Here is a 108363-nt window from a genome sequence, read left to right as displayed (position 1 = left end):
TGGGGGGGGGGGGGGGGGGGGGGGGGGGGGGGGGGGGGGGGGGTGGTGGGACCCGAACGACGGGGGCCCCCCTCCCCCCCCCCCACGCACGTAGGCGGCGCATCAACCAGCTATCGCATAAGGGCAGTTGGGCCTACGCGACTGCCGCCACCAGGAATCCCGCGCCGATCAGCAGCGGGCACAGCGCCAGGAGCGCGCCGAGGACCGGCAGCGCCGGGCGTCGCCGGCGCAACAGCTGCCAGGCCTCCCCGAACGTGATGCGGCCGAACCGGTACCTGGGCTCGCTCCAGCGGCCGCGCGGCATGTACCCCGTCAGCAGGAAGAAGCCGCCCACGGCGAGGAGCAGCGTCGCGCCGCCGAGCCAGGCGAAGGCGCGGGCAAGCTTGCCGACGGTGAGTTCACCGTCGGACGAGGCCTTGTACGCGTCGCCGTCCGTCCGGAAGGCGGGCAGCCAGGCTCCCCGCACGGCGGTGGTACTGCGCTCCAGGACGGCGCTGTCGGTCTTCTCCCCGGTCTTGTCGTCCTTGAAGGTGCCCGTGCAGGCGTAGTGATCGCCGGTGGGCGCGCAGGACTCCACCGCGACGTACCCGGTGCGCGCCGAGATCGTGAGATGGCCGTCGAAGTAGCCGATGCCGGAGAATGCCAGCTTGCAGCCCACGACGACGAAGGCGCCTCCGACGAGCCAGCCCCGCATCCGCCGGTTCACATGAGCGCGGCGGGCTCGATGCCGCTCCCAGGCGGCGGAATCGGTCGCGTTCCCCATCGTCCGCAGCTACCGGATCCGGCTGTCGCGGACGGCGCCGCCACCCTGCGGGTCCTCGTCCGGGTCGTACTCGCGCACCTTCTGGCGCTCCTGCGGCGACATGTTCTTCCACTGCTCACGCAGCGGCGCGAGACCCTCACCGAGCGCACGGTGCCCGGCCGGACTGTCGAGCACATCCTTCAACTCCATCCGCCCGGAGAGGAGTTGACGGGCCAGGTCCTGGAGCGGCGCGGGCGCGTTCGGCATGTCGCGAACCTTGCGCAAGGACGCCGTCAGGTGCTCGTTCTGCTCCTCGGTGAGGTTCTTGTCCTCGATGGGGTACTCGCGCTCGCCGAGCGGGTCGACGTTGCTGTTGCGGTTGCCGGTTCCGTTGCTCATGGTGTGGGACTCCCCCTTGTGGATGCGTACCTGGTTCGTTGAAGCGTCAGCCGAACGTGGCGCGGACCTGATCGTTCTGCGCCCCCGCCCCCGCCCCCGCGGACGCGGCGGCCGGCGTCGGCGCCGCGGCCGGTTCCGATGCCGCGGCCGGTGCAGGCGCGGACGGAGCACTCGTCGTCGGCTCGGACGGGGTGGAGGTCGTGGTGGGCGTCGACGTCCCCGACTCCGCGGACGGCTTCTCCGTGGCGTTGTTGAAGAGCTCGCCCGCGCCCTGCACGGCGGTCCGCAGCCCGCCCGGGTCGCCCGCGTCGGCAGCGGCGAGGCCCTGCACGACCTTTCCGCCGGCCTTGGCCTCGAAGTCGTAGCCATTGCCGTCGTCGTTCACCGAGATCTCGCCGGCCACCTTCCCCATCGCCGGATTGACGGCCGCGGCACCGAATCCCAGCAGGGACTCCTGCACACTGCCGCCCGCACCGAGGCTCACCTTGATGCTCTGCGTCGCGGCCTCGCTCGCGACGGACTTCAGGGTGTCCTTGGCCAGGTCCTCGAGGATGGTCTTCGCCTCCTTGACGACCCGCTCCTTGAGGGCCTCCTGGATGGCCTGCCAGACCTTCTGCGCGGCCTCCTTGAGCAGGCGCCCGACGAGCTGCCTGACCATCACGACCCGGGCGGCGAAGGCCGCCTCGGAGGCGCCGAGCGTGAAGACGGCACTCGCCTGCGCAGCGGCGAACTCGATGGCCAGGTCGATGAGTTGGATGATGATGGCCAGCTTCATCTCGGCCACGACGGCCGCGCAGGCGGTGAGCGCCCCGGCCAGCGCGCCCGAGGCCACCATGATCACGTCGAGGTAGCCGACGCCCAGGGCCGCGTCCGCGAACTTGCCCCACTCCTCGGTGAACTTCTCGACGGCCTCGCCGGAGAAGTTGGTGATCGGCCGGGCCGCCGAGTTGCCCTGCGCCTGCGCGTCGGACGCGGCCTGGCCGAGCTGAAGCCACTCGTTGGCGGCCTCGATCATCTTGACTTCATTGAGGTTCGGCCAGTCGAACCCGAGAAGGTCGAGAATCCAGTCGAGTTCCGGCGGCAGTACGGTGATCTCGTCCCAGGCCACGTGATTGCTCCTCAGCGATACATCTGCGCAAGGGGCACACAGGCCCCGGAATCGGGTGCTTCTGCCCTACGAGGAAGGGCTAGGCTCCACGGTTCTGAGACGCCTGCATGAGCGCCTGGTAATGGTCCTGCTCCGTCTTGTCGTACTGCTCGGCCATGGAGTCGAGCTTCTCGCCGACCCCCTTGAGGGCCTCGGTGAGGTTCTCCAGCGAGTCGCGGATTCCGGCGCTGATCGGCTTGTAGAAATCGAGGATGGTGGTGGCGACTCCGGCGTCGTCGTCGCCAAATCCCTCTTCGAGTTCCTCGATCGCGTCGCCCGACTTCTTCGCCGCGGAACCGAAATCCTCGCCGAGACGCGCGAAAGCCTGTCCCTGGGACTTCAGAACGCCCGCATCGATGTCGTATCCAGCACCCGCCATGGCCTGTTCCCCCCGCCGGTCTCTCACCAGTACCGGCTCCGCGGAGCCGAATGTCGTACTGTAGTCGACCGCATCCCCACAGGACGCAGCAGGCACTCCCTCTTCACGTCCCGGCCGTAGGTCCGCCACGCGCGCCCATTACAGTGCCGACCACCTGGCATTCCCCCACCACCGGGCCTCTCACGGAATCTACGACATGACCTCTCCCGCCTCGCCCGTCCCTCCTCCCTCCCCGGCTTCCGCGGCCTCGCCGTCGCCCGCGGAGGAGTCCGCCGGCACGCCCGTACCGCCCTCGCCGATCGGACGCTGGTTCGGCGTCGCGGTCGCCATCGCCGCCCTCGCGGTCATCTGGTACGGCTTCTCCACCGCCGCGATGTCCTCGGGTCTCGTGGGGACGCGGGGCGAGCTGACCATCAGCAAGTGCGATACGGAGTACGGCGCGGGCGGGTCCCGCTCCAGCGGCTCGCACCCGAGCAAGCGAGTCATGGAGCTCGCCTGCGAGGGGACGTTCCGCTCCTCCGACGGCGATGTCGTGGACCGGTCCGCCCGGCTCGTCCTGGACGGGAACCAGGGCGGCGGTGACGGCGACGCCATCAGCAAGATCCGCGAGCAGGACTACGACAGGGGCTACAAGCCGGGCTACAAGGTCGGCGTCAACCGCTCCTCCGACGGCGGTCTCTACGTCACGAGCTGGCTGTCGATCGCCAACTGCCTGTGCCTCGGCTTCCTCGCGGTGATCTTCCTCGGCTACAGCATCACCTGCGTCGGCGCCGGCCACTTCCCCAAGAAGGGCATCGGCCCGTCGTACAGCGAGGGAACCGCCACCCTGCCCAAGTGGGCCACGAGCACGGAGAGTTGGCTGTGGGTGATCGGTGGCATCGGGCTGGTGCTCGCCATCATCTTCCGGATCCTGCTGATGTTCGCGGGCTTCGCAAGCCTGCTGATCTGAGGGCCCGTGCCTTCTGGAGAACCGATGAAGACACCTTCCGCCCCACCTCAGCCGCCCGCCGAACCGCCACCCGCCGACGAGGCCACGCCCGTTCCGGCACCTGCCCTGATCGGGCGGATCTTCGGCATCGTCCTGGTGGTGCTGACGCTCGGCGGAATGTACTGGGCCTTCACCACCTCCGTGCTGTCCAGCGGGTATGTCGGCTCGCACGGAGACCTCTCCATCAGTAAGTGCGAGGTCACGTACCGAAGTCCGTCAAAGAGCATCAACCAACGTGCACGGGCATCGGTGCTCTGCCATGGGGTGTTCCGCTCGTCCGACGGCTCCGTCGTGGACAAGTCGGCACAGATCCGCTTGAGCTTCGGGGGTGCCGATGTCGAGAGCGACGCCGCGACCAAGGTCACCGACGAGAAGGCCGACAAGCTCGCGGTGAACCGCTCCGTCGACGGCACGCTGGCGATCACCAGTGCGGAGTCGGCGGTCAATTACCTGTGCGGCGGCTTCTTCTTCATGCTCTTTTTCGCCTACGGGTCCAAGTGCGCGCTCACCGGGTCCTTCCCGAAAAAGGGTGTCGGCCCCTCCGCGTCGGAGGCGGACCAGCTGATGCCCAAGTCGCTGAAAGCCACCTGGGAATGGCTGTTCGTCATCGCCGGCATCGGACTCGTCCTCGCCATCCTGTTCCGCATCGGCATGGCCGTCTTCGGGCTGGCCACACTGCCCTTCCAATGACACCCCTCCCGGGACGCCGCAGGATGTGACACCGGGAACAGTCGGGCTCAACAGCAACAGTCCCGAATCCAACTCATCGCGCGTTTCGAGGTCTTGGAGGAGACCGACGTCCTGTGGGGCAGCCCCGGCGCTACTACCGGATCCGGCTGTCGCGGACGGCGCCGCCACCCTGCGGGTCCTCGTCCGGGTCGTACTCGCGCACCTTCTGGCGCTCCTGCGGCGACATGTTCTTCCACTGCTCACGCAGCGGCGCGAGACCCTCACCGAGCGCACGGTGCCCGGCCGGACTGTCGAGCACATCCTTCAACTCCATCCGCCCGGACAGGAGTTGACGGGCCAGGTCCTGGAGCGGCGCCGGCGCGTTCGGCATGTCGCGAACCTTGCGCAAGGACGCCGTCAGGTGCTCGTTCTGCTCCTCGGTGAGATTCTTGTCCTCGATGGGGTACTCGCGCTCACCGAGCGGGTCGACGTTGTCGTTGCGGTTGCCATTGCCCATGGTGTGGGAGCTCCTCCTGGGAACGGGGACGGCGTGATCGTACGAGGGCCGAGGCCGCGGTCGATAGGGCCGAAGGTCAGCCGAACGGCGTGGCAGCGGCCGCCGCCGGCGCCGGGGTACCGCCGGAGTCGGAGCCGGACCCGGAACCAGAATCCGACGATCCATCGCCCGAGGATCCTCCGGAGCCGGACGCTTCACCACCCCCCGAGGTTCCGCCCGAATCGGACGAGCCACCGCTCCCGGAGGCCCCGCCTCCCGAAGAGCCGCCTTCACCGGACGAGCCGCCGGCTTCCGGCTGCTTCTCCTCGCCCTTCACGGTGTCGAACAGTTCACCGGCGCCGCCGGCCATGTCACCAAAACCGCCCATGTCACCCGAGGCCACGGCGCCGGCGCCGGTGACGATCTGACCGCCGGCCTTCGCCTTGAAGTCGTAGCCGCCCTCGTCGTTCTCCTCGAGTTCTCCGGCGACCTTGCCCATGGCCGGGTTGACGGCTGCCACGCCGAATCCCTTGAGGCTGTCCCCGAGACCGTCACCGGCGCCGAAAGCACCCTTGATGGCCTGGCTCGTCGCCTCACTGGCCACCGACTTGGCCGTGTCGACCGCCAACTCCTTCGCCAGGTCCTTGCCCTTCTCCTTGAGCAGGTCCTTGGTGAAGTCCTTGGCCAGGTCCCGGATCATCTCCTTGGCCTTCTCGACGACCTTCTCCTTGACGGACCGCAGAGTGGCCTGCTCGACCTTCTGAGCCGCCTCCTCCAGCGCCTGCCTGACCAGCATCCGGATCATGACGACCCGGGCGGCGAAGGCCGCCTCGGAGCCGCCGAGCGTCACGATGGCAGAGGCCTGAGCCACGGCGAACTCGATCGCCAGATCGATGAGTTGGACGATGACGTAGATCTTCAGAGCGATGACGACGATCGCGCAGACTTCGAGCAGCGCCCCGAGGACCTGCGCCGCGCCCGCCAGGCCGTCCAGATAGCCGATGCCGTGCCCGCCGATACCCAGGCCGCTGTCGGCGAACTTGTTCCACTCCGCGACGAACGCGTCCGCGGCATCACCCAGGTTCGCGCCCTTGACGGCGTTAGCCGCGGTGATGCCCTCCGTCTGGTAATCGAGAACCGCCTGCCCGAAGTCGCGCCACTGCTGAGCGGCGTCCATCAACTTGTCCTCGTCGATGTTCGGCCATTCGAATCCCAGCAGGTCGAGAACCCAGTCGAGTTCGCCGGGCAGCATGATGGACACGGTGTTTCCCCTCAAGACACAAGTGTGGAGTCGTACGGCGACCAGGGAGGCCGTACGGACCGATTACGGATGCACAAGCTCGGATACGGACATTCGACCGCTCGGGGTCAATTCAGCCTCGGTGCTGCTGGGCCGCCTGCATCAGAGCCTGATAGTGGTCCTGCTCCGTCTGGTCGTACTGCTCGGCCATGGAGCCGAGCTTCTCGCCGATTCCCTTGAGGGCCTCACCGAGATGTTCGAGCGAATCGACGATTCCGCCGCTCACCGGCGCGTACACGGTGAGGAGTGCGCTGACGACCTTGACGTCGTCGTCGCCCCAGCCGTCTTCGAGCTCCTTGAGCTTGTCGCCGAACGCCTTCGACGTGGAGGCGAAATCCGACGCGATCTGATCGAACGCCCGGCTCTGTGTCCTCAGTACATCCGCGTCGACATCGAAACCCGGACCCGCCATCGACTTCCCCCTGTATTTCCTACACTGTCGCGCTCGCACCACTGACTGCTCGGCCGAGCCGAGTATCGTACTGTAGTCGACCTGATTCTCAGGGGGCACATTAGGCACCCACCCTTCACGCCCCGGTCGTAGTGCCTCCACGCGCACCCGTCATCGCGCCACCTTCCCCACACTCCACAAAACCTTTACAGGAATTCGACATGACTTCCCCGGTATCCCCCACTCCCCCTTCCTCTTCCCCGCCCACCTCGTCGTCGTCTTCGCCCGTACCGCCGTCGACTTCGGCGTCGGGCAGGGGATTTCGCGTGGTTTTCCGGGGCTTCGGAGTTGTGCTGTTCGTCGCCGCCCTCTTCCTCGGCTGGTACGGCTTCTCCACTGCCGCGATGTCCACGGGAGTCGTCGGAACCCGAGGCGAGCTGACCATCAGCACGTGCGAGGCGAAGTACGGCTCGACCAGTTCACGCAGGCACTCGATCGGTGTTCGTCATTCGACCGACGACGTCAAGCGGCTCACCTGCAACGGTGCGTTCCGCTCCGGTGGTGACGTCGTCGACGGTTCGGCCCAGCTCACCCTCAGCGGGCGCATCGGCAGCGGCGACAGCGACACCATCGACAGGATCCGCGAGCAGAACTACGACCTGGGGTACAAGAAGGGTTACTCGGTCGCCGCCAACCGAGCTCCCGACGGCACTCTCTACGTCACCAGCTGGACCTCCGTCAGCAACTGCCTGTTCCTCGGATTCCTCGCGGTGCTGCTCCTCGGTCTCGGTTTCTTCTGCGTCACCGTCCGCAGCGCACCCGAGAAGGGCGACGGAGCGTCCGGCACGGAGAACGACGCGTCCGGGTCCACGTGGCGAGCCACCACGGTGCTCTGGCTGTGCGGCATCGGCGGCGTCGGGCTGGTCCTCAGCATCATCTTCAGGGTGCTGCTGATGGCGGGCCACTGGTTGGGCCACCTGTTCTGAGTGCCCGCTAGGGTGCACGCGGTGGGTCGCGGCAGGCCTGGACCGTCCAGGCCCGGAGCCGGCGACCCGGGAATGGGCATTCGTGGCTTTCCGCAAGTTCCTCAGTTCGCTCGGGGTCGGTGCGCCCGAGGTCGAGACCACGCTCAACACCGGCGCCGTGCGGCCGGGCGACCAGTTGCACTTCACCGTGGAGCTGCACGGCGGCTCCGTGGACATCGAGGTGGACCGGGTACGCGTTCAACTCGTCACCCGGTTCGAGGACTTGGAGGAGACCGAGACCTCCTGGAGCAACCCCGGCATCGTCAGGTCCGATGTGATCGCCGAGCGCTTTCCGCTGCGCGCCGGGAAGACGGTCAGCTCTCAGGTGACGGTGCCCGTGCCGTGGGAGACTCCGCTCACGCACATACTGGGCGGCCGCCCGCTCAAGGGGGCGCGCGTCGCCGTCCGTACCGAGCTGTCCATCGAGAACGCCGTCGACCCCGGCGACTTCGACGAGATCCAGGTACACGCCCTGCCCGCGCAGGACGCACTGCTACAGGCGTACGCCAACCTCGGGTTCCGCTTCGACGAGGCCGAGGTGAAGAAGGGCACGCCCAAGGGCGGACAGAACTCCCGTGCCGACTTCTGGCAGGAGATCGAAATGTGGTTCCCCCCGGAGTACCGCAGGCCGGGCGGACAGCTGGAGTCCATCTTCTTCGCGCGCCATGACTCGCTCGACCTGGTCACCGGCTCCTACGGGCCCTTCTCCTTCCCCTACGACCACATCGACGCACCCGGATGGACCGCCTGGCTCGACCAGCATCTGCGGTCAACCTTCCAGCGATAACAGGTAGCAGAACAAGGGGAGTTGATACGAGAGTGGGCCCCGTCCGATGCAACGGACGGGGCCCACTCTCGTACGGTGTCGCGCACTCCTACTGCGGCGGCTGCTGCTGCGTCCAGCCCGACGGAAGCCCGCCCTGCTGCGGCGGCTGCGGGGGCTGCTGCTGGGGCGCCTGGGGCTGCTGCGGGTAGCCGTAGCCCTGCGGCTGAGGGGCCGGGGGCTGAGGCGCGTAACCCTGCTGCGGGAAGCCGGCGGGGGGCATGCCGGGCTGGCCGCCGTACATGGCGCCCGCCTGCATCTGGGACTGGCCGCGCTGGGCGAAGTCCTCGGCGATCAGCGCCGCGATCTCGAAGTACGCCTCGCGCGTCTTCGGGCGCATCATGTCGAGGTCGACCTCGGCGCCGGCCGCCAGGTGCTCGTCGAACGGGACGACGACCACACCGCGGCAGCGCGTCTCGAAGTGGCTGACGATGTCGTCCACCTTGATCATCTTGCCGGTCTCGCGGACCCCGGAGATGACCGTCAGGGAACGCTGGACGAGGTCCGCGTACCCGTGCGCCGACAGCCAGTCGAGGGTGGTGCTGGCGCTGGACGCACCGTCGACCGACGGGGTCGAGATGATGACCAACTGGTCGGCCAGGTCCAGGACTCCGCGCATCGCCGAGTAGAGGAGGCCCGTGCCGGAGTCGGTCAGGATGATCGGGTACTGCTTGCCGAGCACGTCGAGCGCGGCGCGGTAGTCCGCGTCGTTGAAGGACGTCGAGACGGCCGGGTCCACGTCGTTGGCGATGATCTCCAGACCGGAGGGCGCCTGCGAGGTGAAGCGGCGGATGTCCATGTACGAGTGCAGGTGCGGGATGTTCTGCACCAGGTCGCGGATGGTCGCCCCGGTCTCGCGGCGCACACGGCGGCCGAGCGTGCCGGCGTCCGGGTTGGCGTCGATCGCGAGGATCTTGTCCTGCCGCTCGGAGGCGAGCGAGGCGCCGATCGACATCGTCGTGGTCGTCTTGCCGACACCGCCCTTGAGGCTGATCACGGCGATGCGGTAGCAGGACATGACGGGCGTACGGATGAGCTGGAGCTTGCGCTGCCGCTCGGCCTCGGCCGCCTTGGCGCCCGGCTTGAACTTGCTCGGGGCCTTGTTGTTGTTCTTCCGCTTCGGCTGGTTGCGCAGGAGGCGGTCGGAGCTCAGCTCGACCTGCGCGTTGTACCCGAGCGGCGCACCCGGCGCCGAACGCTGCTGGCCCGCGCCCGGGTCCCAGCCCGCCCGCGGATCGGCGGCGCCGGGCTGGGGGCCGGTGGGCTGGGGGTACGGGGTCGGGGCGGGCGCCGGAGCGGCGGGCTGCGGCGCGGCCTGCTGGTACGGCGGCTGCGGCTGCTGCCCGTACGGGGCGAACGGGGCCTGGCCCGGCTGCTGTTGAGGCTGCTGCTGCGGGGGCTGCTGCTGGCCGGGCTGCTGCGGGTAGCCGTAACCGGCGGGCGGCTGCTGCTGCGGCGCGGGCTGCTGTCCGTACGGGCCCGGCTGCTGCGGGGGCATCGGCTGGCCCGGGCCGGGCTGCGGCTGCCCGAAGCCGGGGACCTGCGGGGCCGGCTGAACCGGAGCCTGCTGCTGGGGCTGCTGCTGGGGGTAGCCGTAGCCGCCCGCGCCCTGCGGGGCCGGCTGACCCGGGACCTGCTGCTGGGGCTGCGGGTAGCCGTACCCACCGGTGGCGGGCGGCGGCATGGGCTGGCCCTGCGCCTGCTGCTGCGGGTAGCCATAGCCCTCTGCGGGCGGGAGCGGGGCGCCCTGCGGGGGCTGCTGCTGCGGGTAGCCGTAGCCCTCGGCGGGCGGCAGCGGCGCACCCGGCACCGGAGGCGTCGGAGGCGTCGGCTGACCCGGGATCTGCTGCTGGGGCTGCGGCGCGGCCGGCGCGGGGGCGACCGGCGCCGGGGCGGGCACGGGCGCGGGCGCCTCGGGAGCGGGCGGCGCCACGGCCTGCGGGGGCTGAGGCGCTTGAGGTGCCTGGGGAGCCTGCGGTGCTTGCGGTGCCTGGGCAGCCTGCGCGCCGGTGTCGGTGCCGCTCCCGGGCTCCGCGGTCGCGCCGGTCGCCGGCTCGTCGTCATCGTCGTCGTCGCCCCACAGGTCACCCGTGGGGTCGACGACACCGGACCGGTGGCTCGACGCGGCGGGATCGGTGGAGGCGGCGGGAGCGGGCGGGGCCGGAGGCGCGGCGGGTGCGGGCGTCGCGGCGTCACCGGTGCCGGGGCCCGTGGGCGCGCCCGGGTTTCCGAAGCTCGGGAAGCCGGGCGCAGCCGGGGGCTGGCTGGGCGGAGGGGTCGCGGGCGTGCCGGAGGAAGGGGGCGCGGGCGTCCCCGCGGCGCCCGATTCACCCGCGTTCGAGTACCAGGACGGCGCGTCGAAGTCGAGGTGGAACTCGCCAGTCAGTTCCGTCTCGATCGATCCGTCGCCGAGGTCCGGGTTCCGCTGGTCCCGGTCACTGGTCACTACGCCTCCTGGTCTTGGCTGTGCATCTGAACGACTGGGCCTGGCACGGCTCCCCGGTCGTCCCCCGGACCGCTGAAGCGGTCCCGCGCCACATGCGTCATTGCCGTTCGTCAAGACAGCCTAAACGCTGCGGGGCACCCACCGTAAAGGCGGTACGCACGACTCCGTACCGCCCCCGGGTGGGACCGGGCGCAGGGTTCGGGCGTCAGTCCATGCGGCGCGGACTGCCGAGCAGACCGGTCTCCGGATCCGTCGGCTGCACCATCACGTACTGGTGCTTGCCGCCGGCGATCCACAGCATCGTGGCGTCGCTGAGCGTCGGCAGTGTCTGGGTGAGCTGCTCGGGCAGCCGCAGCACCCGCCCGATGACCTCGGCCTCCTGAGGGGAGACGCTCTGCAGGCCGATCACGTCGGCGCGGGTGAGCAGCCGCGGCGCGCGCGGGCCGAGGAACGGCACCACGGTGAGCGTCGACTGCCAGGGCATCGGGGCGAGTTGGGACCGTCCGGGCTGGGCGCCCAGGTCGCGTACGACGAGGACGGGGCTGGCGACCGAGGCGCCCTGCGCGGCGAGCTGGTTCGGCTCGTACACCGCGACGCACTGCAGTCCGCCGCCCGCGGCCTGGGCCATCGGGGCCCACGCCTGGGGGCGCACCGACTCGACGGCGATGCGGGCACCGACGGCCGCGGTGCGCAGCGCGATGATCTGCGCGGTCCACATCGAACCGACGACGACCACTTCGAGCGGCTTGGGCCGCAGCACGTCGAGGACGGCGGGCATGCCCTGCGGGTCGACGCCGATGACGACACCGTCGTCGCCGACGTTCACGCCGAGCGAGCCGAGCGACTTCTTCGGCAGGACGTGCCGACGGCGGCGCGGGCCGCGCAGGCCGTAGCCGGCGTGGCTGAACTCCTCCTCGAACTCCGCGAAGTCGTCGTCGTTCGCCTCGGGCTCGTCGGGCAGCGCCCGGTGCGTGGGCCGGCCGGAGCCGACCTCGGGCGCCGGGGCGTACGTCATGGTGGTGGCGGCGACGGGCTCCGGCGCCGGCTGCTGCTGCACATGCCCCGCACCGCCGGAGAAGTCGCCCTGCGCGGGGACGCCACCCTGGAACGCGGCCTGGGGCTGGCCCTGTTGGGGCTGCGGCTGCTGTTGCGGATACCCGTACCCGCCCTGCTGCTGGGCCCCCGCCTGCTGCTGCCGCTGCTGGTCCTCCCACTGCCGGCGGCGCGCCTCGGCCTCCTCGGCGCGGCGCTGCTCCTCCTGGTAGCGGGCTCGCAACTGGCGCTGTTCATCGGCGTACTGAGCATTGGCAGCCTGCTGCTGCGCGGCCGCTTGCTGGGCCGCGGCCTGCTGGGCGGCAGCCTGTTCGGCGGCGGCCTGTTGCTGGGCTGCTTGCTGCGCGGCGGCTTGTTGCTGAGCCGCTTGCTGGGCGGCTGCCTGTTGCTGAGCTGCCTGCTGGGCCGCTTGTTGCGCGGCGGCCTGCTGCTCCGCCGCCTGTTGCGCCTCCCACTGCTGGCGCCGCATCTCGGCCTCGGCCGCGCGGCGCTGCTGTTCGGCGGCCTGCTGCTGGACCGCCTGTTGCTGAGCGGCCTGCTGCTCCGGGGTGAGCTGTTGCTGCGGCTGCTGTTGCTGGTGGGCCTGCTGCTGTTGCTGCGGATACCCGTACCCGCCCTGCTGCTGGGCGGCCGCCTGCTGGGCCGCCTGCTGGGCCTCCCACTGCCGGCGCCGCTCGGCGGCCTCCGCGGCGCGCCGCTGCTGCTCGGCGTACTCCTCGGGGGTCATCTGCCCGCCCGGGTCCCGGGGATCACGGTTTTCGGGGGTGCTCATCAGTGCGTGCCTCCGAGGGGAAGGGTGGCAAGGAGGCCGGGCAGCTGTTCCCGGTCGAGGCGGACGAGGCCGGCCTTGAGAGCGGAGGAGGAGCGTTCGAGCTCGCGCTTGGCCTGGTCCAGCTCGTTCTCGCTGCGGGCCGACAGCCGGACGTGCCCGCTGAGGGCGACCTCGTCTCGGCCGGCGCCCGAGACGGCGAGGGAGACGGTGGTGGCCATGGTGCGGGTGGTGGACAGGCCACCGGTGAGCGCGCCGAGGGGGGTCGCGCCGTGGCCGAGCTGCGGCCACGTACCGATCCAGTACGAGGCGTGCCAGCGGTCGTCGCACCGCCAGGCCCGCACGCTCTCCTCGGTGCGCGGGCCCGAACTGCCGCCACGCGAATGGGCGTTGAGGTTGGCGCGCGGGTTGACGCAGGCGGCCGTGGACAGCGCGGAGATGATGCCGGTCTCGTCGAGGGCCTCGGCGCGGAAGCCGAGTCCGTTGAGCCGGCTGATCAGCTGGTCCGAGGCGCGCAGGAGCGCGCGCTGGGCGCCACGCACCCCGCCGCCGCGGGCCTCGACGGCCTCGGGGCAGAGTGTGGGGTCGAGCTTCAGCGCCACCCAGGTCAACCGCACCGCGGGGGCGCCCGTCTGCGCCTGGACGGCCGCGTACGCCTGTGCGGCGAGCGCCTGCGGAGGCAGGTGCGGGGCCGGAGCGGGCTGGGTGTACTGGACCAGCTGCACCGATTCGAGGTGGATGTCCTCGACGTCCAGGGAGTCGGCGAGCAGTTCGACCGGCAGCGGCCGTGCGTCGCTCGTCGGCCGCAGCGGACCGGGCGCGGAGTCGACCTGGACGAGGGTGGTCAGGAACGTGCCGTCACCGACGAAGCCGACCAGGCGCCGGTCGCGGGACTCGTATTCGTGCGTGCGCAGCGCCGGGTCCGCTTCGAGCAGCGGCGCGAAGGAGCTGTCGACCTCCGCGGGCGGCGGGCCGGTGAAGGTGCGGCGGCGGCGCTTGAGGGCGCGGCCGATCGCCATCCACTCGGGCAGCGGGTGGCGTCTGCGACGGCCCAGGTTGAAGAACACGAGCAGCCCGCCGACGACGGCGGCGGGCACCATCAGGATGGGGCTGATCGCCGCTGCCGCCACGACGAGCGCGAGGGCGATCTGGATGATGAGCAGATGGTGGGCGCTGACCGGCCCGAAGCTGCCCGCCTTGCGCGGCAGCTTGGGACGCACCGGTCCCGCCGGCTGGCGCACGGCCGCCTCGGGCTGCGTCGGTGGTGTGGTGCGGCCGCCGCGCCGGGTGGGCGGGCGGCCCTGCTGGGGCCTTCCCGCTCCACGGCGCCCGGCCGGGGTCGGTCGCCCCTGATTGCCGCGCTGTCGGGTCCTGCTGGCGCTGGACATCCCCCGCCCTGCTCCTTCGCTCGCTGCTGTGGTGGCTCGCCCGGTCCGGCGGTGGCGCCGGTCGGACTGGCCTGCGGGCCCTAAGTTTCACTGGCGCGCTGAAAATTGATACCCGTACGCCACGGGTCGATCGTCACACGGCATAGTAGAGGCCCGTGCGGCGCGTGCGCCGGGGGTGGTCGAGAAGTGGACCCAGGTAAGTACCAGTACGGTCCAGCAAGAACGGGGAGATTACGTAACGATGGCGTCACGTCGTGATGAGCTGAATGCCTACAACTTCTCACGGAAGCGGACAGTTGCCTCTTTCCTGAAGCCGCTCCCCAACGGCTCGGTGGAGTCGGCCCCGCGACCGCTCAAGCACGCGATCTCCGGCATCGTGATGAGTGTGGTGATCCTGGCGGGGTTCGGGGCCTGCGGCATGCTGAGCCCTGTGGCACCGAAGGGGTGGGACACCCCGGAGGCCGGGATCATCGTCACGGATCCGTCCGCGACCCGGTACGTCGTCCTCAACTCAGGCGAAAAGGACAAGAAGACCGGCAAGGACATTCCTGTCCTGCACCCGGTCCTGAACCTCGCTTCGGCGAAACTTCTGTTGGATCCGAAAAAGACCAAAGAAGGTTCTGTGAAGACCGTCAAGGAAAAATTCCTCGACGAGTCCAATATCGCTCAGGGTTCGATGGTGGGAATTCCCTACGCCCCCGACCGGCTGCCGAACGTCAAGGACGCGGGTACGTCGAAGGTGTGGGCGCTGTGCCAGAAGGGGATCCGCGACAGCAAGGACAGCGCGTCCGTGCAGCAGACCGTCCTCGTCCTCAACACCAAGGACGCGAAGAAGGTCACCGACAAGGGCTCCGGCAAGCTGGCGGGTGACCAGGCGCTGTACGTGCAGGACAAGAAAGGCAAGCCGTACCTGGTGAGCAGCCACGGCGTCAGGTACGAGCTCAGGGCGAGCAACGGCGGAGACCTCGCCTCGCTGATCCGCACGCTCTTCGGTGACGGCGCCGAGCCGCGCACCGTCACGGACGAATGGCTGAGCACGCTCAGGGACGGTCAGCAGGCGATCGCGATGCCGTCCGTGGCGAACGACGGACAGACGTCGCAGGCGGACGGCGTGCCCGCCAAGTACCGCACCACGGGCACGCTGCTGCGGACCCGCAACGGTCAGCACTACCTGGTCGAGCAGGACCGGCTCATCCCCATCACGGGGTTCCAGACGGCTCTGCTCAGGGAGACGATCGCCAACTCGCACATCACGACGGTCAACCAGACCGACATCGGGCCCGACACGACGGGAAAGCTGGCGGGCGGCGAACTCTGGCCCACCCAGGCCGTCTCGCTCGCCAACGGCGGGCAGACGGACACCTCCTGCTCCGTCTACGGCGGCGGCAACAGTACGACCGATCTGACCACCTGGGCCGGCACGTCCCTGCCCGTCAAGTCGATCGCGGCGAGCGCGTCCTCGTACGTGAGCCCGGGCAGCGGCCTGCTCTACCAGGAGAAGGAAGGCAGCTCGGACACCGGCTTCAACTACCTGGTCACCGACACGGGACTGCGCTACTACCTGCCCGTCAACAACGACTCGGGCGACGACAAGTCGGGCGATGACCAGTCAGAGGTCAACAAGGCGAAGATCCGCCTCGGCTACGAGTCCGCGCAGAAGGTCACGGTGCCCTCGCAGTGGTCGAAGCTCCTGCCGTCCGGGCCGAACCTGACGACCGCGGCCGCCCAGCAGACGCAGAATTCCTAGGGGGACAGCCACCGTGCCTTCCATGACTTCCAGGCCGTCGGTCGCGGCCGTACGCCGTCCGGCCGCGGTGCTGGCGGCCACCGCGGCGCTGGCCGTACTGACCACGACCCCGGCCCTCGCCGACGACGACCCCGGCACCCAACTGGCCAGTACGGACTGCCAGTTCGGCGGCAAGGTCATCGAGGGCACGCCGTGGTCCCTGCAGCGCGTCATCACCAAGCAGCTGTGGGAGGGCAAGGCCCTCAAGGGTGCCGGCGTGACCGTCGCAGTCATCGACACCGGCGTCGACAAGGAGAACCCGCAGCTGGCGGGCAAGGTCCTGCCCGGGAAGTCGTTCGCGAAGTCCAGCGCCACGAGCGACGGCGTCGGTCACGGCACGAAGGTGGCCGGCATCATCGCGGCCGCCGACGCCTTCCCCGGTACCGGTTTCCACGGCATGGCGCCGAAGGCCAAGATCCTCCCCCTCCAGACCAGCACGGCGGAGGAGGGCGGCAATCTGGCGACCATGGTCAACGCCATCAAGGCAGCCATCCAGGCCAAGGTCGGCATCATCAACATCTCGCAGGGCACGACGGCCGAAGAGTCCCAGCTCCCCACCCTGCAAGCGGTGGTGGACGAGGCGGAGAGCAAAAACATCCTCATCGTCGCCTCGGCCGGCAACGACGGTGCGAGCGGCAAGCCGTCCAATACGTACCCGGCGGCTCTGGACAACTCCAACGTCCTGTCCGTCGCGGCCTCGGACCGCAACAACGAACGCGCCTCGTTCTCCAGCTCGAACGAGCACGTGGACATCGCGGCCCCCGGCGTCGACATGGTCTCGACGGTCCCGGTCAGCGGCCAGTGCGTCGATCAGGGAACGTCGTTCTCGGCGCCGTACGCGGCCGGGGTGGCGGCTCTGCTCAAGCAGAAGCACCCCGACTGGTCGCCGGCCCAGATCATCTGGCACCTGGAGAAGACGGCGGCGCGCACGCACCCCTACCACGACAAGAACATCGGCTGGGGTGTCATCGACCCGATGACCGCCGTCAAGGACGACACCGTGCCGACCAGGCAGATCACCAACGCCGATCTCGAGGGCGCGGCGACGGCGAACAACAGCGACAAAGAGAAGATCATCGCCGCGAAGCTGACGCTCGGGGAGACCCCGGCGGAACGCAACGCCCGTTACGGGACGTACCTGGTGATCGGGGGCGGTCTGCTGGTCGGCGTGATCTCCGCGGGGGCCATGGCGCGCCGCGACTGGCTGCGCAAGCACGGGGCCGACGTGCTGTGAGGTGACTCCGGGCACCGCCGGGAGCACGCGAGTGCTGTGAGCGGTTTGTGAGGAAACTTGTAAGGGGCTAGTAAACCAGGGCACCCTGTACGTCAAGGCATGCACATGCAGTGGGCGTAAGTGGGCGCCGAGTGTGGGTCGTTGACGTTAACGGGGAGGACAGCCGGAGATGGCTGACGGGTACGAGGTCGATCTCGACGCGCTGGACCAGGTGGTCAAGGAGCTCAATCAGGTCCTGGCGGACATGGATGGGCCGAAGCAGAAGGCCAAGTACGGCACCGACGTGCCGGACGGGGCATTGGGGAAGAACTTCTCGGAGGCGCAGGATCTGTACAACGCGCACGAGAACATGAAGTCCAAGATCCAGACTGAAATGATCGACAAGATCGAAGCCCTGGTCGACAAGTTCGGCAAGAAGGCGCAGAAGGCGCATGGCGTGTACCAGGACGCCGAGGCCGAGAACACGATCACTGACACCGGCGTTGCTGACCGCAACTCCTGAAGGGGGACGAGGAGATGATTCCGGCAGACGGCAGTTCGGGCGGCGTTCCGGGTGCCAGCGCGAAAACCAAGTTCAACTCACACGACCTCGACAGCCTGAAGGACATGGTCGCGGACGCCAGGCCGCAGGCGGTCATGGAGGTCTCACAGAACTGGGTGGACGTCCACGATCAACTCGTGGGTTCCGACGGCAGCGGCGGCATCAAGCAGCGGTTCGACAGCGCCGTGCAGAAGGTTCTGGAGAGCTGGAAGGGTTCGTCCGCGGCGAAGTTCCAGGCGGAGGCCGCCAAGATCAGCCAGGAAATGGCCACTGGCGGTAACCGCGCGCAGTTCACCTCGAAGGCGATGGAGAACTCCGCGGACAGCCTGTACAAGATCCAGGACCAGGTCGGCAGCATCGACGTCAGCTGGTGGGACGAGGCGTGGGACTCCGCCACGGACATGTTCAGCAACATGTCCGGAGCCGAGTTCGCCGCCATGCTCGCCAACCCTGTGGGTGGCGCATACGCCCAGTACCAGGCGATGAACAGGATCCAGAACGCTCAGAGCAGCATCGAGGGCGACCTCGCGAGCGGCATGGACACCCAGGCCGTCATCGACAAGTGGGGCGACAGCATGGGGGCTCGCCGGGAGGCGGGGCTCAAGGCTTCGATCCTCATGGAGCAGCTGGGGAACAACTACCAGTCGAACACGCAGCAGCTCGAAGCCAGCGACCAGGACCGTGACTACCAAGCCCCGCCGAGCGATGTCGGTCGTGGGCCCGGCGATGTGAGCGTTCCCGGCTCCGGCGGCACCAATCCGGGCATCGCCGGTGGTACCGGCATCGGCGCGGGCTCGGTGGGCACCGGTATCGGCGGCGGAGGCCTGGGCGGCGTGAACTCGCCCAACATTTCGACCATGCCCACGCACGACTCCAGCATTTCGACGATGCCCGCATCCGGGTCGAACCCGTTCGGCGGCGGATCCGGTGGCGGAATCGGCGGCGGAGGCTCCCAGATCAACACGGGCCTCGACAGCGCCGGTTCGGGTCTCGGCGGCGGAGCCGGTGGCGGGATCGGAGCCGGAGCCGGTGCAGGTCTCGGAGCCGGTGGCGGAATCGGCGGTGGAGCCGGTGGCGGCATCGGCGGCGGTGCGGGAGCGGGCCTCGGTGCCGGTGGCCTGGCCGGCGGTCTGGCCGGTGGTATGGCGGGTGGCGCGGCAGGGGCCGGACGCGCGGCAGGCGGAGCCGGTGCCGGACGCGCGGGTGGTGCGGCCGGTCGCACGGGCGCCGGACGCGGCATGGGCGGCATGGGCGGCGGCGCCGGCGGCGCGGGCGCAGGCAAGGGCGCCGGTGGCGCGGGCAGGACAGGCGCCTCGGCACGTGCCAAGGGTGGCGTGGTCGGTGCGGCCAAGGGCAAGACCGGCGGCGCTTTCACCCCCGGCGGCACGGGGCTTCGCAACCGCGGCAGCAGCGCGAGCGGCACAGGAGCCGGCGCCGGTGCCAAGGGCCAGAACGGCCGCAACGGCATGGGCCCCGGCGGAGCCGGCGGACGCGGTGCGGGGAAGCAACGTGGCGAGGGCGGAAACAACAGCCGTCGTCCCGACTACCTGTACGAGGACGAAGAGACCTGGACGCCGAAGCAGCGCAAGGTAAACCCGCCCGTCATCGAGTGACCGGTTAGCCTTCGTGAGGCCCGTGACCCTTTGGTCGCGGGCCTCACGTCCGACAGCAGGCAATGAATCCAGAAAGGTGTCTGAGCATGCGCTTCACGCAAACGACGCTCCGCGCAATGGGCGGCGCGGCGATGGTGGGAGCCCTCGTGCTCGGCACCGCTACGGCCGCCTCGGCGGACGCGACACGTGACGGCCAGTGGCAGAACAAGGCATTCGACCTCGACGCCACCCACAAGGTCGCCACCGGCAAAGGCGTCACTGTCGCCGTACTCGACGACGGGGTGGACGGCACGCACCCCGACCTGGAAGGCAGCGTGCTGCCGGGCTACCGCTGCAAAGACGGCCAGCCTGCCAACCAGGAAGTCCTCGACGACCACGGCACGGGCATGGCCTCGCTGATCGCCGCCCACGGCCATGGCCCTGGCAACAGTCAGGGCATGCTGGGGATCGCCCCGGACGCGAAGATCCTTCCCGTGGACGTCTTCAAGGTCGAGGGAGGGTCGATCGAGGACGAGCAACCGAGTGCGTGCACGTACGGCAAGGCGATTCGCTACGCAGTCGGCCAAGGCGCTGATGTCATCAGCATCTCCACCAGCAGCGGTTCCGCCACCGTGGACGACCAGAAGGCCATCGCCTACGCCGCTGCCCACAATGTCGTCGTCGTCCAGTCGTCCGGAAATGACGGAACGGTCAACAACGGCGACCTCGGCTCAGCCCCTGGCGGCGTCCTGGTAGGCGGCTCGAACCAGAACGGCACCCCCTGGGAGGACGAGAACTACTCCAAGACCCTGATGTTCACCGCTCCCGCGAAGGACATCACGGTCGCGACCGCCAACGGCGACTACCAGGACGCCGCCCAGAAGAACATCAAGGGCGACTACCTCACCACCAGCGGCACCTCGATGTCCGCCGCCATCGCCTCCGGCACCTTCGCCCTCCTCAAGCAGAAGTTCCCGGACTACACCTCCGGCCAGCTCGTCAACCGCGTCATCAAATCCACGTACATCGCCAAGGGCGTCGACAAAGCGAGCCTTCCTGACAAGTACCACGGCTACGGCGACCTCAGCCCGCTCAAGGCCCTGACCGCGGACATCCCCAAGGGCGGCGAGAACGGCCCGTGGAAGGACCTCAGCTCCCTCCCCAAGGCCGGAGCCGACAACAGCGCCGAGCCCTCCTCCCCCGCCACCGGCGCAACCGCCTCCGACAACAGTGACGACGACAGCTCGAACACGATGCTCTACGTCGGCATCGGTGCCGGTGTTCTGATCGTCATCGTGGTGATCGTCGTCCTGGCCACTCGCAAGAAGAACAACCGCGGTGGCCCGGGCGGCCCTGGCGGCCCCGGCGGACCCGCCGGTTGGGGCGGCCCCGGTGCCCCGCAGCAGCCGTATCAGCAGCAGCCTTACCAACAGCAGCCCTACGGCCAACAGCCCCCGCCGGCCCCCGGCCCGTACGGCAGCCAGCAGCAGAGCGGTCCGCCGAGCTACTGATCGCGCCGCGCTGCATCTCCGAGGCAATACGGTGAGGCCCGTGACCAGTCGACTGGTCACGGGCCTCGCGCCTTCACCGGAGTTTCGGCCCACTTCACGTTCGGCGAGAAGGGCTGGCAAGGAACGCGATGACCGCAGACGCCACCCCCGCCCCGGTCCGTATGCGGGACTTCCCGGGCCACTCCATCGCTCTCGCGTACGACATCGACGCCGTGGCCGCCGCGCAACCCGTTTCGGCGCACGTCGCGTTGGCCGCGCTCCTCGACCTCTATGCCGCTGTCGATGCGTTGCCGCTGACGCTGGAAGTCACGACGGCCTACCTGAACGAAGAGTTCGGCTTCCCTCTGGACGATCCGGCAGTCGGACCCGATTCCGAGTGGGCGCTCCATGCCGAGAGGCTTCCGCCCGAACTCCGCATCCGACCTCGCGCGAAGAACCAGCGGATGCGCCGGTCCCCGACCCTCGACCTGTCCAACTGCCTCGCCTTCGTTGCCGAATCCCTGCGCGGAAGCGATCGCGACATGAGCCAATCCCGTGTGGGCTGGAGGAGCATGGGGGTCCACGCATGCGCCGTCCGGCTGCCCGCCGATATTCCGCTCGACGGCGGAAAGCTGCCGGTTCAGGTCGGACGGGGAATCGTGCGCACCCCTGTCGAGATTCGCGAGGGGGCGAGGTGGGCCGCCGGGCCCAGCTCGCCGTCCATGGCGGAGGCGCCCTTGGAATGCTGGATCGCACAGGAGTATGGAGAGCTTGATCTGAGAGTCTCGGCATACTGGACGCCATGGTGTCCAGGAGGCTCTGAGTACCCCGCCCTGCGGCGTGCCGTGGAGACTCTCGTCAGCAGCGGCTGGGAACTCACCTTCGAAGGATGATGCGCGCGGCCACCGCCCTGAGTCATCGGCCGTCACAGCTGGTCAACTCCCGTTAAGCTGGCCGCGTTTACCGCAAGGCGACGGAAAGGGCTGATGCGGCGTGGGGACGAATGGCGAGGCGCCGAAGGAAACGCCGGAGGAGATGAAGGCCCGCAAGGAGCGCGAGAAGAACGAGCTCTACGCGCTCGACATCTCCGGCGTCGAGTGGCACAGCGCGCCCGGCACCGAGCAGCACGAAGAACGCGTGGAGATCGCGTATCTGCCGGACGGCGCGGTGGCGATGCGTTCGTCGCTGGAGCCCGAGACCGTGCTGCGGTACACCGAGGCGGAGTGGACGGCGTTCGTGCTCGGCGCGCGCGACGGCGAGTTCGACCTGGAGCCGGCGCCGCACAACGGCGGGCTCGACACGTAGGCAGCGCCCGCAGGACAGGACATCGAGGGCCTGGGCTGTCGCCGGCACGGCGGGAGTCCGGGCCCTTGCCCGTTCAAAATGGATTCAGAAATGGATCCAGAGAGGTGTCGGAGCATGCGCTTCGCGCAGACGACGCTCCGCTCGGTGGGCGGCGCGGCGATGGTGGGGGCCCTCGTGCTCGGCACCGCGACGGCCGCCTCGGCGGACGCCACCAGAAACAGCCAGTGGCAGAACAAGGCCTTCACCCTCGACGCCACCCACAAGATCGCCACGGGCAAGGGCGTCATCGTCGCCGTACTCGACGACGGAGTGGACGGCAACCATGCCGACCTGACGGGCAGCGTGCTCCCGGGTGAGCGCTGCAACGACGGCCGGCCCGCCAACCAGGAGGTCCTCGACGATCACGGCACGGGCATGGCCTCGCTGATCGCCGGTCACGGTCATGGCCCCGGGAACAGTCAGGGCATGCTGGGGATCGCCCCCGACGCGAAGATCCTCCCCGTGGACATCTACCAGGACGAGGGAGGGCCCGTCGGCGCCACCCATCAGAGCGCTTGCACGTACGGCGAGGCGATTCGATACGCCGTCGACGAGGGCGCTGATGTCATCAACATCTCCAACGGCGGTGGTTACGCCACGGCGGAGGACAAGCAGGGCATCGCCGACGCAGTTGCCCACAACGTCGTCATCGTCCAAGCGTCCGGAAACGACGGAACACCGACGAATAGCGACCTCGGCTCCGTCCCCGGCGCCCTTCTGGTGGGTGGTTCGAAGCAGAACGGCACCCGCTGGGAGGACGAGAGTTACTCGAAGGCCCTCATGTTCACCGCTCCCGCGAAGAGCATCACCGTCGCCACCGCCAACGGCGACTACCTGGACGCCGGCAACAACACCATCAAGGGCGACTACCTCACCACCGACGGCACCTCGATGTCCGCCGCCATCGCCTCCGGCACCTTCGCCCTCCTCAAGCAGAAGTTCCCGGACTACACCTCCGGCCAGCTCGTCAACCGCGTCATCAAATCCACGTACATCGCCAAGGGCGTCGACAAGACCAAGCTCCCCGACGCCTACCACGGCTACGGCGACCTGAGCCCGCTCAAGGCCCTCACCGCCGACATCCCCAAGGGCGGTGCCAACGGCCCCTGGAAGGGCCTCAGCTCCCTTCCCGAGCCCGACGGCGGCAGCAGCGCCCCACCCGTCGGCGGCGGTGCAGCAGCAGCCTCTGGTGACAGTTCGGACAACACGATGCTCTACGCCGGCATCGGCGGCGTCGGCGCCCTCGTCGTCATCGTGCTGGTCGTCGTCCTCGCCACCCGCAAGAAGAGCAACAGCGGCGGTCCCGACGGGCCGGCCGGATGGGGCGGGCCCCCGGCCCCGTATCAGCCGCCCTATCCCCAGCCTCATCAACAACAGCCATATCCACAACAGCCCTACCAGCAAGCACCCCACCAGGCGGCGCCCTACCAACAACCGTCATATCAGCAGCAGCCTTATCCGCAGCCACAGCCACAGCCACAGCCGCAGCCGCAACCGCAACAACCGCCGTACCCCAACCACCAACAAAGTGGGCCCCCGAGCTACTGACCACCCGCCGCGCCGCCCTCCCCCGGTCAGAAGACCGTGAACGCGTACAGGTCGCTGTCCACCATCACGAACACCCGGTTGCCGTCCGCCGCGATCTGCTGGTTGTCCGCCAAGGGCAAGTCGTAGGACCAGGTGCGTTCGCCGTCGGAGGCCCGCACGGTGTTCAGGTTCAGCTTCTTGGCGACCTTGATCGAGGTGTCGGTGTCGAGCGACCAGGCGCCGTGGCCCTGGGGCAGCACCGGCCAGTTCTGGTCCGCTGTCCAGTAGCTCTTCCACTTCTCGGTGCCGTCGCGCGCGTCGAGGCGTCGGGGGAAGTCGCCGCCGCAGACGTAGACCGCGCCGTCGCGGACGGTGGGCGGTCCCCAGTACGTGCCCTCGTACTTGGGTTCCTTGATCTTCGCGCTCCAGACGACCTTGCCGTCGCCGAGTCTGCGGGCTTCCAGCGTCTGGCCGTTGACGTAGACGATGTCGCCGACGACGGCCGGGGACACGTCGATCTTCGCGGTGGCGGTCCTGGTCCAGGCGACGCTGCCGTCGCTGGTGTCGATGACCAGCAGCTTCGCGTTGTTCGTCGCCGTCACGAGCCGTCCGCGGGCCGCGACGGACGTCATCATCAGGCCCTGGTCGCGGAACTCGGCGGGCGCCCGGACGGTCCACCGGACCTTCGCGTCGGCCCGTCCGATGCTGCGGAGTCTGCCGCTCTTGGTGACGCAGTACACGGCCTCGTCGTCGGCGGCGAGCAGTGACTCCGCGTCGGCGTCCACGCAGGTCCACTTGGGGACGCCCGTCGAGGCGACGTACGTGCGCAGGGCCCCCTTGTCGTCGGCGCAGGCCACGAGCCGGTCCGACAGGGACAGGTAGTTGGCCTTGGGGCGGGCGGACGGCGCGTGCCAGCGCAGGTCGCCGGTGCGGACGTCGTACGCCCCGACGCCGCCGCGCGCCGTGCCCACGACGAGCACGTCACGTACGGGGAGCAGGGCCGGCGAGTAGACGTCCGCCTCGTCCTTCAGGTTCCAGACGACGGACGGCTGCCCGAGGGTGACCGAGGTGCCGCCGATGTTCTTCTCGAAGGCCTGCTCGGGGGTGCGCGCGGCGGGCGGGATGTCGAAGGGGTCGTTCTTCACCGGCGGCTTCGCCTCGCTCCCGCCGGATCCGCGGCCGGCGAGCCACCAGGCGCCCGCCCCGCCGGCCGCCGCCACGACCACGCCGCCCGCGGCGAGCCCCGTGAGCAGGCGGCGCCGCCCGACCGACGGGCCCAGGTCCGTCCCCGGGGCGCCCGGGATCCCGGTGGCCTGGGTGGTCAGCTCACGGGCACCGCGCTCGCGCTTCTTGATGGCGTCGGCGAACGCGCCGCGCCGCCATGCCTGTTCGGCGCCCTTGGGCGGTGCCATGGCCTGCGTGATCTGCGGGGGCGTCGGACGCCGCGCCGGGTCCTTGGCGAGGCACGGCGCGATGAGCGCTGCCAAGTCCGCTGGGATTCCCGTCAGTTGGGGCTCGTCGTGCACGACCGCGTACTGCACCGCGGCCACGTGCCCGCCGTCGAAGGCGCGCCGTCCGGTCGCCGCGTAGACGAGGACGGCGCCCAGCGAGAACACGTCGGCGGGCGGCGCCACCCGCTGTCCGAGGACCTGCTCCGGCGCGCCGTAGCCGGGTGTGACCGGCACCTGGCCGGTGGTGGTGAGCGTGAGCCCGTGCTCGGGCCGGGCGATACCGAAGTCGATGACGCGCGGGCCGCCCGACGTCAGGACGATGTTCGGCGGCTTGAGGTCCCGGTGGACGAAGCCCGCCGCGTGGATGTCGACGAGAGTGCGGGCGAGCGACGCGGCCAGGGCGCGCACGGCGGGTTCCGGCAGCGGGCCGAAGCCGTCGACGGCCTGGTCCAGGGTGAGCCCGGCCAGGAACTCGGTGGCGATCCAGGGGCGGCCGCCCTCCGTCCACGCGCCGAGCACGGCGGCGACTCCCGGGCTGTGTACGGCCTGGGCCGCCTGCGCCTCGCGGACGAACCGCTGCGCGAGGTTCGTGTCGTGCGCGAGTTCAGGCTTCAGCACCTTCACGGCGGCGAGGGTGCCGGACGCGTCCTGGCCGACGTACACCTTGCCCATGCCGCCCTCGCCGAGGACGCCGGACAGGCGGTAGGGGCCGAGGCGAAGGGGGTCGCCGGTGCCGAGGGGGTTCATGGTCGATCCTTCTCGCAGGAGGTGGCCGCGGGGCGCGGACGCGATGCGGTTCGGCTTCTCGCTTCAGCGGTACGGCGGCTCACTTCAGGGGATACGCGCTCAGGGTCTTCTCCCCCATCCCGAGCAGGAGTTGGTCGGGGGTGTCGACGTAGAACCGGCTCGCGGACGCCTTGTAGGTGCGGGCGATCCGGTGCGTCTTCAGGTCGATCGCGCAGAGCAGATTGCCGTTGCGGTAGTAGCCGTACCGCTTGCTGAGGACGGGCGCCCATGCCGTCGACGCCTCGCTCACCTCGCTGGTCCGCTCGGCCCATTTCCTGGCGCCGCCGTCCGCGGCGAAGGCGGCGAGGCCGACGCCCTCGCCGACCGCGTACACGACACCGGACGCGAACGCGGGCGCACTGTACGTGTGGCCCGTCTTCGTCGCCCATTCCTGTTCGCCGTCGGTGAGCCGCAGCGCGCGGACGCGGTTCCCGCCCAGGTAAATCCTTCCGTCGCCGACGGCGAGGGGGCATTGCAGAACCTGGGTGTCGTCGATCGTGCCGTAGGGCTCGTCCCAGACGACGTCACCGGTCCTGATGTCCCGTACGACGACGCGCACGGTCTTGGCCCCGGTCTCCTGGAGCGTCACCAGACGGTCGCCGACGACCTTCGCGGAGAGGAAGTGCAGCCGCTGGCTCTTGTCGGGGCGGACCGGCAGCGGCTTGGACCACAGCTGTTTGCCCGCCTTGATGTCGAGGGCGCGCAGCGTGAAGCGCTGGGTGTCCAGGAAGCCGTTGTACGAGTTCTTGCCGGTGCCCACGGCGACGTAGGCCACCATGCCGGAGATGCACAGGAGTTGGTTCCCGTCGAGAACGGCGTTGGTGCCGTCGGCGACCGCCTTCGTCGGGTTCACGTAGTGCTGCTTCTTGTCCCACCAGGAGATACCGGCCGGCGGATATTTCGTCCCGCTGCCCCAGTGCGAGCCGAGCAGATACAGCTTGCCGTTCAGCACCTCGGCCTGCCACGGGCACCCGTCGGACTGGATGTCTTCGGTGCGTCGGCCCGACTTCGGGTCGAAGCGCATGATCGTCGCCCGGAACGGGAGCTGGATCGCGCTCTCGGCCGCGTAGGGCACGGGCAGGCCCCAGCCGTCCATCCGGAAGTTGATCTGCTCGTTCGTCCAGAGAGGATCGATGTTGCGCGTCTGCTCGGGGCCGTCGGCGGCCTTCGTCCCGTCCTGGTCGCCCGTCGACGCACGCCACCACCACACACCGCCGCCCGCCGCCGCGGCCGCCACCACGGCGCCGCCGCCCAGCAGGAAGCCGCGCCGCGACGGCCCGGAGCGGCGCGGCGCGGCCGACACCGGCGTCGTGTCGATCAGAGCCTGCGGCGGGGCCGCCCGCGGTGGTACGGGCTGCCACACCGTGACGGCCCGCCGCCCGATCTCGCCGAGCAGCGCGGGCGGCAGCTGCTCCGCGAACTCGCCGCTTCCGTCGTGCAGTTGAGCGGCCAGCAGACCGGTGGACGGCCGCTGCGCGGGGTCTTTGTGCAGACACTGCGCCAGTACGGGGATCAGAGCGGCGGGCACTCCGGCGAAGTCCGGCTCCCCGTAGCGCACCCGGTAGAGGAGATCGGCGGGCTGTCCGTTGCCGAACGGGCCGCTCCCCCGCGCCGCGTGCACGAGGACGCCCGCGAGGGCGAACACGTCACCGGCCGCGGTGTGCTCCTGCCCGGTCGCCTGCTCCGGCGACATGAACGCGGGTGTGCCGACGGCCGAACCGGTGTGGGTGAGGTGGATGTCGCCGATGGCGCGCGCGATGCCGAAGTCGATGACCTTGGGGCCGTACGCGGTGAGGAGGATGTTGGACGGCTTGAGGTCGCGGTGGACGACGTCGCTGCGGTGGAGCTGCGCCAGCGCGCCGCACAGGGCCGCGCCCAGCACCCGTACGGCCTGTTCGGGCAGCGGACCGGCGGCCCCGACCGCTTCGTCGAGGGGCGGTCCGAGCACGTACTCGGTGGCCAGCCAAGGCGTCTGCGCGGACGGGTCGGCGTCCGCGACCTTCGCCCCGAAACGGCCGCCGATCACCCGCGCGGCGTCGATCTCCAGCCGGAAGCGGGTCCGCGCGGCCGGGTCCGCGGCGATCGCGGCGTGCATCGTCTTGACGGCCAGGGTGCGGCCACCGGCCGACCGTGCCATGTACACGGTCCCCATGCCGCCACTGCCGAGACGGGCGACGAGACGGTACGGGCCGAGGTGGACGGGGTCGTCGTGGGTCAGTGCGGTGGGCATGGGCGCCGGTCTCGTCGTCTGTCGGTGGGGGCAGCAGGTCGCGGGGAGGTGGGGTCAGGAGGCGTACGGGGTGGGGTGGGCCGCCGGGACGGGAGCGGCCGGCGCCGGTGGTTCGGTCTCCGCGTCGAGTACGCAGGCGGCCTGGTGGGCGAGGGCCGCGACGAGGCGGCCGGGCAGCCAGCCGGGCACGAGGAGGGCGCCGGAGCGGTCGGGGGCGCCGAACCCCTGCTGGGGAGCCAGGGCGCCCGGCGGTACCAACACGTCGAGGATCTCCGCAAGTTGGGGCCGGTGTGCGGGGTCCCTCGACAGGCTTCGCACGACGACGGAACGCAGGCCCTCCGGCAGCTCCGAGCGTTCCGGCGCGACATGGCCGGTGGCGGCGTACGCGAGGGTGGCGCCGAGCCCGTACACATCGCCCATCGGCCGGGGCATCCCGCCGCTCGCCTGCTCGGGCGCCAGCGCGCCGCGGTCGACACCGGTCAGTCCGGGTCCGGCGGCGCGCACGGCTCCGTAGCAGCCGAGCCGCGGGCCGTCGAAGCCGATCAGCACGGCGGCGGGTGACACTCCGGCGTGCACCAGGCCCTGGCCGTGCATCACGGAGAGGGTCTCGGCGAGGGCGACGCCGAGGGCGCGGACGGTGGGTTCCGGCAGGGGGCCGCCGTACACGGTGAGCGCGGTGGGCAGTGGCAGCAGCGGCAGGTAGGGGCGGGCGCACCAGGAGGGCTCCCCGGGCGCGGACAGTTCCACGGCCGGGAACGCGGCGGGCCCCAGCAGATACCGGGAGGCGTCGGCCTCGGCCAGGAACCGGTGCGGGTCGGTCCCCGGGTGCGGGGTGCTGAGCAGGACGGTGCGGTCGCCGTCGGGGGTACGGGCGATGTGGCGTCGCTCGGGGACGGCGGGGTGGCCGGTCCCGGAGCCGTCGAGGCGCGTCACGACGACGAACGGTCCGGTCGGGCTCGGTGGCCGGCCGGTCTGCCCGCTGCCGTACGTGTCCGGGCTCGGTGGCCGGCCGGTTTGTCCGCTGCCGTACGCGGACGGGCCCGGACCCGGGCCGGGGCCCGCGGCCTGTGGTGCGTGTCCTGGCGCATGCATGCGCATGCCCTCCCCCCGTCGACCTGCCGATGCCCCCGCCCGTGGGCACGGTCCGGCGATTTTAGTCGACGGCGCCTCAGTGGCCACAGGGGCATCCTCGGGACCACGGGCACCACACCCGGCACGCCAAGGACCGCGCCGGACCGGGCGGTTGCGGGTCCACGTGACGCAGCGGACAGCGGTGAGGGGTGGGCAGGCCTGCCGTACTGCTGGTTTTCGTGATTAGGCTGGGTCAGGACGTGTCACGTACATCCGTGTGCGGGTGAGGCGTGTGCCAGGGGCCAGGGGGACGGCCCGTGGAGCGATGACCAGACCACGCAGACCGGTCGCCCCAGCACACTACGCGGGTGCTCGACCACACCAGGAGGCATTGTGAACAGCGATCGGGACGGTCTCCACGGGGGCTCGGACTCACCCGTCGACGATCAGTCCGACGCGCAGTCCAGTGTCGAGCGGACCGGCGAGTTCACCATCGACTACGCCCCGCCGCCCTGGTACACGCAGAACGCGCCGGAGGGCGCCGCGCCGACCGGGGCGCCCGCGCCTCCTCCGCCGCCGCCTCCGCCTGCTCCCGCGGCCCCGGCGGCTCCCGCAGCCCCAGCGGCTCCGGTGACTCCAGCGGCCCCGGCGGCCCCGGTGACTCCGGCGGCACCTGGGTTCCCGGTGACGCCCGAGGTCCCGGTGGCCCCGGCGTCCGCCATCCCGCCTCCGCCGCCGCCCCCGCCGCTGCCCGCGCCGGAACCCGAAGCCCCGAGTGGGGACTTGGAGAGCGGGGCCACCATGCGGTTCTCCGCGGGGCCGCCGCAGCAGGAGTTCTCCGCGCCGGAGGAGCCCGCGTCGCCGTCGCAGGAGAGGTCGCCGTCGCAGGAGAGTCCTGGCGCGGACACCGCCGAGGGCGCTGCCGCACAGTCGGAGCTTTCCTGGGTCGACGCCCACCGGGTGCACGTGGAGTTCGACAGGAGCGGCACCTCGGCGAGCGCGGGGGCCGCCGACGGTACGGGCGGATCCGCCCCCGCGCCTGCTGATCCTCCCGCCCCGTCCGCTCCTTTCGCGCCTGCCTCCCCTCCCGCTGCGGAGCCCGATGTCGCGCCGCCTCCGGCAGCGAACAGCGCCCCCGCGGGCTGGACTCCCCCGCCCGCGCCGGACAGCGCGGTTCCACCGCTGCCGCCCACGTTCCAGCCGGCCGCGCCGAACCCCGCGCCGCAGTGGACCGACCCCGCGCCCGGCGGACAGCCGTCGCAGCAGCAGCCACCGGAGCCGCCGCCCGCCCCGGCCGGCTGGCCCGCGCAGCCCCCGGCCGCGGCCCCGCAGTCTCAGGGCGGCTACGGCTTCCCGCAGCAGAGCCAGGCCCAGCCCCCGGCCCAGCCGGAGCAGACCCCAGCAGCGCCCAACCCTCCCGCGCCGCAAGGCGGTTACGGCTTCCCCCAGCCCGCGCAGTCGTACCCCTTCCCCGGCCAGCCCGGCCCCGCGACCCCCGACCTGGCTGTCCCGCAGCCCGGTTACGGCTTCCCGCAGCCACCGGCCCAGCCCCACCCCCCGCAGGCAACCCCGCAACCCCAGCCCCAGCCCCAGCCCCAGCCGGGCTACGGCTTCCCGCCCCCGCAACCGGCTCCGGGCCAGCCCTACCCCTCGCACGCCGGACCGCCCCCGGCGCCGCCTCAGCCGAGCCCCGGCCCGCCCACCCCGGGCGCACCCGGCGCACCCGGCGCACCCGGCGAAAACCCCCCGCAGCCCTACCCCGTGGACCCCCGGACCGGCGCGGCCTGGCCGCAGCCGATGCAGCACGATCAGCGTCAGCCCACGAACGTCGGCGGCGCCCCGCTCGGCTACACGGCCGCCGTGGAGCTGTCGGCGGACCGGCTGCTCAACAACAAGCGGCAGAAGGCCAAGAGCAAGGCCCCCAGCACGGCGGGGAGCCGCTTCAAGATCGGTGCGAAGAAGGAGGAGGCCGAGCGGCAGCGCAAGCTCGACCTGATCCGCACCCCGGTCATGTCCTGCTACCGCATCGCGGTGATCAGCCTCAAGGGCGGTGTCGGCAAGACGACCACGACCACGGCGCTCGGCTCGACCCTCGCCGCGGAGCGCCAGGACAAGATCCTCGCGATCGACGCCAACCCGGACGCCGGCACGCTCGGCCGCCGTGTGCGCCGCGAGACCGGGGCGACCATCCGCGACCTGGTGCAGGCGATCCCGAACCTTCACTCGTACATGGACATCCGGCAGTTCACCTCGCAGGCCCCGTCCGGTCTGGAGATCATCGCCAACGACGTGGACCCGGCCGTCTCGACGACGTTCCAGGACGAGGACTACCGCCGCGCCATCGACGTACTGGGCAAGCAGTACCCGATCATCCTGACCGACTCGGGCACCGGCCTCCTCTACTCGGCGATGCGCGGAGTGCTCGACCTTGCCGACCAGTTGATCATCATCTCGACGCCGTCGGTCGACGGCGCGTCCAGCGCCAGCACGACGCTCGACTGGCTGTCGGCGCACGGGTACTCCGAGCTCGTCTCGCGCTCGCTCACCGTCATCTCCGGGGTCCGCGAGACCGGCAAGATGATCAAGGTGGACGACATCGTCAGCCACTTCGAGACGCGCTGCCGCGGCGTGGTCGTCATCCCCTTCGACGAGCACCTGGCGGCCGGCGCCGAGGTCGACCTCGACATGATGCGGCCCAAGGTGCGGGAGGCGTACTTCGAGCTCTCCGCGCTGGTCGCCGAGGGCTTCTCCCGGGGTCAGCAACAGGCCAACCCGTGGGCGGCACAGCAGGAGCCGGCCGCCCAGCCGATGCCGGGCCAGCCGCAACCCCAGCAGCAGCCCCCGCAGCAACCCCCGCAGCAGGGGCAGCCTCCGTATCCCCAGCCCCACCCCCAGCAGGGCTACCCCCAGCAGCAGCCCTACCCCGGTCCGCCCGCGCCCTCCGCCCAGTGGCCCCCGCAGCCACCCCCGCCTCAGCAGTAGCAACAATTTCGCCAACTCCGTGAAAGGCCCGCACCCTTGCCGGTGCGGGCCTTTCACGTACATCACGCGGATACGTCCGCTACGTCGCCACGCGCTGGCCTGCAATGCGTCAGAGGTCTTGACCAATGTGCGTGAAATGCAGGTCAACTCGTTATTTCCGCAGGCCACATGGGGTTCACCTGCCGTTGACGCACGTCAAGAGCCGCTGATAGACACTCACTTCATTCAGCCTGCTGTGAGAGTCACGACGCGAGGTGTCCGCCCCATGGCCACGAAAGCTCAGCGAGATACGCACGATCAGCACCACAGAACGAACCGCAGCGGCGTGCGGGTTCTCCTCGCGGCCGGCGCCGCGGCCTTCAGTCTCACCGCGGCCCTCGCCACGCCGCTCAACCCGACGCCCCACGAGGCGAAGGCGGCCGACGACGGCGGCAAGAAGGTCCTCACCGTCGCGCTCGCGCAGAGCGTCGACTCGCTCAGCCCGTTCCTGGCGTCGCGCCTGGTCAGTACCAGCATCCACCGGCTGATGTACGAGTACCTGACCAACTACGACCCGAAGGACAACCACGTCGTCGCGGGCTTCGCGACCAAGTGGAAGCCCTCGGCGGACAAGCTGACCTGGACGTACACGATCCGCTCGAATTCCACGTGGTCGGACGGCCAGAAGGCCACCGCGCACGACGCGGCCTTCACGTTCAACAAGATGATGACGGACGACGCGGCGGCGACCGCCAACGGCTCGTTCGTCACCAACTTCGAGAAGGTCACCGCGCCCAGCGACACCCAGCTGGTCATCAAGCTGAAGAAGCCCCAGGCGACGATGACCGCCCTGGACGTCCCGATCGTGCCCGAGCACGTCTGGAAGGACGTCAAGGACTACTCGAAGTTCAACAACGACGAGAAGTTCCCGATCGTCGGCAACGGGCCGTTCACCCTCACGGACTACAAGACCGACCAGTACGTGAAGCTGAAGCGCAACCCCGACTTCTGGCGCAAGTCGGACAAGCCGCAGTTCGACGACATCGTCTTCAAGACGTACAAGGACCAGGACGCGGCGGTCGCCGCCCTGCGCAAGGGCGAGGTCTCCTTCGTCGCCGGTTCGCCCGCCCTGACGCCCGCCCAGGCGGCGTCGCTCAAGGGCGAGAAGAACATCAAGGTCAACGAGGGTCCCGGCCGCCGCTTCTACGCGATCGCCACCAACCCCGGCGCCCAGACCAAGGACGGCAAGAAGTTCGGCGACGGCAACCCGGCGCTGCTGAACCAGAAGGTCCGCCAGGCGCTGTTCCGCTCGGTCGACACCAAGACCATCGTCGACCGGGTCTTCCAGGGCCACGCCGTGCAGGGCGAGGGGTACATCCCGCCGCGCTTCAAGGACTACTTCTGGTCGCCGTCGGACAGCCAGAAGCTGTCCTACGACCCCGACGCGGCGGGCAAGCTGCTCGACGAGGCCGGCTACAAGCTGAAGGACGGCAAGCGCGTCGGCAAGGACGGCAAGGCCCTTGACCTGCGCATCCTGTGCCACGCCACCGACCCGAACGACAAGGCCGTCGGCAAGTACCTCAAGGAGTGGTGGGGCAAGATCGGCATCGGTCTGAAGGTCGACTGCCTCGACGACGTCTCGGTCCCCTGGTATGCCGGTGAGTACGACCTCGCCTTCGACGGCTGGTCGGTCAACCCCGACCCGGACTTCGTGCTCGGCATCCACACCTGCGCGGCCCTGCCGACGAAGGCGAAGGAGACCGCGACGACCGACAACTTCATCTGCGACAAGAAGTTCGACGGCCTGTACGCGAAGCAGCTCGCCGAGTACGACCCGGCCAAGCGCGCGGACTACGTCAAGCAGATGGAGTCGTGGCTGTACGACTCTGGGTACATGAACGTCATGGCGTATCCGAACGCCGTCGAGGCCTACCGCACCGACCAGATCAAGTCCATCGAGACCATGCCGACCGCCGCGGGCAACATCTACGGCCAGGACGGTTACTGGAGCTGGTGGTCGGCCGAGCCGGTGTCGTCCTCCGACAGCGGGAGTTCGGACTCGTCCGGCTCGACCGGAGTGGTGATCGCCATCGTGGTCGTCGCCCTGGTGGTCATCGGTGGCGGGATCCTCTTCACGAGGCGCCGCCGCACGACGGCCGACGAGCGCGAGTAACCGGCGCACTCCGGGCCCTCAACACCCGCACGAGCAACGAGAGTTCGCATGACCAGCAGAGAACACGTGAACCATGACAGCTGACAGCACTCCGGCGCTCGTGCAGCCCGCGGACGGTCCCGACGGCGACCCGGCCTCTCCGGCCGGGCCGCTGTCGGCCGCCCGCGGCCCCCGGGCCCGCACCACCACGGAATACCTGAAGTACGCGGCGGCGAAGATCGCGGGGGCCGCGGTCTCCCTCTTCGCCGTCCTCGTCACCAGCTTCTTCCTCTTCCGCCTCATCCCGAGCGACCCGGTCAAGCAGATGACCGGCGGCCGCAAGGTCTCCGTGGAGCAACTGGCCAACCTGCGCCACCAGTACGGCCTCGACCAGCCGATGTGGAAGCAGTTCACGTCGTACGTCGGAAACGCGCTGACCGGCGACTTCGGGATCTCGTTCCAGTACCACACACCCGTGATCGACAAGATCATGGACGCGCTTCCGGCGACGCTGCTGCTGACCGGCACGGCGTACGTGCTGTACTCGGCGCTCGGCATCTGGCTGGGCACGCGGACGGCGTGGCGCAACGGGTCGCGCAGCGACCGCTTCAACACCGCGTTCGCGCTCACCCTGTACTCGGTTCCGGCGTTCTGGCTGGGCCTGCTCCTCATCATCGTCTTCGCCGTCGGCATCGGCCCGATCCCCGGCATGTTCCCGACCGGCGGCCTCGAATCGGGCGGCGAGACCGGCTTCGCGTACATCATCGACGTCGCCCACCACCTCGTCCTGCCGGTGATCACCCTGGTCGCGGTCGGCTACGCGCAGACGCTGCTCGTCATGCGCTCCTCGCTGCTCGACGAGATGGGCAGCGACTATCTGACGACCGCGCGCGCCAAGGGGCTCCGGGACGACGTGGTGCGCCGCAAGCACGCGGTGCCGAACGCGATGCTGCCGACGTTCACGCTGATGTTCGTGAACCTCGGGCATGTCGTCGCCGGGCAGATCCTCGTCGAGACGGTGTTCTCCTGGCCGGGCCTCGGCGGCCTCTTCTACTCCGCCCTGTCCGTGCCCGATCTTCCGCTCGTCCAGGGCCTGTTCTTCGTCTTCGCGACCGCCGTGATCCTGGCGAACACCCTCGCCGACATCCTCTATCCGCTGCTCGACCCGAGGGTAGGCCGATGACGACGCAGCCGACGCAGACCGCACCCGTCGACAGGGCGGGCAATCCGCGCGCGCTCGCCCGCGCCCGCAAGCGCCGGTCCCTGGCCCGCTTCTGGACCGCGTACCGCTCCCACAAGAGCGGACTGTGGGGCCTGGGCCTGCTCATCCTGATCGCGCTCATCGCGATCTTCGCGCCGGTCCTGGTCGGCGCGGACTCGCAGTCCGTGACCGACGCCGACGGCAGCCCGCTGGCCGGGCCGAGCGGTGATTTCCCGCTCGGCACCGACCAGTTCGGGCGCAGCGTGCTCGCGCTGCTCGTGTACGGGGCGCGTGTGTCGCTCACCGTCGGGCTGCTCGCCGCATTCCTGTGCGTGGCGATCGGCACCGTCGTCGGGATCGTCGCCGGCCACTTCCACGGCTGGTACTCGACGGTCCTGATGCGCGTCACCGACTGGTTCCTGGTGATGCCGACACTGGTCCTCGCGATCGCCCTGGCGACGGTGATGGACCGCTCGATGTGGACCGTCATCATCGCGATCGGCGTGACGACCTGGCCGACCACGGCCCGCCTGGTGCGTGCCCAGACCCTCGCGGTCGAGTCACGCCCGTACATCGAGCGGGCCCGGGCGCTGGGCGGCGGCCACGGCCACATCATGCTGCGGCACGTGCTGCCGAACGTGATGCCGCTGGTCCTCGCCCAGACCACGATGATCATCTCCTCGGCGATCCTGACCGAGGCGACGCTCGCCTTCCTCGGCCTGTCCGACCCGACGATCACCTCCTGGGGCGGCATGCTCCAGGACGCCCGCGAGGCGGGCGCGGTCAGCGCGGGCGACTGGTGGTACCTGGCACCGCCCGGCATCGCCATCGCCGTCGTGGCGCTCTCCTTCACCCTGTGCGGCCGCGCGGTCGAATCCGTCCTCAACCCGAAGCTGGGGGCGCGCTCATGACGCTGCTCGAAGTGCGCGACCTCCACGTGACGTACGAGGGCGGGAGCCGGGCCGTACGCGGTGTGAACCTCTCCGTCGAGGCCGGCCAGAAGCTCGGCATCGCCGGCGAGTCCGGCTGCGGCAAGTCGACGCTGGCGCTCGCCCTGCTGCGACTGCTGCCGGCGGGCGCGAAGGTCACCGGCGAGATCCTGCTGAACGGCGAGGACGTCCTCGCCATGAAGTGGGGCCGGCTGCGGGCCGTCCGCTGGGCCGGGGCGTCGATCGTCTTCCAGGGCGCGATGCACTCGCTGAACGCCGTGCACCGCATCGGCGACCAGATCGCCGAGCCCATCCTGCTGCACAAGAAGACGACGCCGGACGCGGCGAAGAAGAAGGTCGCCGAGCTCCTGGAGCACGTGGGGCTGCCCGCCGCGCGCGCGGCGGCGTATCCGCACGAGCTGTCCGGCGGTCAGCGCCAGCGCGTGATGATCGCGATGGCGCTCGCCTGCGAGCCGGAACTGATCATCGCGGACGAGCCGACGACCGCGCTCGATGTGATGATCCAGGCCCAGATCCTGCGCCTGATCGAGCAGTTGGTGGCGGAGCAGGACCTCGGCCTCATCATGATCAGCCACGATCTGGCGGTCCTCTCCGACACCTGCGACCGGCTCGCCGTGATGTACGCGGGCCGCGTCGTCGAGGAGGGTCCGGCCGACGAGGTGTACGGATCCGCGGTGCACCCCTACGGCAAGGCGCTGTCGGCGGCGTTCCCGACGATCGGCGACCCGGCGTCCCGGTTCGCGCCGCGCGGTCTGCCCGGCGACCCGCCGGACCCGGCGGCGCTGCCGTCCGGCTGCACGTTCCATCCGCGCTGCCCCGTGGCGCTCGACGTGTGCGCGAGTGAGGACCAGGTGCTGCGGGACGCGGGCCCCGGGCGGCGCGCGGCATGCGTCCACGTGGAGTCGGGCGGTTCGCCCGCACAGGGCATCGAAGCAGGGAGCAAGACCGCATGACCGAGTCTCTGTTGAGTGCCGAACAGCTCCAGGTGACGTTCCCCGGCCGACGCGGCGCCCCCGCGGCGCGGGCCGTGGACGGCGTCGACCTGGACATCGCGCCGGGCGAGATCGTCGCCCTCGTCGGCGAGTCGGGCTGCGGCAAGACGAGCCTGGCGCGCACCCTGCTCGGCCTGGAGAAGCCGACGTCGGGCCGGGTCACGTTCGCGGGCAAGCCGCTGGACTACGCCTCGCGCGCGCTGAAGGCGTACCGCAAGCGCGTCCAGCTGGTCCTCCAGGACCCGAGCGGCTCGCTCAACCCGCGGCACACGGTGTACGAGGCGGTGGCGGAGGGCCTGCGCATCCACGGGTACGCGGGTGACGAACGCGAGGCGGTGGCCGACGCCCTGTCCCGCGCGGGGCTGCGGCCGCCCGAGCGGTTCTTCCTGCGCTATCCGCACGAGCTGTCGGGCGGTCAGCGCCAGCGCGTCGTGATCGCGGGCGCGCTGGTCCTGGAGCCCGAACTCATCGTCGCGGACGAGCCGGTGGCGTCCCTGGACGCGTCGGTGCGCGGCGAGATCCTCGCGCTGATCCTGAAGCTCCGCGAGGAGCTGGGTCTGTCGGCGCTCGTCGTCACGCACGACCTGGGCCTGGCCTGGAACATCGCGGACCGGGTCGCGGTGATGTACCTCGGCCGGATCGTGGAGACGGGCAAGGTCGAGGACGTCCTGACATCCCCTCAGCACCCGTACACCCAGGCTCTGTTGTCGGTGCTGCCGGAGGCGCCGGGCGAGCCGGTGGTGCTGAAGGGCGAGGCGCCGGACCCGTCCCGGATCCCGGGCGGCTGCCGCTTCCACGCGCGCTGCCAGATCCTGGCGGGCGGCGAGGCGGAGCGCGCCGGGGTCGCGGAGAAGTGCCGCACCGAGGACCTGCCGGTGCTGTCCGGCGGCGGCGCGTCGCAGGTGGCGTGCCACTGGGCGGCGGCCGCGGTCGCGGCGAGGTAGCGGTCGGGCCCGGCTCCGTGGAGCCGGGCCCGTACCCGGGAGGACGCATCAGCTGTACATGCCGGGCTCGTAGTCGCCGGCGGGCTGCTGGGTCATCACGTTGATCCGGTTGAAGGTGTTGATGATGGCGATCGTCGCGACGAGCGCGCCGAGCTGGTCCTCGTCGTAGTGCTTGGCCGCGTCGGCCCACACCTCGTCGGAGACGCCGGTGCCGTCGGCGATCCGGGTGCCCGCCTCGGTCAGGGCGAGGGCGGCCTTCTCGGCCTCGGTGAAGACCTTGGCCTCGCGCCAGCCCGCGACGAGGTTGATCCGGACCGAGGTCTCACCGGCCGCGGCGGCGTCCTTGGTGTGCATGTCCAGGCAGCCCGCACAGCCGTTGATCTGGCTGGCGCGGATCAGCATGAGCTGGTGCGTGGCGCCCGGCACTCCGGTGTTCTCGGCGGCCTTGGCCGCCGCGACGATGTGCTTGAGCGCCTTGCCGAGGGCCGGGTTGGCGAAGAGATTGAGGCGGGGTTCCATGGCGGGCTCCTTCGTGTGCCGTACGTGCTGACACACCTATGACGGAGCCGCTCACGAAGATGTGACACGGCCGGAAGTGACCCGCGTCACTCCCGGCGGCGGATCAGGCCTCGCACGCCTCGATGAGTTCCCTGGCCCGCTTCACATCGTTCGCGATGGCCTCGACCAGTTCCTCCAGCGAGTCGAACTTCGACATCCCGCGCACGAAGGCGAGGAAGTCCACGGCGACGTGCAGCCCGTACAGGTCGAGCCCGACGCGGTCGATGGCGTAGGCCTCGACGGTTCGCTCGGTGCCGTCGAACTGGGGGTTCGTGCCGACGGAGATCGCGGCGGGCATCGCCTCGCCGTTCACGTGCAGCCAGCCGGCGTAGACCCCGTCGGCGGGGATCGCGGTGTGCGGCAGCGTCTCCACGTTGGCCGTCGGGAAGCCCAGCTCGCGGCCGCGCTGCGCGCCGCGCACGACGACGCCCTCGACCCGGTGCGGCCGCCCGAGGATCTCGGCGGCGCCCTCCACGTCGCCCTCGGCGACGAGGGTGCGGGTGAGGGTGGAGGAGAAGGGTGCGCCGCCGCCGGCGTTCCCGCTCACCTTCAGGTCGATGACCTCGACGTCGAAGTCGTACGTCGCGCCCTGCTCGGCGAGGAACTCCACGTTGCCCGCGGCCTTGTGCCCGAACCGGAAGTTGGGGCCCTCGACGACCAGGCGCGCGTGCAGCTTGTCGACGAGCACCTTCGCCACGAAGTCGGCCGGGGACAGCTTCGAGAACTCGGTGGTGAACGGCAGGATCAGCACCGCGTCCACACCGAGGGCGGCCATCAGCTCGGCGCGCCGGTGGTGGGGCGCGAGCAGCGGGGGGTGCGAGCCGGGGCGCACGACCTCGCTGGGGTGCGGGTCGAAGGTGACGACGACCGCGGGGACGCCCAGCTCGCGGGCGCGCTCCACGGCGCGGCCGACGATCAGCTGGTGTCCGCGGTGCACGCCGTCGTAGGAGCCGATGGTGACGACGCTGCGCCCCCAGTCCTGGGGGATGTCCTCCAAGCCACGCCAGCGCTGCACGGTGATTGCTCCTCGCAAACCTGTGTACGACGGTTCATCTCAGTGTCCGCGTATCGACGTAACCCATAACTCATTGTCGAATCCGCAGGTCTAAGAGTGCCATGCCGAGGGTCCGCGCCTCTCCCCGGCCCACCCGGTGCAGGTCACGCGGCCAGTGCGCGTACGACGCCCAGGGCCTCGCGCACCGCTTCCGGGATGTCCGTCACCGGGAAGCGCACGTGCCGCACCACCCGGTCCCGGTCCACGACGAGGACGGCGCGCTTGAGGCGCAGCGCCTGACCGGCCCGGAACACGGGCAGCCGCAGCGCGGCGGCCAGGCGCAGGTCGACGTCGGAGAGCAGGTCGAAGGGGAGGCCCTCCTCGACGGCGAACACGCGCTGCTCGTCCGGGCGCTGGGTGCTCACGCCGCGCACTTCGGCGCCCGCCGCCCGGAAGTCGTCGTACGCCTCCCGGAACAGGCGGTTCTCCAGCGTGCAGCCGACGGTGCCGGGGATGTCGCCCCAGCCCTCCGGCAGCGGGCTCGGGCGGCCGGTCGCCGGGTAGCAGAACAGGACGGTGGCGGCGGCGTCGGCGACGGGGTCGAGCGGCGCGCCGTCCCGGTGGCCCGGCAGTTCGAGGCGCGGCAGCCGCTCACCGGCGAGGGCCGCGGTGCGCCGCGCCTGCTCGCTCTCCTCGTCGGCGGTGCCGCTGAGCGAACCGTCGCCGAGGACCCAGCGGTCCGCCCAGTCCTGCATGGACAGCAGTACGGGGAGCAGTCCGCGCCCCTGGTCGGTCAGCCGGTACTCGTGGCGGACGGGGCCGCTCTGGTACGGGACCTTCTCCAGGACCTCCGCCGCCACCAGGTGCGCGAGGCGCTCGGTGAGCACCTTGCGGGAGATGCCCAGCTCTTCCTGGAGCGCGTCGAAGCGGTGGTGGCCGCGCGCGGTCTCCCGGATCAGGAGCAGGCTCCACCAGTCGCCGACCACCGCCGCGGCCTGCGCGATCGCACAGGCGGCGTCGCGCTCGGGCACCGACCTGACCATGGCTTCCTGCCTCTTCCCTACGGCGTTCAGTCGTCGTGACCATCTTGCGCCATCGGGTCAGTTTCCGATAGGAACTCACTCGGATCGAGTAAGTTCCCAAAAGAGACCCAGTGGGGGGCGTATCTGCATGACCGAGACACGGACAGTCCCGGACCTCGAACGGAGCCGGGACGGAGGCGGCGACGCGCCGCCGGGCGTCTTCTGGCGGTACTGGACCGCCGCCACGGTCAGCAACGCGGGCACCGCCGTCACCGCGCTCGCCCTGCCGCTCGTCGCCCTGACCGTGCTGGACGCCACGGCCTTCGAGGCCACCCTGCTCGCCGCCGCCGGACAGATCTCCTGGCTGCTGCTCAGCCTGCCGGCCGGTGTGGTCGCGCAGCGCGTTCCGCTGCGCGGGCTCCAGGTCGCCCTCGACCTCGTCCGGTTCGCCGCGCTCGGCTCGCTGCCGCTGGCGTGGTGGCTCGGGGCGCTGACCTATCCGCATCTGCTGGCGGCGGCGCTGGTCACCGGGGCGGCGACGGTCCTGTTCGACATCGGCAACTCGACGTTCCTGCCGGCCGTCGTGCCGGCCCGGCAGCTCGCCGCCCGCAACAGCGTGGTGTCCGGCACCCATGCGGTCACCGAGACCGGCGGGCCCTCGCTCGGCGGGGTGCTGGTGAGCGCGACGGGTCCGGTCGGGGCGCTGGTCGTGGACGCGGTCAGCTATCTCGCCTCGGCCGTACTGCTGCGCACCCTGCCCGAACGCCGTCCCGCTCCCCGTACCGGAGAGAGCGCGCTGCGGCTGATGCGCGAGGGCTGGCGGTACGTGACCCGGCACCCGGTCATGCTGCCCTGCACCGTCTGGGCGACCGCCGCCAACTTCCTGAACGCGGCGCTGGTCGCCCTCACCCCGCTCTACCTGGTCCGCGAGGCCGGTCTGAACTCCGTACAGCTGGGCCTCGTCCTCGCGATGGACGGGGTCGGCGCGCTCGCCGGGTCCGCCGTCGCGGTCCGGGTCACCCGGCGCCTGGGCACCGCGCGCGGGATCATCGTGGCCGATCTGGCGGGCGGGGCACTGCTGCTGCTCGCGCCGCTGACCACGTCCGCCGGGGATGCCTACTGGTTCGCGCTGGGCAACGCCGGGTTCGCCTTCGGCAGCGTCATCGGCTCCATCACCACCCGCACCTACCGCCAGACCCAGTCGCCGCCGGAGCTGCTGTCGCGGGTGATGGCGACGGTCCGGTTCGTGTCCTGGGGCGCGTTGCCGCTCGGCGCTTTGGCTGCGGGGGTATTGGCGACGTACGCGGGGACGCATGCCGCGCTGTGGACGGTGTGCGCGGCGGCCCTCCTCCCGGCCGTGTACCTCCTCACATCCCCGGTGGGCCACCACCGAGACCTGCCCCGCCCCGCCTGATCGCACCGCTGCGTAGTGGCTGGTCGCGCAGTTCCCCGCGCCCCTTAGTTACGTTACCGACTGCGAGCCGGTGGCCGCTTTTTGCGCAGTTCCCCGCGCCCCTTATCGGGTTGCCTTTCGTCTGCGGGCCGGTGGCCGCTTCTCGCGCAGTTCCCCGCGCCCCTGGAGATGCGCACTTCGTGCGCTATCTCCATCAGAGGCGCGCCACCTGCCCAAGGAGAAGGTGCGGCCCCCTGCCCAAGGCTGAGGCGCGGCCCCTGCCTCAAGTGGAGGCACGCCCCTAGCCCTGGGTGGAGGCGCGTCCCTTGTCCCGGATGGAGGTGCGCTCCTATCCCCTGATTGGAGGCGCGCGGAGCGCAGCCTCAAGGGGAGGCGGCGCGAAGCGCCTGCCTCAGGGGCGCGGGGAACTGCGCGAGAAGCGGCCACCGGCCCGCACACGAACGATACGAGGGCGAGCGCAGCTCGCTTCAGGGGCGCGGGGAACTGCGCGAGAAGCGGCCACCGGGCCGCAGACGAACGGACAACCCAGGGGCGCGGGGAACTGCGCGCTCCACCACGACGTGAGCGGCACCCTAGGAGCGCGGGGAATCCCCCGAGAGGTCCCACCGGGCAGCAGCCGGACGGCGCTCGGCGGCAGAGCCCGGCTCTCCCAAAAGCAGCGCAAGCGCGGCACCATGCAGCGCACCATCGCCCGGCCGCCCGAGCAGGGCAAGTGCGGCCCGGCGCAACAGACACCGGTCCACCTCGGCACCCACCCGGGACGCAACCCGCACCCCGTACGAAGCCGCCGCCCCCCGCCGAGCCCCCCGCTCGTCGCAAGCCCACCGACCGACGGCCCGGCACACGGCGGACGGCTCCTCGTCGACGAGAACGGCGAGCAGTTCATCGCCGCGCGGATGACCACAGTCCACCAGCGCATCCAAGAGATCGTCGACGGCCCCGTGCCGATGGGTGTGCAGCAGAGCCTGCGCGGCGGTAGCGACAGTCGCGTCAGGCAGCGCGGGCAGCACCCGTTCGTCATCGAACCAGCGGGTCAACTCCCGCTGCGCCCGCGCCGGGTCGGAGAGGAGCAGATCGGCGACGGCATCAAGATGCCGCTCCCCCGCCCCGGGCTCCGGATCATGCACGACAAGCCGCCGCACCAGCCCGAACCGCACCTCGTCGGCGACGGGCAGCGCCCACCAGAACGCGGGCCCGAACACCCCGCGCTCCGCCAGCTCCTCCAGTACGGGCAGATGCACGGCGGCGTCGGGAACGCGCAGCAGCACACCGCTGAGCAGATGCCCGGCCCACCAGGACGCCTCACCCCCTCGCGCGACCCGACCGGCCAACTCGGCGAGCTTCAGGCCCAGTTCAACGGAACCGCGCTCCCGCCCCACCAGCAGCAGAGCCCGCACCACCGGCCCCGCCCGATGCCTCGGCACCGGAACGGACCCGTCGTCCGCCGGCCGCCGGAACACCAGCGCCGCGAGCGCCGCGTCCAGGTCCAGATGCATCCCCTGGATCCAGTCGGCGACCTCCTCGTGCGCGAACCGGTAACCGGCCCCGGCGGGCACCAGCACCCCTTCCGCCAGCACGGCCGAGGCCCACCCCGCGACGCCGTGCAGCGCACCCCACGGGAACAGCTCCTCGAACGTCTCCCGGTCGAGGTCCCCCTGCCCGGGCCCCAGACTGCGCCGCGCCGCCTCGTGCAGCCGCCCGGACACCCGCGCCGCCAGCCGCCGCACCCCGCTCCCCCGCACTCCGGCGGGCGCCGCGAGCCGCACCGCCACCCGCAGGCACATCAGGTCCAGATACGCCGAGAACACCTCGTCCCGGTCGGGGCACCCGGCAGGACCGTCCCCCGGTACCGCCGCCCGCACCTCCCCGAGCAGCCGCAGCGCCAGCGGATGCCCGGCGTCGCGCACCGCCAGAGCGCCCGCGGGGATCCCGAACCGCTCCCGCGCCAGCCGTGCCCGCTCCCCCGTCAGATCGCCCACCCGCACACACACGGGCAGCCGCCCCGCCGCCGTCCCGTACAACGCCCCGGCACCGAACAGCCGACCGGCCTGCTCCCAGTACTCACCGCGGCACGCCACCACGAGCCGCACCCCGCACCGCGTGAGCCACCGCTCGGTACCGCTCGACCACGCGTCGAGCCGGTGCGCGAGCACGGGCGGCATCTCCTCGGGCCCGTCGAGCAGCAGCACCAGGGGCCGCCCCGCGCCGCGCGCCACCGCGGCGACACGCTCCGCCGAGAGGTCCCCGGGCGCGCCGTCCGCACGGGACGCGGCGACGATCCGCCCGGCCCGCTCCAGGGCCCGCCCCACCGCGTCCGCGACGGACGCGTCGTCCCCGCGCAGATCGGCGCCGCGCAGCCACACCATGGGCGCCTCGGCCCGGCGCGCGGCGAAGGCCGCCAGCTCGGTCGTCCGGCCGCACCCCGGATCCCCCACCAGCGCGACCACTGCGGCGTCCCCGCGCTCGAACTCCGCCAACGCCCGCACCACATCGGGCCGTTCGACCGGCTCGGGCCCGCCGGTCCGGCCCGGCCCGTCGCTGCCCACGGAGACGGCGGCGACCTGGAGCACGCCCGCCAGATTGAGGTCGGCACCGTAGGCGGGCACCGTCGCCGCGTTGCGCGCGAGCAGCTCGGCGAGCGGGCCGCACGGATCGGCGGCGGCCGCCGCGCGCAGCGGCACCGCGAACCCGGCCGCCCGGTGCCCGGCCTCCAGCGCCGTCCCCAGCACGGCGACGACCGCGCCGGTGTCCGCGTCGACGACGGGCCCGCCCGCGGCGCCACCGCCCCGCCGCAGCGCGTCGGCCCCGGCCGTCCCGACCGCCAGTTCCATGGCGCCTTCGAGCACATGGGAGCGGTCGGTCGCCGGGTAGGTCACGTCCGTGTGCCCGAGCACCCGGGCCTCGCGCCAGCCACCGGCCGGGATCCGGACGTACGCGCCCGCCGCCCGCGCCCCGGACACCGGCACCGGGGCCACCGCGAGCCCCTCGGTCGTGACGAGCGCGAGATCGGCCTCCGGCAGTGCCACGACCGCCTCCGGCCCCACGACACACGTCCCCCCGCCGTCCGGCGCGTGCAGCACCACCCGGCCGAGCCCGTCCACCGCCTCATGACTGGTGAGCACGGTGCCCCGGTCGTCCACCGCGAACCCGGCCCCGCGCGGCCGCCCGGCCAGATCGCAGATCTGTACCAGCGGCGGATCCACCATGCCCGCAACCTCCCGCCACACCCCGTCTCTGCCGACGGTAGGCGCGCGGTGATCAGCGGAACAGAACTCGGTCCGAACGCGCCCCCTTCCGCTCCCCCGCTTCACTCCGAGCGCCTGCTCGATGGGGTGAAGGCGACCGTTCCGGCGGATACACCTTGGAGAGGGGGAACGTGGAGCGGCGGCCACCAGGAAGCCCTGGCGACCGCCGCTCCGCCGCATCACTCGGCACCGTTCAGAGAGTGCTCACCCGAAGACGGCGAGACTCTTCGCCTTGCCCTTCGACTCCTCGACGAGCGCGACGAACCGGCCGTCCTGGTCGAACACGCCGACCGGCCCGGCCCCGGCGTACTCCCCGGGCACGTCGAGCCGCACCCCGTTCAGCAGCAGCCCGGCGCGGCGCGCGTCGACGTCCCAGCGCGGGAACGCCGCGGCGGCGGCCTCGGCCACCGGCATCACGGCGAACGACTCCTGCAACTGGTCCAGCGTCTTCGCGCGGTCCAGCTTGTACGGGCCCACGCGGGTGCGGCGCAGCGCGGTCAGGTGCCCGCCCACACCGAGGTCCGCGCCCAGGTCCCGGGCCAGCGCCCTGATGTACGTACCGGACGAGCAGACCACCGACACCACCAGGTCGAGCACCGGGGTGCCGTCCTCGGCGACCGCGTCCCGGACGTCGTACACGGCGAAGGAGGAGATCTTCACCGGCCGGGCCGGGATCTCGAAGTCCTCGCCGTCCCGCGCCCGCTTGTACGAACGTACGCCGTTGATCTTGATGGCGCTGACCTTGGACGGCACCTGCATGATGTCGCCGCTCAGCTTGGCGATGCCCGCGTCGACGGCCTCGCGCCGGACCCCGGAGGCGTCCGTGGACGAGGTGATCTCGCCCTCCGCGTCGTCCGTCAGCGTGTTCTGCCCGAGCCGGATCGTGCCCAGGTACTCCTTCTCGGTCAGCGCGAGGTGGCCGAGGAGCTTGGTGGCGCGCTCGATGCCGAGCACGAGGACACCCGTCGCCATCGGATCGAGGGTGCCCGCGTGGCCGACGCGGCGGGTCTTGGCGATCCCGCGCATCTTGGCCACGACGTCGTGCGAGGTGAAGCCCGACGGCTTGTCGACAATGACCAGGCCGTCGGGCGGAGGGGTGCGGTCGGACATGCTCAGGCGTCGCCGTCCTTGTCGGCGGCGTCAGCAGCGTCCGTGTCGTCGTCCTCGGGCTTCTTGTACGGGTCGGCGTCCCCGGCGAATGCGGCGCCCGCGGACGCCTCGCGCACCTGGGCGTCCGAGGACCGCGCCCGGTCGAGGAGGTCCTCGATCGTCTTGGCGTTGTCCGGCAGGGCGTCCGCGACGAAGGTCAGGGTCGGCGTGAACTTCACGCCGGCCGCCGAACCGACCGCGGAGCGCAGGATGCCCTTGGCGCTCTCCAGACCGGCGGCCACCTCGGCCCGCTGCTCGTCGTCCCCGTAGACCGTGTAGAAGACCGTGGCCTCCCGCAGGTCACCGGTGACGCGGGTGTCCGTGATGGTGACGTGGGTGCCGAGCCGCGGGTCCTTGATCCCGCGCTGCAGCTTCTGGGCCACCACCTCTCGGATGAGGTCCGCCAGCCTCTTGGCGCGCGCGTTGTCGGCCACTGGTCCGTCTCCTTTAAGTGCTTACTTCTTGTTGCTTCAGGCTTCAGTCTTCGTCGCTGTGGAGCCTGCGTCGAACCGAGAGCAGTTCCACCTCTGGCCGCCCGGCGACGAGCCGTTCGCAGCGGTCCAGTACATCGGTGAGGTGTCCCGTGTCCCCGGAGACCACCGCGAGCCCGATCTCGGCCCTGCGGTGGAGGTCCTGGTTGCCCGTCTCCGCGGCGCTCACTCCGTACTTGCGCTGGAGTTCGGCCACGATCGGACGGACAAGGGAGCGTTTTTCCTTCAGCGAGTGAACGTCGCCGAGGAGCAGATCGAAGGACAGAGTCCCCACGTACATATAAGTCCGGATGTCCCGCCGGTTCGGGGTCGTAAAGGCGCCGGTTCCGGACACCGATACGGGAACCGTACACGCAACGGCCGGGGCCGATCGACGGAAATAAGTCCCGTCGACCGGCCCCGACTGTTGACGCTCAGGTCAGGCGCGCGGCTTCTCGCGCATCTCGTACGTCGCGATGACGTCGTCGACCTTGATGTCGTTGAAGTTGCCGAGGTTGATACCGCCCTCGAACCCTTCGCGGATCTCGGTGACGTCGTCCTTGAAGCGACGCAGACCGGAGATGTTGAGGCTCTCCGCGATGACCTTGCCATCGCGCAGCAGGCGCGCCTTGGTGTTGCGCTTGACCTCTCCGGACCGGACGAGCACACCGGCGATGTTGCCCAGCTTGGACGACTTGAAGACCTCGCGGATCTCCGCCGTGCCGAGCTCGACCTCTTCGTACTCCGGCTTGAGCATGCCCTTGAGGGCCGCCTCGATCTCCTCGATGGCCTGGTAGATCACCGAGTAGTACCGGACGTCGACGCCCTCGCGCTCCGCCATCTGCTGCGCACGGCCGGCTGCCCGGACGTTGAAGCCGATGACGATGGCGTCGGAGCCGGTCGCCAGGTTGATGTCGGACTCGGTGACCGCACCCACACCGCGGTGCAGGACACGGATGTCGACCTCTTCACCGACGTCGAGCTGGAGCAGCGAGGACTCGAGAGCCTCCACCGAACCGGACGCGTCGCCCTTGATGATGAGGTTGAGCTCCTGCACCAGACCGGCCTTGAGGGCCTCGTCCAGGTTCTCCAGGGAGAACCGGACGCCGCGGCGCGCGAAGTTGGCGTTGCGCTCGCGAGCGGCACGCTTCTCGGCGATCTGACGGGCCGTACGGTCCTCGTCGACCACCAGGAAGTTGTCGCCGGCACCCGGGACGTTGGTGAGACCGAGCACGAGGACGGGGGTCGAGGGACCCGCTTCCTCGACGTTGTTGCCGTTGTCGTCGAGCATCGCCCGGACACGGCCGTACGCGTCGCCGACCACCATCGTGTCGCCGATGCGCAGCGTGCCGCGCTGGACCAGGACCGTCGAGACGGCACCGCGGCCCTTGTCGAGGTGCGACTCGATCGCAATACCCTGCGCGTCCTGCTCCGGGTTGGCCCGCAGGTCGAGCGAGGCGTCCGCGGTCAGGACCACGGCCTCGAGCAGGGAGTCGATGTTCAGACCCTGCTTGGCGGAGATGTCGACGAACATGGTGTCGCCGCCGTACTCCTCGGCCACCAGGCCGTACTCGGTCAGCTGACCGCGCACCTTGGTCGGGTCGGCACCCTCGACGTCGATCTTGTTGACCGCGACGACGATCGGGACCTCGGCGGCCTTGGCGTGGTTCAGCGCCTCGACCGTCTGCGGCATGACGCCGTCGTTGGCCGCGACGACGAGGATCGCGATGTCGGTCGACTTCGCACCACGGGCACGCATGGCGGTGAACGCCTCGTGACCCGGGGTGTCGATGAAGGTGATCCGACGCTCTTCCTCGTTGACCTCGGTCGTGACCTGGTACGCACCGATGTGCTGCGTGATGCCGCCGGCCTCACCCGCGATGACGTTCGTCTTGCGGATGGTGTCGAGCAGTCGGGTCTTACCGTGGTCGACGTGACCCATGACGGTCACGACCGGCGGACGCGCGACGAGGAGTTCCTCGCCACCCTCGTCCTCGCCGAACTCGATGTCGAAGGACTCGAGCAGCTCGCGGTCCTCCTCCTCGGGGCTGACGATCTCGAGGACGAAGTTCATCTCGTCCGCGAGGAGCTTCAGCGTCTCGTCGGAGACGGACTGCGTGGCAGTGACCATCTCGCCGAGGTTCATCATCACGCCGACGAGCGACGCCGGGTTGGCGTTGATCTTCTCGGCGAAGTCGGTGAGGGACGCACCGCGCGACAGGCGCACGGTGGCGCCGTTGCCGCGAGGCAGCATGACGCCGCCGACCGACGGGGCCTGCATGGCCTCGTACTCCTGGCGCCTCTGACGCTTCGACTTGCGACCACGACGGGCGGGCCCGCCGGGACGGCCGAACGCACCCTGTGTGCCACCACGGCCACCGGGACCACCGGGACGACCGCCACCGGGACGACCGGCGAAACCGCCACCGCCACCGGGACGACCGGCGAAGCCACCGCCACCGCCGCCGCCACCGGGACGACCGGCGAAACCGCCGCCACCGCCACCGGGACCGCCCGGACGACCGGCGAAGCCGGGACGACCGCCGCCGCCACCGCCACCGGGACGACCGCCGCCACCGGGACCACGGCCACCGCCGGGGCCACCACCGGGACGCGGGCCCGCGGCGGGACGCTGCGGCATCATGCCCGGGTTCGGACGGTTACCACCGGGGGCACCGCCGGGACGCGGACCGGCCGCGCCGCCCTGCGGGCGAGGCATGCCGCCCGGGGTCGGACGGGCGCCGCCCTGACCCTGGGGACGGGGACCACCCTGGCCGCCGCCCTGCGGGCGGGGACCGCCCGGGGCACCCTGGCCGCCGGGACGCGGGGCGCCGCCCGGACGGGGCGCCTGCGGGCGCGCCATGCCGGTGGAGCCACCAGAGGTGAAGGGGTTGTTGCCCGGACGGGGACCCGCGGGACGGGCACCACCCGGACGGGGCGCACCCTGGCCGCCGGAGCGCGGAGCGCCCTGACGGTCACCGCGGTCGCCACGACCCTGACCGCGGTCACCGCGGTCCTGACCGGGGGCCGGACGGCCACCGGGCTTCGGGGCGCCGGGACGGGCAGCGGCGGGACGAGGAGAACCCTGTGCGGCCGGAGCCGGAGCCGACGAGGCGGCCGGAGCCGGGGCTGCGGGCGGCGCCGTGAACTCGGGCGCTGCCGGGGCCGGAGAAGCGGGCTTGGGAGCCGGCTTCGGACCCGGGGTCGGCCGCGGGCCCTGCGCCGGCGAGGCGGCGGGGGCTGCGGCGGGCTTCTCCGCGGCGGCGGGCTTCGGCGCAGCCGGGCCCGGACGCGGACCGGCAGGCTTCGAGGCCTGCGCGGGGGAAGGGGTGGGACGCGGCGCCGCGGGCTTCGCGGGCGCGGCCTTGTTCGACGCGGGCCTGCCCGCGCCGTTGGTGCCCTGATTCAGGGCGTCAGTCAACTTGCGCACAACCGGCGCCTCGATCGTCGAGGACGCCGAACGTACGAATTCACCGAGTTCTTGGAGCTTGGCCATGACGACCTTGCTCTCTACGCCGAACTCCTTGGCGAGCTCGTATACCCGGACCTTAGCCACTTCGCTCCTTTTAGGTCCGGGTTACGCCGGACCGTCGCTACTTCATGGGCGTACTCATCGCGTGCTCATCGAGTGCTCATCGCAATCTCGACCTACTTCCAACTCGCGGAATACCAGGGCCGCACGGGGGTCCCGCGCGGCGCTTCTTACGGTGTTGCCTGTTCGACACGGTGTCGCAGTGCCGCTGTGTCGAACGGTCCAGGGGCTTTGAACGCCCGCTGGAACGCCCGGCGGCGGACCGCCTGGTCGAGACAGATTTCGGCGGGATGCACATAGGCACCCCGGCCGGGCAGCGTACCGCGATCATCGGGGACACATTCACCCTCGACGATCACGATCCGCAGCAGATCGCTCTTGGCCGCTCGCTCCCGGCATCCCACGCAGGTTCGCTCAGGGCAGGCGCGGGCTTGCGTCCGGCCAGACACGGTTAAGTCTACCTCCCCGTAGCGGCCTCACCCCTTTGGGGGAAAAATCGAACGGCCGTCTACGTCACATTCTGTCGTGATCCAAGCGCGCAGCGCCCGGATTTATTCCCCGGCGTCGGATCCGGGCTGCTCGGTGTCCGGCCGGATGTCGATCCTCCAGCCGGTCAGCCGGGCGGCCAGGCGGGCGTTCTGCCCCTCCTTGCCGATGGCCAGCGACAGCTGGTAGTCCGGCACCGTCACCCGGGCCGAACGGGCACCCATGTCGACGATCTCGACCTTCGAGACGCGCGCCGGGGACAGGGCGTTGGCCACCATCTCCGCCGGGTCGTCCGACCAGTCGACGATGTCGATCTTCTCGCCGTTCAGCTCGCCCATCACGTTGCGCACGCGACCGCCCATGGGGCCGATGCACGCGCCCTTGGCGTTGAGTCCGCTGCGGGTGGAGCGCACGGCGATCTTCGTGCGGTGGCCGGCCTCGCGGGCGATGGCGGAGATCTCGACCGAACCGTCGGCGATCTCCGGGACCTCCAGCGCGAAGAGCTTCTTCACGAGGTTGGGGTGGGTGCGCGACAGCGTCACCGACGGACCACGGACGCCCTTGGCGACGCGGACGACGTACGAACGCAGGCGCAGCCCGTGCGGGTACTCCTCGCCCGGCACCTGCTCCTGCACCGGCAGGATCGCTTCGAGCTTGCCGATGTCGACCAGCACGTTCTTCGGGTCACGGCCCTGCTGGACCTGGCCCATGACGATGTCGCCCTCGCGGCCCGCGTACTCGCCGAGCGTCGCGTCGTCCTGGGCGTCGCGCAGCCGCTGCAGGATGACCTGCTTGGCGGTGGTGGCGGCGATCCGGCCGAAGTCGGAGGGGGTGTCGTCGAACTCCTTGGCCTCCTGGCCCTCTTCGAGGTCCGCCGGGTCCTCCGTCGCCCACACCGTCACATGGCCGCTCTCGCGGTCCAGCTTCACGCGCGCCCGGCGGAAGCTGCCTTCGGTGCGGTGGTAGGCGATGAGGAGGGCCGACTCGATCGCCTCGACCAGCAGGTCGAAGGAGATCTCCTTCTCCCGGACCAGACCCCGCAGGGCACTCATGTCGATGTCCACGGCTACGCCTCCTCTTCAGTTACGTCGTTCGCGTCGTTCTTGTTCTTGCGGTTGAACTCGACCTGGACACGCGCCTTGGCGATGTCGGCGAAGTCGAGTCGTCGGGCGGTGGCCTTGCGGCCCTTCACGCCCGGTACTTCGAGGTCGAGACCGGAGTCGTCGACCGTGAGGATGCGCGCAACCAGTTCGCTCTCGTCCGTCAGCTGGAACTTGACGAGGCGGTCCGTCGCGCGGATGTAGTGGCGGTGCTCGGTCAGCGGGCGCTCGGCGCCCGGCGTCCCGACCTCCAGCTCGTACTCGCCGTCGCCCATGGCGTCCGTCTCGTCGAGCTTCGCCGAGAGCGCGCGGCTCACATCGGCGATCGCGTCAAGGTCGGCGCCCTCTTCCGAGTCGACGACGACACGCAGCACACGCTTGCGTCCTACCGAGGCCACCTCGACCTCTTCGAGGTCGAGTCCCTGCGAGCCGACGAGCGGTTCCAGTAGTTCCCGCAGCCTCTCGTTCTGGGTCGTGCTCATCCGGGTGACTCCTCGGCCGCGTGTGCTGTTGTGGTTGCTGACACTCCTTGCGCGTCAGGTCAAAGGGTATCCGGTCCAGGGGGGTGTTGCCGTCCACCGGACGGGGGCCGACTGTACGGTGATCACCGGTCACTCCCCGTTCCCCGCCCGCTCCTGCCCCAAGGACGTCCGCCGTGCCGCTCGCCACCCGTAGGAGTCTGCTGGTCTCGCTGGCCGGCGCCGCGTTGCTGACCGGGTGTTCGGACGGCGGCGGCGACGGTGGCGGCGCCGAGGGCGCGCCCTCCGTCTCGCACGCGAAGCGGCTGCGGTCCAAGGCGGCCAAGGAGAGCGCCGACCTGCTCGGGCAGTACGACCGGGCGCTCGCCGCACTGCCGTCGCTGGCCGCCCGCCTCGGACCGCTGCGGGACGAGGTCGCCCAGCACATGAAGGCGTTCGGCGGGGCGACCCGGCCGAGCTCGGCGAGCAGCGCCTCGACGCCGCCGGTCGCCGAGAAGGACGTACTGAAGGCGCTCGCGGCGGCCGAGCGGGAACTGGCCGACCGCCGGATGAAGAGCCTGGCGGAACCGGACACTCCGGCGGAGCTGGCGCGGCTGCTCGCGTCGGTGGCGGCGGCCGGCGCCGGGCACGCGTATCTGCTGGGCGAGGGGTGAGGACCGCGATGACCGATCAGGATCTGCTGGCCGCCGTGCAGGCGGCGCTGCGTGCCGAGCACGCGGCCGTGTACGGGTACGGGGTGGTCGGCGGCCGGATCCGCGCGGGCCGCGGCGACGAGGCGAAGTCCGCCTACGACGCGCATCGCGCCCGGCGCGACGAGCTGCGCCGCACGGTGCGCGATCTGGGCGGCACCCCGGAGGAGTCGTCGGGGGCGTACGCACTGCCCTTCCCGGTGCCGGACTCGGCCGCGGCGGCCCGGCTCGCGGCCGACATCGAGGACAAGGTCGCCGGGGTCTACTCGGATCTCGTACGGGCGGCGAGCGGCGAGCGGCGGCGGTCCGCGGCCGACGCGCTGCGGGAGTCGGCGGTCCGTGCGGTGCGCTGGCGCGGCAGCAGCGTAGCCTTCCCTGGGCTCACCGAACGGGCCGCGGCGCCTTCGGCGTCCGCCTCCGGTTCCACGGCGACGCCCGGCACCTGAGGAGTCTTTGGAAGGGAATCACGCGCGCATGGCTTTCGAACCGCCGCAGCGGCTGGTGAACGCGCTCGGCGAGGTGCGCGACGACGGGGCGTCCGCGTGGCTCGCCGAACTGGGCACGCTCCTCGACGGGGCGGCGGCCCGCCGCGCGGTGACCGTGGAGCGGGTGCACGTGCCCGGCGGGCGCAGCAGCCTGGTCGCGCAGGTGCGCACCGCGGACGGCTCGCCCGCGATCCTGAAGCTGGCGCCGGAGCGGTTCCGGCCGGAGGCCGAGCGGGCGGCGCTGACGCACTGGGACGGCTTCGGCGCGGTGCGGCTGCTCGATGCCGGGGTGAACGACGGCGCGCTGCTCCTTGAGCGGCTGCACCCGGAGATCTCGGTGCGGACGCTGCCGGAGGCGAAGGCGCTCCTGGAGGCGGCGGGCACGCTGCGGCGGCTGTGGGTGGACCCGCCCGCCGGGCGCAACTGCGAGACGGTGCCCGAGCGCACGGGCCGGCAGGCGACGGCCATGCGGGCGACCGTGGACGCCTTCCCCGACGTGGCGCCGCTCGTGGACGCGGCGCTCGAAGCGCGCGACGAGTTGGTGACCTCGGCGCCCGAACTGCGTTTGCTGCACGGCACGTTCCGGCAGTCCAAGGTGCTGAGCGGGGAGCGCATACCGTGGCTGGCCGTCGGTCCCGACCCGGTGGTGGGCGAGTGCGCCTTCGATCTGGCGCGGCTCGTCCGCGACCGGGTGGAGGATCTGATCGGCTCGCCGTCGGGTCCTGCGATCACCCGGCGCCGGGTGAAGAAGCTCGCCGAGTCGCTGGACGTGGAGCAGGAGCGGCTGCGCGGCTGGACGCTGTTCCGGGCGGTGGAGTCCGGGGTGCGGGCGCTGCGCGTGGGGCGGGAGCGGGACGCCGAGAACCTGCTCGAATTCGCGGGCTGGCTCTGAGAGTTACGGGGTCCGGCCCGCGAGTTCGCGTACGTAGGTGATGCCGGGTTTCCCGGACAGCAGGCGTTCGCCGACGGGGCGGAAGCCGGTGCGGGTGAGGACCGTGCGGGAGGCGTGGTTGGCCTCGGCCGCGGCGGCGGTGAGCCGGTCCAGGCCGTAGTCCGTCACGGACATCGCGAACAGGCGGCGGACGGCGGCGGTGGCCAGGCCCCGGCCGGTGGCCTTCTCGGCGACGCGGAAGCCCAGTTCGGCGCTGCCGTCGGCCAGGTCGTAGAGGTTGAAGCGGCCGAGGACCTCGCCGCCGTCGCCGACCAGCGCATGGCACTGGATCTCGCCCGTGTCCTGCTCGGCGAGGAGGTCCGCGTGGCGCTCCGCGAAGTCGCTGAAGTAGGCGTCGCCCCGGTCCGGGACATGAGCGGCGAAGAACTCGCGGTTCTCGCGCTCGAAGGTGAGCACCGCTGCCGCGTGTTCCGGTGCCAGGCGCTGTAGTTCGGGCATGGCGCCACGATAGTGCTGGGTGCGGTCGCGTCGGCGGGTGCGGGCAGGTGGCCGCTTCTCGCGCAGTTCCCCGCGCCCCTTAAGAGGTTGTCGGTCGGCTGACGGCCGGTGGGGGCTGGTCGCGCAGTTCCCCGCGCCCCCGAAGGCCGCGCTTCGCGCGCCTTCCCCTGCCCCTGGGCGAGCGGAGCTCGCTCCCAGGGGCGCGGGGAACTGCGCGACCAGCCACGACGAAAGCCGCACCCGCAGACGGGCCCCTACGCGGACGCGGTGAGGCGGGTGACGGCCTCCTCGACCGTCAGTTCCTCGCGCTCGCCAGTACGGCGGTCCTTGAGCTCCAGGACGCGGTCACCGCTGCGGCGGCCGGCGACGAGGATCTTCGGGACGCCGATGAGCTCGGAGTCGGTGAACTTCACGCCGGGCGAGATGCCGGGACGGTCGTCGACCAGGACGCGGACGCCGGCCTCGGCGAGGAGGTCCGAGACCTCGAGGGCCAGCTCGGTCTGGAGCGCCTTGCCGGCGGCGACCACGTGCACGTCGGCGGGCGCGATCTCCTCCGGCCAGACCAGACCCTTGTCGTCGGCGTGCTGCTCGGCGAGGGCGGCGACGGCGCGGGAGACGCCGATGCCGTAACTGCCCATGGTCACGCGGACCGGCTTGCCCTGCTGGCCGAGCACGTCGAGCTGGAAGGCGTCGGCGTACTTGCGGCCGAGCTGGAAGATGTGGCCGATCTCGATGGCGCGGTCCAGCTTCAGGCCCGTACCGCAGGCGGGGCAGGGGTCGCCCTCCTGGACCACGACGACGTCGACGTAGGCGTCGACCTCGAAGTCACGGCCCGCGACGACGTTCTTGGCGTGCACGCCGTCGTTGTTGGCGCCGGTGATCCAGGCGGTGCCGGGGGCGACGCGCGGGTCGGCGATGTACTGGACCTTCTCCAGGCCCTGCGGGCCGACGTAGCCGCGGACCAGGTCGTCGCGGCCCTCGAAGTCCTCGGCGGTGACCAGCTCGACGGCGGCCGGGGCGAAGTGCGCCTCGACCTTGTCCAGGTCGACCTCGCGGTCGCCGGGGACGCCGACGGCGACGATCTCGCCGTCGACCTTCACGAGGAGGTTCTTCAGGGTCTCGGACGCCTGGACGCCGAGGTGCGCGGCGAGCGTCTCGATGGTCGGGGTGTCGGGGGTCGGGATCTCTTCGAGCGCGGGGACGTCGGCGGCGTCCACCGGCTTGAGCGCGAAGGAGACGGCCTCGGTGTTGGCCGCGTAGTCGCAGTTCGGGCAGTCGGCGAAGGTGTCCTCGCCGGCCGCGGCCGGGGCCAGGAACTCCTCGGACTTCGAGCCGCCCATGGCGCCGGCGGTCGCGGCGCAGATGCGGTAGTCGAGGCCGAGGCGCTGGAAGATCTTCTGGTAGGCGGCGCGGTGCAGCGCGTAGGACTGGGCCAGGCCCTCGTCCTCCAGGTCGAAGGAGTACGAGTCCTTCATCAGGAACTCGCGGCCGCGCAGGATGCCGGCCCGGGGGCGGGCCTCGTCGCGGTACTTCGTCTGGATCTGGTACAGGATGACCGGCAGGTCCTTGTACGAGGTGCACTGGTCCTTGACCAGCAGGGTGAAGATCTCCTCGTGGGTGGGGCCGAGGAGGTACTCGCCGCCCCTGCGGTCGTTGAGGCGGAACAGCTCGGCGCCGTACTCGGTCCAGCGGTTCGTCGCCTCGTAGGGCTCCTTGGGCAGCAGGGCCGGCAGGGTGACCTCCTGGCCGCCCATCGCGTCCATCTCCTCGCGCACCACGCGCTCGACGTTGGCCAGGACCTTCTTGCCGAGCGGCAGCCAGGACCAGACGCCCGCGGCGGTGCGGCGCACGTACCCGGCGCGGACGAGGAGCTTGTGGCTGAGCACCTCGGCGTCCGCCGGGTCGTCGCGCAGGGTCTTCACCATCAACCGGGACATGCGCTGGACCTGGGCCTTGGCCATGATTCTTGACTCCTGCTGCGAAAGGGTGGTCCCAGGAGGTTAGCCGTGCGGGCCCGGCGGCCGGAAATCGGTTACGGGGCCGGCCTGAGCAGCGGGAGCGGCGCGCCCATCACGGCGTACGGCATCGGGGCGCTCGGGAACAGCACCTGCTGGGCCAGGTCGTCGTAGCCGAGGGAGCGGTACAGGCCGCGTGCGGGGCTCTCGTGGTCGATCGCGGAGAGGATCGAGCGGGGCTGGTACGCGGTGTCGGTGATCATCGTGATCAGGGCGCGGCCGATGCCGCGGTTCTGGTAGCCGGGGTGGACGTGCAGCTCGGTGATGACGAACGAGTCGTCGAGCCAGTGGTCGGTGCCGCGGGAGCGCAGGTACGGCTCGACGACCGTGGACCACCAGTGGGTGCGGTCGTTCGGCATGCCGTAGACGAAGCCGACGAGGCGGCCGGTCTCGGTGGTGGCGCCCAGGGCGCGGGCACCCGGGTACGTGATGTGCCGCAGGACGATCTGGCGGCGGACGGCGATCTCGTCGTCGCTGAGGCCGAAGGCATGGGCCTGGACCGCGAGGGCCTCGTCCACGCGGGTGCGCAGGTCGAGGGGGCCGAGGGTGACGGAGGGCTCGTCCGTGCTGCTGCGGTGCGGCATGTCCCGGAGGGTACCCCGGGGCGGGCGCCCTTCTGTACGGCTTCTCCGGGCCGGGGCCCGCGGTGATCCGGGTACTCCTCGCCCACAGGGCGCCCGGCGGGGTCAGGACCGCGCCGGCAGCCTCGGCACGCTCGACAGCAGGCGCCGCGTGTACGCGTGGCGGGGCGCCCCGAGCACTTCCGGCGTCTCCCCCGCCTCGACCACCCGGCCCCGCTCCAGGACGGCGGTGCGTTCGCACAGGGCCGCCACGACGGACAGGTCGTGGGAGACCATCACCACCGTCAGTCCGGCGGTCTCCTTCAGCTCCGCGAGCAGATCGACGACCTTGACGCGCGTGGTGACGTCGAGCGCGGAGACCGGTTCGTCGGCGAGCAGCACGCGCGGGTCGCACACGGTGGCCCGGGCGATGGCGATCCGCTGCCGCTGCCCGCCGGAGAACTCGTGCGGGTAGCGCTCCCCCGCGTCGGCCGGCAGCCCGACCCGTTCGAGTGCCTGCGCGACCCGCCGCTCGGCCGCCTCCCCGGACGCGACGCCGAGCGAGCGCAGCGGCTCGCCCACGATGCGCCGCACCCGCTGGCGCGGGTCGAGCGAGGCGTACGGGTCCTGGAAGACGCACTGCACGCTGCGCCGGAAGGCCTTCATCTGCCTGCGGTCGCGCAGGCGCAAGGGGTCGCCGTCGAAGCGCACGGTTCCGGACGTGGGCGCGGCGAGGCCGAGCAGCATGCGCAGCAGGGTCGTCTTGCCTGCGCCGGACTCGCCGACCAGCGCCAGGCTCTGCCCGGGTTCGACGGTCACCGACACGTCGGTGACGACGGGCGCCGCGCTCCCCCGGTACGCGTAGGACACGGAATCCAGTTCCAGCACCGGGGCGTTCATCGTGTGCCTCCCAGGTCGAGCGCCGCTTCCAGTTGCCGTGCGCTGTCGACCAGCGCCTTGGTGTAGGCCTCGCGCGGGGCCCGTACGACGTCGGCCACCGCGCCCGTCTCGACGGCGTGCCCGTCCTTCATGACGAGCACCCGGTCGGTGACGGCCGAGACGACGGCCAGGTCGTGGCTGACGAAGAGCACGGCCATGCCGCGGGCGCGCACCAGTTCCTCGATGAGGGCCAGCATCTCGGCCTGGACGGTGACGTCGAGCGCTGTCGTCGGCTCGTCGGCGATGAGCAGCGCCGGGTCGCAGGCGAGGGCCATGGCGAGGGCGACGCGCTGGCGCTGTCCGCCGGAGATCTCGTGCGGGAAGGCGCGGGTGACGCGTCGGGGGTCGGGCAGGCGGACCTGTTCGAGGAGGTCGAGGACGGCGGCCTTGAGCGCGGCGCCCGTCAGCCCGCGCCGTCGGCGCAGGGGTTCGGCGATCTGCCGGCCCACGCGCATGAGCGGGTCCAGGGCGGTCAGCGGCTCCTGGAAGACGACGGCCGCGCTCCGGCCGCGGATTCCGACGAGGGTCTTCTCGGGGGCGCCGACGATCTGGGTGCCGTCGAGTTCGACGCTGCCGGTCACGGTCATGTCCGCGGGCAGCAGGCCGAGGACGGCCAGCGTGGTCAGGGACTTGCCGGAGCCGGACTCGCCGATCAGGCCGAGCCGTTCGCCGCGCGCGATGTCGAGGTCGAGCCCCGAGACGAGGACGCGGTCGCCGGTGCGGACGGTCAGGTCGCGCACCGAGAGCAGGGGTTCGCTCATGTCGCCGCCCTTCCCTTCCGGGCCGTCGGGTCGAGGACGTCGCGCAGTCCGTCCGCGATGAGGTTGACGCCGATCACCAGCAGTACGAGGAGCACGCCGGGCGCCAGGGCCCCGGCGGGCGCCGTGGTGAACGTGGCCTGTGCCTCCTGGAGCATGCGGCCCCACGAGGCGTTGGGCGGGGGCGCGCCGAGGCCCAGGTAGGACAGTCCGGCCTCGGCGAGGACGGCGAGGCCGAACTGGAGCGCCAGGTTCACCCCGAGGGTGGGCCAGATGTTGGGCAGGACGTGGCCGCCGACGATCCGCGGCAGGGACGTGCCGGAGGTGCGGGAGGCCGTGATGTAGTCCTGCGCGAGGACCCGCTTGACCAGGATGCGGGTCAGCCGGGCGACGACGGCGCTCTGGGCGAGCCCGATCGCGAGGATCGCGGAGCCGAGGGTCGCCGAGCGGGCGGCGACGATCAGCATGGCGAGCAGCAGGGTCGGGAACGCGATGAGGATGTCGAGGAGCGCGGAGAGCGTGTCGTCGAACCAGCCCTGCGCGAAGGCGGCGAGGACGCCCAGGGTCACGCCGAGCAGCGCGGCCACGGCGACCGATCCGAGTCCGGCCTCCAGGGCGATCCGGGAGCCCGTCATGAGCTGGGTGAACAGGTCGCGCCCGAGCTTGTCGGTGCCGAGGAGGTGCCCGTCGCCGGGCCCGGCGAGCCGGCCGCCGGAGGTGTCGTCGCTGTCGTAGGGCAGCCAGAACAGGGAGACGAGGGCGAGCAGCACGACGACGCCCGCGAGGACTCCGCCCGTCCACAGCGTCAGTGAGGTACGGCGTCGCTTCATCGCGCTCCTCCCGAGAGCCGTCCGCGCAGCCGCGGGTCCACGAGCCGCTGCACGAGGTCGGCGGCGAACCCGATGACGAGCACGCCGAACGTCGACACGAACAGCACGCCCTGGATGACCGGGTAGTCGTGCTGGGCGATGCCGGTGGCGAGCATCGAGCCGAGTCCGGGCAGCGCGTACACGGACTCGACGACGACGGCGCCGAGGAGGGTGGAGGCGAGTTCGATGCCGAGGACCGAGATCACCGGCACCGAGGCGTTGCGCAGGCCGTGCCGCCACATGGCCCGCCCGAAGGAGAGGCCGAGCGCCCGCGCCGTGCGCAGGTATTCGCTGTCCAGGACGTCGAGCGTCGCCGAGCGGACGTACCGGATCAGGGACGCCGACATCACGAGGGCCACCGTCACCACCGGCAGGACCAGTGACCGGATCGCCTCGCCCGGCGCGTCCCAGCCGTCCTGCGGGAAGCCGCCCGAGGGCAGCCAGCCCGCGTTCAGCGCGAAGACCGCGATGAGGATCATGCCGAGCCAGAACACGGGGACGGCGATGCCCAGCTGGGAGACGCCGCTGAGCAGCGACCCGTACCAGGTGCGCTTCTTGTACGCGGCCACGAACCCGGCGGGTACGGCGACGAGGACCGCCAGCACGAAGGCGGACAGGGTCAGCGGCAGCGTCACGTTCAGGCGCTGTGAGACCTCGGGCCCGACCGGCAGGGACGACACGAAGGACGTGCCGAGGTCGCCGCTCGCCAGCTGGCCGATCCAGTGCGTGAACTGCTGGGGCAGCGGCTTGTCGGAGCCGATCGCGTGCCGGGCCGCGGCGATCTGTTCCGGCGAGGCGCCCACCGAGGTGAGCGCGTTCGCCGGGTCGCCGGGCAGCATGCGCAGCAGCACGAACAGCACGACGGACGCGAGGACGAGGGAGACCAGCAGGAACACCAGTCTCCGCAGGAGGTACCTGACCATGAGGGACTCACCCGCCGCCTGTCAGCTGCTCTTCTTGATGTCGTACGCGAAGAACTGCGAGTTCAGGCCGTTGAGCGGGTAGCCCGACAGCTTGGTGTTGGCGACGACGATCTGCGGATACAGGTAGAGCCAGTCGCTGGCCGCGTCCTCGGCGGTCTTGCGGTTGACCTTCTTCAGCAGGTCGGTCTGCGCCTGGGTGCTGGCGGCCTCCTCGGCCTGCTCGACCCACTTCTGGACCTGCTTGTTGTCGTAGCCCCAGTAGAAGTCGGGGTTGCCGTACCAGACGAGGTCGCGGTCGTTGACGTGCTCCTGGAGCGTCGCCGAGAAGTCGTGGTTCTTGTAGACCTTCGTGTACCACTCGTCGGGCGTGATCGTGTTGATCTTGACGGTGATGCCGACCTTGGCGAGCTGCGACTTGATGAAGGTGGCGGCGGTGGGGTGCGGGTCGTAGTTCGGGGTGTCGAGCGTGAAGCTGAACCCCTTGTCGTACCCGGCCTCCTTCAGCAGCTTCTTGGCCTTGGTGACGTTGTACGCGTTGACGTCCGTCAGGTCCTCGTACCAGGGGTCGGTGGGCGGCACCATCGACCCGATCTCCTTGCCGTAGCCGCCCCACACCGACTCCAGGAGCTTCTTGTCGTCGATGGCGGCGGAGACGGCCTGGCGGACCTTGACGTCCGTGAAGGGCTTGGCCTTGTCGTTGAAGGCGAGGAGCAGCTTGGTGGTGGAGTCGCCGTCGTTGACCTTGTAGTTCTGGTTGGACTTGAACTGGTCGAGGGCGTCCGGCGACTGCTCGCTGGTGACGACGTCGACGGCGTTCGTCAGGAGCGCGTTGTTGAGGGCGGTCGCGTCCTTGTAGTAGTGGAAGGTGACCTGCTTGTTCTTGGCGGCGGTGCCCCAGTAGCCGCTGAACCGGTCGAGGCTGAGCGCCGAACCGCGCGTCCACTTGTTCAGCTTGTACGGGCCCGTGCCGTCTTCCGTCGTCTTCAGGTTCTTCGCGTCGGAGTTGATGATCCAGACGTAGGAGAGGTTGTAGACGAAGGAGATCGACTTCTTCGACAGCGTGACCTTGACGGTCTTCGCGTCGGGAGTCGTGATGTCCTTCATGACCTCAAGATTGGCCTTGCGCGCGGACTGCGAGTCCTTCGCGATCACCTTCTCCAGGCTGTACTTGACGTCCTTGCTGGTGAGCGCCTTGCCGCTGTGGAACTTGACGCCGTCGCGCAGCGTGAAGGTGTACGTGAGTCCGTCGCCGCTGACCTTGTAGCCGTCGGCGAGGAGCTTGTCGACCTTGCCGTCGTCGGTGAGCCGGAACAGGCCCTCGTAGACGTTGCCGTTGAGCGCCTCGGTGACGCCCTGGCCGCCGCCCGCGGTGTTGTCGAGGTTCTGCGGCTCGTAGAGGGAGCCGATGCCGACGGTGGCGTTCTTGTCGTAACTGCCGTTCGCGGAGCCGGAGTTCGACGATCCACCGCCGCAGGCCGCGAGCGTGACGGCGAGGGCGACGGTGAGCACACCGGCGGACAGGGGCTTCTTGGGAAGGTTCATGAGGGGGCCTTACGAGGAGTGGTGCGGGGAGTGATCAGTGAGCGCTGTCGCCGGCGTCGCCGCCGCGCAGGACCGGGAGCTTCTCGCCCGCCTCGACGGGCAGGTGGAAGCGGTTCTGCAGCGGCGGCATCGGACAGTTGTACTGATCGGAGAAGCCGCACGGGGGTACGAAGGCCCGGTTGAAGTCGAGGCGCACGCGGCCGTCGTCGGCGTGCTCGACGAAGAGGAAGCGGCCGGCGCCGTACGTCGAGTCGCCGTTGGTCGGGTCGCCGAAGACGAGGAGCAGGGTGCCGTCGTCGTCGAAGGCGGAGAGCGTGTACTCGGTGCCGTCGACGGTCAGGGCGATGTCGCCGGGGACGACCTTGTCTCGGGTGCCGCCGTTGTCCCGGAGGTGCTCGAAGGCGACCTGGCGGGCGCCCTCGACGGGCGTGTACGTGGCGTCGAGGACCCAGGCGGGGTCGTACGGGAAGGCGTCGATGCGCTCGAAGTCCCTGATCGCCTTCGAGTCCGCGTCCCAGAAGCGCAGGCCGTGCTCGGGGGCGCCGGTGACCATGTCGGTGCGTTCGAGGGTGGTGACCGTCACGGTCCCGGGCTGCCCCGCGCGGGCGGCGTCGAGGTCGGGCGTCTCGCCGGCGGGCAGCCAGCGGGTCTCGACGAGGGCGAGGTTCCCGGTGGGAGCGGTGACGGAACGGTGCCGGTCGGCACGCCATTCCTGCCAGGCGGCTATGCCGGAACCGGAATCAGACATCGTGTGGCACCTACAGTCAGTGAACTTTAAACCAAAGTACTCCCTTTATTGTTCATAAGACTCGCTAATGTCAAATGCCGCCTTGGAGATGAGACGGGCCCCACACGGGGCCCCACCAGCGGGGACGGGAATCCTTGATCCTTCAGCGGGTCCTAGAACAGGACGCTCATGAACGCGCCGACTTCCTCGAAGCCGACCCTGCGGTAGGCCGCGCGGGCCGGGGTGTTGAAGTCGTTGACGTAGAGGCTGACGACCGGGGCCACGTCCGCGAGGGCGTAGCGGACCACCGCCGCCATGCCGGGGGCGGCGAGGCCCTTGCCCCGGTGCTCGGGCGCCACCCAGACGCCCTGGATCTGGCAGGCGTCCGGCGTCGCGGCGCCGATCTCGGCCTTGAAGATCACCTTGCCGTGCTCGTCGACGCGGGCGAAGGAGCGGCCCGCGCCGACCAGTTCGGCGACCCGGGCCTGGTAGAGCAGGCCGCCGTCGCCGGCCAGCGGGGAGACGCCGACCTCCTCGGTGAACATCGCCACGCACGCCGGCATGATCGTTTCCATCTCGTCCTTGCGGATGCGGCGGACGTAGGGGTCGGGCACGACGTGGGCCGGCAGCCGGTCGGTGACCATCAGGGGCTGGTGCGCGCGGACCTCGCGGGCCGGGCCCCAGGAGGGTTCGAGGAGCCGCCACAGGCGGGCCGTGGGCTCGGCCGGGCCGACGATGGAGGAGCAGCGGCGGCCGGCTCTTCGGGCACGGTCGGCGAAGCCGCGGACGGCTCGGTCGGTGGCGCAGATGGGGACGAGGTTGGCGCCCGCGTAGCACAGGGACTGCAGCATGCCGTCCTCGTACCAGCCCCACATCTCGCCGCCGAGCCGCCACGGGTCGAGGCCCGCGATGCGGACGCGGGCCGTCACGAAGGCGTTCACGACCGGCTCGCGGTCGAGGACGGCGAGCGCTGCGTCGAGGTCACTCGGTTCGAGGACCCGGGTGGTGGTCTGAGTCAACACGTGCGGGGCCTTTTTGGCGGGGAGGGCTGATCTCCGCACTGTACCTGGCCCGGAATTGGGGCGCCTCGGCATGTGCTGGGTGCCCCGGTTTCGCGGCTGCGGCCGGGTGGACGGTCTCGCGTTGTCGGTCGACCGCGGGCCGGTGGGGCTTCTCGCGCAGTTCCCCGCGCCCCTGGAGCGTGCGCTGCGCGCTGCTCTTCTTTGAGGTCGGGTGCGGCTCTCGTCGTGGCTGTTCGCGCAGTTCCTCGCGCCCCTGAAGGCATGCGCTTCGCGCGCCTTCCCCTGAAGGCCGTGGGCGCGCGCCTTCCCCTGGAGACCCTTGGCGCGCGCCTTCTCCTGAAGGCCGTGGCGTGCCCCTTCCCCAGAGGGCCGTGGCCACGCGCCTCCCCCAGAAGGCCGTGGCCGCGCGCCTCCCCCAGAAGGCTGCGCCCCGCTCGGCCTTCCCTGGGCGAGCGGAGCTCGCTTTCAGGGGCGCGGGGAACTGCGCGAGAAGCGGCCACCGGGCCGCGGGTGAACGACAACCCGAAAAGGGGCGCGGGGAACTGCGCGACCGGCCACAACGAGACGCGCGCACGCCCGCCGGGGGAACCCGGCAGACGTGCGCGCGGAAGAAAGCAGGCCGAGCCTTGGTCAGCCGGCGACCGCGACCGACGGCTCGCCGGAGGCCACGCCGTCCTTCTCCATCTGCTCGGCGATCTTCAGCGCCTCTTCGATGAGGGTCTCCACGATCTTCGACTCGGGGACGGTCTTGATGACCTCACCCTTGACGAAGATCTGCCCCTTGCCGTTGCCGGACGCGACCCCGAGGTCGGCCTCACGGGCCTCACCCGGCCCGTTCACGACACAGCCCATGACGGCGACGCGCAACGGCACCTCCATGCCGTCGAGCCCAGCGGTGACCTCTTCGGCGAGCTTGTAGACGTCGACCTGGGCGCGCCCGCAGGACGGGCACGAGACGATCTCGAGGCGGCGCGGCTTGAGGTTCAGCGACTCCAGGATCTGGTTGCCGACCTTGATCTCCTCGACCGGCGGGGCCGAGAGGGAGACGCGGATCGTGTCGCCGATGCCCTCGGAGAGCAGCGCGCCGAAGGCGACGGCCGACTTGATGGTGCCCTGGAAGGCGGGCCCGGCCTCGGTGACGCCGAGGTGCAGCGGGTAGTCGCACTTCTCGGCGAGCAGCCGGTACGCGTTGACCATGACCACCGGGTCGTTGTGCTTGACCGAGATCTTGATCTCGCGGAAGTCGTGCTCCTCGAAGAGCGACGCCTCCCACAGGGCCGACTCGACGAGCGCCTCGGGCGTCGCCTTGCCGTACTTCTGGAGCAGCCGACGGTCCAGCGAGCCCGCGTTCACACCGATGCGGATCGGGGTGCCGTGGTCCTTCGCCGCCTTGGCGATCTCCTTGACCTTGTCGTCGAACTGCTTGATGTTGCCCGGGTTGACGCGGACCGCGGCACAGCCCGCCTCGATGGCCGCGAAGACGTACTTGGGCTGGAAGTGGATGTCGGCGATCACCGGGATCTGCGACTTCTTCGCGATGATCGGCAGCGCGTCGGCGTCGTCCTGCGTGGGGCAGGCCACACGCACGATCTGGCAGCCGGACGCGGTCAGCTCGGCGATCTGCTGGAGCGTGGCACCGATGTCGGAGGTCCGCGTGGTCGTCATCGACTGCACCGACACCGGGGCGTCGCCGCCCACGGCCACCGTGCCGACCTGGATCTGCCGGCTCTTGCGCCGCTCGGCGAGCTTGGTCGGTACGTCCGGCATGCCGAGTGAAATCGCAGTCATCTGCTGTGCAACCCCAAGGTGTGGATCGAGGATCGAGTCCAGAGGATTCCGAGATTACGTCACCGGCGCACGGCCGGGCACATCGCGCCCCACAACTCCACCCGAAGGTGAACGGCCGGACACCCAGGGTGTCCGACCGTCGTGAAGCGGCGGCGATCAGGAGATTTTCACCGGGTTAACGACGTCCGCGATCAGCACCAGGATGGTGAAGCAGACGAAGATTCCCGCGACGACGTACGCCACCGGCATGAGTTTCGCGACATCGAACGGGCCCGGGTCGGGACGCCGGAAGATCCGCGCGAAGTTGCGCCGCAGCGCCTCCCACAGCGCGCCCGCGATGTGTCCGCCGTCCAGCGGCAGCAGCGGGAGCATGTTGAACAGGAAGAGGGAGAGGTTGAAGCCCGCCACGAGCATCAGCGACATCGCCACCTTCTGGGTGGCGGGGATGTCGAGCCCGGCGATGTCACCGCCGACGCGGGCCGCGCCGACCACGCCCATCGGGGAGTCCGCGTCGCGCGGGCCGTCGCCGAACGCGGCGTCCCAGAGCGCGGGGATCTTCGCGGGCAGCGCCACGATGGAGTCGACGGCGTCGCCGACCCGGTCGGTCATCCAGGACACCGAGTCGCCGAAGCTCTGGTGGACGACGCCGGTGGCGGCGGTGAAGCCGAGGAAGCCGGCCTTCACGTAGCCGTCGGTGATCTGGCCGCTGGAGTCCTTCTTCGCGACCTGGTTCGTGGCGATCTTCGCGGTGAGGGTCTTCTGCTGTCCGTCGCGCTCGACGACGATCGGGACGGTCTTGCCCGCGCTCTCCCGGATCTCGTCGGACAGGGTGTTCCACTTGTCCGTCGTGACCCCGTTGAAGGACACGATCTTGTCCTTCGCCCGGAGTCCGGCCGCCTTCGCCGGGGACTGCGGGTCGGACGCCTTGCAGGTGTCGCGCTTGGCGCTGGCCTGGATGACGCAGTCCGAGACGGACGAGACCGTGTTCGTCTGCTGGGTGATCCCGAAGCCCATCAGGACCGTGAAGAAGAGCCCGACCGCCAGGATCAGGTTCATGAACGGGCCCGCGAACATCACGATGACGCGCTTCCAGGGCTTGCGCGTGTAGAAGAGCCGGGTCTCGTCGCCCGGCTGGAGCTCCTCGAAGGCCGCGGCCCGGGCGTCCTCCACCATCGAGCGGAAGGGGGAGGTGGAGCGGGCCTCGATCTTGCCGTCCGCGCCGGGCGGGAACATCCCGATCATGCGGATGTAGCCGCCGAGCGGGATCGCCTTGACGCCGTACTCGGTGTCGCCCTTCTTCCGCGAGAAGAGGGTGGGGCCGAAGCCGACCATGTACTGCGGCACGCGGATGCCGAAGAGCTTCGCCGTCGACAGGTGGCCCAGCTCGTGCCACGCGATGGAGACGAGCAGGCCCACCACGAAGACGACTATGCCGAGGATCATCATCAGGATCGTCATGCACGAGCCTCCACGGCCGTCTTGTCCGTAAGCGTCAGTTCACGGGCCCGGGCGCGCGCCCAGGTCTCCGCTTCAAGGACGTCCGCGACGGTGAGTGAAGTTCCCGATCCGGGTGTGCCGTGCTCCTCGACGACCTTCGTCACCGTGTCCATGATCCCGTTGAACGGCAGGGCGCCCTTCAGGAACGCGTCCACGCACTCCTCATTGGCGGCATTGAACACCGCCGGGGCCGTCCCCGCGAGCTCTCCCACGTGTCGGGCGAGCCCCACCGACGGAAACGCGTCGTTGTCGAGCGGGAAGAACTCCCAGGTGGAGGCCTTCGTCCAGTCGAAGGCGGGGGCCGCGTCCGGGATCCGCTCGGGCCAGCCGATGCCGACGGCGATCGGACCACCCATGTCGGGCGGGGTGGCCTGGGCGAGCGTGGAGCCGTCGGTGAACTCCACCATCGAGTGCACGTAGGACTGCGGGTGGACGACGACCTCGATGCGGTCGAACGGAATGTCGTAGAGCAGGTGTGCCTCGATGACTTCCAGGCCCTTGTTGACCAGCGTCGCCGAGTTGACGGTGATGACCGGGCCCATCGCCCAGGTGGGGTGCGCGAGGGCGTCCTCGACGGTGACCTGCGCCAGGTCGGCCCGGGTCCGGCCGCGGAACGGGCCGCCGGACGCCGTCACGACCAGCTTGCGGACGTCGGCGCGGGTGCCGGCGGCGAGCGCCTGGAAGAGCGCCGCGTGCTCGGAGTCGACCGGGATGATCTGGCCGGGCGCGGCGAGCGCCTTCACCAGCGGGCCGCCGACGATCAGCGACTCCTTGTTGGCGAGGGCGAGGGTGCGGCCCGCTTCGAGCGCGGCGAGCGTCGGGGCCAGGCCGATGGAACCCGTGATGCCGTTGAGCACGGTGTGGCTGTCGCCGCGGCCCGCGATCTCGGTGGCGGCGTCGGGCCCGGCCAGGATCTCGGGGAGCGGCTCGCCCGCGCCGTACTGGGCGGCGAGCGCCTCGCGCAGCGCCGGCACGGCGTCCTCGCGGGCCACGGCGACCGTGCGCACGCCCAGGCGGCGGGCCTGTTCGGCGAGGAGTTCGACCCTGCCGCCCGCGGCGCTCAGGGCGGTGACGCGGAAGCGGCCGGGGTTGCGCAGGACCAGGTCGATGGCCTGCGTGCCGATCGAACCCGTCGAGCCCAGGACGGCGATGTCCCGAGGGGTGTCGGTGGGCACCGGGTCGAAGACCAGGTGGGGGTCCGCGAGCGGGGACGGGCTGACGGAGCTGTCGGGGCTGTCGGTCATTGCCCCATTCTTGCGCGCGCAGGCTGTGAAGCCGACAGGGTGCCCCGGCAGTTCGCGCTCAGCGGTCGTGTCCTCTTCCGGTGACGGCCGCATTTTGCGGGAATGCCGCGCTTTCGCGCCCGTTCGCGAACCCGTCACGACGATCGGGGTGCATCCTCCAGAACGGGCCCCTCCGGTCCGGGCAGAACGGGAGGAACCGGCTCCGGGTCGCTCGGGCTGTCGTCCGGGCCGCCGTCCGGGGTGACGCTCCGCAGCGCCGCTTCGACCCGGCGGTTGCTGGTCATGGTGGCCGTGACGGCGGTCATGGTGAGCAGGAGGCCGGCGGCGGCGTAGAGCGGGGTGCGTACGTCGTAGGTGCTCGCCAGCCAGCCGCCGACGAAGGCGCCGAACGGGGCGGCGCACATGGCGAGCATGCGGGAGGTCGAGGTGACCCGGCCCATCAGATGGGCGGGGACGATCGCCTGCCGCAGGGAGGGCGCGAGCACCATCGTGGCACCCATGCCCGCGCCGCAGACGGCGAGCGCGAGGCCGGCGGCGTACGCGTTCGGGGCGGCCGCGAGGCCCAGGACGGCGAGTCCCTCGACGGCGGCCGTGCAGGTGAGCGCGGCGCCGGTGCCGAGCCGCCGGCCGAGGAAGGAGGCGATGCCCGCGCCGAGCAGACCGCCGGTGGCCTCCGCCGTGAGGAGCAGGCCGAAGCCGAAGGTGCCGATGCCGAGACGGTCGTGCGCGAAGAGGGCGAGCACGGTCTCCACGGCGATGAAGGCGATGTTCCCGACGGCCGGACGCAGCGCGAGTCCGAGCAGCAGCCGGTCCCGGAACACGTAGGACGCTCCGGCCCGCGCCTGCCGCAGCAGCGACTCCTTCGCCTGCGGCACGGGCCGGCGTCCGGCGGGCAGCGACCGTACGAGCACGGCGGAGAGCGCGAACGAGAGCGCGTCGGTGAGCAGCGGGACCGCCCGCCCGAGGGCCAGCAGGGCGCTGCCCGCGGGCGGCCCGGCGAAGCCGGACGCGGCGGTCTGGGCGCCGCGCAGGCGGGAATTGGCGCGCTCCAGGAGCACGGGGTCGCGGCCGAGCAGATCGGGCAGATAGGCCGTGGCGGCGGTGTCGAAGAAGAGTCCGCCGAGGCCGAGCAGGAAGGCGACGGCGGCGAGCAGGGGGATGCTCAGCACGTCGAGCGCGGCGGCTGCCGCCGGTATCGCGAGCAGCACCGCACGGGCCGCGTCGGTGACCCACATGGTGCGCCGGCGGTCCCAGCGGTCCACCAGCGCGCCGCCGAGCACCCCGAAGAGCAGCCACGGCAGCGTGCCGGCGGCGGTGACGACGGCGAGCGCCATCGGGTCCCGTGTCAGCGTCAGCGCGAGCAGGGGGAGCGCGGCGTGCGACACCCCGTCGCCGAGCGAGGACACCGTCTGCGCGGTCCACAGCCGTCCGAACCCGGTCGGCAACTTTCTGGCGGATGAATTCACTTGGCGTCCCCTTCGGCCTGCTCACGCGATCCCGGGTGGAACAGTGCGAAGACGAGCGACGTGTCCGGCAGCGCCGGATCGGACAGCTTGCGGTACTCCTCCGCGAGTGCCTGCAACCGCTCCCCCAGCTCCGCGAACTGCTCGTCGGTGAGCCGCAGGTGCGCCATCCCCACATGCCGCTCGCCGTCGGCCGGCGACGCCTCCAGGTCCGCCACCGCGTGCCGCATCAGCACGTCCGGGCCGCCCTCGCCCGGGTCCGGCAGCACGATCGACCGCGCGGCCATCGCGTAGTACCGCTCGGTGACGCCCCGCACCTTCCGCGTCCGCACGACCTTCACCAGGCCGGCCCGCTCGAGGAGCCGCACGTGATAGCTGGAACTCCCCTTCGCCAGGCCTACGCGCGCGGCGATCTGGGTGATCGTCGCGGGCTCGAAGCGGAGCACGGCCATGATGCGGTGCCGGGTGAGATTGGAGACGGCGCGCAGTTGTTCGTCGGTGGTGACGTGGAAGGCCTCGGGAGCGTCATCGGTTGGCATGCCCCCAATGGTCAACACTTCTTGACCATTTGGCAAGGGGGTTGGCCGAAGAGCTTTCAGTCGAAGTAGCCGGCCTCCTCCATGTCCGCGAGGAGCGTGGGTCCGGTGGGCTGCCAGCCCAGGCTCGTACGCGTGCGCTCACTCAGCGCCTGTACGTCCATGGCGGCGAACCCGGCGAACCAGCCGAAGTGCTCGCGCGCCTGATCGGGCGTCAGGCGGATCACGGGAACGTCGAGGCGGCGGCCGATCACGGCGGCGATGTCCCGCGTCGGTACGCCCTCCTCGGCGACGCCGTGCAGCCGGGCCCCGGCCGGTGCCGATTCCAGGGCGAGACGGAACAGCCGGGCCGCGTCGAGGCGGTGCACGGCGGGCCAGGTGTTCGCGCCGTCGCCGACCGTCGCGGCGGCGCCCTTCTCGCGGGCGATGTCGATCAGCCGCGGTACGAAGCCGCCGTCGCCGCGGCCGTGCACGGAGGCGGGCAGCCGCAGGACCGAGGTGCGCACGCCGCGCCCGGCGAGGGCGAGGGTGGCGCTCTCGGTGGCGACGCGGGCCGCGCCGGGCGAGTTCAGGTCGCCCGGCAGGTCCTCGGTGGCGGGCCTGCCCGCCTCGGTGACCATGCCCGAGGTGACGACGAGGGGCTTGCCGGTGCCTTCCAGAGCGGCGCCCATCGCCTCGACGGCCCGCAGGTCGGCGCGGCCCGCGCCGGCGTGGTCGGTGAAGGTGTGGTCGAAGGCGAGGTGGGCGACGCCGTCGGTGTCCTTCGCGGCGGCGGCGAGGCCGTCCGGGTCGGCGAGCGAGCCCCGGTACGGCTCGGCGCCCGCGGCCTCCAGGGCCGCGGCCGAGGCGTCGGAGCGGGCCAGGCCGACGACCTGGTGGCCGGCGGAGAGCAGTTCCCGGACCACGGCCGAGCCGATGAATCCGGTGGCTCCGGTGACGAATACGCGCATGGGGCGCTCCTTGCGAGCTGGACGGGTGAGGTGGTTCCAGCGTCGGCGGCGACCGGGGCACGCGTCCAAAGCCTGTTCCGCATCGCGCAATACGAAATGAGCATCACTACAGGTCAGAAGGGATTCATGAGCAGCCGCGACGATGCGGAGGGCATACTCTCTCCGTATGGCCGATCTCGATCTGCGTCTCGTGCGCTACTTCACCGTCGTCGCCGAGCATCAGCACTTCGGGCGGGCCGCCGAGGCGCTGCTCACCACGCAGCCGTCCCTGAGCCGGCAGATCCGGCGCCTGGAGCAGCAGCTCGGGGCGCGGCTGCTCGACCGGACACCGCAGGGCTCCCGGCTGACCGCGGCCGGTGAGGTGTTCCTGCCGCGGGCCAAGGCACTGCTGAAGTCGGCGGCGCAGACGGCCGCGCAGGTCAGGGCGGCCGCCGAGCCCGGCCGGTGCACGGTGGGGTTCATCACCGGGATCATCGTCACGCCCGCCGTGCAGGAGCTGCGGCGCCGCCATCCGGACACCGAGGTACAGGCCGTGCATCTGAGCTGGGACGAGCCGCGGGCAGCGCTGCTCGATCACCGGGTGGACGCGGTGGTCGCCCGGCTGCCGTTCCCCACCGGCGAACTGGACGTGTCGGTGCTGTACGACGAGCCGCGGCTGCTGCTCGTCCCGCTCGGGCACCGGCTCGTCGGCAGGGAGTCGGTGACGGTCGACGACATCGCGGACGAACCGCTGCCGCGGATGGCGGGCGACGACTCGGCCGCCTGGGACGCGTTCTGGCGCCTCGATCCGCGGCCCGACGGGCGGCGGGCACCGGACGGGCCGGTCATCGCCGCCATCGAGGACAAGCTCGAACTGGTCGCCGACGGGCGGTCGTTGGCGATCTCGGCGGGCGGGCTTCGGGCGCACAGCCTGCGGCCCGACATCACCGCGATCCCGCTGGAGGGCGTCGAGCCGAGCCATGTGGTGCTGGCAACGCGGGCGGACGACAGGAGCCGCCTGGTCGCCGACTTCCGGAGGATCGCCCGGGCCCGGCTGACCGGGCCCGGGGAGTAGCCGTCCTCGGCGGAATGGGGGTGGCCGTCGTCAGCGGATGGGCCGGTGCACGTTCTCCCGCTTGCTGGAACCGGGCGACGCGTCCGCGATCCAGGGACCGTCCCCGCTCGGGTCGACGACACCCTGCTCCAGCCAGGTGTACGTACCGCCGAGCACACCCTTGACGACCTTGCGGTCCAGCTCGTCGGTGTTGGTCCACAGCCGGTCGAAGAGTTCGTCGACGCGGATGCGGGCCTGGCCGCAGAAGACGTCGGCGAGCTGGTACGCCTCGCGGCCGTACTCCTCGGTGGTGCGCAGGAGTTCGGCGCGTACGCAGGCCGCGCTCATCGCGAACAGCTCGGCGCCGATGTCGACGATGCGGCCGAGGAAGCCCTGCTTGGTCTCCATGCGGCCCTGCCAGCGGGACATGGCGTAGAAGGTGGAGCGGGCCAGCTTGCGGGACGAGCGCTCCACGTAGCGCAGATGGCCGGACAGGTCGCGGTGGCCCGCCGGGTGGAACTCGCTGTAGGAGCGCGGGAGTTGACCGGGTCCCGCGACCAGCTTGGGCAGCCATCGGGCGTAGAAGCCGCCCGCCTTCGCGCCCGCCCTCGCCTTGTCGGACAGGGACTTGTCGGGGTCGATGAGGTCGCCCGCCACCGACAGGTGCGCGTCCACGGCCTCGCGCGCGATGAGCAGATGCATGATCTCGGTCGAGCCCTCGAAGATGCGGTTGATGCGCAGGTCGCGCAGGATCTGCTCGGCGGGGACCGCGCGCTCGCCGCGGGCCGCGAGCGACTCGGCGGTCTCGAAGCCGCGGCCGCCGCGGATCTGCACCAGCTCGTCCGCCATCAGACAGCCCATCTCGGAGCCGTACAGCTTGGCGAGGGCGGCCTCGATGCGGATGTCGTTGCGGTCCTCGTCGGCCATCTGCGAGGAGAGGTCGACGACGGCCTCCAGGGCGAACGTGGTCGCCGCGATGAAGCTGATCTTCGCGCCGACCGCCTCGTGGAACGCGACCGGCTTGCCCCACTGCTCGCGCGCCGCCGACCACTCGCGGGCGATCTTCAGGCACCACTTGCCGGCGCCGACGCACATCGCGGGCAGCGAGAGCCGCCCGGTGTTGAGGGTGGTGAGCGCGATCTTCAGGCCTGCGCCCTCCGGGCCGATCCGGTTCGCGGCCGGCACCCGTACCTGGTCGAAGCGGGTGACGCCGTTCTCCAGGCCGCGCAGGCCCATGAAGGCGTTGCGGTTCTCGACCGTGATGCCGTCGGAGTCGGCCTCGACCACGAACGCGGTGATGCCGCCCTTGTGTCCCTCGGACTTCGGGACGCGCGCCATGACGACGAGCAGATCGGCGACCACCCCGTTCGTCGTCCACAGCTTCACGCCGTCGACGACGTAGGAGTCGCCGTCGGGCACGGCGGTGGTGGCCAGCCGGGCCGGGTCGGAGCCGACGTCCGGCTCGGTCAGCAGGAACGCGCTGATGTCGGTGCGGGCGCAGCGCGGCAGGAAGGTGTCCTTCTGCTCCTGCGTCCCGAACAGCTTCAGCGGCTGCGGTACGCCGATGGACTGGTGCGCGGAGAGCAGCGCGCCGATCGCCGGGGACGCCGAACCGACCAGCGCGAGCGACTTGTTGTAGTACACCTGGGTGAGGCCGAGGCCGCCGTACTTGGTGTCGATCTTCATGCCGAGCGCGCCGAGTTCCTTGAGCCCGGCGACCGTCTCGTCGGGGATCCTCGCCTCGCGCTCGATGCGGGCCGAGTCGATCTCCGAATCGCAGAAGTCGCGCAGCTTGGCCAGGAACTCCTCGCCGCGCCGCGCGTCCTCGTCGGCGGGCATCGGGTGCGGATGGATGAGGTCGATCCGGAACCGGCCGAGGAACAGCTCCTTCGCGAAACTGGGCTTGCGCCAGTCCTGTTCGCGTGCGGCCTCGGCGACCTGCCGTGCCTCCCGTTCGGAGACCTTCGCCTGCTGCTGGGGTGTTGCGGACATGAGGTTCACCTCGCCGCGCGTCGGGTCCACCGGCCCGGTCCGTTACCGGCCGGTGCTACTCGATCGTATGTACCCGAAAACCGGCATGTCGGCCAGCCCTCGGGCACCGGGGCGTGTATCGGGAGTCCTAGTCGGCCACGATGCCGCGCGCGGTGAGGGCGGACCGCAGCTCGGGGCCGAGGAACTCCGAGCCGGATATCCGCCGCAGGTTCGGCAGCAGCGCGAGGTCGTCGAGCGTCCCGATGTCGAACAGGTCGTCCTCGCCGTCCCACACCGGCGCGCACTCCTGATAGACCCGCAGCCCGCCGTCCATCACCAACTCCCGCACCGAGGCGAGGAGTTCTTCGCTGATCTCCAGCGCCTCGAAGTGGGCGCGGGCCTCGGGCACGACCTTGTACGCCAGATCGTGGTCGTACGCGTACGTCCAGGGGTCGTCGCCCAGCCCGCGCTCCTTCAGCAGCTCGGCGATCCGGAACACCGGTGTGAGCGTGCCGTCGGTGTACATGAGCTGCTCGACGACGACGAGCTTGAGGTTGAAGTCGGTGAAGGTGGCCATGAGGAAAATCTAGGCGGCGGCACTGACAACGGGCGGGGCGCCGACGCACGACGGCGGCCCGAACCCCCGCACAGTGGGTTCGGGCCGCCGTCGTGACCGGGGTGCCTACAGGGCGAGGCCGGTCAGGACCAGGACACGCTCGTAGGTGTAGTCGTCCATCGCGTAGCGCACGCCCTCGCGGCCGACGCCGGACTGCTTGGCGCCGCCGTACGGCATCTGGTCGGCGCGGTAGGAGGGCACGTCGCCGACGACCACGCCGCCGACCTCAAGGGCGCGGTGGGCGCGGAAGGCGGTCTGGAGGTCGTGGGTGAACACGCCTGCCTGGAGGCCGTACTTGGAGTCGTTGACGGCGGCGAACGCCTCGGTCTCGCCGTCGACCTTCTTCACCGTGAGGACCGGGCCGAAGACCTCCTCGCAGGAGATCGTGACGTCGGCGGGTACGTCGGCGAGGACGGTCGGCGCGTAGGTGGCACCGTCGCGCTTGCCGCCCGCGAGGAGCGAGGCGCCGGCGTCGACGGCCTCGGTCACCCATGCCGCTACGCGCTCGGCCGCGGCCTCGCTGACCAGCGGGCCCACGTCGGTGGCCTCGTCGGCCGGGTCGCCCGTGACCAGCGCCTCGACGGCCGCGACGATCTTCGGGAGCAGCCGGTCGTAGACGGCGGCGTCCGCGATCACGCGCTGCACCGAGATGCAGGACTGGCCGCCCTGGTAGTTGGAGAAGGTCGCGATGCGGGTCGCGGCCCAGTCGAGGTCCTCCTCGGAGGCCCAGTCGGCGAGGACGACGGCCGCGCCGTTGCCGCCGAGCTCCAGGGTGCAGTGCTTGCGCGGGACGCTGTCCATGATCGCGTAGCCGACCGGTCCGGAACCGGTGAAGGAGATGACCGGCAGGCGCTCGTCCTGGACCAGGGCGGGCATCCGGTCGTTCGGCACGGTGAGGACGGACCAGGAACCGGCCGGGAGGTCCGTCTCCGCGAGCAGCTCGCCCAGGATCAGCGAGGAGATCGGGGTCGCGGGGGCCGGCTTCAGGATGATCGGGGCGCCGACCGCGATGGCCGGGGCGACCTTGTGGGCGCTCAGGTTCAGCGGGAAGTTGAACGGCGCGATGCCGAGGACGACGCCCTTCGGGATGCGGCGGGTCAGGGCGAGACGGCCCTGGCCGCCGGCGTCGGTGTCGAGGCGCTGGGCGTCACCGCTGTTCCAGCGGCGGGCCTCCTCGGCGGCGAACCGGAACACGGAGACCGCGCGGCCGACCTCGCCCCGGGCCCACTTGATCGGCTTGCCGTTCTCGGCCGAGATCAGCTGGGCGATCTCTTCGGTGCGCTCGGTGAGGCGGTCGGCGACGTGGTTCAGTGCCTTGGCGCGGACGTGCGCCGGGGTCGCCGCGAACTCGTCGACCACGGCGTGGGCGGCCGCGACGGCCTCTTCCACCTGGGCCTCGGTGGGCACCGCGACGGTGCCGACCAGGCGGCCGTCGTAGGAGTTGTGGACGTCGAAGGTGTCGTCCCCGGTGGCCTGGCGACCGGCGAGCCAGAAGGCGTGGGTGGCGGTCATGTGTCTTCTACCGGCCTCTCCGTGTTCGTGGGCTTGTTGCCGGGTCCACGTTAGGTGGGGGGTGCGGTGGATCGGTTTGGCCGCGCTGGAGTGTTCCCGCCACCTTGTTGGCCGCTTCGTCAGGTCCACGCCGGTGGGGGCTGGTCGCGCCGTTCCCCGCGCCCCTGATCGGGTTGTCAGTCGGGTGCGGGCCGGTGGGGCTTCTCGCGCCGTTCCCCGCGCCCCTGAGGCAGGCGCTTCGCGCCGCCTCACCTCGGAGGCTGCGCTGCGCGCACCTCCACACGGGGCAGGGAACCGCGGCTCCACCTGGGGCAGGTGGCGCGCCTCTGATGGAGATAGCGCACGAAGTGCGCATCTCCAGGGGCGCGGGGAACTGCGCGACCAGCCCCCACCGGACCGGCACCAGACCCCCGGCCTAACCCCCGGTCGCCTTGAGGGCCAGCCACAGTTCCATGCGGACGTCCGGGTCGTCCAGGGAGCGGCCCAGGATTTCCTCGACCCGGCGCATGCGGTACCGCAATGTGTGCCGGTGCACCCCGAGATCGGCGGCAGCGGCGTCCCACTGACCGTGCCGCGACAACCACGCCCGCAGCGAGGCGACAAGGTCACCACGACCCGTCGCGTCATGATCACGCAGCGCCCGCAACAGCCCGTCCGCAAACGCCCGCACCGCATCGTCCCCGAGCAACGGCAGCACGGAACCGGCGACGACGTCCTCGTGCTCGACCAGCACCCGCCCGCGCCGCCGCGCGACCGACAGCGCCTGCTCGGCCTGCTTGAACGCGGTGGCGGCCGCGATCGGCCCGGCCGGTGCCGAGAAGCCGATGACCAGTTCCTCGCCGGGCCCGTCGGACGACCCGGAGGCCGCCGAGCGGGTCACCTCCACCGCCTCGGCGTACTGCGCGCACGCCTCGCCCGCCGCTCCCCCGTCGACCACGAGCAGCACCACGCGCTCCCCGTCCGGCACGACGAGGACGGCCTCGCCGGAGCGCGCGGCGGCGGACTCGACGACGTCGACGAGGACCGGGACCGGGTCGCCGGGCGGGCCGCCCGCCCCGGTCACCGCCTCGGCGAGCAGCATCGCCGTGCCGGCCGCCCGGGCCCCGCTCGGCGCGACCCCGCTCGGCGGCGCCGCCGCGGCCTCCGCGAGCACCATGCGGAACGGGGCGTCGAGCAGCGCCCCGTACAGATCGCCGGCGACGGCCCTGGCGTGGTCCGGTTCCCCGGCGAGCAGCATGCGCAGCACGGCCGCGCCGATCCGCTGCTCGGCGGCGTAGAGGGCGCGCGAGCGTTCCGTCGTCAGGGTCAGCAGGGCGATGGCGGAGTGCAGCGCGTACCGCTCGGCGGTGCCGAGCGCGGCCGCCGTGCCGACCGCGAGCGCGGCCCGCGGCCTGCGCCCGGTGCCGATGGAGTGCAGTTCCACCCGGTCGGTGCCGTTGTCGGAGCCGCCCGCCACGACGGCGCTGGCCGGTGCGGGCCGCTCCCGCAGCCGCTCGACGTCCGCGGTCAGCCGGGCCGCCCGCCGCCCGGCCCACTCGGGGGCGGTGGCGACGACGGCGCCCGAGGCGTCGTACAGCGCGGCCCACCCGTCGACCTGGGCGGCGAGCACGCCGAGCAGCCCCTCGGGGCCTTCGCCGAGCGCCTGCTTGGTCAGTTCGCGCTGCGCGGCGAAGCCGGAGGTGACGGCCCGGTACTGGTCGGCGGCGATGGCGGCGGAGACGGCCTTGCTGATGGCGATGAAGGGCGTACGGGGCGGTACTTCGAGGAGCGGCAGGCCCTCGTCCTGGGCGGCCCGCACCAGCGCGTCGGGGACGGCGTCGTAGTTGACGCCGACGGCGAAGCCGAGTCCGACGACGCCCGCGCCGACGAGCCGCTTCACGTACCGCCGCATCGCCTCCGGGTCGTCGGCGTCCAGTTTGAGGGCGGTGATGAGCAGCAGCTCGCCGCCCTCCATGTAGGGCACGGGGTCGGCCAGCTCGCTCACGTGTGCCCAGCGAACGGGGGTGTCCAGGCGCGTCTCGCCCGCGCGCACGGTGAGTTTGAGCGCCGAGTGGTGGACGAGTGAGGCGAGGGTGGGCGGCATGGCGGCCTTCGGGTGAGCTGTGGGGGATGTCAGGCGAAGGGGCGACGGAGCTTGTGAAGCTTTTGGACTCTCCGTATGAACGCCCCGTGCCGATTCTGCCTCACCGTCCGTACTCCCGGAGCCCCCGCCCACGTACCCCGGGACTCCGCGAGACGCTCCCGGCCCGCCCTGCGGCCCGGCTCAGCCCCGCAGATCCACCAGAAGGGGCGGCGCGTGCTCACCGCGCACGGTGGTGAGGGAGAGCACGGCGTGGCCCGGCGGGACGGCGTGCGCGAGATCGGAGGCGGACCAGCGTTCGCGCTCGACCTGCCGGACGGTGACCGCGCGGGCGGTCGGCGCCCGCCCGGTGATCACCCGGCGCACCGCGTGCAGCGCCTTGCCCGCCGGGGTCTCGGCGATGATCTGCCGGTCGGTGACGTCGCGGGTCTCGGTCCACTCCTTGCCCCAGACCTCGGCGAAGTCCTGGCCGTCCCACGGGGTGAGCCCGGACAGCGCCATCCGGCAGCCGACCGCGCCGAGCAGCGGGGAGCGCAGTGCGCGCGGTACGTCGTCGAGGGTGCGCAGGGTGAGGACGGCGCCCGCGTTGGCCGAGCGCAGCCGCTGCACGGCGCGCACGGTCTGCGGGGTGACGACCCCGGTGGCGTCGTCGAGGACGAGGCAGGCGAACAGGGAGCGGTCCTCGCGCACCGCGACGTTCGCCGTGAACTGGGCGAGGACGAGCCGGGCCAGGATCCGGGAGGCGTCGGCGTGCCCGCGCTCGGGCAGGTCGACGCGGACCCGGACGGGGTGGTCGAGGGCGCGCAGGGAGAACGGCCTGGTGCGCCCCGAGGTGTCGAAGAACGACGCGAAGGCGGGCCGGTCGAGCAGCGCGATCCGGTCGGCGAGCACGGCTCCCACATCACCGGGATTGCCCAACTGCCGCTCTCGTGCGTCGAGTTCGCGCAGCATCGCCTCGTGTCCCGCTTCGGTGAGCCCCTTGCGCAGCGCGCCGAGGGCGGTGGGCGCCCCGTCGAGCAGCTGCCGCAGTTCGGGGACGGAGGGGAAGCGGTCGTGCACCGCGCGGTACGGGCCGAGGAGCTGGGCCAGGACGGTCGTGGAGCGGCGGCTGTCGCCGCTCGGGTGCGGGTCGGCGAGGTCGCCGACGAGCGCCTCGGCGAGCACGGCCGCGGCCTCGTCCGGGTCGGTGGAGCCGCCGTACAGGTCGAGGTCGTAGACCGAGTCGGCCTGACCGACGCGGACCACGACGTCGTAGGCGTCCTGCGGGCCGAGCCCGGCGCCGGACGCCCCGACGACGATCACGGCGGCCCGCCCGGCGAGCGCGCCCAGGCACAGCGACTCCGCGACGGGCAGGACGACGCCGCTGGTCTTGCCGGCGCCGGGCGGGCCGACCGCGAGCAGCGAGGTGCCGAGCAGATCGGGGCCGATGCCGAGGCCGATGCCGCGGTACGCGTACGGGTTGCGCTCGTCGTCGGCGGCGGCGCCGAGCCTGACCTGCGCCGTGCCCAGGTCGTGGCGGGCCGCGCGGGAGGGCAGGTCACGGACGCCGGAGGGGTGCGGGCAGGCCGCGGCGCCGTCCTTGACCACGGCGGCGGAGAACGCGGCGAGCGAGTGCCGGCCGCGCTTCACGCCCTGCCAGGCGCGGGAGATCCGGGCGTGGTCGACGTCGCGCATCAGGCCCGCGCGGGCGTCGGCCCCGAGCCGGTCGGCGGCGTCGGCGGCACCGGCCTCGCGCAGGGTCGGCCACTGGACGGGGTCCTTCTCGGGGGCGACGGGCCGGGCGGCCTGCACCGGCTGCGCGGCCTTGCGCCAGGCCGGGTAGCCGAAGCGGCGCCAGATCTCGCCCCAGCGGCCGAGCCGGCCGACGGCGACCATGATCCCGACGGCGAAGATCGCGTAGTAGAGGTACACGACGACGACGGACATGAACGAGTGCGGGGTCGCCCAGGAGTCCGGGACCATCGCGTACAGCGGGAGCAGCCACCAGCCGCCCAGGTAGCCGTTCCACAGCAGCGACCAGACCAGCCAGCCCACCAGGAAGGCGATGACCGCGCCGCTCAGCAGTTGCCGGGTCGGCGTCGTCGCCGGTTCCACGTCCGGCCGCGGCCGGTGCCCGAACCGCCAGACGCCCGGCGCGGCGGTCGGCCGCGGGGTGCGCAGCCAGGCCAGGAACTCCGATCCCGCGGTCGCCTCGTCGCGCACGCCCGGTGCGTGCGCGGGCCGCGGCGGCGGTGTGACCGGGCGGGCCGGATGCGGCACGGCGGCACGGCCGTGCTCCGCGGCGGCGCCGCTCGTGCCCTGCGTGCCCTCGGTGTCCATGGCCCTTGCCCCCTGCTCAGCGCATTTTTCTGCCAATCGGCCTCAATGTAGTGCCCGTACCTAGGGAGTTCACCGGTTACGCGCCCCGTTACGCGCGCCTTCCGCCGTTACCCGCCTCCGTATGTATATGTCCACGGCGGACAACGCCCCGGACCAACCCCACCCCGATGGAGCATGACCGACGCCTTTCCTCGCCTCTAACCTGCGAGGAAAGCCCCCGTACATCCCGGCGAAACCGGACCAGAGCCCGGTGACACGCCCCCTTCTCAACAAGGAGCCCCGCATGAGCGACATCCCGCAGGAGCGCCGCGTCGTCACCGCCATCCCCGGCCCGAAGTCGCAGGAGCTGCAGGAGCGCCGCCTCGCCGCGGTCGCGGCCGGCGTGGGCTCCACGCTGCCCGTGTTCACCGCCCGCGTGGACCGCGGCATCATCGAGGACGTCGACGGCAACCGGCTGATCGACTTCGGTTCCGGCATCGCCGTGACCTCGGTCGGCGCCTCCGCCGAGGCCGTGGTCCGCCGCGCCTCCGCCCAGCTGCAGGACTTCACCCACACCTGCTTCATGGTCACGCCGTACGAGGGCTACGTCGAGGTCGCCGAGGCGCTCGCCGAGCTGACGCCGGGCGACCACGCGAAGAAGTCGGCCCTGTTCAACTCGGGCGCCGAGGCCGTCGAGAACGCCGTCAAGATCGCCCGCGCCCACACCAAGCGCCAGGCGGTCGTCGTCTTCGACCACGGCTACCACGGCCGTACGAACCTGACGATGGCGCTGACCAGCAAGAACATGCCGTACAAGCAGGGCTTCGGTCCGTTCGCGCCCGAGGTCTACCGGGTACCGGTGGCCTACGGCTACCGCTGGCTGACCGGCGAGGAGAACGCGGGCGCCGAGGCCTCCGCCCAGGCGATCGACCAGATCACCAAGCAGATCGGCGCGGAGAACGTCGCCGCGATCATCATCGAGCCGGTGCTCGGCGAGGGCGGCTTCATCGAGCCGGCCAAGGGCTTCCTGCCCGCGATCCGCCAGTTCGCCGCCGACAACGGCATCGTGTTCGTCGCGGACGAGATCCAGTCCGGCTTCTGCCGCACCGGCCAGTGGTTCGCGTGCGAGGACGAGGGCATCGTCCCCGACCTGATCACGACCGCCAAGGGCATCGCGGGCGGCCTGCCGCTCGCCGCCGTGACCGGCAGGGCCGAGATCATGGACGCCGCGCACGCGGGCGGCCTCGGCGGCACCTACGGCGGCAACCCGGTGGCCTGCGCCGGTGCGCTCGGCGCCATCGAGACCATGAAGGAGCTCGACCTCAACGCGAAGGCGAAGGAGATCGAGTCGACGATGAAGACCCGCCTGACGGCGATGCAGGAGAAGTTCCCCGTCATCGGCGACGTGCGCGGCCGCGGCGCGATGATCGCCGTCGAGCTGGTCAAGGACCCGGCGACCAAGGAGCCGGACGCGGCGACCACCGCGGCGCTCGCCAAGGCCTGCCACGCCGAGGGCCTGCTCGTCCTCACCTGTGGCACCTACGGCAACGTGCTGCGCTTCCTGCCCCCGCTGGTCATCGGCCAGGACCTGCTCAACGAGGGCCTCGACATCATCGAGAACGCCCTCGCGGCGCTCTGAACCCCTCGCGACGACTGGCGTCACAGGGCCCGACCGGCGACGATGGACAGCCGTTGACACGGTGACCGTTCCGCTGCCCCCGGGGCAAAGGTCGGGCCGTGTGAAGAAGGTGTGGGGGCCCCATGGCAGCTTGCCGAACCGGCTGTCCTGCCCCCACCCCCCTGACGTACGGTTTCTGCAGATGAGAGAAACACCCCGCCCGCAGGTGACTGCGGGCGAATCCGGGTCGGAGCCTCCCCAGCCCCGCCCTGGTCGTGCCCTCGCGCACACACCCGGAGCCTCCGGCTCCGGAACTCCTCACCGATCGGACGGTCGCCCGCCCCAAACCCCCCGGGGCGCGCGGCACGCCGATCAGATCGGGCGCCTCGGAGCTACCCCCCCTGCTCCGGGGCGCCCGACCACTTTTCTCGCCGCCTTCGCGGCCCTTCTCTTCGCGGTCCTCACCTGGCAGGTGGCGGCGGACGGCCCACTGCTCCCCGCCGACGAACGCCTCGGCGCCGCGATCCGCACCAGCGGCATCCCGTCCGGCCCGGCGGAGTTCTTCGCCGACCTCGGCAATCTCCAGGTCGCCCTCCCGGTCCTGGCCGCCGTCCTCGCGTACGTCACCTGGCGCACCCGCCACTGGCTCCCCGCGACGACCGCCGCCCTGACCATGGCCCTCGTCCCCGCCGTGGTCGCCCCCCTCCAGCACCTCCTCGCCCGCCCCGGCCCACCGCCGATGGCCCCGGCGACGGGCTTCTACCCGTCGGGCCACGCGGCGACGGCGGCGGTCGCGTACGGGATCTGCGCCCTGCTGCTCGCCCGACGCGAACTCATCTACGGATGCGCCGTGTTGAACGTCGCCGTCGGGATCGGCCTCGTACGGCAGGGCTATCACTGGCCGGCCGACGTGCTCGGCAGCTGGTGTCTGGCCGTTCTGCTGATCACCGGGCTGGCCCAGCTCCTGTCGCGGTACGGTCGGCAGCCGGACGGAGACGGTTGACGGGGGCGGGACACGCATGGCGGACGGGCAGGGGCGGGCGACCGGAATTCCGGACAGGGCGGAGAGGCCGGACCGGGCGGTCGTGGCCTTCGAGGGCCGGGAGTACGCCCTCACTCCGTCGCCGGGCGAGGTGATCCTGCCGCTGCACGGGCAGTTGATCCACCACGATCCGCAGTGCCGGCATCTGACCGACGCGCCCACGCTGCCCCGGGCCGCCGACCCGGAGCGGCTGATCTGGCGGCGCCTGATCGACTCGGCGCCGACCGAGGACATCGCGGGCCGTGCCGCGTTCGCCCGGGACAAGGGGCTGCTCAACGGCCAGGGGCGCCCGGTCACCGGCGTGTGCTCCTGCGTCCTCGAACCGGTCACCGCCGTGCAGGCCGAGACCCTGCGGCCGTGGCCGCTCGCCGACGCGCTCGCCGCGTTCGACCGCGCCGCTCACGAAGAGGTCCTGGCCGAGGCGGAGGCCCAGGCGGCCGCCGTCCGGGAGGCGTTCCCGCTCGCCGACTGGCCCACGCTGTCGCTGGCGCACTACGCGCTCGGGCAGGGCGACAGCGCCGCCACCAGGCCGTACTGCTACCTCGTCGAGTTCGGCAGCACCGCGATCGGCAGCATCGCGGGCGGCTCGGCGATGAAGCACCTCGTCTTCCGCCGCAAGGACGGCAGCTGGTGGCACGACCCCCGCTACCCCGACGTGGAGACGGCGTGGCAGGCCGTGCGGTCCGGGGTCGTCGAGGCCGTGGCGGCGGCCCGCGACGGACGCCTGTCCGACATCGACTCGATCGACGCGGTCCGCTCGGGCCCCTCCCTGATCGCCAAGACCCTGTCGGTGTACGCGCCCGAGTCCACGCTCCCGGTCCACGCGGGCGACCACGTGCGCCACTTCCTGCACCGGCTGACGGACGAGCCCGCGCCGCGGCTCGAACGGTTCGCGCTCCAGGCCCGGCTCAAACAGGTGATCGACGCCGACGAGCGGTTCGCGGGCTGGCCGCCGCAGATCGTGATGCGGTTTCTGTACTGGTGGGCTGACCCGAACCGGACCCGGCAGATCGTCAAGATCGCCGCGGGCCGGGACGGTGAGCTGTGGGAGCAGTGCCGCGCGGGCGGGTACATCGCGGTGGGCTGGGACGAGATCGGCGATCTGCGCGAGTTCGCCGACAAGGACGAGTACGCGGCCGCGTTCCGCGAGGCCTTCAGCGCGCAGCACAACAACTTCCAGTCGAAGGTCTCCGCGAAGGCGAACGAGGTCTGGAAGCTGCTGAGCCTGCGCGCCGGTGACCTCGTCGTCGCCAACACGGGCGCCAGCCAGATCCTCGCCGTGGGCCGGGTCACCGACGAGGGCTACGCATGGCGCCCCGGGCGGGCGGACCACCGGCACACCGTCTCCGTCGAGTGGGACGACAGCTATGAGGGCCGGCTGGCCGAACCCGAGCGTTCCTGGGCGACGGTGACGGTGAAGGACGTGCCCGCCGCCACCTGGAAACGGATCAAGGAACTCCAGCAGGCGCAGACGCCGGAAGCGGCCGTGCGGCCGGACGAGGTGCCCGCCCCGCCGCTCGACCCGCTGTTGCGGCGCATCGCCGAGGGCCTCGACCGGCGCGGCCAGGTCGTGCTGTTCGGCCCGCCCGGCACCGGAAAGACGTACACGGCCCTGAACTACGCGGTGCGCGGGCTCGGCGAGGTCTGCGGACTGTCCGACGTCGACCCGTACGCCGAGCCGGGCTCCCCCGGCTATGAGTCCGCCCTCTCCGTGCTGGCGGACTCGGGCCTGCTGACCGTGATCACCTTCCACCCGGGCTATGGCTACGAGGACTTCGTCGAGGGGTTCCGGCCGGTGCGCGGCGCCGGGGGCGGCGGGCTCGCGCTCGACCTGGTCGACGGTGTCTTCAAGCGGGTCTGCCAGGCTGCGGCCAAGGACCCCGACCGCCCGTACCTGATCGTCGTCGACGAACTGAACCGGGGGGATCTGCCCAAGATCCTGGGCGAGTTGATCACCCTGATCGAGCGGGACAAGCGGGGCCGCACGGTCACCCTGCCGCTGAGCGGCGAGCGCTTCTCCGTCCCGCCGAACGTACGGCTCGTCGGCACGATGAACACCGCGGACCGCTCCATCCGGTTGCTCGACGCCGCCGTCCGCCGCCGCTTCGCGTTCCTCGAACTCCTCCCCGACTCCACACCGCTGGAGGGCTGTTACGTCGACCGACTGCACCTCGCCGAGATGCTGGACGCCCTCAACGAACGCATCCGCACGCGCCTCGACCGCGAGAAGCAGATCGGCCACGCCTACTTCCTGCCGGGCGGCACCCCGGTGGACTCGGCGGCCGAACTCGCCGCGATCGTGCGGGGCGAGGTGCTGCCGCTGCTCCAGGAGTACGCGTACGACGACTACACGCTCCTCGCGGCGTTCCTCGGCGAGGAGCTGGTGGACCGCGACAACCACACGCTGCGCGAGGTCGAGGACGAGAAGCTGATCGCCGCCCTGTACGAGGAGTTCCAGGTCAAGGACCAGGCGGAGTAGGCCGGTGCGGGTCCTTGTCCTGGGCGAGTACGAGAGCCGGGAGTTCGACGGGGTCCGGCTCAGCGCCGCGGACCGGCGGGCGGTCGCCGACGAGCGGTTCGCGCGCCGTCTGCGGGTGCGCGAACTGATCGGCGGCCGGGTCGAGGTGAGCGCGGGGCCGCACGTCGGCGTCGTCTCCCTGGACGGCTGCGAGATCCGCGTCGAGCCCAAGTACCTGGGCACCGGCCTGGACGTGCTGCGGATGGTGCATTACGCGCTCGGCAACGCACCCGAGGCCCTGACCGTGCCGCGCACCTTCACCGACGGGGCTCCGCACCTGCGGGACCTGGTGGCCCTGATGGTCACCACACACGCGGAGCAACTGCTCGCGCGCGGGGTGCGCCGTGACTATGTGCGCCGCGAGGCACCGCTGCCCGCCGTCCGCGGGCGGCTGCTGCCGGACCGTCAGCTCCTGCACCACTACGGCCAGTTGGACCGGCTGGCCTGCCGCTACGACGACTTCGACACGGACATCGTGGACAACCGGGTGTGCGCGGCCGCGGCCGATCTCGCGGCCCGCACCACGTCGTCGCTCACCGTCCGGGCGCGCGCCCGCCGGGTCGCGGGCCGCTTCGCGCAGTACGCGCCGACCCGGCCGGCCGACGTCCGCGCGGACCTGGGACGGCTGACCTACCACCGCCACAACGAGCACTACCGCCCGGCCCACTTCTGGTCGGCGCTGCTGCTGACCGGCGGCGGTCTCGACGACCTCTTCGGCGCCGGGCCGCTGGCCGCCCGGGCCTTTCTGATCGACATGAACGAGCTGTTCGAGCTGTTCGCGACCCGGCTGCTGGCCGAGGCCGCGGCGGGCACGGGCACGGGCACGGGCCTCACGGTCGAGGGCCAGTCCCGGCACGCCCACGTCCTGTGGAACGAGCGGACCGCCCGCCCCTACAGCGAGGTACGCCCGGACGTCCTGATCCGCGGCGGCACGGACGCGCTCCCCTTCGTGCGCCCGGTGGACGTCAAGTACAAGCTGTACGCGACCCGGAAGGTCTCCACGGCCGATCTGTACCAGGCCTTCCTGTACGCGCACGCCCTGGCCCGCGACCCCGGCGACGCCCCGCCCACCTGCGTGCTGCTGCACCCGGGCGGGGTGTCGGGGGACCGTGCGGCGGTGGCCGTACGGCGCTGGGACGGAAGCACGTCGGCGCGGGTGCGCCCGGTGCCGCTGGACCTGCACGCGGCACTGGGCGCACTGGAGTCACCTCGGCGGGCGGAGTTCCTGTCGGAGCTGCTCGCCGAGGTGACCCGGCGGGGCTAACCGCCGAAGTACGCGTCGAAGTTCTTCTGGAACTCCCAGTTGTTGAAGCGGTCCCAGTTCACCGACCACGTCATCAGGCCGCGCAGCGCCGGCCAGGTGCCGTGGGTGGTGTACGAGCCGCAGTCGGTCTTCTTCGTGAGGCAGTTCAGGGCTTTGTTCTGCTCGGCCGGGGACACGTAGCCGTTGCCCGCGTTGGTCGAGGCGGGCATGCCGATGGCGACCTGGTCGGGGCGCAGCGGCGGGAAGACGTTGTTGGCGTCGCCCGCGACCGGGAAGCCGGTGAGGAGCATGTCGGTCATCGCGATGTGGAAGTCGGCGCCGCCCATGGAGTGGTACTGGTTGTCGAGGCCCATGATCGGGCCCGAGTTGTAGTCCTGGACGTGCAGCAGGCTCAGGTCGTCGCGCATCGCGTAGATGACCGGGAGGTAGGCGCCGCAGCGCGGGTCCTGGCCGCCCCACTTGCCGCTGCCGTAGAACTGGTAGCCGTTCTGGACGAAGAACGTCTCCGGGGCCATGGTCAGGACGAACTTGTCGCCGTACTTGGCCTTGAGGGTCTTCAGCGCCGAGATCAGGTTCACGATGACCGGCGTGGTCGGGTTCTTGAAGTCCGTGTCGCCCGTGTTCAGGGACAGGGAGTGGCCCTCGAAGTCGATGTCGAGGCCGTCGAGCCCGTAGGTGTCGATGATGTTCGAGACGGACGAGACGAAGGTGTCGCGGGCCGCCGTCGTGGTGAGCTGGACCTGGCCGTTCTGGCCGCCGATCGAGATCAGCACCTTCTTGCCGGCCGCCTGCTTGGCCTTGATCGCCGCCTTGAAGTCGGCGTCCGACTCGACGTTCGGGCACTCGGTGACCGGGCAGCGGTTGAAGCGGATGTCGCCGGACGTCACCGAGGTGGGCTCACCGAAGGAGAGGTCGATGACGTCCCAGCTGTCGGGGACGTCGGCGAGGCGGGTGTAGCCGGCGCCGTTGGCGAAGCTCGCGTGGAGGTAGCCGACGAGGGCGTGGGCGGGGAGGTCGGCGGATCCCTGGTTCCCGCCGCCCGAGCCCTGGGCCGTGGTCGCGGTGACGGCGGTCGACTTCGAGGACTCTCCCGCGTCGTTGAGCGCGGTGACCTGGAGGCTGTACGCCGTGGCGGGCGCGAGGCCGGTGAGGGTCGTCGAAGTGCCGGTCACCGTGCGGGACTTGGTGCCGTTGATGTAGATCCCGTAGCTCGTCGCGCCGGAGACGGCGGGCCAGGACAGGGCGACGGACGTGGCGGTGACGGTGCCCGTCTTGACGCCCGTGGGGGCGGCCGGGAGGACGGGGGCCTCGCCGCCGGGGCCGACCAGGCTGAGGTCGTCGACGGTGTAGGCGGGAGTGCCGTACCAGCCGTGGGTGAAGAGGGTGACCTTGGTGGTGGACGGGCCGGTCGTGAAGGTCGTCGACAGCTTCTGCCAGTCGGCCGCCGACTGGGTCCACGTGGAGACGTCCGTGGTGCCGGTGCCGGTCGCGCCGAGGTAGACGTAACTGCCGCGGACGTAGCCGGAGAGCGAGTACGTGGAGCCCGGCTTCACCGTCACGGTCTGCGTGCACTGGGCGTTGTCGCCCGCGGTCGGCGTCCCCTGGAGGGCCGAAGTGCCGCTGTGGGTGGGCGAACTGACGATCTTTCCGGTGCCCGCCGAGCACGTCCAGCCGTCGAGGCCCGACTCGAAGCCGCCGTTGCGGGCCAGCTCGGTGTCGGCCGCTTGGGCGGGGGCGGTCAGCGCGGTGAGGCCGGCGGCGGCCAGCGCCGCCGCCGTCACGGCGGTCAGGAATCTGCGGGGTGGTCCGGTACGGGCCATGGCTGCCTCCGGGCGTGGCGGGGGAAGGGGCACGGTGGAGCGGAGTGCGCCCAACTTGGTCCAGACCAATTGAGTTGTCAAGGGTTCGCGGGCCTGCGAGATCATCTTGTGCCCCGCCTACTCCCCCGATTCCCGGGCCAGTTGGGCCGCTGCCTCGTGCATCGCGAGTTCCAGGACCGCCGGGTCGGTGAGCGTGCCCTGGCCGTCCGGCGGCACCAGCCAGCGCACGCCGCCGGTGGTCCGGCCCGGGTAGGGGACCACGATCCAGGTGCCGTGGCCCGCGCCCCGCACGCCGGTGCCGAGCCAGCGCGCGACCGTGCCCGCCGGGACGAAGAAGCCCATCCGGGCGTCGCCGAAGTCCGCGAGGACCGGGCCGGGGCGGTCGATGACGCGGGTGAGGACGTCGAGCGTGGGGTAGCCGAGCTCCCCCGGCAGGATCAGCACGTCCCACTGCTTGCCCGCGGGCAGCAGGGCCACCCCGAGCGGATTGCGCTCCCACTCCCAGCGGCACGCCTCCGGGTCCGGCGCCACCGACACCAGCCACTCGACCGCCGACTTAGCCGCGCCTGAGCCAGTCATGGCGGGACCTCCCTCTCGCTTCGACTCCATGGGTCACGAACGAGAGGGAGGCGGGGGCCCGAGCATTACGCGGGTTCGGCCTACTTGTTGGTAGTGAACCGGATCACACCGGCGACCTGGGCGTACGCCGGTGGATCAAGACCGGCGTGATCGCAAGCGCCCCGTAAGGGGCGCGGGGAACTGCGCGAGAACCCCCACCGACCGTCAGTCGGCCGACAACCATTCCCAGCCCCCGCACAGGTTCAGCTGTCGAATCCCAACCCCACGGCGTCCATCGCCTTCAGCCACACGTTCCGGCGCCCGCCGTTGTCGTCGGCGCGGGCCAGCGACCACTTGGTGAGCGCGATGCCGGTGTACGCGAACGGCTCGGGCGGGAACGGCAGCGGCTTGGAGCGGACCATCTCCAGCTCCGTGCGTTCCGTGCGCTCCCCCGACAGCAGATCGAGCATCACGTCCGCGCCGAAGCGGGTCGCGCCGACGCCGAGCCCGGTGTACCCGGCCGCGTACGCCACCTTCCCCGCGTGCGCGGTGCCGAAGAACGCCGAGAACCGCGAGCAGGTGTCGATCGCGCCGCCCCACGCGTGCGTGAAGCGCAGGCCCTCCAGCTGCGGGAAGCAGGTGAAGAAGTGGCCGGCCAGCTTGGCGTACGTCTCGGGGCGGTGGTCGTGCTCGGCTCGGACCCGGCCTCCGTACGGATAGATCGCGTCGTAGCCGCCCCACAGGATCCGGTTGTCGGCGGACAGCCGGAAGTAGTGGAACTGGTTGGCCGAGTCGCCGAGTCCCTGGCGGTTCTTCCAGCCGATCGACGCGAGCTGATCGGCCGACAGCGGCTCGGTCATCAGCGCGTAGTCGTAGACCGGGACCGTGTACGCGCGCACCCGCTTGACCAGCGACGGGAACACGTTCGTGCCGAGTGCGGCCTGCTGGGCGAAGACCCGGCCGTACGGGGTGCGGACGGCGACGCCCGCACCGTTCGAGGCGAGCTGCGTGGCCGGGGTGTGCTCGTAGACGCGCACGCCGAGGTCGAGGCAGGCCTGCTTGAGGCCCCAGGCGAGCTTCGCCGGGTGCAGCATGGCGACGCCGTGGCGGTCGTAGAGGGCGCCCTGGAAGGTCGGGGAGTCCACCTGTTCGCGGGTCTGGCCGGCGTCGAGGAGTTCCAGGCCGTCGGTGAGGCCGGCCTCGCCCAGTTCCTCGTAGAACTCGCGCAGTTCGGTGACCTGGTGCGGCTGGGTCGCCACGTCCAGCTCGCCGGTGCGTTCGAAGTCGCAGTCGATGGAGTAGCGGGCGACCGCCGCCTCGATCGCGTCGAGGTTGGCGGCGCCCAGCTCCTCCAGCTTCTTGATCTCCTTGGGCCAGCGCGCCAGCCCGTTGGCCGTGCCGTGCGTGAGGGAGGCGGCGCAGAAGCCGCCGTTGCGCCCGGAGGCGGCCCAGCCGATCTCCCGGCCCTCGACGAGGACCACGTCCCGGGCCGGGTCGCGCTCCTTGGCGAGCAGGGCCGTCCACAGCCCGCTGTAGCCGCCGCCCACGACCAGCAGGTCGCAGTGCTCGTCGCCGGTGAGGGCGGGGCGGGCCTCGGGGCGGCCCGGGTCGTCGAGCCAGTAGGCGACCGGCTTGGCGTCGGCCAGTGATTGGGTCCAGCGATTCATGGCACCAGCGGCCATGATTCCAACTCCCTCAGAAATTCGAGAGACCCTGTGGTTCAGGAACTCTTGTTCTTGCGCTTGCCGACCATCATTCCGGCAAGCACGCACAGTACGGCGACCAGGAACATGGCCGTACCGATGACATTGATCTGAACGGGTGTACCGCGTTGCGCCGATCCCCACACGAACATGGGGAACGTCACGGTCGAGCCCGCGTTGAAATTCGTGATGATGAAATCGTCGAAGGAGAGCGCGAAGGCGAGCAGGGCGCCCGCCGCGATCCCGGGTGCGGCGATGGGCAGCGTCACGCGCAGGAACGTCTGCGCCGGACCGGCGTAGAGGTCCCGCGCGGCCTCTTCGAGGCGCGGGTCCATCGACATCACGCGGGCCTTCACGGCCGTCACCACGAAGCTGAGGCAGAACATGATGTGGGCGATGAGGATCGTCCAGAAGCCCAGCTGAGCGCCCATGTTGAGGAAGAGCGTGAGCAGCGAGGCCGCCATCACGACCTCCGGCATCGCCATCGGCAGGAAGATCAGCGAGTTCACCGCGCCGCGCGCCCGGAAGCGGTAGCGGACCAGGGCGAAGGCGATCATCGTGCCGAGCGCGGTCGCGCCGAGCGTGGCCCAGAAGGCGATCTGGAGGCTGAGCGAGAGCGAGCCGCACATGTCGGCGACTCCGCACGGATTCTTCCAGGCGTCGACCGAGAATTCCTGCCACTCGTAATTGAAGCGGCCCTTCGGCTTGTTGAAGGAGAAGACAGTGACGACGACGTTCGGGAGGAGGAGGTAGGCGAGCGTGACAAGGCCCGCGAGCACCACCAGATTGCGGCGTATCCAGCGTACGAAGGGCATCAGACCAAATCCTCCGTTCCGGAACGGCGAATGTAGAAGGTGACCATGAAGAGGATGGCCGCCATGAGGATGAAGGAGAGCGCCGCCGCCGTCGGATAGTCGAGGATGCGCAGGAACTGCGTCTGGATGACGTTGCCGACCATGCGGGTGTCGGTGGAGCCGAGCAGGTCCGCGTTGACGTAGTCACCGGTCGCCGGGATGAAGGTGAGCAGCGTGCCGGAGACGACACCCGGCATCGACAACGGGAAGGTCACCTTGCGGAACGTCGTGATCGGCGACGCGTACAGGTCGCCCGCCGCCTCGTGCAGCCGGCCGTCGATCCGCTCCAGCGACGTGTAGAGCGGCAGGACCATGAACGGCAGGAAGTTGTACGTGAGTCCGCAGACCACCGCGAGCGGGGTGGCGAGGACCCGGTCGCCGTCGGTCATGCCGAGCCAGTTGGTGACGTCGAGCAGGTGCAGCGAGTTGAGGGTGCTCACGACGACGCCGTTGTCCGCGAGGATCGTCTTCCAGGCGAGCGTGCGGATCAGGAAGCTGGTGAAGAACGGGGCGATCACCAGGACCATGATGAAGTTGCGCCAGCGGCCCGCGCGGAACGCGATGAGGTAGGCCAGCGGATAGCCGAGCAGCAGGCACAGGATCGTGGCGAGGCCCGCGTACAGCACGGAGCGCAGGAACTGCGGCCAGTACTCGGACAGCGCGTCCCAGTAGGTGGCGAAGTGCCAGGTGACGGTGTACCCGTCCTCCAGTGACCCCTGCTGTACGGAGGTCGAGGCCTGGTAGATCATCGGCAGCGCGAAGAAGACGACCAGCCAGAGCATGCCGGGCAGCAGCAGCCAGTACGGGACGAGACGGCCGCGCCTGCGGGGCTTGCGGGGAGCCGGTGTCTCGGGCGGCGTCCCGGGCGCCTCGGTGAGTGTCGTGCTCATGCGCTCGCGTCCTCCGAGACCTTCTCCACGCCCGCCTCGGCATCCTGGGCGGCGTCGAGTCCGAAGGTGTGCGCCGGGTTCCAGTGCAGGACGACCTCGGCGCCGGGCGCGAGCCGGACGTCCCGCTCGATGTTCTGGGCGTAGACCTCGAAGGCGTCGCAGAGCGGGCTGTCGACGACGTACTGGGTGGAGACGCCGATGAACGACGAGTCGGCGATGCGGCCGGTGATGCGGTTGCGGCCGTCGGGGATCAGCGAGGCGTCGTCGGCGTGGGTGAGGGAGATCTTCTCGGGGCGTACGCCGAGCAGGACCTTCTCGCCGGTGGCGGTGGAGGCGGTGGAACATCGGGCGCTGGGCAGGACGAGCTTGCCGTCGCCGGCCTTCAGCGTGAGGTCCTCGCCCGCGCGGCCCGCGATCTCGGCCTCGATGAAGTTCGAGGTGCCGAGGAAGTTGGCGACGAACGTCGAGCCCGGGTTCTCGTACAGGTCGGTGGGGGCGCCGAGTTGCTCGACGCGGCCCGCGTTCATCACGGCGACGGTGTCGGCCATGGTCATGGCCTCCTCCTGGTCGTGCGTGACGTGGATGAAGGTGATGCCGACCTCGGTCTGGATGCGCTTGAGCTCCAGCTGCATCTGGCGGCGCAGCTTGAGGTCGAGGGCGCCGAGCGGCTCGTCGAGGAGCAGCACCTTGGGGTGGTTGATGAGGGCGCGGGCGACGGCGACGCGCTGCTGCTGGCCGCCGGAGAGCTGGTGCGGCTTCTTGCGCTTGTGCTCGCCGAGCTGCACCAGGTCGAGCATGTCCTCGACCTGCTTCTTCACCGACTTGATGCCTCTGCGGCGCAGGCCGAAGGCGACGTTCTCGTAGATGTCGAGGTGCGGGAAGAGCGCGTACGACTGGAAGACGGTGTTCACGGGACGCTTGTACGGCGGCAGGTTCGTGACGTCCTGGTCGCCGAGCATCACGGTGCCGCTGGTCGGCTCCTCCAGGCCCGCGATCATGCGCAGCGTGGTGGTCTTGCCGCAGCCGGAGGCGCCGAGGAGAGCGAAGAAGGAGCCCTGCGGGACGGTGAGGTCGAGCGGCTGGACGGCCGTGAAGCCGTTGTCGTACGTCTTGCTGATGCCGGTGAGGGTTACGTCGCCGCCGTGGTCGGTCGGGGCAGAAGAGGTCATGAGGTGTCCAAGGAGTCCGGGGTCGGATAGGGGGAGATGCGCGAGGGTTCTGCCTCAGCCGCCGGTGAGCTGGGCGAACTTCTCCTCGAACGACGTCTCTTCCTTGGCCGTGAGGGAACGGAAGCCGTGCCCCTTGGCCGCCATGGTCTTGTCCGGGACGATCAGCGGATCGTCCGCGACGCTCTTGTCGATCTTGGCCAGCTCGGGCCGGACGACGCTCGTCTCCATCGGCGTCACGTAGTTGATCCACGCGGCGAGTTCGGCGCCGACGGCGGGCTCGTAGTAGTAGTCGATGAGCTTCTCGGCGTTGGTCTTGTGCCGCGCCTTGTTCGGGACGAGGAGATTGTCGGTCGACGAGATGTAACCGGCGTCCGGTATCGCGAACTTGACGTGCGGGTTGTCCGCCTGGAGCTGCACGATGTCGCCCGCCCAGGCCAGGCAGGCGGCGAGGTCGCCCTTGCTGAGGTCGGCGATGTAGTCGTTGCCGGTGAAACGGCGGACCTGCTTCTTGTCGACGGCCTTCTGCACGCGCGCGATGGCCGCGTCGAAGTCGTCGGCCTTGAAGTCGCGCGGGTCCTTGCCCATGTCGAGCAGCGTCATGCCGACGGTGTCGCGCATCTCGGAGAGCAGCCCGACCTTGCCCTTGAGCTTCGGGTCGTCGAGGAGCTGCGAGACGGAGGTGACCTCCTTCCCGCCGGTGGCCTTGGTGTTGTAGGCGATGACCGTCGAGATGCCCGTCCAGGGGTAGGAGTACGAGCGGCCCGGGTCCCAGTCGGGGTTGCGGAACTGGGGGGACAGATTGGTGTACGCGTGCGGCAGGTGCGCCGGGTCGAGCTTCTGCACCCAGCCGTAGCGGATCAGGCGAGCGGCGAGCCAGTCGGTGAGCACCATCAGGTCGCGGCCGGTGTCCTGACCGGCCGCGAGCTGCGGCTTGATCTTGCCGAAGAACTCGACGTTGTCGTTGATGTCCTCGGTGTACTTGACCTTGATCCCGGTGCGCTTGGTGAACGCGTCCAGGGTCGGGCGCCTCTTCTCGTCGTCACTCATGTCGATGTACTCGGTCCAGTTGGAGAAGTTGACGGTCTTCTCCTTGGCCGAGTGGTCCTCGGACGTGACGTCGCCCTGGGACTTGCTCGCGGCCGGGATACCGCAGGCGCTCAGTGCCCCGAGCCCGCCGACGGCGAACGCGCCGCCCGCCGAGGCGCGCAGCAGGGAACGGCGGGACATGGCGGCTCTGCCGTTCCGGAAGCTGCGCCTCATCGCGGCCAGCTGAGCCGGGGACATGCTGTCGGGCTCGTACTGCTCCATGCGCGTGGTTGCCCTTTCGGGAGTCCCTTGCGGGAAGGTGGAGTCGGCCGCGAGTCGGGCGGCCAGGTGGCTATCGGTCCCCGAAGACGGTGCGGTGCCAGTCCTTGCGGACCACCGCGGTGTTGTCGAACATGACGTGCTTGACCTGCGTGTACTCCTCGAAGGAGTAGGCGGACATGTCCTTGCCGAAGCCGGATGCCTTGTAGCCGCCGTGGGGCATCTCGCTGAGGATCGGGATGTGGTCGTTGACCCAGACGCAGCCGGCCTTGATCTCACGGGTGGCGCGGTTGGCGCGGAAGACGTTGGTCGACCAGGCGGAGGCGGCGAGCCCGTAGGGGGTGTCGTTGGCCAGTGCGATGCCTTCGTCGTCGCTGTCGAAGGGCAGCACGACCAGGACCGGCCCGAAGATCTCCGACTGGACGATCTCGCTGTCCTGCGGGGCGTCGGCGATCAGGGTCGGCTTGTAGTAGGCGCCGGGGTGGTCGGGGGCCTCGCCGCCGGTGACCACGCGCGCGTAGGCACGCGCCCGGTCGACGAAACCGGCGACGCGGTCGCGGTGGACGTGCGAGATGAGCGGCCCGAGGTCGGTGTCCTCGGCGAAGGGGTCGCCGAGCCGGACGGTCTCCATCAGGGCGGCCGTCTTCTCGACGAACGCGTCGTAGAGCGGGCGCTGCACGTACGCGCGCGTGGCGGCGGTGCAGTCCTGCCCGGTGTTGATGAGCGCACCGGCGACGGCGCCGTGCGCGGCGGCGTCGAGGTCGGCGTCGTCGAACACGAGGAACGGCGCCTTGCCGCCCAGCTCCAGGTGGAGCCGCTTGACGGTCGCGGTGGCGATCTCGGCGACGCGCTTGCCGACGCCGGTCGAGCCGGTGAAGGAGGTCATGGCGACGTCGGGGTGGCCGACGAGGTGCTCACCGGCTTCCTTGCCGGCGCCGGTGACGACGTTGACGACGCCCTCGGGCAGCCCGGCGGCGACGGCGGCCTCGGCGAACAGCAGCGAGGTGAAGGGGGTCAGCTCGGCGGGCTTCAGCACGATGGTGTTGCCCGCGGCGATGGCCGGCAGGACCTTCCAGGCGGCCATCTGGAGCGGGTAGTTCCAGGGCGCGATGGAGCCGACGACACCGATCGGCTCACGGCGTACGTACGAGGTGTGGTCGCCGCTGTACTCCCCCGCGGACTGCCCTTGCAGATGGCGGGCGGCGCCCGCGAAGAACGCGGTGTTGTCGACGGTGCCCGGCACGTCGAACTCGCGGCTCAGCTTGATCGGCTTGCCGCACTGGAGCGACTCGTACCGGGCGAATTCCTCGGCCCATTCGTCGAGCACGGCCGCGAACCTGTGCATCGCGTCGGAGCGCTCGCCCGGGGTGAGGCCCGACCAGCCGGGGAAGGCGGCGCGGGCGGCGGCGACGGCGGCGTCCACGTCGTCCGTGCCCGCCAGCTCGTACGTGTAGACCTCCGCGCCGGTGGCCGGGTCGACGACCGCGTGGGTGTGGCCGGAAGTGCCCTTGGCCAGGCGGCCCGCGATGTGGTTCGCGCCGTCGGCGAACCGTTCTTGCACGGAGGCGGTGACGGACGTGGCCGAGAGGGGGTTGGCCGAGGTGGGGTTGTGCATGAGTGCTCGCTCTCGCTCTCCTCCGCCGGAGATCCCGTCCCGCGGGCACCGGCGTGGCTCCAGCTCGATTTGAGTGCCGATCCTGACAGAGCCGTACTACTCCAACAAGTGATTCCGTTGTTGCCTTTTGGTTACGCGACGGAATCTGTCGACCAGGTGTCGAGTCACCCTGGAAAACCCAGGACGTAGTGTCAGTGGTGCGTGCCAAACTCCCGTGTATGGAGATCGACAGCAGGGAATCGCTGGTGGCGGCCCTGGCGGCGGGGGCCGGGGTGAAGTACCTGCACTTCTGGGGACACGCCGCGCGGGCGGACGGGGAGCTGGGAGCGAGCTGTCTCAGTCAGTGGTGGCCGTCGCCGTTCACGGTGGACGGGGTGGAGTACGCGACGGCCGAGCACTGGATGATGGCGGCGAAGGCCCGCCTGTTCGGTGACGCCGAGGCGGAGCGGCGCGCGCTGGAGGCCGGGCATCCGTCCCAGGCCAAGACGGCGGGACGCCTTGTGCGCGGCTTCGACGACGCCGTGTGGCAGCGCGAGCGGTTCGGCATCGTCACCGAGGGCAGCGTGCACAAGTTCGCGTCGGACCCGGCGCTGCGGGAGTTCCTGCTGAGAACCGGCGAGCGGGTCCTGGTCGAGGCCAGCCCCGTGGACCGGGTGTGGGGCATCGGACTCGCGGCGGACGATCCCGCTGCGCAGGACCCGCGGAAGTGGCGGGGGCCGAATCTGCTGGGGTTCGCGCTGATGGCGGCGCGGGAGCGGCTGCGCGGCTGAAAGAGAGCGGTGTGGTGCGGTGCGGCCGGTCTAGACGGTGGCGACGATCAGCACGACGAAGCCGATGGACAGCACCAGCCCGGCCGATCCGCAGATGATGCCGGTGAGCGCCTGGCCCGGGTTGGTGGCCTCGCCCCGCTTGGCCTTGCCGCGGCCCACGGTGCCGAAGATGACGGCGAGGATTCCGCAGATGATGGCGATGGGCCACATCAGGAAGAACACGTCCGAGACGATGCCGAGCACCATCGCGGCGATCCCGAGCCCGTTGCTGGGCTGCGCCGGCATCGCGCCCGGCCAGTACCCGTAGTTCTGGGCACCGCCGTAGGGGGCGGGGTGCTGCTGCGCCGCCGGGTAGCCGTACTGGGGGCCGGGGTAGCCGTACTGCGCGCCCGGGTGGGCGTACTGCTGTCCGGGGCCGGGCGGCTGGGCACCGTAGAGCGGCTGGCCGGGGCCTTCGGGGGAGATCGGGGGCGGCGGCACCGGGCTGTGGTCCTGCGGTGCGGGCGGGGGCGCGTACGGTGCCGGGGCAGGCGGCGGGGACAGCTGCGGTCCGGGGACGAGCGGCATCGCCGTCACGGTCTGCCGGTCGTGCAGGTCGGGCGCCTTGTCCAGTGAGGGCGCGGCGGGCGCGTCCTGCGGCGGGGCCCAGGGGTCGCGGTCCTGCGGTGTGCTGCCGCCGGTCATGTGCGGACCCCCTCCGTCGTGTGCTTCGCGTGCCTGCCGACATGCTAGGGCCTGGTGGTGCCCTGTCCCCCGGCGGGTCCGTCCCTTTTGCCGGAGGCCCGGCCGACGCCGGCGGGGCGTCCGCATACGATGCCCAGGACCCCGATCAGCCGATCACCCAAGTTCCTGGGGAGGAATCCGTGAGCTCCGAGAGCAAGACCCTGCAGACCTTCGTCGCCGGACTGCCGAAAGCAGAACTCCACGTCCACCACGTGGGATCGGCCTCCCCCAGGATCGTGTCGGAGCTGGCCGCCCGGCACCCCGACTCGAAGGTCCCGCAGGACATCGAGCGGCTCACGGAGTTCTTCACCTTCAAGGACTTCGCCCACTTCATCCAGGTCTACCTGTCGGTCGTCGACCTGATCCGCACGCCGGAGGACGTCCGGCTGCTCACGTTCGAGGTGGCCCGCGACATGGCCCGGCAGAACGTGCGGTACGCGGAGCTGACCCTCACGCCGTTCTCGTCGACCCGGCGCGGCATCGACGCCCGCGCGTTCATGGACGCGATCGAGGACGCCCGCAAGGCGGCCGAGGCCGAGTTCGGCACGGTCCTTCGCTGGTGCTTCGACATCCCGGGCGAGGCGGGCCTGGAGTCGGCCGAGGAGACGGCGCGGCTGGCCACGGACGACCGGCTGCGCCCGGAGGGCCTGGTCTCGTTCGGTCTCGGCGGACCCGAGATCGGCGTCCCGCGCCCGCAGTTCAAGCCGTACTTCGACCGGGCGATCGCGGCCGGGCTGCACTCGGTCCCGCACGCCGGCGAGACGACCGGCCCGGAGACCATCTGGGACGCCCTGACCGAACTGCGCGCCGAGCGCATCGGCCACGGCACGTCCGCCGCCGGGGACCCGAAGCTGCTCGCGCACCTGGCCGAGCACGGCATCCCGCTGGAGGTCTGCCCGACCTCGAACATCGCGACGCGCGCCGTGCGCACCCTCGACGAGCACCCGCTGAAGCAGTTCGTCGACGCGGGCGTGACCGTCACCATCAACTCGGACGACCCGCCGATGTTCGCCACCGACCTCAACCACGAGTACGAGGTCGCCGCCCGCCTCCTCGACCTCGACGAGCACGGTCTCGCCGATCTCGCCAAGAACGCGGTGCGCGCCTCGTTCCTCGACGCGGCGGGCAAGGCCCGGATCGCCGAGGAGATCGACGCGTACACGCGCAACTGGCTCGCCAACGCGTAGGGCCGCCTCCCGGGACGCCAGAATGGGCCCATGCGCACCGTGACTGCCGTGGCCCACCGAGGCGACCCCTACCGCGTCCGCGAGAACACCCTCCCGTCCCTGCGTTCCGCGCTGGACCGCGGCGCGGACGCCGTGGAGATCGACGTACGCCTGACGCGCGACGGCGTACCCGTCCTCCTCCACGACGCGACGCTGAAGCGGCTCTGGGACCACGATCGCCCGCTGTCCGCGCTCTCCGCGAAGGAGGTGCGCGAGGTGACGGCGGGCGGCGTGCCCACGCTGGCCGAGGCCCTGGCCGCGACGGCCGGCACCGACGCCCGCCTCATGGTCGACCTGCCGGGCGCGACCACCAGGGCCGTCCGCACGATCGTCGGCACCATCCGCGACGCCGGCGCCGAGGACCGCGTCTACTACTGCGCGGGCGCCGAGACGATGCTCAAGGTCCGCGCCGCGGACGCGGCCGCCGAGATCGCCCTGACCTGGACGACCCTGGCCCCGCCCCGCCCGGCCCTGCTCGCCGCGGTCCGCCCGCACTGGCTCAACTACCGCTTCTCACTGATCGACCGGGACCTGGCGGCCCGCATCCACCGCGAAGGCCACTTGATCTCCGTCTGGACCCCGGACACGAAGAGGTCGATGCGCGGCCTGCTCGACATCGGCGTCGACTCGATCACGACGAACCGGATCGACGTACTGACCGGGCTACGCGGCGCCGCCTGACGCGGCCACCGGCGGCAGCATCGCCTGCGCGTCGGCCCCCTCCCCCACCCACAGCTGGATGACGAGCGCCGCCGCGGCCTCCAGGAGCGCGGCCCGGTCGAGGCCGCCCGCGGACAGCGGGGTGCAGCCGATGTCCCGCACCAACTCCCGTACGAGGTCGAGGGCCTGGCCGTCGTCGCCGCAGAGCGGGACGGCGAGCGGGCGGCCGTCGAAGACGGGCGGGGTCAGGCGCCAGACGTCCTCGTGGCAGAGGTTGAACGCCTTGACGACCGTGGCGCCGGGGGCCGCGGCGGCGAGGCGTTGCGCGGCGGCCGGACCGTCGGCGGTGAGCAGCTGGAACCCCTCGCCCACGGGATTACAGCAGTCGACCAGCACCTTCCCGGCGAGAGGTTCTCGGAGTTCGCCGACCACCGACTCCCCCACGCCGTAAGGCAACGCGACCAGCACGGCGTCCCCGGCTCGCGCCGCCTGCGCCAGGCTTCCGTGGGCCGCCGCCCCGATCCGCCCGGCGAGCCTCGCCGCCTTCTCCTCGTCCCGTCCGCCGACGGTGACCTCATGCCCCGCGCGCACCCAGTGCGCCGCGAGGGCCTGCGCCATGTTTCCCGTTCCCAGGGTCGAAATCCGCATGACCAGGACGGTAGGCGGCGCGTCGGGCACCATTCGGTGCGTGACCTCCGACCAGGGATTCCTCGCCGACTGCCGGGCCCGGCTCGCCTTCGACCTGCTCGCGAACACCTGGAACGCGGTGGTGCTGTGGGCACTGCGCCACGGCCCGTGCCGCCCCGGCGAGTTGCGGGAACGGATCGGCGGCATCAGCCCGAAGGTACTGACCGAGACCCTGCGCCGCCTGGAGTCCAACGGCCTCGTGGCGCGACAGGCCTACGAGGAGACGCCGCCCCGGGTCGAGTACCGGCTCACGGAACTGGGCCGGACGTTGCTCGCCCCGATCGACACCTTCGGCGCATGGGCCTTCGAGCACGGGGACGAGGTGATGGCGGCACAGGAGGAGAACGGGTCCGGCTCCGGGTGCCCGTAGCGAGGGCGGCTGGAAGACGCGCTCCGCGCAGCCCCCTGCCACCGGTCAGACGTCCTCGACTCCGAGCATCTGTACGGCCTTGCGGGCCTGATAGAAGTCCTCGTCGGACACCTGCGGATCGTCCTCCGTGTCGTGGAGCCAGTCCGCCAGGTCCGTGACGGACCACGTCTCGAAGTCCTCCGGCACGTCGAGGCTGGTCGTCCTGCGCAGGCGCGTGGCGACAGCGGCGTCCCGGACGCTGCGCGTGCTCACCTCGGTCATCTTCCGCACCGCCTTCCGGCGTCATCGGGGGTCGGACGGGCGACGTTGCCAGACGAGATGCGTACTGTCCAAATACGCAGGCCCGGCACGGCCCGCTCCGCGGCACAGCAGCGAGGAGCACGATGACCCATCGCCTGCCCGCGGTGACGGCGATGCTCGGCCCGGCCGAGAACCGCTCCGCGGATCCCGCGGCCTGCGCGGGCAGCACGGGGCACCACCTAGGGGAACCCGGGGCGCCGGACCAGGGTCGGCGTCGTCCGTGGACAGGATGCTCCGCGGGGCGCACAGCGGAAGGGTGATCACATCGATCCGCACTTCGCGAACACCGCACCCTGGAGCCCCAGTTGAAGCGTCGCGCCTTCCTCGCACTGTCCACCGCGCTCGCCGCCCCGGCCCTCGCGGGCCCGGCGACGGCTGCCACCACCACGACCACCACGACCACCAGCAGGGCCGGCAGACTCGACGTGGCGGCGCTCCGGCGAGCCGTCTCCGGGCTGCCGGACGACGACGCCACGGCCGCCCTCGTACGGGTCGGCGGCACCGCCGGGACCTGGCACGGGGCCGGTGGCGTGCACGATCTCGCGTCCGGGCGGGCCGCCGACCCGCACGCGCGCTTCCGCGCCGGTTCGACGACGAAGGTGGTCACCGCCGCCACCGTGCTGCGGCTCGCCGCCGCGCGCCGGGTCGACCTGGACGCGCCGGTGCAGCACTATCTGCCCCGCCTCTTCCGGGGTACGGACTTCCACCGGCCCGTCTCCGTACGGCAGTTGCTGAACCACACCAGCGGCATCCGGTTCGCCGACGGCTGGGGCGACGCGTTCGCCGACCAGTACGCGCACCGCTTCGACGTGGTGGCGCCCGCCGAGGCGGCGGCGTCGGCGCTCGCGAAGGGCCCGGAGTTCGCGCCGGGCACCCGGCAGGAGTACCTCAACATCAACTACACCCTCCTCGGCCTGCTGATCGAGCGGCTCACCGGGCAGGCGTACGCGGACGCGGCCACGCGGCTCGTGCTGCGCCCGGCCGGGATGCGGGACACGTACTTCCCCGGCACCGACCCGACGATCCACGGCCCGCACAACTACGGCTACCAGCTGCTGGACGGCGCGTTCGTGGACGTCACGGAATGGGTGCAGGCCGACCGGCTCGCCGCCGGCGACATGATCTCCACCACCGCCGATCTGGAACGGCTGCTCGTCGCCCTGTTCCGGGGACGGATCGTGCCCGCGCGGCAGCTGAAGGAGATGTTCACCGTGCCGGCCGGGATCGACGGCGCCACGATGAGCGCCGGGTTGCAGCGGATCGAGCTCGGCGGCCGCACCTACTGGGGCAAGACCGGCTCCCGGTACGGCTACAGCGCGGCGCTCGCCGCCACCCGGAACCTGTCCCGCACCCTCGTCTACTCGGTCAACGCCACCGACGCGAAGGGCGAGGAGATGAACCCCGTCGCCGAGCGCATCGTCATGGCCGCCGTCGGGAGCGCGTGACCCGCGGCCACTCCCTTCCGAGCTGCCCCTGTCAGCCAGAACCCTGTGCGGCTAGCATGTTGCAGCTGTCACGACCACCTGGGTCACCTGTTCTTCACCAGAAACTCATGCCCGCCGCCCGCACCGATGAGCCGGACCATTGACGACCACACCTTCTCGAATATCCCCGTCCGACCAGTCCGACAAGTCCGGCCAGTCCCATCCGTCCGGCCACCCGGGCCCGCTGTGGCGACGCCCCCGCGTCGTCCTGTGGAGCGCGGCGGGGCTGGCGACCGCGGGGTTCCTCATCGCGCTGGAGATCGCGGCACGCCGCTACGGGCAGCCGGGTCCGCTCACCGTCGAAGCACAGGAAATGATCTTCGCCCCGCACTCGGGGCCGCTGCTGTACGCCGGTCTGGCACTGGCGATGGTGGTGCTCACCTGGCGCGAGCGGATGATCGCGGCTGCCGCCGCGGTCGCCATCGACATCGTGTTCCTGCTCGTGCGCCTGGTGGTCGGCGCCGACCTGAACTTCGGCAACGGCGCGCTGTGGGTGGTGCTCGGTCTCGCGGTCGTCGCGCTCGCGCGCCGCACCGGTCCTGACCGGGCCCTGCTGCTCAAGGGCTGCGGCCTCGGCATGCTCCTGGTGTTCGGCCACAAGACGGGCGACACCTGGCTGCTCATCACCGCGAAGGAACACCCGCAGGTCCTCGACCCGTACGTGGCCCTCGCCGATCACGCGCTCGGCAACCCGTCCTGGGTGGCGGGCCGGATCCTGGAGTCGATCGGCCCCGTCGGCAGCAACCTCCTCAACCTGGTCTACGGCCAGCTCCCCCTCGCGGCCGCGCTCGTGGGCCTCTACCAGCTGCGCAACGTGGCGACGGAGCGGCGCTTCCCGGCCCACCACCTGGTGCGCACGTTCCTGGTCATCGGCCTGGTCGGCCCCGCGATCTACATGATCTTCCCGGTCGTCGGCCCGGTCTACGCGTACGGCGCCGAGGGCGGGGCCTGGGCCGTGTCCCACGTATGGCCGGACGTGCTGCCGGCGATCGGCACCCCGCACCCGGTCCTGTTCGACGAGATCACCCCGCGCAACTGCATGCCCAGCCTGCACACGGCCTGGGCCACCTCGCTGTTCATCCACACCCGCAAGGGCTCCCGCTGGATGCGGTACGCGGGCGCGTTCTGGCTGGTGGCCACCCTCAGCGCGACGCTGGGCTTCGGCTACCACTACGGCGTGGACCTCGTCGCCGGGGTCGTGTTCGCGCTGACGATCGAGGCGGCGATGCGCGCCTTCGCCCGCGGCTGGGACCTGTCGGCGGTCCGCCTGGTCTCCTACGGCACGGTGATCTTCGCCGCGCTGCTGGCCGCGTACCGCTTCCTGCCCCGCGAACTGGCTGCCCACCCGTGGCTGTTCGGCCCCCTGCTGCTGCTCGCGATGGCCTCGGTGATCGTCTACTTCATCCGCACCACCCAGTCCTGGGACCCGAAGCCGACGCCCCCACGGCTGCCGGAACCGAGGACGCCGGAACCGCAGCCGGAACTGGCCTGAGGGATCGCGCGCTCTACAGCCCCGCGATCGCGTTCCACCGCTTCGCGAACTCCGTACGTTCCTTGGACGTGATGTCCCGGGCGATGGCGAGCCGGGAGCGCATCGCGTCGTCCGGGAAGATCAGCGGATCCTCGGCCAGGGCCGCCGTCTCCTTGTCCTTGGCGTCGGCGAGGACGTCGCGGGCGGCCGGGACCGGGCACACGTAGTTGACCCACGCGGCCAGTTCCGCGGCGACCTCCGGCCGGTAGTAGTAGTCGATCAGCTGCTCGGCGTTGGCCTTGTGGTCGGCGAGGTCGGGGATCATCAGGGACTCGGCCCACAGCTCCGCGCCCTCCTCAGGCACGACGAACTCGATGTCCGGGTCGTCGGCCTGGAGCTGGATGATGTCGCCGCTGTAGGCCTGGCAGGCGAGGACGTCGCCGCTGGAGAGGTCCTTGATGTAGTCGTTGCCGGTGAAGCGGCGGATGTGCTTGGTCTTCACGAGCTTCTCGACCTGGTCGCAGATCTTGTCGAAGTCGGCGGCGGTCCACTTGGTGATGTCGACGCCGTTGCCCTGCATGAGCAGCGCGAAGGACTCGTCGAGCCCGGACAGCAGGGTGACGCGCCCCTTCAGGTCGTCGGCCCACAGGTCCGAGACGTGCTTGATCTCGCGGCCGAGCCGCCGCTTGTTGTACGCGATACCGGTGATCCCGGACTGCCACGGCACGGTGTACTTGCGGCCGGGGTCGAAGGCCGGGGAGCGCAGCAACGGGTCCAGGTACTTGGTGACGTGGGGCTGGCGGGCGCGGTCCATCTCCTGGACCCAGCCGAGGCGCACGAAGCGGGCGCACATCCAGTCGGAGATGACGATCAGGTCCCGGCCGGTCTTCTGGTGGTTCATCAGGGACGGGCTGATCTTGCCGAAGAACTCGTCGTTGTCGTTGATCTCCTCGGTGTACTTGACCTGGATGCCGCTCCGCTTCTCGAACGCGTCCAGGGTCGGCCGCTTCGAGGTGTCGTCGTCGTCCACGTCGATGTAGAGCGGCCAGTTCGCCCAGGTGAGCCGCTTGTCGGAGGAGAGATCCGTGGCGCCGCGGTCCCCCGGCGCCACATAAGCGGCCGGTACCCCGCAGCCCGTGGCGAGGCCACCGACCGCCGCGGCCGTGGCACCACCACCGAGGGCGCGCAGCAGGGATCGACGGCTGACTCGTGAGCTGATCATGTTGGCTCGCACCACCGAAGGATGCCGCCGAGACACGGCCGCGAACAATGGACGCTGCGTCGAGCAAGGCGGTGCCCGCCCGACACCCTGTCGATCGGTGCGCCCCGTAAGGCGCCCGGGGCCGTACACATCAGCGGCTCCACCGCGGGACGCGACCAACCACGGGACGAGCAGCGCGAAGCGCACGCTCTAGGGGCGCGGGGCTGTACACATCAGCGGCTCCGCCGCGGGGCGCGACCAGCCACGACGAAAGCCGCACCCGCCCACGAACAGAACCCCCTACGGCGAGTCGGCGCACGCCCGAACAACCCCCCGCAGATACCGCCGCGTCACCCACAACTGCACCCCCCGGGCCACGGGCCCACCGACCCGCACGAACCACCGCCCCGGCCGAGAGAACGCCCGTACCCGGAACCACACCACCCCATCGGCGTCGAGCTCGACGAGAAACGCCTCCTCACCGCACTCCGGATGCCCGCGCAGCGTCCCGTACGCGAACCCGACCCGCTCCCCCGAGCGCACGACCCGCACCACCCGGCAGGGAATCCGCAGCAGCGGCGCCGAGACGACGACATCGACGCCCTCCCGGGCCGGTCCGTCCGGCGTCACGGTGAACCCGGCACCCCGGTGCGCGGCCCACGACAGGACCGCCGCGCCCGCCCGCTCGAAGCATTCACTGCCCGAGCCGAGACGGACGCGGCGGTCCAAGTGGTGGTACCCCGACGGCAGTTCACCGTCCGTCAGGGTCGCGCCCACTTCGTCGTACGTAAGAGAACTCACGCGTCGAGCGACGTCATGACGTGCTTGATGCGGGTGTAGTCCTCGAAGCCGTAGCCGGAGAGGTCCTTGCCGTAGCCGGACTTCTTGAAGCCGCCGTGCGGCATTTCGGCGACCAGCGGGATGTGGGTGTTGATCCACACGCAGCCGAAGTCGAGGACCTTGGACATCCGCATGGCGCGGCCGTGGTCCTTGGTCCACACCGACGACGCCAGCGCGTAGTCCACGCCGTTCGCGTACGAGACGGCCTGCTCCTCGTCCGTGAAGGACTGGACGGTGATGACCGGGCCGAAGACCTCGTTCTGGATGATCTCGTCGTCCTGCTTGAGGCCCGAGACGACGGTCGCGGCGTAGAAGTAGCCCTTGTCGCCGACCCGGTGGCCACCGGCCTCGACCTTGGCGTGGGCGGGCAGGCGCTCGATGAACCCGGAGACCTGCTTCAGCTGGTTCGGGTTGTTGAGCGGGCCGTACAGCACGTCCTCGTCGTCCGGCTGACCGGTCTTGGTCTCGGCGGCGATCTTGGCGAGCGCGGTGACGAACTCGTCGTGGACCGACGCGTGGACGAGCACGCGGGTGGCGGCGGTGCAGTCTTGCCCGGCGTTGAAGTACCCGGCCTCCGCGATGCCCTCGGCGGCCTTCGCGATGTCGGCGTCCTCGAAGACGACGACGGGGGCCTTGCCGCCCAGCTCCAGGT

At 71.1% G+C, this 108363-nt stretch carries 92 protein-coding genes (1 of these 92 running past the window's edge); 33 read left to right on the top strand and 59 right to left on the bottom strand.

The features are described 5' to 3' along the window. Positions 1–133 precede the first annotated feature (133 nt). From ACFVDP_RS15950 to ACFVDP_RS15935, 4 genes are all read right to left on the bottom strand, one after another. On the bottom strand, positions 134–763 hold the full coding sequence (locus ACFVDP_RS15950; RefSeq protein WP_383489396.1) for a hypothetical protein: 630 nt from the start codon (positions 761–763) through the stop codon (positions 134–136). Positions 764–772: 9 nt separating this feature from the next. Further along, positions 773–1141: a hypothetical protein gene (locus ACFVDP_RS15945; RefSeq protein ID WP_383489393.1), complete on the bottom strand. Its 369-nt coding sequence runs from the start codon at positions 1139–1141 to the stop codon at positions 773–775. Between the two features lie 46 nt (positions 1142–1187). Further along, positions 1188–2249 carry a hypothetical protein gene (locus ACFVDP_RS15940; RefSeq protein WP_383489391.1) on the bottom strand — a complete coding sequence of 354 codons (1062 nt, stop codon included), beginning with the start codon at positions 2247–2249 and terminating at the stop codon, positions 1188–1190. A 79-nt stretch (positions 2250–2328) separates the two neighbouring features. Then, positions 2329–2667: a hypothetical protein gene (locus ACFVDP_RS15935; RefSeq protein ID WP_383489388.1), complete on the bottom strand. Its 339-nt coding sequence runs from the start codon at positions 2665–2667 to the stop codon at positions 2329–2331. A gap of 196 nt (positions 2668–2863) precedes the next feature. On the opposite strand from ACFVDP_RS15935, the gene ACFVDP_RS15930 reads away from it, so the two are divergent. Both ACFVDP_RS15930 and ACFVDP_RS15925 read left to right on the top strand, forming a co-directional pair. Continuing rightward, entirely contained in the window at positions 2864–3616 is a 753-nt protein-coding gene (locus ACFVDP_RS15930) for a hypothetical protein (protein WP_383489385.1), read from the top strand. 24 nt (positions 3617–3640) lie between these two features. Next, positions 3641–4345: a hypothetical protein gene (locus ACFVDP_RS15925; RefSeq protein ID WP_383489382.1), complete on the top strand. Its 705-nt coding sequence runs from the start codon at positions 3641–3643 to the stop codon at positions 4343–4345. Positions 4346–4478: 133 nt separating this feature from the next. Here the strand turns inward: ACFVDP_RS15925 and ACFVDP_RS15920 are convergent, their stop codons facing one another. From ACFVDP_RS15920 to ACFVDP_RS15910, 3 genes are all read right to left on the bottom strand, one after another. Next, positions 4479–4841 carry a hypothetical protein gene (locus ACFVDP_RS15920; RefSeq protein ID WP_383489379.1) on the bottom strand — a complete coding sequence of 121 codons (363 nt, stop codon included), beginning with the start codon at positions 4839–4841 and terminating at the stop codon, positions 4479–4481. A gap of 76 nt (positions 4842–4917) precedes the next feature. Then, the gene (locus ACFVDP_RS15915) at positions 4918–6096 is read right to left on the bottom strand and encodes a hypothetical protein (protein WP_383489376.1); all 1179 of its coding nucleotides are present in this window, start codon (positions 6094–6096) and stop codon (positions 4918–4920) included. A gap of 97 nt (positions 6097–6193) precedes the next feature. Further along, positions 6194–6532 (bottom strand): WXG100 family type VII secretion target, encoded by a 339-nt coding sequence (locus ACFVDP_RS15910; protein WP_383489373.1) that lies wholly within the window; start codon positions 6530–6532, stop codon positions 6194–6196. Positions 6533–6837: 305 nt separating this feature from the next. Here ACFVDP_RS15910 and ACFVDP_RS15905 point away from each other — a divergent pair, with 305 nt between their 5' ends. Next, positions 6838–7497 (top strand): hypothetical protein, encoded by a 660-nt coding sequence (locus ACFVDP_RS15905; protein WP_383489370.1) that lies wholly within the window; start codon positions 6838–6840, stop codon positions 7495–7497. Between the two features lie 82 nt (positions 7498–7579). After that, positions 7580–8323: a sporulation protein gene (locus ACFVDP_RS15900; protein WP_383489368.1), complete on the top strand. Its 744-nt coding sequence runs from the start codon at positions 7580–7582 to the stop codon at positions 8321–8323. 88 nt (positions 8324–8411) lie between these two features. On the opposite strand, the gene ACFVDP_RS15895 is transcribed toward ACFVDP_RS15900, so the two are convergent. The 3 genes from ACFVDP_RS15895 to eccE form a co-directional block, all read right to left on the bottom strand. Then, complete coding sequence (locus ACFVDP_RS15895) at positions 8412–10805, bottom strand: AAA family ATPase (protein ID WP_383489365.1); 2394 nt, start codon at positions 10803–10805, stop codon at positions 8412–8414. Between the two features lie 205 nt (positions 10806–11010). After that, positions 11011–12630: a hypothetical protein gene (locus ACFVDP_RS15890; protein WP_383489361.1), complete on the bottom strand. Its 1620-nt coding sequence runs from the start codon at positions 12628–12630 to the stop codon at positions 11011–11013. Continuing rightward, entirely contained in the window at positions 12630–14015 is a 1386-nt protein-coding gene (eccE, locus tag ACFVDP_RS15885) for a type VII secretion protein EccE (protein ID WP_383489358.1), read from the bottom strand. Before eccE ends, ACFVDP_RS15890 begins: the two co-directional genes overlap by 1 nt. A gap of 241 nt (positions 14016–14256) precedes the next feature. Between eccE and eccB the strand changes: the two genes are divergently transcribed. The 8 genes from eccB (at position 14257) to ACFVDP_RS15845 (ending at position 23550) form a co-directional block, all read left to right on the top strand. After that, the gene (gene eccB / locus ACFVDP_RS15880) at positions 14257–15762 is read left to right on the top strand and encodes a type VII secretion protein EccB (protein WP_383489355.1); all 1506 of its coding nucleotides are present in this window, start codon (positions 14257–14259) and stop codon (positions 15760–15762) included. A 22-nt stretch (positions 15763–15784) separates the two neighbouring features. Next, entirely contained in the window at positions 15785–17035 is a 1251-nt protein-coding gene (locus ACFVDP_RS15875; protein WP_383489352.1) for a S8 family serine peptidase, read from the top strand. Between the two features lie 169 nt (positions 17036–17204). Then, the gene (locus ACFVDP_RS15870; protein ID WP_383489349.1) at positions 17205–17537 is read left to right on the top strand and encodes a hypothetical protein; all 333 of its coding nucleotides are present in this window, start codon (positions 17205–17207) and stop codon (positions 17535–17537) included. Positions 17538–17551: 14 nt separating this feature from the next. Next, the gene (locus ACFVDP_RS15865; protein ID WP_383489346.1) at positions 17552–19189 is read left to right on the top strand and encodes a hypothetical protein; all 1638 of its coding nucleotides are present in this window, start codon (positions 17552–17554) and stop codon (positions 19187–19189) included. Positions 19190–19275: 86 nt separating this feature from the next. Next, entirely contained in the window at positions 19276–20679 is a 1404-nt protein-coding gene (locus tag ACFVDP_RS15860) for a S8 family serine peptidase (RefSeq protein WP_383489343.1), read from the top strand. 128 nt (positions 20680–20807) lie between these two features. Next, positions 20808–21551: a hypothetical protein gene (locus ACFVDP_RS15855; protein WP_383489340.1), complete on the top strand. Its 744-nt coding sequence runs from the start codon at positions 20808–20810 to the stop codon at positions 21549–21551. A 142-nt stretch (positions 21552–21693) separates the two neighbouring features. Further along, a complete protein-coding gene (locus ACFVDP_RS15850) occupies positions 21694–21963 on the top strand; it encodes a DUF397 domain-containing protein (protein ID WP_383489567.1) in 270 nt (89 codons plus the stop codon). 114 nt (positions 21964–22077) lie between these two features. Then, positions 22078–23550, top strand: coding sequence for a S8 family serine peptidase (locus tag ACFVDP_RS15845; protein ID WP_383489337.1), 1473 nt, complete (start codon positions 22078–22080; stop codon positions 23548–23550). 26 nt (positions 23551–23576) lie between these two features. On the opposite strand, the gene ACFVDP_RS15840 is transcribed toward ACFVDP_RS15845, so the two are convergent. The 3 genes from ACFVDP_RS15840 to ACFVDP_RS15830 all read right to left on the bottom strand — a co-directional run bounded on the left by ACFVDP_RS15840 (position 23577) and on the right by ACFVDP_RS15830 (position 29088). After that, on the bottom strand, positions 23577–25727 hold the full coding sequence (locus ACFVDP_RS15840) for a PQQ-binding-like beta-propeller repeat protein (protein WP_383489334.1): 2151 nt from the start codon (positions 25725–25727) through the stop codon (positions 23577–23579). A 79-nt stretch (positions 25728–25806) separates the two neighbouring features. Then, complete coding sequence (locus tag ACFVDP_RS15835; RefSeq protein ID WP_383489331.1) at positions 25807–27996, bottom strand: protein kinase; 2190 nt, start codon at positions 27994–27996, stop codon at positions 25807–25809. A gap of 54 nt (positions 27997–28050) precedes the next feature. Then, a complete protein-coding gene (locus ACFVDP_RS15830) occupies positions 28051–29088 on the bottom strand; it encodes a serine/threonine protein kinase (protein WP_383489328.1) in 1038 nt (345 codons plus the stop codon). A 372-nt stretch (positions 29089–29460) separates the two neighbouring features. Here ACFVDP_RS15830 and ACFVDP_RS15825 point away from each other — a divergent pair, with 372 nt between their 5' ends. The 6 genes from ACFVDP_RS15825 (at position 29461) to ACFVDP_RS15800 (ending at position 38267) form a co-directional block, all read left to right on the top strand. Then, positions 29461–32049: an SCO5717 family growth-regulating ATPase gene (locus ACFVDP_RS15825; protein WP_383489325.1), complete on the top strand. Its 2589-nt coding sequence runs from the start codon at positions 29461–29463 to the stop codon at positions 32047–32049. Between the two features lie 265 nt (positions 32050–32314). Then, complete coding sequence (locus tag ACFVDP_RS15820) at positions 32315–34201, top strand: ABC transporter substrate-binding protein (protein ID WP_383489322.1); 1887 nt, start codon at positions 32315–32317, stop codon at positions 34199–34201. Between the two features lie 73 nt (positions 34202–34274). Further along, positions 34275–35363: an ABC transporter permease gene (locus ACFVDP_RS15815; RefSeq protein WP_383489319.1), complete on the top strand. Its 1089-nt coding sequence runs from the start codon at positions 34275–34277 to the stop codon at positions 35361–35363. Beyond that, positions 35360–36292 (top strand): ABC transporter permease, encoded by a 933-nt coding sequence (locus ACFVDP_RS15810; RefSeq protein ID WP_383489316.1) that lies wholly within the window; start codon positions 35360–35362, stop codon positions 36290–36292. Before ACFVDP_RS15815 ends, ACFVDP_RS15810 begins: the two co-directional genes overlap by 4 nt. Next, entirely contained in the window at positions 36289–37284 is a 996-nt protein-coding gene (locus ACFVDP_RS15805; protein WP_383489313.1) for an ABC transporter ATP-binding protein, read from the top strand. The genes ACFVDP_RS15810 and ACFVDP_RS15805 overlap by 4 nt, the downstream gene beginning before the upstream one ends. After that, on the top strand, positions 37281–38267 hold the full coding sequence (locus ACFVDP_RS15800) for an oligopeptide/dipeptide ABC transporter ATP-binding protein (RefSeq protein ID WP_383489310.1): 987 nt from the start codon (positions 37281–37283) through the stop codon (positions 38265–38267). The genes ACFVDP_RS15805 and ACFVDP_RS15800 overlap by 4 nt, the downstream gene beginning before the upstream one ends. A 48-nt stretch (positions 38268–38315) precedes the next feature. Here the strand turns inward: ACFVDP_RS15800 and ACFVDP_RS15795 are convergent, their stop codons facing one another. The 3 genes from ACFVDP_RS15795 to ACFVDP_RS15785 form a co-directional block, all read right to left on the bottom strand. Then, positions 38316–38786 (bottom strand): carboxymuconolactone decarboxylase family protein, encoded by a 471-nt coding sequence (locus ACFVDP_RS15795; protein WP_383489307.1) that lies wholly within the window; start codon positions 38784–38786, stop codon positions 38316–38318. A gap of 103 nt (positions 38787–38889) precedes the next feature. Continuing rightward, a complete protein-coding gene (locus tag ACFVDP_RS15790; RefSeq protein WP_383489305.1) occupies positions 38890–39840 on the bottom strand; it encodes a bifunctional riboflavin kinase/FAD synthetase in 951 nt (316 codons plus the stop codon). 143 nt (positions 39841–39983) lie between these two features. Beyond that, on the bottom strand, positions 39984–40862 hold the full coding sequence (locus tag ACFVDP_RS15785; RefSeq protein ID WP_383489302.1) for a winged helix-turn-helix transcriptional regulator: 879 nt from the start codon (positions 40860–40862) through the stop codon (positions 39984–39986). A gap of 127 nt (positions 40863–40989) precedes the next feature. Here ACFVDP_RS15785 and ACFVDP_RS15780 point away from each other — a divergent pair, with 127 nt between their 5' ends. After that, a complete protein-coding gene (locus ACFVDP_RS15780; RefSeq protein WP_383489300.1) occupies positions 40990–42255 on the top strand; it encodes an MFS transporter in 1266 nt (421 codons plus the stop codon). Between the two features lie 572 nt (positions 42256–42827). On the opposite strand, the gene ACFVDP_RS15775 is transcribed toward ACFVDP_RS15780, so the two are convergent. The 8 genes from ACFVDP_RS15775 to rimP form a co-directional block, all read right to left on the bottom strand. Next, the gene (locus tag ACFVDP_RS15775) at positions 42828–45461 is read right to left on the bottom strand and encodes a serine protease (RefSeq protein ID WP_383489297.1); all 2634 of its coding nucleotides are present in this window, start codon (positions 45459–45461) and stop codon (positions 42828–42830) included. Positions 45462–45704: 243 nt separating this feature from the next. Further along, the gene (gene truB, locus ACFVDP_RS15770; protein WP_383489294.1) at positions 45705–46610 is read right to left on the bottom strand and encodes a tRNA pseudouridine(55) synthase TruB; all 906 of its coding nucleotides are present in this window, start codon (positions 46608–46610) and stop codon (positions 45705–45707) included. 2 nt (positions 46611–46612) lie between these two features. After that, entirely contained in the window at positions 46613–47083 is a 471-nt protein-coding gene (gene rbfA, locus ACFVDP_RS15765; protein ID WP_383489291.1) for a 30S ribosome-binding factor RbfA, read from the bottom strand. A 43-nt stretch (positions 47084–47126) separates the two neighbouring features. Beyond that, the gene (locus ACFVDP_RS15760) at positions 47127–47420 is read right to left on the bottom strand and encodes a DUF503 domain-containing protein (RefSeq protein WP_111667322.1); all 294 of its coding nucleotides are present in this window, start codon (positions 47418–47420) and stop codon (positions 47127–47129) included. Between the two features lie 138 nt (positions 47421–47558). Continuing rightward, positions 47559–50675 (bottom strand): translation initiation factor IF-2, encoded by a 3117-nt coding sequence (infB, locus tag ACFVDP_RS15755; RefSeq protein ID WP_383489288.1) that lies wholly within the window; start codon positions 50673–50675, stop codon positions 47559–47561. 146 nt (positions 50676–50821) lie between these two features. Beyond that, the gene (locus ACFVDP_RS15750) at positions 50822–51100 is read right to left on the bottom strand and encodes a YlxR family protein (RefSeq protein WP_383489285.1); all 279 of its coding nucleotides are present in this window, start codon (positions 51098–51100) and stop codon (positions 50822–50824) included. Between the two features lie 102 nt (positions 51101–51202). After that, complete coding sequence (gene nusA / locus ACFVDP_RS15745; RefSeq protein WP_383489282.1) at positions 51203–52201, bottom strand: transcription termination factor NusA; 999 nt, start codon at positions 52199–52201, stop codon at positions 51203–51205. A gap of 2 nt (positions 52202–52203) precedes the next feature. Further along, positions 52204–52719 (bottom strand): ribosome maturation factor RimP, encoded by a 516-nt coding sequence (gene rimP / locus ACFVDP_RS15740; protein ID WP_383489279.1) that lies wholly within the window; start codon positions 52717–52719, stop codon positions 52204–52206. A gap of 173 nt (positions 52720–52892) precedes the next feature. Here rimP and ACFVDP_RS15735 point away from each other — a divergent pair, with 173 nt between their 5' ends. Genes ACFVDP_RS15735 through ACFVDP_RS15725 form a run of 3 tightly spaced genes read left to right on the top strand, consistent with a single transcriptional unit; the run spans position 52893 to position 54782 of the window. Next, positions 52893–53369, top strand: coding sequence for a hypothetical protein (locus ACFVDP_RS15735; RefSeq protein ID WP_383489276.1), 477 nt, complete (start codon positions 52893–52895; stop codon positions 53367–53369). 8 nt (positions 53370–53377) lie between these two features. Then, on the top strand, positions 53378–53851 hold the full coding sequence (locus tag ACFVDP_RS15730) for a ferritin-like domain-containing protein (RefSeq protein WP_383489273.1): 474 nt from the start codon (positions 53378–53380) through the stop codon (positions 53849–53851). 28 nt (positions 53852–53879) lie between these two features. Next, the gene (locus ACFVDP_RS15725) at positions 53880–54782 is read left to right on the top strand and encodes an aminoglycoside phosphotransferase family protein (RefSeq protein ID WP_383489270.1); all 903 of its coding nucleotides are present in this window, start codon (positions 53880–53882) and stop codon (positions 54780–54782) included. Positions 54783–54785: 3 nt separating this feature from the next. Here ACFVDP_RS15725 and ACFVDP_RS15720 read toward each other — a convergent pair whose 3' ends face one another. The 16 genes from ACFVDP_RS15720 to ACFVDP_RS15645 form a co-directional block, all read right to left on the bottom strand. After that, the gene (locus tag ACFVDP_RS15720) at positions 54786–55280 is read right to left on the bottom strand and encodes a GNAT family N-acetyltransferase (protein ID WP_383489267.1); all 495 of its coding nucleotides are present in this window, start codon (positions 55278–55280) and stop codon (positions 54786–54788) included. 254 nt (positions 55281–55534) lie between these two features. Further along, positions 55535–57241: a proline--tRNA ligase gene (locus ACFVDP_RS15715; protein WP_383489264.1), complete on the bottom strand. Its 1707-nt coding sequence runs from the start codon at positions 57239–57241 to the stop codon at positions 55535–55537. 71 nt (positions 57242–57312) lie between these two features. Next, the gene (locus tag ACFVDP_RS15710; RefSeq protein WP_383489261.1) at positions 57313–57879 is read right to left on the bottom strand and encodes a GNAT family N-acetyltransferase; all 567 of its coding nucleotides are present in this window, start codon (positions 57877–57879) and stop codon (positions 57313–57315) included. Between the two features lie 102 nt (positions 57880–57981). Next, positions 57982–58755: an ABC transporter ATP-binding protein gene (locus ACFVDP_RS15705; RefSeq protein WP_383489258.1), complete on the bottom strand. Its 774-nt coding sequence runs from the start codon at positions 58753–58755 to the stop codon at positions 57982–57984. Beyond that, positions 58752–59555, bottom strand: coding sequence for an ATP-binding cassette domain-containing protein (locus ACFVDP_RS15700; protein ID WP_383489255.1), 804 nt, complete (start codon positions 59553–59555; stop codon positions 58752–58754). Before ACFVDP_RS15700 ends, ACFVDP_RS15705 begins: the two co-directional genes overlap by 4 nt. Next, a complete protein-coding gene (locus ACFVDP_RS15695) occupies positions 59552–60382 on the bottom strand; it encodes an ABC transporter permease (RefSeq protein WP_383489252.1) in 831 nt (276 codons plus the stop codon). The genes ACFVDP_RS15700 and ACFVDP_RS15695 overlap by 4 nt, the downstream gene beginning before the upstream one ends. Next, positions 60379–61344 (bottom strand): ABC transporter permease, encoded by a 966-nt coding sequence (locus tag ACFVDP_RS15690; RefSeq protein ID WP_383489249.1) that lies wholly within the window; start codon positions 61342–61344, stop codon positions 60379–60381. The genes ACFVDP_RS15695 and ACFVDP_RS15690 overlap by 4 nt, the downstream gene beginning before the upstream one ends. A 21-nt stretch (positions 61345–61365) precedes the next feature. Continuing rightward, positions 61366–62886, bottom strand: coding sequence for an ABC transporter substrate-binding protein (locus ACFVDP_RS15685; RefSeq protein ID WP_383489246.1), 1521 nt, complete (start codon positions 62884–62886; stop codon positions 61366–61368). Between the two features lie 34 nt (positions 62887–62920). Beyond that, positions 62921–63634: a DUF1684 domain-containing protein gene (locus tag ACFVDP_RS15680; RefSeq protein WP_383489243.1), complete on the bottom strand. Its 714-nt coding sequence runs from the start codon at positions 63632–63634 to the stop codon at positions 62921–62923. A 152-nt stretch (positions 63635–63786) separates the two neighbouring features. After that, a complete protein-coding gene (locus tag ACFVDP_RS15675) occupies positions 63787–64635 on the bottom strand; it encodes a GNAT family N-acetyltransferase (RefSeq protein ID WP_383489240.1) in 849 nt (282 codons plus the stop codon). A gap of 630 nt (positions 64636–65265) precedes the next feature. Continuing rightward, entirely contained in the window at positions 65266–66423 is a 1158-nt protein-coding gene (gene ispG, locus ACFVDP_RS15670) for a flavodoxin-dependent (E)-4-hydroxy-3-methylbut-2-enyl-diphosphate synthase (RefSeq protein ID WP_111667304.1), read from the bottom strand. A 156-nt stretch (positions 66424–66579) separates the two neighbouring features. Then, a complete protein-coding gene (locus tag ACFVDP_RS15665) occupies positions 66580–67881 on the bottom strand; it encodes a M50 family metallopeptidase (protein WP_383489236.1) in 1302 nt (433 codons plus the stop codon). Continuing rightward, a complete protein-coding gene (gene dxr / locus ACFVDP_RS15660) occupies positions 67878–69164 on the bottom strand; it encodes a 1-deoxy-D-xylulose-5-phosphate reductoisomerase (RefSeq protein WP_383489233.1) in 1287 nt (428 codons plus the stop codon). Before dxr ends, ACFVDP_RS15665 begins: the two co-directional genes overlap by 4 nt. 134 nt (positions 69165–69298) lie before the next feature. Next, entirely contained in the window at positions 69299–70630 is a 1332-nt protein-coding gene (locus tag ACFVDP_RS15655) for an MFS transporter (RefSeq protein WP_383489230.1), read from the bottom strand. Continuing rightward, entirely contained in the window at positions 70627–71166 is a 540-nt protein-coding gene (locus ACFVDP_RS15650) for an ArsR/SmtB family transcription factor (RefSeq protein ID WP_383489227.1), read from the bottom strand. The genes ACFVDP_RS15655 and ACFVDP_RS15650 overlap by 4 nt, the downstream gene beginning before the upstream one ends. A gap of 56 nt (positions 71167–71222) precedes the next feature. After that, on the bottom strand, positions 71223–72113 hold the full coding sequence (locus tag ACFVDP_RS15645) for an SDR family oxidoreductase (RefSeq protein WP_383489224.1): 891 nt from the start codon (positions 72111–72113) through the stop codon (positions 71223–71225). Between the two features lie 166 nt (positions 72114–72279). Between ACFVDP_RS15645 and ACFVDP_RS15640 the strand changes: the two genes are divergently transcribed. Continuing rightward, positions 72280–73167, top strand: a complete 888-nt coding sequence (locus ACFVDP_RS15640) for a LysR family transcriptional regulator (protein WP_383489221.1) — start codon at positions 72280–72282, stop codon at positions 73165–73167. 30 nt (positions 73168–73197) lie between these two features. Here the strand turns inward: ACFVDP_RS15640 and ACFVDP_RS15635 are convergent, their stop codons facing one another. The 5 genes from ACFVDP_RS15635 to ACFVDP_RS15615 form a co-directional block, all read right to left on the bottom strand. Continuing rightward, positions 73198–75138 (bottom strand): acyl-CoA dehydrogenase family protein, encoded by a 1941-nt coding sequence (locus ACFVDP_RS15635; protein ID WP_383489218.1) that lies wholly within the window; start codon positions 75136–75138, stop codon positions 73198–73200. A gap of 127 nt (positions 75139–75265) precedes the next feature. Further along, positions 75266–75694, bottom strand: coding sequence for a DUF6892 domain-containing protein (locus ACFVDP_RS15630; protein WP_383489215.1), 429 nt, complete (start codon positions 75692–75694; stop codon positions 75266–75268). Positions 75695–75799: 105 nt separating this feature from the next. Then, positions 75800–77245 carry an aldehyde dehydrogenase family protein gene (locus ACFVDP_RS15625; RefSeq protein WP_383489212.1) on the bottom strand — a complete coding sequence of 482 codons (1446 nt, stop codon included), beginning with the start codon at positions 77243–77245 and terminating at the stop codon, positions 75800–75802. 415 nt (positions 77246–77660) lie between these two features. Beyond that, the gene (locus ACFVDP_RS15620) at positions 77661–79328 is read right to left on the bottom strand and encodes a PucR family transcriptional regulator (RefSeq protein ID WP_383489209.1); all 1668 of its coding nucleotides are present in this window, start codon (positions 79326–79328) and stop codon (positions 77661–77663) included. 180 nt (positions 79329–79508) lie between these two features. Further along, positions 79509–81644 carry an ATP-binding protein gene (locus tag ACFVDP_RS15615; RefSeq protein ID WP_383489206.1) on the bottom strand — a complete coding sequence of 712 codons (2136 nt, stop codon included), beginning with the start codon at positions 81642–81644 and terminating at the stop codon, positions 79509–79511. A 283-nt stretch (positions 81645–81927) separates the two neighbouring features. Here ACFVDP_RS15615 and gabT point away from each other — a divergent pair, with 283 nt between their 5' ends. The 4 genes from gabT (at position 81928) to ACFVDP_RS15595 (ending at position 88065) form a co-directional block, all read left to right on the top strand. Then, positions 81928–83262: a 4-aminobutyrate--2-oxoglutarate transaminase gene (gene gabT, locus ACFVDP_RS15610; protein ID WP_383489203.1), complete on the top strand. Its 1335-nt coding sequence runs from the start codon at positions 81928–81930 to the stop codon at positions 83260–83262. Positions 83263–83713: 451 nt separating this feature from the next. After that, complete coding sequence (locus ACFVDP_RS15605) at positions 83714–84244, top strand: phosphatase PAP2 family protein (protein WP_383489200.1); 531 nt, start codon at positions 83714–83716, stop codon at positions 84242–84244. Positions 84245–84260: 16 nt separating this feature from the next. Beyond that, the gene (locus ACFVDP_RS15600; protein WP_383489197.1) at positions 84261–86762 is read left to right on the top strand and encodes an McrB family protein; all 2502 of its coding nucleotides are present in this window, start codon (positions 84261–84263) and stop codon (positions 86760–86762) included. Between the two features lie 4 nt (positions 86763–86766). Next, on the top strand, positions 86767–88065 hold the full coding sequence (locus ACFVDP_RS15595) for an McrC family protein (protein ID WP_383489194.1): 1299 nt from the start codon (positions 86767–86769) through the stop codon (positions 88063–88065). Here the strand turns inward: ACFVDP_RS15595 and ACFVDP_RS15590 are convergent. The 8 genes from ACFVDP_RS15590 to ACFVDP_RS15555 all read right to left on the bottom strand — a co-directional run bounded on the left by ACFVDP_RS15590 (position 88062) and on the right by ACFVDP_RS15555 (position 97979). Further along, positions 88062–89885, bottom strand: a complete 1824-nt coding sequence (locus tag ACFVDP_RS15590; protein WP_383489191.1) for a chitinase — start codon at positions 89883–89885, stop codon at positions 88062–88064. The two genes, ACFVDP_RS15595 and ACFVDP_RS15590, sit on opposite strands and share 4 nt — an antisense overlap. A gap of 117 nt (positions 89886–90002) precedes the next feature. Further along, positions 90003–90464, bottom strand: coding sequence for a hypothetical protein (locus ACFVDP_RS15585; RefSeq protein ID WP_383489188.1), 462 nt, complete (start codon positions 90462–90464; stop codon positions 90003–90005). Between the two features lie 242 nt (positions 90465–90706). Further along, positions 90707–92125, bottom strand: a complete 1419-nt coding sequence (locus ACFVDP_RS15580; RefSeq protein ID WP_383489185.1) for an NAD(P)/FAD-dependent oxidoreductase — start codon at positions 92123–92125, stop codon at positions 90707–90709. Positions 92126–92163: 38 nt separating this feature from the next. Beyond that, on the bottom strand, positions 92164–92961 hold the full coding sequence (locus ACFVDP_RS15575) for an ABC transporter permease (RefSeq protein WP_383489182.1): 798 nt from the start codon (positions 92959–92961) through the stop codon (positions 92164–92166). Further along, entirely contained in the window at positions 92961–93890 is a 930-nt protein-coding gene (locus ACFVDP_RS15570; RefSeq protein WP_383489180.1) for an ABC transporter permease, read from the bottom strand. Before ACFVDP_RS15570 ends, ACFVDP_RS15575 begins: the two co-directional genes overlap by 1 nt. Continuing rightward, on the bottom strand, positions 93887–95059 hold the full coding sequence (locus tag ACFVDP_RS15565; protein ID WP_383489177.1) for an ABC transporter ATP-binding protein: 1173 nt from the start codon (positions 95057–95059) through the stop codon (positions 93887–93889). Before ACFVDP_RS15565 ends, ACFVDP_RS15570 begins: the two co-directional genes overlap by 4 nt. A gap of 54 nt (positions 95060–95113) precedes the next feature. Further along, positions 95114–96367, bottom strand: coding sequence for an extracellular solute-binding protein (locus ACFVDP_RS15560; protein ID WP_383489174.1), 1254 nt, complete (start codon positions 96365–96367; stop codon positions 95114–95116). 70 nt (positions 96368–96437) lie between these two features. Continuing rightward, on the bottom strand, positions 96438–97979 hold the full coding sequence (locus tag ACFVDP_RS15555; protein WP_383489171.1) for a gamma-aminobutyraldehyde dehydrogenase: 1542 nt from the start codon (positions 97977–97979) through the stop codon (positions 96438–96440). A 218-nt stretch (positions 97980–98197) separates the two neighbouring features. Between ACFVDP_RS15555 and ACFVDP_RS15550 the strand changes: the two genes are divergently transcribed. Continuing rightward, the gene (locus ACFVDP_RS15550; protein ID WP_383489168.1) at positions 98198–98749 is read left to right on the top strand and encodes an NADAR family protein; all 552 of its coding nucleotides are present in this window, start codon (positions 98198–98200) and stop codon (positions 98747–98749) included. Between the two features lie 30 nt (positions 98750–98779). On the opposite strand, the gene ACFVDP_RS15545 is transcribed toward ACFVDP_RS15550, so the two are convergent. Further along, the gene (locus ACFVDP_RS15545) at positions 98780–99433 is read right to left on the bottom strand and encodes a DUF4190 domain-containing protein (protein WP_383489165.1); all 654 of its coding nucleotides are present in this window, start codon (positions 99431–99433) and stop codon (positions 98780–98782) included. A 179-nt stretch (positions 99434–99612) separates the two neighbouring features. Between ACFVDP_RS15545 and ACFVDP_RS15540 the strand changes: the two genes are divergently transcribed. Together ACFVDP_RS15540 and ACFVDP_RS15535 are read left to right on the top strand one after the other, a co-directional pair. Continuing rightward, a complete protein-coding gene (locus ACFVDP_RS15540; protein WP_383489162.1) occupies positions 99613–100659 on the top strand; it encodes an adenosine deaminase in 1047 nt (348 codons plus the stop codon). A 30-nt stretch (positions 100660–100689) separates the two neighbouring features. Beyond that, positions 100690–101379: a glycerophosphodiester phosphodiesterase gene (locus ACFVDP_RS15535; protein WP_383489159.1), complete on the top strand. Its 690-nt coding sequence runs from the start codon at positions 100690–100692 to the stop codon at positions 101377–101379. Here the strand turns inward: ACFVDP_RS15535 and ACFVDP_RS15530 are convergent. Further along, positions 101362–102006, bottom strand: coding sequence for an NADPH-dependent F420 reductase (locus ACFVDP_RS15530; RefSeq protein WP_383489156.1), 645 nt, complete (start codon positions 102004–102006; stop codon positions 101362–101364). The two genes, ACFVDP_RS15535 and ACFVDP_RS15530, sit on opposite strands and share 18 nt — an antisense overlap. A gap of 40 nt (positions 102007–102046) precedes the next feature. On the opposite strand from ACFVDP_RS15530, the gene ACFVDP_RS15525 reads away from it, so the two are divergent. Continuing rightward, positions 102047–102415, top strand: coding sequence for a winged helix-turn-helix transcriptional regulator (locus tag ACFVDP_RS15525; protein WP_383489154.1), 369 nt, complete (start codon positions 102047–102049; stop codon positions 102413–102415). A gap of 45 nt (positions 102416–102460) precedes the next feature. Here ACFVDP_RS15525 and ACFVDP_RS15520 read toward each other — a convergent pair whose 3' ends face one another. After that, positions 102461–102676 (bottom strand): hypothetical protein, encoded by a 216-nt coding sequence (locus ACFVDP_RS15520; RefSeq protein ID WP_383489151.1) that lies wholly within the window; start codon positions 102674–102676, stop codon positions 102461–102463. Between the two features lie 344 nt (positions 102677–103020). On the opposite strand from ACFVDP_RS15520, the gene ACFVDP_RS15515 reads away from it, so the two are divergent. Both ACFVDP_RS15515 and ACFVDP_RS15510 read left to right on the top strand, forming a co-directional pair. Beyond that, positions 103021–104160, top strand: a complete 1140-nt coding sequence (locus ACFVDP_RS15515) for a serine hydrolase domain-containing protein (protein ID WP_383489148.1) — start codon at positions 103021–103023, stop codon at positions 104158–104160. A gap of 139 nt (positions 104161–104299) precedes the next feature. Next, positions 104300–105691: a phosphatase PAP2 family protein gene (locus tag ACFVDP_RS15510; RefSeq protein WP_383489145.1), complete on the top strand. Its 1392-nt coding sequence runs from the start codon at positions 104300–104302 to the stop codon at positions 105689–105691. Between the two features lie 13 nt (positions 105692–105704). Here the strand turns inward: ACFVDP_RS15510 and ACFVDP_RS15505 are convergent, their stop codons facing one another. From ACFVDP_RS15505 to ACFVDP_RS15495, 3 genes are all read right to left on the bottom strand, one after another. After that, on the bottom strand, positions 105705–106892 hold the full coding sequence (locus ACFVDP_RS15505; RefSeq protein ID WP_383489142.1) for a spermidine/putrescine ABC transporter substrate-binding protein: 1188 nt from the start codon (positions 106890–106892) through the stop codon (positions 105705–105707). A gap of 279 nt (positions 106893–107171) precedes the next feature. After that, positions 107172–107672 carry a DUF1990 family protein gene (locus ACFVDP_RS15500; RefSeq protein ID WP_383489139.1) on the bottom strand — a complete coding sequence of 167 codons (501 nt, stop codon included), beginning with the start codon at positions 107670–107672 and terminating at the stop codon, positions 107172–107174. Beyond that, on the bottom strand, positions 107669–108363 hold the end of the coding sequence (locus ACFVDP_RS15495; protein ID WP_361549198.1) for a gamma-aminobutyraldehyde dehydrogenase. 748 nt of this gene lie beyond the right edge of the window; 695 of the gene's 1443 nt are visible here — the last part of the coding sequence; its start codon lies off the right edge, out of view; its stop codon occupies positions 107669–107671. Before ACFVDP_RS15495 ends, ACFVDP_RS15500 begins: the two co-directional genes overlap by 4 nt.

Source organism: Streptomyces sp. NPDC057694 (assembly GCF_042799415.1).
GTDB lineage: Bacteria > Actinomycetota > Actinomycetes > Streptomycetales > Streptomycetaceae > Streptomyces.
Note: the sequence above shows the minus strand (reverse complement) of the source record. Positions and strands in the feature narration are given on the sequence as shown.

Bases quoted from the DNA above. Each gene is read 5' to 3' on its own strand.
- ACFVDP_RS15645 (WP_383489224.1), bottom strand. From the start codon at position 72,113: ATGCGCGTATTCGTCACCGGAGCCACCGGATTCATCGGCTCGGCCGTG.
- ACFVDP_RS15570 (WP_383489180.1), bottom strand. From the start codon at position 93,890: ATGAGCACGACACTCACCGAGGCGCCCGGGACGCCGCCCGAGACACCG.
- ACFVDP_RS15935 (WP_383489388.1), bottom strand. From the start codon at position 2,667: ATGGCGGGTGCTGGATACGACATCGATGCGGGCGTTCTGAAGTCCCAG.
- ACFVDP_RS15830 (WP_383489328.1), bottom strand. From the start codon at position 29,088: ATGCATGCGCCAGGACACGCACCACAGGCCGCGGGCCCCGGCCCGGGT.
- ACFVDP_RS15625 (WP_383489212.1), bottom strand. From the start codon at position 77,245: ATGACCGCCACCCACGCCTTCTGGCTCGCCGGTCGCCAGGCCACCGGG.
- ACFVDP_RS15780 (WP_383489300.1), top strand. From the start codon at position 40,990: ATGACCGAGACACGGACAGTCCCGGACCTCGAACGGAGCCGGGACGGA.
- ACFVDP_RS15795 (WP_383489307.1), bottom strand. From the start codon at position 38,786: ATGGAACCCCGCCTCAATCTCTTCGCCAACCCGGCCCTCGGCAAGGCG.
- ACFVDP_RS15870 (WP_383489349.1), top strand. From the start codon at position 17,205: ATGGCTGACGGGTACGAGGTCGATCTCGACGCGCTGGACCAGGTGGTC.
- ACFVDP_RS15760 (WP_111667322.1), bottom strand. From the start codon at position 47,420: ATGTACGTGGGGACTCTGTCCTTCGATCTGCTCCTCGGCGACGTTCAC.
- ACFVDP_RS15620 (WP_383489209.1), bottom strand. From the start codon at position 79,328: ATGCCGCCCACCCTCGCCTCACTCGTCCACCACTCGGCGCTCAAACTC.
- ACFVDP_RS15720 (WP_383489267.1), bottom strand. From the start codon at position 55,280: ATGCCCGAACTACAGCGCCTGGCACCGGAACACGCGGCAGCGGTGCTC.
- ACFVDP_RS15725 (WP_383489270.1), top strand. From the start codon at position 53,880: ATGGCTTTCGAACCGCCGCAGCGGCTGGTGAACGCGCTCGGCGAGGTG.
- ACFVDP_RS15910 (WP_383489373.1), bottom strand. From the start codon at position 6,532: ATGGCGGGTCCGGGTTTCGATGTCGACGCGGATGTACTGAGGACACAG.
- ACFVDP_RS15585 (WP_383489188.1), bottom strand. From the start codon at position 90,464: ATGACTGGCTCAGGCGCGGCTAAGTCGGCGGTCGAGTGGCTGGTGTCG.
- ACFVDP_RS15640 (WP_383489221.1), top strand. From the start codon at position 72,280: ATGGCCGATCTCGATCTGCGTCTCGTGCGCTACTTCACCGTCGTCGCC.
- ACFVDP_RS15785 (WP_383489302.1), bottom strand. From the start codon at position 40,862: ATGGTCAGGTCGGTGCCCGAGCGCGACGCCGCCTGTGCGATCGCGCAG.
- ACFVDP_RS15710 (WP_383489261.1), bottom strand. From the start codon at position 57,879: ATGCCGCACCGCAGCAGCACGGACGAGCCCTCCGTCACCCTCGGCCCC.
- ACFVDP_RS15855 (WP_383489340.1), top strand. From the start codon at position 20,808: ATGACCGCAGACGCCACCCCCGCCCCGGTCCGTATGCGGGACTTCCCG.
- ACFVDP_RS15535 (WP_383489159.1), top strand. From the start codon at position 100,690: ATGCGCACCGTGACTGCCGTGGCCCACCGAGGCGACCCCTACCGCGTC.
- ACFVDP_RS15815 (WP_383489319.1), top strand. From the start codon at position 34,275: ATGACAGCTGACAGCACTCCGGCGCTCGTGCAGCCCGCGGACGGTCCC.
- ACFVDP_RS15580 (WP_383489185.1), bottom strand. From the start codon at position 92,125: ATGGCCGCTGGTGCCATGAATCGCTGGACCCAATCACTGGCCGACGCC.
- ACFVDP_RS15820 (WP_383489322.1), top strand. From the start codon at position 32,315: ATGGCCACGAAAGCTCAGCGAGATACGCACGATCAGCACCACAGAACG.
- ACFVDP_RS15890 (WP_383489361.1), bottom strand. From the start codon at position 12,630: ATGAGCACCCCCGAAAACCGTGATCCCCGGGACCCGGGCGGGCAGATG.
- ACFVDP_RS15505 (WP_383489142.1), bottom strand. From the start codon at position 106,892: ATGATCAGCTCACGAGTCAGCCGTCGATCCCTGCTGCGCGCCCTCGGT.
- truB (WP_383489294.1), bottom strand. From the start codon at position 46,610: ATGTCCGACCGCACCCCTCCGCCCGACGGCCTGGTCATTGTCGACAAG.
- ACFVDP_RS15550 (WP_383489168.1), top strand. From the start codon at position 98,198: ATGGAGATCGACAGCAGGGAATCGCTGGTGGCGGCCCTGGCGGCGGGG.
- ACFVDP_RS15875 (WP_383489352.1), top strand. From the start codon at position 15,785: ATGACTTCCAGGCCGTCGGTCGCGGCCGTACGCCGTCCGGCCGCGGTG.
- ACFVDP_RS15950 (WP_383489396.1), bottom strand. From the start codon at position 763: ATGGGGAACGCGACCGATTCCGCCGCCTGGGAGCGGCATCGAGCCCGC.
- ACFVDP_RS15840 (WP_383489334.1), bottom strand. From the start codon at position 25,727: ATGAACCCCCTCGGCACCGGCGACCCCCTTCGCCTCGGCCCCTACCGC.
- ACFVDP_RS15700 (WP_383489255.1), bottom strand. From the start codon at position 59,555: ATGAGCGAACCCCTGCTCTCGGTGCGCGACCTGACCGTCCGCACCGGC.
- ACFVDP_RS15560 (WP_383489174.1), bottom strand. From the start codon at position 96,367: ATGGAGCAGTACGAGCCCGACAGCATGTCCCCGGCTCAGCTGGCCGCG.
- ACFVDP_RS15920 (WP_383489379.1), bottom strand. From the start codon at position 4,841: ATGGGCAATGGCAACCGCAACGACAACGTCGACCCGCTCGGTGAGCGC.
- ACFVDP_RS15615 (WP_383489206.1), bottom strand. From the start codon at position 81,644: ATGGACACCGAGGGCACGCAGGGCACGAGCGGCGCCGCCGCGGAGCAC.
- ACFVDP_RS15865 (WP_383489346.1), top strand. From the start codon at position 17,552: ATGATTCCGGCAGACGGCAGTTCGGGCGGCGTTCCGGGTGCCAGCGCG.
- gabT (WP_383489203.1), top strand. From the start codon at position 81,928: ATGAGCGACATCCCGCAGGAGCGCCGCGTCGTCACCGCCATCCCCGGC.
- ACFVDP_RS15545 (WP_383489165.1), bottom strand. From the start codon at position 99,433: ATGACCGGCGGCAGCACACCGCAGGACCGCGACCCCTGGGCCCCGCCG.
- ACFVDP_RS15715 (WP_383489264.1), bottom strand. From the start codon at position 57,241: ATGGCCAAGGCCCAGGTCCAGCGCATGTCCCGGTTGATGGTGAAGACC.
- ACFVDP_RS15810 (WP_383489316.1), top strand. From the start codon at position 35,360: ATGACGACGCAGCCGACGCAGACCGCACCCGTCGACAGGGCGGGCAAT.
- ACFVDP_RS15690 (WP_383489249.1), bottom strand. From the start codon at position 61,344: ATGGTCAGGTACCTCCTGCGGAGACTGGTGTTCCTGCTGGTCTCCCTC.
- ACFVDP_RS15705 (WP_383489258.1), bottom strand. From the start codon at position 58,755: ATGAACGCCCCGGTGCTGGAACTGGATTCCGTGTCCTACGCGTACCGG.
- ACFVDP_RS15805 (WP_383489313.1), top strand. From the start codon at position 36,289: ATGACGCTGCTCGAAGTGCGCGACCTCCACGTGACGTACGAGGGCGGG.
- ACFVDP_RS15555 (WP_383489171.1), bottom strand. From the start codon at position 97,979: ATGCACAACCCCACCTCGGCCAACCCCCTCTCGGCCACGTCCGTCACC.
- ACFVDP_RS15930 (WP_383489385.1), top strand. From the start codon at position 2,864: ATGACCTCTCCCGCCTCGCCCGTCCCTCCTCCCTCCCCGGCTTCCGCG.
- ACFVDP_RS15665 (WP_383489236.1), bottom strand. From the start codon at position 67,881: ATGACGATCCTGATGATGATCCTCGGCATAGTCGTCTTCGTGGTGGGC.
- eccE (WP_383489358.1), bottom strand. From the start codon at position 14,015: ATGTCCAGCGCCAGCAGGACCCGACAGCGCGGCAATCAGGGGCGACCG.
- ACFVDP_RS15635 (WP_383489218.1), bottom strand. From the start codon at position 75,138: ATGTCCGCAACACCCCAGCAGCAGGCGAAGGTCTCCGAACGGGAGGCA.
- ACFVDP_RS15590 (WP_383489191.1), bottom strand. From the start codon at position 89,885: ATGGCCCGTACCGGACCACCCCGCAGATTCCTGACCGCCGTGACGGCG.
- ACFVDP_RS15600 (WP_383489197.1), top strand. From the start codon at position 84,261: ATGGCGGACGGGCAGGGGCGGGCGACCGGAATTCCGGACAGGGCGGAG.
- ACFVDP_RS15695 (WP_383489252.1), bottom strand. From the start codon at position 60,382: ATGAAGCGACGCCGTACCTCACTGACGCTGTGGACGGGCGGAGTCCTC.
- ACFVDP_RS15945 (WP_383489393.1), bottom strand. From the start codon at position 1,141: ATGAGCAACGGAACCGGCAACCGCAACAGCAACGTCGACCCGCTCGGC.
- ACFVDP_RS15630 (WP_383489215.1), bottom strand. From the start codon at position 75,694: ATGGCCACCTTCACCGACTTCAACCTCAAGCTCGTCGTCGTCGAGCAG.
- ACFVDP_RS15680 (WP_383489243.1), bottom strand. From the start codon at position 63,634: ATGTCTGATTCCGGTTCCGGCATAGCCGCCTGGCAGGAATGGCGTGCC.
- ACFVDP_RS15835 (WP_383489331.1), bottom strand. From the start codon at position 27,996: ATGCCCACCGCACTGACCCACGACGACCCCGTCCACCTCGGCCCGTAC.
- ACFVDP_RS15730 (WP_383489273.1), top strand. From the start codon at position 53,378: ATGACCGATCAGGATCTGCTGGCCGCCGTGCAGGCGGCGCTGCGTGCC.
- ACFVDP_RS15520 (WP_383489151.1), bottom strand. From the start codon at position 102,676: ATGACCGAGGTGAGCACGCGCAGCGTCCGGGACGCCGCTGTCGCCACG.
- ACFVDP_RS15530 (WP_383489156.1), bottom strand. From the start codon at position 102,006: ATGCGGATTTCGACCCTGGGAACGGGAAACATGGCGCAGGCCCTCGCG.
- ACFVDP_RS15845 (WP_383489337.1), top strand. From the start codon at position 22,078: ATGCGCTTCGCGCAGACGACGCTCCGCTCGGTGGGCGGCGCGGCGATG.
- ACFVDP_RS15850 (WP_383489567.1), top strand. From the start codon at position 21,694: ATGAAGGCCCGCAAGGAGCGCGAGAAGAACGAGCTCTACGCGCTCGAC.
- ACFVDP_RS15925 (WP_383489382.1), top strand. From the start codon at position 3,641: ATGAAGACACCTTCCGCCCCACCTCAGCCGCCCGCCGAACCGCCACCC.
- ACFVDP_RS15565 (WP_383489177.1), bottom strand. From the start codon at position 95,059: ATGACCTCTTCTGCCCCGACCGACCACGGCGGCGACGTAACCCTCACC.
- ACFVDP_RS15800 (WP_383489310.1), top strand. From the start codon at position 37,281: ATGACCGAGTCTCTGTTGAGTGCCGAACAGCTCCAGGTGACGTTCCCC.
- ACFVDP_RS15860 (WP_383489343.1), top strand. From the start codon at position 19,276: ATGCGCTTCACGCAAACGACGCTCCGCGCAATGGGCGGCGCGGCGATG.
- ispG (WP_111667304.1), bottom strand. From the start codon at position 66,423: ATGACTGCGATTTCACTCGGCATGCCGGACGTACCGACCAAGCTCGCC.
- ACFVDP_RS15650 (WP_383489227.1), bottom strand. From the start codon at position 71,166: ATGCCAACCGATGACGCTCCCGAGGCCTTCCACGTCACCACCGACGAA.
- eccB (WP_383489355.1), top strand. From the start codon at position 14,257: ATGGCGTCACGTCGTGATGAGCTGAATGCCTACAACTTCTCACGGAAG.
- ACFVDP_RS15685 (WP_383489246.1), bottom strand. From the start codon at position 62,886: ATGAACCTTCCCAAGAAGCCCCTGTCCGCCGGTGTGCTCACCGTCGCC.
- rimP (WP_383489279.1), bottom strand. From the start codon at position 52,719: ATGAGCACGACCCAGAACGAGAGGCTGCGGGAACTACTGGAACCGCTC.
- ACFVDP_RS15575 (WP_383489182.1), bottom strand. From the start codon at position 92,961: ATGCCCTTCGTACGCTGGATACGCCGCAATCTGGTGGTGCTCGCGGGC.
- dxr (WP_383489233.1), bottom strand. From the start codon at position 69,164: ATGACCGACAGCCCCGACAGCTCCGTCAGCCCGTCCCCGCTCGCGGAC.
- ACFVDP_RS15775 (WP_383489297.1), bottom strand. From the start codon at position 45,461: ATGGTGGATCCGCCGCTGGTACAGATCTGCGATCTGGCCGGGCGGCCG.